Genomic DNA, 111,873 nt, shown 5'->3' with positions numbered 1-111,873 from the left:
TGAGAACAGGGATGTTTGCGCTCGGACTTGGACTGCTTTCACTGCGATTTTTCCCGTCTCTACCGCCGGCCGGATGGCTACTGGCGATGTTGGCGGTGGCCTTGATGCTGTTGCCTTTTCGCACCCACCCGCTGGCGTTCTTCCTCGTGGGCTTGTGCTGGGCCTGTATCAGCGCGCAGTGGGCGCTGGATGATCGCCTCAAGCCAGCGCTGGATGGGCAAACGCGCTGGGTGCAGGGGCGTGTGATCGGGTTGCCGCAGCAGACCAGCACCGGCGTGCGCTTCGAACTGGCCGACAGCCGGTCGCGCACTGCGCGAGTGCCCAAGCGCATCCGGGTGTCCTGGCACGGTGGCCCGCGGGTCAATAGCGGCGAGTATTGGCGCTTGGCGGTGACGTTGAAGCGGCCGTCGGGGTTGCTCAATTTTCATGGCTTTGACTACGAGGCCTGGCTGCTGGCCCAGCGCATCGGCGCAACCGCCTCGGTAAAAGACGGCCAGCGCTTGGCGCCGGCTCGCAACGCCTGGCGCGACAGCCTCCGCCAGCGCCTGAAAGCCGTGGATGCCCAGGGCCGCGAGGCTGGCCTGGCGGCACTGGTGCTGGGCGACGGCTCAGGGCTGGCCGCTGAAGATTGGCGGGTGCTGCAGGACACCGGAACCGTACACCTGCTGGTGATTTCCGGCCAACACATCGGTTTGTTGGCGGGGCTGATCTACGGCTTGGTGGCCGGGCTGGCGCGCTACGGTTGCTGGCCCCGAGCCATGCCGTGGCTGCCGTGGGCGTGCGGCCTAGCGTTTGCCGCCGCGCTGGGGTACGGCTTGCTGGCGGGGTTTGGCGTGCCGGTGCAGCGGGCATGTGTGATGGTCGGGTTGGTCCTGCTCTGGCGTTTGCGCTTTCGGCATTTGGGCGTCTGGTGGCCGTTGTTGCTGGCGCTCAATGGCGTACTGATATTGGAACCATTGGCCAGTTTGCAGCCAGGATTCTGGCTGTCGTTTGCCGCCGTTGGGGTGCTGGTGCTGGCCTTCAGCGGGCGCCTGGGGCCATGGAACTGGTGGCAAGCATGGACGCGTGCGCAGTGGATGATCGCCATCGGCTTGTTTCCAGTTTTGTTGGTGCTCGGCTTGCCCATCAGCTTCAGTGCGCCCGTGGCTAACGTGTTTGCCGTGCCGTGGATCAGCCTCGTGGTGTTGCCCTTGGCGCTGGTCGGGGCTGTGCTGCTGGCGGTACCGTTTGTGGGCGAGGGCTTGTTGTGGCTGGCAGGCGGGGCGCTGGATGGGCTGTTCAGGGGCTTGGCACTGCTGGCAGGGCAGCGCCCGGCCTGGATACCGGCCGAGGTGCCCTTGGGTTATTGGTTAGTGAGCCTGGCGGGCGCGGTACTGCTGCTGTTGCCCAAAGGCGTGCCGTTTCGGCTGCTGGGCTGGCCGATGCTATTGCTGGCGGTCTTCCCGCCCAGGCAACTGGTGCCTCATGGGCAAGTAGAAGTAACGCAGTTGGATGTTGGCCAGGGGCAAGCGCTGATCCTGCGCACACGCCACCACACGCTGCTTTACGACGTAGGGCCGCGCTCGGGGGCATTTGACCTTGGTGAGCGCGTGGTACTGCCTGCGCTCAGAACGCTCGGAGTAGGGGCGTTGGACATGATGGTGATCAGCCATGCTCACGCTGATCATGCCGGCGGCGCGGCCGCGGTTGCCCTTGCGCTTTCGGTAAAGCGCGTCGTCGGTGGCGAAACCGAAGGGTTGCCGGCATTGCTTGCCACACAGCGCTGTATCAGCGGTGAGCAGTGGGAGTGGGATGGCGTGTCATTTGAACTGTGGCAGTGGCCTGGCGCCACTAGTAGCAACCCGAAATCCTGTGTGTTGCGGGTACAGGCTAACGGTGAACGACTGCTGCTGACCGGCGATATTGACCGCGCCGCCGAACAGGCTTTTCTCGCATCTCCCTTGGCCGTACCGACCGATTGGCTGCAAGCGCCGCACCATGGCAGTCGCAGCTCTTCGTCCGAGCCCTTCCTGGCGCGGCTTGCGCCTAAGTCGGTGCTGATTTCCAGTGGCCGTGGCAACGCATTCGGTCATCCCCATCCGCAGGTGATGCAGCGTTATCAGGCACTCAGCAGCCGGGTGTACGACAGCGCCGAGCAAGGTGCCGTACGTCTGCAACTGGGCGCATTTCAATCACCTGTTGTTGCGCGCGGTCAACGCCGTTTCTGGCGTGAAGCGTTACCGTGACTCGGCGTTACCAGTGGCCGAGGCCCGCGCCGGGCGGGTCTATGGCTGACGAGCCCCGCCGGCGAACCTATATGGTAAAGTGGCGCACTTTTTCGAGGGGACATTCACTGTGTGGGAATTGGTCAAATCCGGCGGCTGGATGATGTTGCCGATCATCATGAGCTCCATCGCCGCACTCGGCATCATCGCCGAACGCCTGTGGACCCTGCGCGCCAGTCGCATCACGCCTGAGCATCTGCTGGGCCAGGTCTGGGGCTGGATCAAGAACAAGCAACTGGACAAAGACAAGCTCAAGGAACTGCGCGCCAATTCGCCCCTGGGTGAAATCCTCGCCGCGGGCCTCGCCAACTCCAAGCATGGTCGCGAGATCATGAAAGAGTGCATTGAAGAGGCGGCCGCACGGGTCATCCATGAAATGGAGCGCTACATCAATGCGCTCGGCACCATCGCCGCCATGGCGCCGTTGCTTGGCCTGTTGGGTACGGTGCTGGGCATGATCGATATTTTCAGCTCGTTCATGGGCTCGGGCATGACCACTAACGCCGCCGTGTTGGCCGGCGGTATCTCCAAGGCCTTGATCACCACGGCTGCGGGCTTGATGGTTGGTATTCCCTCGGTATTTTTCCACCGGTTCCTGCAGCGCCGCATCGATGAACTGGTGGTCGGCATGGAGCAAGAAGCCATCAAGCTGGTGGAAGTGGTGCAGGGCGATCGCGATGTCGATTTCGTCGAGGGCCGAGTGTGAAATTTCGCCGTAAGCAACGGGAAAATGTTGATATCAACCTCGCGTCGCTGATCGACGTGGTGTTTATCCTGCTGCTGTTCTTTGTCGTCACCACCACCTTTACCCGGGAAACCCAGCTGCGTGTCGACTTGCCGGAAGCGGTGAGCGGCTCGCCGGCCGAGGACCAGGAAGTCAAGCAACTGGACATCGCCATCAGCGCCGACGGGGTGTTTTCGGTGAATAACCAATTGCTGGAGAAGAACGACCTCACCAGCCTGATGGACGCCCTGCAGAAAGAATCTGGCGGTGATACCAAAATGCCTCTTTCCATCAGTGCTGATGGCAAAACCCAACATCAAGCGGTGATCACCGCGATGGATGCCGCCGGCAAGCTCGGCTTCACCCATCTGCGCATGACCACCGTTGAGGCGGCGGCGCAACCCTGATGGCCCTGTCTGATCGTTTGCTCAAGGCGTGGTACGAAGGGCATCCGGCGCTGACGCTGCTGCGGCCGCTGGAGTCGTTGTATCGTCGGGTGGTGCAACGCAAGCGCGCGCGCTTCCTGGCAGGCGAGGGCGAGATCTACCAGTCACCGGTGCCGGTGGTGGTGGTCGGCAATATCACGGTGGGCGGGACGGGCAAGACGCCGTTGATCCTGTGGCTGATCGATCACTGTCGGCGCAGTGGCTTGCGCGTCGGGGTTGTCAGTCGTGGCTATGGGGCCAAGCCGCCACAGTTGCCATGGCGGGTCGAGGCCAGCCACAGCCCTGAAGTGGCTGGCGATGAACCCTTGTTGATCGTGCAGCGCAGCGGCGTGCCACTGATGATTGATCCAGACCGTAGCCGCGCGGTAAAAGCGCTGCTGGCCAGCGAGCCACTTGACCTGATCCTCTCCGATGACGGCCTGCAGCATTACCGCCTGGCCCGCGACCTTGAACTGGTGCTGATCGACGCCGCCCGCGGCTTGGGCAACCGCCGCTGCCTGCCAGCCGGGCCGCTGCGCGAGCCAGTGGAGCGTTTGCAGAGTGTCGATGCGTTGCTCTATAACGGCGCCGATGCTGATCGCGAGGGCGGGTTTGCCTTTCGCCTGGTGCCCACGGCACTGATCAACTTGAACACCGGTGAGCGCCAGCCGACCGATTATTTTCCGCTGGGCCAACAGGTGCATGCGGTTGCAGGTATCGGCAACCCGCAACGTTTCTTCAATACCCTTGAAACGCTACACTGGCGGCCGATACCCCATGCTTTTGCCGACCACGCGCCCTACAGCGCCGAGGTCTTGAATTTCACGCCGTCGTTACCGCTGGTCATGACCGAAAAGGACGCGGTGAAGTGCCGCGCCTTTGCCCAGCCCGACTGGTGGTACCTTGCGGTGGATGCGGTACCGTCGCCCGCATTTGTTGCCTGGTTCGACACGCAACTGATGCGCTTGCTGCCTGCCCGACTCTTGCCTTAAATCGCTTTTTTCCAGGAAACACTCATGGACACCAAACTGCTCGACATTCTCGCTTGCCCGATCTGCAAAGGCCCGCTCAAGCTCAGCACCGACAAAACCGAGCTGATCAGCAAGGGCGCAGGCCTGGCTTACCCGATCCGTGATGGCATCCCGGTGATGCTGGAGAGCGAAGCCCGTACCCTGACCACTGATGAGCGCCTGGATAAATGACCACCGCCTTTACCGTTGTCATCCCTTCGCGCTATGCATCGACACGCCTGCCGGGCAAGCCGCTGCAATTGATCGGCAACAAGCCGATGATCCAGCTGGTGTGGGAGCAAGCCTGCAAGAGCAGCGCTGAACGGGTCGTGGTCGCGACCGACGACCCGCGCATCGTCGAAGCCTGCAAAGGGTTTGGTGCCGAAGCGGTACTGACCCGCGAAGACCACAACTCCGGCACCGACCGCCTGGCCGAAGTCGCCATGCAGCTGGGCCTGGCGCCCGATGCCATCGTGGTCAATGTGCAGGGCGACGAGCCGCTGATTCCGCCGTGCGTGATCGATCAGGTGGCCGCCAACCTGGCTGCCCATGGCGAAGCGCGCATGGCGACCCTGGCTGAGCCGATTGAAGACATCGAAACACTGTTCAACCCGAACGTGGTGAAAGTGGTCAGCGATATTAATGGCCTGGCGCTGACGTTCAGCCGCTCGATCCTGCCGTGGGCGCGCGACGCCTTCGCCAAGAGCCCTGACGTATTGCCGCAGGGCGTGCCGTACCGCCGCCATATCGGCATCTACGCCTACCGCGCCGGCTTCCTGCAGGACTTCGTCAGCTGGGGCCCGTGCTGGTTGGAAAACACCGAAGCCCTGGAACAACTGCGTGCCCTGTGGCACGGCGTGCGTATCCATGTGGGCGATGCCCTGGAAGCGCCGCCTGCCGGTGTCGACACCCAGGAAGACCTTGAGCGCGTCCGTCGCCTGCTGGGGGCCTGATGGAGGTTCTGTTTGTCTGCCTGGGCAATATCTGCCGCTCGCCAACCGCCGAGGGCGTATTGCGCCATAAGTTGCGCGAGGCGGGCTTGGCAGGCCAGGTCGAAGTAGCGTCGGCCGGCACCGGTGAATGGCATGTCGGCAACCCGCCAGACCAGCGCAGCCAGCGTGCAGCGTTGGTGCGCGGTTATGACCTGTCGGCACAGCGTGCCCAGCAGGTCTCGCGCGCTGACTTTGCGCGCTATGACCTGATCCTCGCCATGGACCACAGTAACCTGCGCAACCTCAAGGCACTGCACCCTGGGCAAGGCAAGGCGCAGCTGGACTTGTTCCTGCGCCGGTTTGAGGCCGAAGTGGACGAGGTGCCGGACCCTTACTACGAAGGCGAACAAGGCTTTGAGCGCGTCCTCGACCTGATCGAGCGCGCCTGTGATTTATTGGTGATCGAATTGAAGGGGCGGTTATGACCTTGCAAGTGCTTGCGCAGGTATCGCTCAAACCATTCAACAGCTTTGGCATCGATGTGCGCGCCCAGTTGTTCGCCGAGGCCCGCAGCGACGCCGATGTGCGCGAAGCCCTGGCCTATGCGGCAGCGCAACGGCTGCCGCTGCTGGTGATCGGCGGTGGCAGCAACTTGCTGCTGACCCAGGATATCCAGGCGTTGGTGTTACGCATGGCGACCGAGGGTATTCGGGTGCTGCACGATGATGGCCTGCACGTGGTGGTCGAGGCCGAAGCGGGCGAAGCCTGGCATCCGTTTGTACTGTGGGCCCTGGAACATGGTTTGTGTGGCCTGGAAAACCTCAGCCTGATCCCCGGCACCGTCGGCGCTGCACCGATGCAAAACATCGGTGCCTACGGTGTGGAGGTCAAGGATGTGTTTGCCGGCCTGACCGCCTTGGATCGCCACACCGGCGAGCTGCGCGACTTCAGCCTGCAAGAGTGCGACTTTGCCTACCGTGACAGCCTGTTCAAGCACGATGCAGGGCGTTGGTTGATTCTGCGCGTGCGCTTTGCCTTGAGCCGCGTCAGCCATCTGAAACTCGATTACGGCCCGGTGCAGCAACGCCTGGCCGGGCAGGGCATCACCGAGGCGACGCCCAGCGACGTCAGCCGCGCCATCTGCAGCATCCGCCGCGAAAAACTGCCGGACCCGGCCCAACTGGGTAATGCCGGGAGTTTTTTCAAGAACCCACTGGTGTCCCAGGCGCTGGCCGCAGAGCTACAGGCGCTGTATCCAGACCTGGTGGCTTACCCGCAGCCCGATGGGCAGATGAAGCTCGCCGCCGGCTGGCTGATCGACAAGGCCGGTTGGAAAGGCTTTCGTGACGGCGACGCAGGCGTGCATAAGCTGCAGGCGTTGGTGCTGGTTAACTACGGCGCCGCCTCGGGGCACGACATTGCCAACCTGGCGCTGCGTATCCAGCAGGATATTGCCGAACGCTTCAAGGTCGATCTGGAAATGGAACCTAACCAGTACTGAAGCGCTGGAAACAAAAAGGCCCCGCATCTTTCGATGCGGGGCCTTTTTTATGCCGCTAGTAATCAGTCATCACGGCTCATGATGCCGAAGATCTGCAACAGGCTGATAAACAGGTTGTAGATCGACACATACAGGCTGATGGTCGCCATGATGTAGTTACGCTCACCGCCGTGGATGATGGCGCTGGTCTGGAACAAGATGCACGCGGAGGAGAACAGCACGAAACCGGCGCTGATCGCCAACTGCAGGCCGCTGATCTGGAAGAACATGCCCGCTACAACGGCTGCCAGCAGCACGAAGAAGCCTGCGGTGATGAAACCACCCAGGAAACTCATGTCCTTGCGGCTGATCAGCACGTAGGCCGACAGACCACCAAACACCAGGGCAGTCATGGCAAACGCCGAGCTGACCACTTCCGCGCCGCCGGCCATGCCGAGGTAACGGTTAAGGATCGGGCCGAGGATAAAGCCCATGAAACCGGTCAAGGCAAACGCCGACACCAAGCCCCAGGCCGAGTCACGCAGCTTGTTGGTCAGGAAAAACAGACCGTAGAAGCCGATCAGCACGACAAAAATATTCGGGTAGCCCACGCGCATTTGCTGCGCTACATACGCCATTACGCCGCTGAACGCGAGGGTAAGGGCGAGCAAGCCGTAGGTGTTGCGCAACACGCGGCTGACTTCAAGCTGCTCAGCCTGCGCGTTACCATTCACTGCGTAATTCTGTTCGCGCATGGCGACACTCCTTCAGTTTTGAAACATTCAGTCGCAAGGATCATAACAGACGCTCTGTAACAAACGATGGCAAGAGTTTGACAGTGTGTTTCATTCGGGTATTATGGCGCCCGCTGACACGGGATGGGCTACTATAATCCTGTGATGCAAAAGGGAAATTGGCAGAGTGGTTGAATGCACCGGTCTTGAAAACCGGCGAACGTTAATAGCGTTCCCAGGGTTCGAATCCCTGGTTTCCCGCCAAGATTTACACGAAAGCCTCGCTATTGCGGGGCTTTTGCGTTTCTGAGGTACGGGGATTCGTCACCGGTTTCCGCAGGCGTTCCATAGGGTTCCGAAACTTTGCCTATTTGGTGGGCTTGGCGGTCGCGCCAATCTTCCGGTAACCCGCTTTGTGATCTCCTGTTTACTATGGCCGAGCAGCAAGCTCGCATCGCCAATGTCGACGATTTCCGACGCGCTTTAGGCGATATCCGAATGAAACCCGCATTTGCGCAGCATGGGTCCCCTGGTCGATTGCTTCGGGCCTTCTCCCTTGCCTTGTCCCAGCGCAAGCGCAACATGCCCTTCGTCATTCTCTTTCCATGTTTGTTGATAAATAGGTACTTGGAAGAGTGGTGTGCATTCCTTTCTGAAATCTCCCTTATAAGTTTACCCAGGCTGTTTTCCCCGGCGTCAGTGCGCATTAAGATCCTGAGCTTCAGCCCAGTCTTGCCCTGCGTCGCCAGGACTGTTGCCCGCCTGCGCATGATGATCACGTCAGCTGGCCGCTGGCCGGTTAAGTAGCCAAGGTCCATGGCTTCCTTTAGTTCAGGCTCTGCCATACCGTAAACCGCATCCCAAACCACCGCATTGGCGTAGTAGTCGCGTGGAACTTCTTTATTTTTCCTTACGCCTTGGCAAGGGTTCTCCCGTTCGGTGAGCCCCCACTCGCGAGCCATATTGAACACATGTGACAGAAGAGCGATCTCCCTATTGGCTCGAACCTTGGCCGTTCGTGCATCGCGATAGCCTGCGATGTTGGCTGGCGTGATCGAGTCAATGGGAGCGCTATCGAACGTCGGCCTGAGTTGTTTGAGCTCTGCCAGGTTGTCGGTCTGTGTCCGAGCACCCTTTTTCGGAATGACATCTCGAACATAGCGGTCAAAGATGCCCTTCATGATTGTCAGATCACCAGGTTTATCTTTGGCCTCCAGTTCTGCCCATTTGAGTCGAGCTTTGTCCAGGTCCTTACCAAGGGGGATGTTGGGCGCTGAGGTGATCACTGCGGGCACGATGGTGGTGATCATGAGCGCGCCTTGGAACGGATTGTTGTTTTCTGCTGCAATGGCCTGAGTGCTGCTCAGCACCATGACGGCGATTGCCAGGGTCTTCCATGAATTCATTCTTCGATGCTTCCATTGCGATCAGAAGGGCCACCATAGCAGAGCAGGGCGCTTGTCAGAAACAAGAAGCCCGGCGCAGAGCCGGGCTTCGATGTGACAGTGTCAGAACCTAACGATGCTTGTTCTTGTGTTTATGCTTGTTGTTTCCTTTGTGCTTCTTACCATCAGATCGATGACTGCTCTCATCGTCCGCCAGGTTGTTTCCTAGGGCACCACCCGCAGCGCCGCCGAGACCTGCACCGATAGTCGAGCCAGTTGTGCCGCCGAGGCGGTTACCAATGAGCGAGCCACCAGCCGAGCCGATACCGCCACCTAATGCGGCTTCAGCTCTGTTGCCTCTCTGAGCGCCGACAGCACTGCCGGCAGCACCACCTACGCCGGCGCCTACCGCCGCGCCCGTTGAGCCGCCGAGCTGTTGACCTACGATATTGCCAAGTGCACCACCAACGCCGCCTCCAAGAGCGGCTGTGCCATCTCCGGCTGCCATCGCTCCTTGCGAAATGAGGACACCCAGAACTAGGGCGGGTAGTGTAATTTTCATTTTTGAACCTCTATGGGTTGTCAGCAGGCGCTCACGGTTTAAAGCACGCCCAGCATTAGGACTAGAGCAAAAGTTTGAAGTTCTTTGCGGGCGGAGCCTACAGGCAAATGGTTGTAACAAGATATGCCGTGATGGGGTCGGCTGCGGAGGGCGGGTTAAGCGGGTTTACCAGGAACTGGGATGACCAGAGGAGCCCAAGTGTGAAAGGGCAGAAACAAGTTCAACGAGAAAGACCATATCGATCTGGATGGCGAGCTGAAGCGGCTTGAGATCGAGCTGATTGCGAGGCTGCCGTCATGATCACCAACACCGGCAACTTGATGTTCGACCGCCAGGTGTCTCGCTGGTACGACATCACCAATTGGGATAACGACGGCAAACCGGAATCCACCCGGTACCGGTGGCGCTCGACGATCCACAAAGCACCGGATGACCAGGTGTATGAAGCGCTGACTGCAGCTCAGGAGCTGCTCGACGCAGAGGGATTAATCGAAGTTGTGTGGCTTAGCAAAGAGCCATTGCATGAGTGAGAGTGAAGATTTATCCATCCTGTCGATCTTGCGCGTCAGGGGTTGGCATTGAAAAGGCCCGGCTAATGTGCCGGGCTTTTTATTGCGCTCAGTGTGTGCAAAGCCGAAAATAGAGCTTCCGACTATAAACTGGGAGAGCGTCATGGTTTTGCGTGGCATGGCACAGATGCATGTCGACGACTTGGCGGAACGGTTCAAGAAGTTGGTTGTAGGGCAGGCTGGCAACGCGGATATTCAGTTTGCGTGGGTTGTTTTTTATCAGGGGCGAATGTTCGGGGCTTATTCAACGGCCGAGCTTGCGCTGCGGAAAATAACGGACATTGAGCACTGCATTAGCATCGACGAGGCCCCAGTCCCTCAAACCTCAAACGATTAAAGTTTTCATTAAGCCCCGCCTAGAGCGGGGTTTTTTCCGGTCCAGTGTTCGGCGCTCGCTGTGACCTGCCGACTACCCTGATTAAGCGCGGATATTCCGAGCGCCTGAACGGAGAGTCAGCATGGATATTGATAAGAATGCCCCAGGCAACATTTCGCAACAGGAAGTGACACGCGGCACGGACAACGAAGCGGGTCACGATCCTCGTCGGGATGAGCGCGAGATCCGGCCGCCTCAGAATGACGATCCCTCCCTCGAGGAGGATATGTCGGACGTGGACGCTGCCGATTCAGTGGCGAGTGAGCATCCAGACAACTGATGATTTTTAGATCGACGAACCCGGCCCTGAGTCGGGTTTTTTATTGCCCATGGAAAGGGCGATTCAACAAAAGGAATTTGCACATGTTGAAAGAATTCAGACGCGGTAACCGCAATAGGTGAAAAAATGTCTGTACGCGAGCTTGGCAAGAAATTCAAAAACCAAGCTATCAACGGCAATGCTAACCCCGTTACGGTTCTGATTTCCCCTTCGTAAAACGCAAATGGGGTCATTCTTCGGTCTTTTTATGGTGGCGGTGTCTTGGCCTTTGGACCAAAGGATAGCGCCATCTCAGTAATTAAAAACCGGTGCATAACGCGCTTCACGTTTCTTGAAGTGAATGGGCGCCATGGGCACTTTTTCGCCATTCACGAAAATAGCCGGAAAGGTCAGGGTGAAGTCGTCCAAATCGCCGTTGCCCAAGGGCGTGCCCTGGGTGCCTGAGCTGAATGTGACCCACGCGTTTCAACAAGCAACCCCTCTAGATCAACAGTTCCAACGCAATCCAGGGTTGCCACCTATGACTTTGGCCGCTAACCTGAAAATGTTTGAATTGTTACGAATAATTTCGGGTGCGGCCTGTTTTGGGTTGTGCGACTTCAGGACGAGGAACGAAAGATGTTTTCACACGAAGGTCCCGCAATAGAGCTGTTGCTACTCATTTTTGGCTTGGCAGGCCTGCTTTTGGTCGTCTGGTTCATTCACCACCAATACGAGCGAAAGATCGGGAAGGGCGTTAAAAAACAACAAAGTCGTAACAGAGGTCGCTCCGCGTAAGCCTTCATGCACTGACGTCAGCGGTCGGTATTGAGCCCGGCCGCCGGCAAGGTGGATCGCCATGCAGACAAAGAAAAGCCCACGATGGGGGCGCGGGCTTAAAGGTGTTCACTTAGGAGCTGAGTTGAGCCTAGGCGTCGCTCCGCGTAAGCCTTCATGCACTGACGTCAGCGGTCGGTATTGAGCCCGGCCGCCGGCAAGGTGGATCGCCATGCAGACAAAGAAAAGCCCACGATGGGGGCGCGGGCTTAAAGGTGTTCACTTAGGAGCTGAGTTGAGCCTAGGCGCCTGCCTGTGAAAACCGCGTGAAATACGCACGCCGGGTAGGCTTTTTTGCAACCCGGCAGCCTGCTCACGTACTGTGCGTGTTCCTTATCCAACCTCTGCGGTGGTGTGTTCATGTCAGATGAAGTGCGGCTTGTCGTCATTATCCATACCCAGCCCGGCAAAGGGTCGCAGCAGCTGGCCGCGTTTGAAAAGCTGGCGCCCCAGGTCAGGGCCGAGCATGGCTGTTTGCAATACGATTTACACCCGGTTGTCGGCAATAACGACAGCTTCGTGTTGATCGAAAAGTGGGCCTCCAAAGCCGCGTTGGACGCCCACCACCTGGCCGCGCATATGCTGGAAGCGGCCAAGCACACTCCATCTTTTCGTGCTGTGCCTGCGACCGTTTTGCTGTTAGAGGCGGCGGTGTAGGTTCACAACTGCACCCGGCGCAACCGGCCAGTCAACGATGCCAGCGTGTGATCGGGTGCCGGGACCTGCCGGCCCGCCAGCCCCATGCCTTCACTCACCAACACAGCACCCTGCACCACACATAAGTTGGACGGTGTATCCAAGCCGCGCGCGAGCACTTCAACTTGGCCGTTTTGCAGGTTGCACCGCAACAGTCGCCCGGCAAACCGGGTGAAGCCGCCATGCAGCGGCTCGCCGTTCCAGTTTGGCGGCAACGGTTGTTGCAGGTGGCTGCACAACTCCAGCACCAGCAGCTTGCCCTGCGGGCACAGCGCCAGCCCGGTGGGCAGTTGCAGGCCGCGTATCACCACCTCGATCTGCCCGCCTGCCGGGTGGGCTCGAATCACCTGCCCGGCGTAGTCGGCAAAGTCGATGCCTTTGCGGGCCGGGTCGCCGTGCAGTTCACCGGAGAACAGGCTGATCAGCACCGCGTCTGTTTGCGGTTCATACACCAGAGTAACGGGCACCGCTTCCTGGCCTTGGTCCAGCGCGGGCAGTTGCGCCAGTACGTGTTCGTCCTCGCCACTGCAAAACTCCACCAGTTGGTTGGTATCGGGCTTGACGGCCAGCCAGCTGCGCCGTGTTGGGTGGTAGCACAGCGCATTCAGGTTGCCCCGGCTGTGGAACACCGGTTCGGGCGGGCTGTATTGCAAGTCGAGCAGCCTGGAGCCGCCGATGTAATCGGTCTGGCTGGCCAGGCAGCGACCGTCACCGCAAGCAATGTCCGACACGCCCATGATTTCATCGCGCAGCATGCGCGCCTGCATGTTCATGCTGCGAAAACCCTGGGCGACGACTTCGCCGGGCAGGTAGGCGCCAGGCTGCTGCGGGTCGGGTTGCAGCCGGGTGATGCGGCCGCTAAACGGCTGGTCCGCTGAACCTGAGCCGGCTTCGGCCAACAACAGGCTGCCATCGGCTTGCAGGCACACGCCGCGAGGGTTGAGCAAACCTTCAGCGACAAAGGTGCTCGGGCGCAGGGCTTCAATGGGTTGAGCTGGGATATGAAGGGTCATCGGGTTTGCCTCCTATTGCGGCGGCTGCCACGGGCTGCCGGTGAGATACGCACGCAGCAGTGCACGCTGGGCGGGGGACATCGAGCGCACCACCGGCATGAACAGCGTGGTGCCTTTGTAGGCATCCGAGGTGCGCGCGAGGATGGCGTTTTTCGCCGCCATGATCGCGTCGGGCTGGTTCAGCGGCACGTAGCGCGACATGGCGGGGAAGGCCAGGTAGTGAAAACGCAGCACGTTCGGGTACACCTGCTGCCAGGTGATGATGCTGCCCTTGGCGATGCCGAAGTCGGTCTGCGCGTACTTGCGAAAGTTGGTGAAGAACGCACCGTTGTCCACGCCATTGGCCGTGCAGGTCAGCGCCACAAACCCCGCCTGGGCGGCGCTGCCGGGTTTAAGCGTGACGGGAAAACTCACGGCCTGCTGGCCGGCACTCACCGTCAGCGAACTCGGGAAGTTGAGGAAGTCGATGTATTGCTTCTGGTCGTAGACCCCAGGCGCGCTGGCGCCCAGGCTGACCGTGGTGGCTTTCGGCACCGGCCCGCCCAAGTAGCGCACCTGCAAATTGATCGTCAGGCCATTAGGGTAATCCTCCAGGTACAGGTTGCGCTGGTCGGCATACACCCGGTAGATGGATTCGCTCGCGCTAAGCGTCTTACCCGCCACCGGGTTAGGGCCGGTGATCTGTAGCGGCGTGGTCTTGACCGCTTGTTGCTGGCTGGCATTCAGGGGCACGTCGATGATGCCGCCGTACACGTAGTAATTGACCAACGGGCTGGCGGTCGGGTTGAGGGTTATCAGCGCGGTGGCCCCAGCTGAAATCGTCACCGGTCCATAGTTCGCATTTGGCCCGATGGGGCTGGTGATGTCGTCGCGCACGGCACGGAAGGTTTGCTTGGGAATCACGTTGACCATGTCCAGGCTCAGCAAACCGTTAGTGCCCAGCGCCGCGTAGGCCGCGTTGCCCGTGGACGCATTGACCAATTGCCGCCCCGGCTGGCAGCTCAGCGGCTCGCCAGCAAAGGCCGGCGCCAGTGTGCCGATGACCCGGCCGATACTCGGGTTCGGCGTGTATTTACCGGCGGCATAATCCGCATCGAGTTGCGCGGTGGTCATCTGCGGGCACATCTCGAACATCACGAAACGCAGGACAATACCCGTCGCCCCCGGCGCCTGGATGATCGCCTTGAGGCCACTGCTGTTCTTGTTCCAACTGACGATGCTGCTCAGCGGAAACGTCAGCTGGAACGTGCCGCTGGCGTGGAACGAGCCCGGTGCATCCATCTTCGCCGGCTCGAGTACGCGGCCGGTCACGTCGAAACTGCTGCACACCGCATTGCAGCGAATCAGCAGCTGGATATTCTCGCCGCTGCCGATTTGCAGGCCGCCGACAAAGATCTGCGTGGTGGTCGAGGCGCTGGGGTCCAGGTCGACCATCATCGGGCCGGACACGGGGCCTTGGCCGGTCGCCGGGTCCACCGAGCCAAGCAGGTACACCGGCTGGCCGACCTGATCGCCCGTGGTGCTGATGTTGCCGGGGCTGCCTTGGGAGCTGATCAAGGCGTTCTGCATGTCCACCACATGCTGGCCGTAGTGGTTCCAGCCGCCGGCGGTGTAGTAGTTGCCGGTGGGTGCGTTGATCATGTTGTTTAACTGGTCGTCGGTGTACGACTGCGCGCCGGGCGCCAGGGTTGATGTGGTCAGGTCGAAGAGCGGCCATTCATCATCGCCATTGAAAGGAATGGTCGGCGAGTTGTTTGGCAAGCTCACGTCCGTGCGGATGCCGCCCCAGAAATTCAGTCGTGGTCCATTGAGGATGCTCATGGTCTATTCCTTGTCCGTGGCTTGAGGGGTGAGAGGCGGGTTGGCGAATTTGAACAGGTAGGAGAAGTCGGACTTGAACGGGCTCTTCACCGGCGTCGCCATCGAGTGGCAGTTCATGCAACTGCTGTTGGGCTGGATATAACTCTCCATGGTCACATTGGCCGACAGCGCCGGGGTCGGCTGCCCCAGCGGGTTGCTCGGGTTGTTCGGCATCAACGGGCGCTGGGTGGTGATTAACTGGTAGTACTTCAACACGCTGCGTTGCAGCCCGGGGTGGGTGCGGTAGTTGTTGTTCACCCAAGCGGTGGCGTCGGCAATCGGCGTCACGCGGTTCAGTGGGTTGGGCGTCTGGAACGAGGTGCCGGGTTTGGGCACGCAGACCAGTTGCGTGCCCTGGGTTTGCCAGTTGCACGGCGACTGGTTGAGTGCGGCGGCGGGGGCGGCGGCGTTGAAGTAGGAATAGGCGGTACCGGCTACCGGTTGGTCAACCCACTGGCCGTTCACCTTGGCTTTGGGCGGCACGTTTTCGACCTGCTCGAAGGTCGACCAGATCCACTGCGGGTAACCATTGACCTTGGTGATGATGTGCAAGCCCACCAACCCCAAATACGCCTCGCCGACACCAATGCGCTGCCCCTGGCTGTTGAACCGCGCCACGCGGGCAAACTGCGTCAGGTAATGGCTGGCATTGTCCCGGGCGGTCAGAATGCGCCAGCTGGATTTGACCTCGATGACCCCATTGGGGAAGTTGATGGTGTTGGCTTTGGACACCACATTCGCGTTGTAGAAGTTATTGCTGACGATGTAGTTGTAGGACGCCTGGTTGGCCGAAATATCGTAATAGGTCGGGTTGCCCGCCTGGTCGATCAGCCAGCCACCCACCGCCTGGTCGATGGAGTTGACCAGCGAGCTGTTCTTCAGCGCCGCGATGTTGATGATGCCCAGGCTTCGGGCGGTCAGCGGGCTGTTCCACGGCCCTGGGTTGGCAGCGCCCGGCAGGAAGATTTCGCTGACCGTCTTGTAGGTCTGCCACACGGTATAGCCCGAATCGCCGGGCTGTTTGCTGCAGTTGGGCGTGCCACGTTGCCCGTCCTGTGCCGGCCAGTTTAAGGCGATAAACAGCTGCCAGCTGTATTGATCGAACTGATCCTGGCTGGCGGTGGCCGCCGGCGCGCTGCTGGGTGGCTGGCAGTTGAATTGCGTGGCCAGCGTCAACGGCTGAGGCGCTTCCCGCGCCTGGGCCGACAGGCTGACCAGCCCGAGTAGCATCACACTCACGAGTGTTTTCATGGCGATACGTCCTTGTGTTCAGGGTTTGCGCTGCATGAGCTGGTTCCACTGGGCCTTATGCCCGTTGCTCTGGGACGCCGGCGGCTCGAACAATTGGCACGGCGGCGGGTTCGACGGGCACATGGCGATCACTTGCGCCCAGGTCTGCGCCGGGTCGGGTTTGGCGATGCGAAAGTTCGTGTAGTTCTGGCTCACGATGGGCGCATTTGCGACGCTCACGTCCCCGGAAAAGAAGAACGACTGGGGCAGGCGGTAGGGCGGTTTGCCCGTCTGCTGCTTGTTAAACGCATACCCGAACAAAATCGGTCCCGCCGGCGAGATCAGGTCCAAGGCATAGGCCTGCACACTGCCACCCAGGTTTTTGCTGCGTTCGGCGCTGTAGGGCAGGTGCTCGATAAAGTCCTGGCGCGGCGGATGGTTCATCGGTGAAAACATGCAGCAGGCCGGCATGTCTTTCGGGCGGTCCTGCGGGTAGGTCAGGAAGTACGCCTTGTTGCCCAGGGACACGAACGAGCAGCTGTAGTTGTTGTTCTTGATCGGGAAGATCGGCAGGCAGTACTTCTCGTAGTGCTCCATCATCGCGCCGAAACCGTCGCCGTCGGCTGGGATGTAGGTGCTGTCGTAGTAGCTGGTCCCGCGCGAGACGGTGTAGTCCGCAGGTTTGAGCGTGGAGGGTGGGCTGCTGTAAGGCGGTGGGTTGTTCTGGTAGTTGTTCATCACCCGGTACATCGTCCAATCGCTGATCCATTGCGCCGGGAAAAACGGATCGGATGGGTCGCTGGGCGCGCGTTTGGCGATGCAGTTGCCGTTCTGTGCATTACAGCCTTCGCTGTTGTGCACCCCATTGGTGAAGTACACGGCGCCGCTGTCGTCCTCGGCAAACGCAACGGGGCTCAGCAACAGTAACAACAGTAACAGTCGGCTCAAGAGGCTGGCGTTCATACAACACTCCTTTGAAAACCGGGCGACAGGCGCGTCACCCAGTGGTCCTGTGTGAGGCTTACGTGTAGTCGCTCATGCTCAGCTGCACGGGCGGGTAGTTACGCTTCACCAGCGCCTGTGCCCACAGTTCCAGCACGGCGCGCCGGCTTTGCGGCATGTCGCGTGTGATGGGCATGGCCAGGGTGCTTTCCTCCTGATATTGCTTGCTGATCAGCACGATCAGTTGGTCGACGGCGCCCTCGATGCGCGTCAGGTTATTGAGCGGCATGTACTTGCTCATGATCGGGTACAGGTAATAGAACGGCTGCAAGATGAACGGGTAGATGAAGGTCTCCCAGATCAGCTGGCCGGCGTCCTCACGCTGATAGATCAGGTTCCAGGCGTTGACGAAGTCCTGCTGCATCTGCGGTTCCAGCGGCAGCACGCGCAGCGGTGCGAGGAAGTCGGTAAAGGCCTGGTTGAGTGGGAAACTGAACGGAATCACCGGCGCCTGCTCACCTTCCTGCACAAAGAAACGCAAGGTCGGAAAGCCCGGCGCCTGGGCCGTGACGGTCAGGTTGGCGATGCCATTGGCATCGGTCTGAATCTTGGTCACGCTGTATTGCACGTTGCTGTTCAGCGGGTCTTGCAGCGTGCCTTGCAGGGCAATCGGGTTGACGAACTTAAGCGTCGGGCTTAAGGCGACTGCGGCCGGTGTTTGCAGGAATTGCTGATAGGTCACCGGCGTCGTCTGATCGGCTGACACCGCGAGCCGGGTTGCCATGAGCTGACGACCGGTGCCTTCGGTGATCTGGCCGAGCAGGGTCTTCGCCCCGCTAAACTGCGGCAGGCAGGGGCTGTTGTTGGCCGGGTTCTGCGGGTCGTTGTTGAACAGCGAAAAGTCCGCCGCGTTGCTGAACGCCAGGTAGTAATCGGTGGTGCACAGCATGTAGGCATTGCCGTATTCCGCCACCCATAACGTGGTGCCGGCCGGTGCGGGCTGGCCGTCGTGTTGCACCATGATTTGCAGTGTCTTGGTGTCGCCCACGTCAATAAAACTGGCGCTCTCTACCACCTCGGCGGTCCACATCTGCTGGGTCGCGGCGATGATTGGCGTGGTACCTGGTTGTTGCAATTCCAGGCTGCCAGTTTGCAGCTGCGCCTGAGCTTGGACGGTCAGCGGCAGGTCGAGGATGCCGGCGCGTTTGTCGAACGCCAACTGCTGGTAGTCGTCATAGCCAAAGCTTGCCAACGGGCTGAATTGCGTGCCTTGGCGGATGCCAATCTGGTAGTTGCCGGCCTGGTACTTGGCGGCAACGGGGATCTCGGCCTTGCTGTCGACGGGGTAGAACGGGAACGCGTTGCCCAGGTCCAGCGACAAGGTCGTGCCATGGGCCTGGGCCGAGATCACGCCCAGTTGGACCTGGCTGGTGGTACCCGGTGAGGTTTTGTAGATGGGCACCTTTTGTGCTGGCACCAGGCGCCGGCCCGCTGGCGCGGTGGGGAACTCATCCTCAAACCACAGCCCCAGGCTGCCTACGGTGCGGCTATAGGCCGGGTTGAAAAAAATGTCACCGGCGTTATCCAGCGCCTGTTGATACATGGCTTGCACCTTGGCCTGGGCTTCGGGCGTGGAGCTGTGGGTGTCGATGGGCGGGTAGTTATTGAAGATACCGTTCTTGTCGTAACAGGTCAGGTAGGTGGTAAAACGGAACATCAGGCCCTTGGCATTCTGTTGCGCCATCTGCGCCTGCAGATTTTGCAGCAAGGCCGAGTTGCCGATCACCCATGCCAGGTTTTCTTTCGGGAAGCAGGTCTGCCAGGTGGTGGTCACGTACGCCAGGCCGCCGAGGTTGGCCCAGTTGAAGTTGAGGAACCGGTCGAGCATGCGGTGCTCGCGGTTGAGCGTCAGGCCGCACTCGGCATTGCCCAGTACCAACTTGTCGAAGTACAGCGCGGTAAAGGTGTTCTGCCACGGGCTCACGTCGACAAAGCGCGCCGGGGAATTCGGCGCGCCGCCAAACGGGTTGCCGAGCAGCTGATAACTTTGGTTGATCAGCGGGTCCTGGCTCACATAACCGCCGTCGGGCAACTCGCCGCCCGTGATCACCGACTGGGTCTGGTTGTAGCTCACGGTGCCGCAGGCGTTGTCGCCGAACAGGTTCCATTCGCCGGGGATCATGGGGGACGCCAACTGCCCGGCATTGCCCGGCACCTGCATCACGTAGTCGGGTACGGCGGCCGGGGCCAATGGCGCGATGGTCCACGGCAGCAGGTTGCTGGCGGCGTTCAGCGGCGTGATCTTGAAGGCTTCCAGAAACCGCCAGTTCATCTGCATTTTCACCGCATCGTAGAGCGGGTACATGTCGTTATTGTTGGCGGTCGGCGGGTTCCAGAACATATGGCCGCCGAGGTAGATACGCGGGAAATTCAATACGCTCATGTGAGGCTCCTTAGCGTTGCCACTGGGCGCGTTTGAGCGACCAGACAAAGTCCAGTTTGTGATAGCCGACAAAGTCGGAGGCCGGCAGTTCGGCGGTGGGGTAGACGATGCCGCCCTGTTGTTTGAGGGCGAAATTGAAGTAGCCCTTAGTCGACGAGTACGCGGCGGTGCTGTGGCACGCGAAGCACGAAGACATGCTCTGGAACGCCGATTCCAACTGGGAGTTGGCGAGCAAGGTGGGCGTGGTATTGGACTGCACGCCGATCAGCTCGTATTGCGCCAGCGTCGGGTAACTCGCCTGAAAACTGACATTGACCGGTTGCGCCGCCGTGGTCGGCCCGGTGCTGTTGGTCATCGGCGTGGGCGGGATCGCGTTGGTCACGGTGTACTTGCCGTTGTTGCGGTTTTCGAAGGTGGTCCACACCCAGTCGGGGTTCAGTTTGTTGATCACGTGCAAGCCGCTCAACGCGGCATACCCGACCACGTACTCACTGCCTTGCTGGTAGTAGGTCTGGGCGATGTAGTAGCCGTCGTTGGCCAGTTGCTGCTGATAGGTCGGGTTGTTGCCGATCCACAGCCAGGCGGCCTTCAGTTCCCACGCGGTGGAGGGGAAGTTCAGGTCGCTGGTCAACGCGGCCTGGCCATTCACGTTGTAGACCTTCTGCTGCACGATGTAGTTGAAGGTGTCCGGCCCCATCAGCAGCTGGAAGCGCACCGCCTGGCCTTGCTGGGCTTGCGGCACTTGCCCGCCCATTTCCAGGATCAGCCCGTCCACCTGTTGCGTGGCATTGAGGTTATGGAACATGCGGTTGGCGTTCATGCCCATCGCCTGGGCTTGCGTCAGCACCGCGGGTGGCACGGGCACGCGCTGGGCGTAGGGCAGGGGTTGCGCGCCGTTGGCCAGGTAGACCTGATCCGACGGCTTCATGGTTTCCCAGACCAAGTCAGGGCTTTGTGCCGCAGCGGGTTGGTTGAGGCAGGCAAACCAGTTCCAGGCCAGGGTTTCGGGGCTCTGGGTGAAGGTCGACCGGGTCTTGTCGATGTCGCCACCAAACTGCAAGAAACCCGTGCAGTCGAAGGGCGTGTTTGCGCCTTGGGCCTGGGCCAGTCCGGCCAGTGCACTCAAGACAGTGATAGATAAGGCTCGCCGCATGGAAGCTCCTTGGCATTGGCCAGTTCCAGGTGTGGGCGCCCCAGGAAATGTTCCAGGAGCAGTTGCTTCACTGCCGTCGCCGCAAGGTGCTGCGGTAACGCCAGATCACAATTGGTGATCAGCAGCGGGCCGGTCTGCGCGCTGCTGGGCAGGCGGCCGTGGCTGCCCCGCACGAGGCGGGTGTCCAGCGGGATCAGGTCCATGTAGTAGCGAAAGCCGAGCTTTTTTTGCAGCAGGCGGCGCGCGACTTTCAGTTTAGGGAAGCGAATCGCCGGGTCGATAAATAGCTCGACCGGGTCGTAGCCGGGCTTGCGGTGGATGTCCACGGTGCGCGCAAAATCCGGCGCCTTGCGCGCGTCCAGCCAGTAGTAGTAATCAAACCAGTAACCCGCCGCGGCCACGGCCACCAACTCGCCGCTGCGTGGGTGGTCCAACTGCCAGGTGCGTTGCTCGGTTTGGTCCAGCACCTGCTCGATACCCGGCTGGCGCTGCAGCAAGGCTTTGACGCGGGGAATGTCCTGCGCCTGCTTCACATACACATGCGCGACCTGATGATCGGCCACCGCAAACGCCGCGCTGGCGCCAGGGTCGAGCAACTCCCAGCTCAAGGATTGGCGCACTTGCAACAGGCCTTCGGCGCGCAGCACGCGGTTGATCGACACCGATTGCTCGACCGCTTCGATGCCGTATTCGGAGAGCAGCATCACCGCCGCGCCCTGCGCCTCGGCAAAGCTCAGCAAGCGGCCCACCTCGGCGTCGATGGCGCGCACTTCATCGGCAATCGACGGATGTTCAGGCCCCACGCGCTGCAAGCTGTAGTCCAGATGGGGCAAGTAAATCAATTGCAGGTGAGGGCGATTGAGCTGGAACTCGGCCATCGCGCAATCGACGATCCAGCGGCTCGAGGCAATGCCCGCCGCCGGGCCCCAGAAGCCATGGAAAGGGAACTCGCCAATCTGCGCCTCGATCTGCTCATGGAGCCCGGGCGGCGACGAATACAAGCCGAACTGCTTGCGCCCATCGGCCGGGTAATGCGGACGCGGGGTGATCGCGGCGTCCACGTCGGCGTACATGTTGTACCACCAGAACAACTGGCTGCAGCGAAAACCCGGGATCTCACGCTTGAGCGTGTGCCAGACTTTTTCGCCCTGGATCAGCGCGTTGGGTTGCAGCCAGAAACGCACTTCAGCCTGGTCGCGAAAGTACCAGCCATTGCCGACAATCCCATGTTGCGACGGCGGCGCGCCGGTGAGGATCGAGGCCTGCACGGTCGAGGTGACGGCGGGGAACACCGGTTGCAGGGTGGCCATCTGGGCGGTCTTGAGCAGGGCATTGATGTGCGGCGTCGCTTCACCCAACAGCGACGGCGTCAGCCCGACCACATTGATCAGCAACAGCGGTTGTTCAGAGGGCATCGGCGTATACCTTCTGCACGTGCAACAGGTTGCGCTGGCGCAGTTGTTCTTCGACCCAGCGCAGTTCGGCGGCAATGCCTTGCAATTGCGCAGGCTCGGTGGCGGGCCGCAGCTCAAAGGGCAGCACGCCCCAACTGTAGGTTTCCACCTCCAGCACCGGGCGGAAATCGCCATGGGCCGCCAGGTAGTCGAAGGTCTGCGCCAGCGCCACTTGGCTGCCGCTGAGTTCGGGCAACAACAGGTGTTCGCTGAACAGTGGAATGTGGAAATGGATGCGCAGTTCGTTGAACCCGGCGCAATGCGTCAGGGCGGCGGGCAGGTCCGGCCAAGCCACTCGGCGGCCCTGTGCGTCGAGCGCCTTCACTTGGTGCAAGTAGGTGATTTCGGCAAAGCTGCTCAGGGTCTTGAGCACGTGTTCGCGGCGCTGTTCATCGTCAGACGGCAGGCGGCAAATCAGCGCGTTGGACAGCTGGACCTTGCCCACCGGCACCCCGGCCTCACGCAGCCGGTCCAGCGACTGGTAGCAGTCTTCAAACATCACCGCCTGGTGGCACACATCAAAACACAGCGCCAGGTAGGCATGGTTCGGGTCCATGGCTTGCCGGCGCTGGAAGAACGCGATGGCCTGCTCGGTAGTCTCCAGCACGCAGTCCGGTTCCATCTCCAGGCAGAACACGATTTTCTTGCCGGTTTCCCAATGCAGGCGGGCGAGCGCGGCGGTGAGTTGGCTCAGGTGCTCATCGGCGCGTGCCTGCAAGGCCTCGTTCCAGGTGGCGGCATAGCCCAGCGGTACGCTGGAAATCACCCCTTGGCGGCAGTCGGGAGGCAAGGCGTGAGCGAGGATGCGCGCCAGGTCCAGGCTGTAGGCTAGCCGTTGCGGGTCGGCCCAGTTGGGCAGGTAGACGTCGGCTTTCACCGCGCCCTGATGGAATTCACCATAGGGGAAACCGTTCAGTGACGTCAGGCGCAGGCCGCTGTGCTGGAGCAATGCCAGGAACTGCACACGCGCCGAATCCTGCTGTAGTTGCGCCGCCGCGTGAGCGCAAATCCACAGGCCGCTGTCCTGTTCCTCTAGCCCGCGCAGGCTGCGCACGCCTTGAAAGTGCTGCTTGATGGAGGCGCGTAACCCGGCCAGGTCACGGGCCGGGTGCACGTTGCTGCAATACCCGACCTGGGCGGCCGTCCAGCTGCTGGCGGCACTCATTTGACCACCGGGTCCTGGCCGCGCAGGGCCGAGTTTTCCTGCCATTGCTTGCGCTGGTCGATGGGCAGTGGCGTGCTGACCAAGGCCTTGTCCAACTGGCCGCTCTGGGCAAAAAAGTCCACCGGGTTGTGGAACAGCACCTGTTCCACCTGGGCTTCAGTAAAGCCCGCTGCCAACATCGCCTGGCCGGTCTTGGGCACTTTCAGTGGGTCGCTGATGCCCCAGTCGGCGGCGCTGTTGACCACCATTTTTTCGGTGCCGTATTCCTTGAGCAAGGCGACCATGCGCTGCTCCGACATCTTGGTGTTGGGGTAGATGGAATGGCCGCGCCAGCACTCGCTGTCGAGCACCAGCGGCAAGGTCAGTTCGTTGAGGTGGTCGATGATCACCAGGTGCTCGCCGATCCCCACGTCGCGGATCACCGCCAGGGTGCGTTTGGTGCCGCCGATCTTGTCGCGGTGTGGCGTGTGCACCAGCACCGGCAGGTTGAATTGCTTCGCAAGCTCAAGCTGCGCGGCAAGAAAGCGATCTTCTTCAGGGGTGATGTCGTCGTAGCCGATTTCGCCAACCGCGACCACGCCTTCTTTCACCAGGTAGCGCGGCAGAATCTCCAGCACTTCATTGGCGATCGACAGGTCATTCGCTTCTTTGGGGTTCAGGCCGATGGTGCAGAAATGGTGGATGCCGAACATGCTCGCGCGAAAGCGTTCCCAGCCCAGCAGCGTGTCGAAGTAGTCGACAAAACTGCCGACGCTGGTACGCGCCTGGCCCTGCCAGAACGCCGGTTCGATGACGCCGGTGATGCCGGCGGCCGCCATGTTCTGGTAGTCGTCGGTGGTGCGGCTGACCATGTGAATATGCGGATCAAAGTACTTGAGCATGGTGAATCCTCGTCAAGGGAAGGCGATGTGCGTCAGTTCAGGTAGGCGTGCCATTGCACCGGCAAACGCAAGCCGCGCAGGCGCTGCTGTTGCGCCGGGCTGAGCAGCTCGAAGGCAATCACCCGGGGCAGCCCGGGGGACACGGTTCGTTCGGCGGCGAGTTGTTCGTCGAGCAGGTCGAGGGCCAACTGATTAAGCGTGACGCCGTGGCGTTGCGTGAGGCCGACCAGGCGCCCCACGTCGAGGCCCATGCCGAGTGCCTTGAGCACCAGTTGGTGAAAGGCGCGCTCCGAGTAGTGGCGTGACGGGTAGGCCGTGTCGAGGGCGAGGGCGGCAAACACCTGCGGGTTGCTGGTGCGCCCGGCCTGCAAGGCCAGTTCCAGGCACTCGCCGTCGCTGTCGAGCCAGTCGAGGGCGCTAAGCAGAGCGATTTTTTCCTGATCGTCGCCCCACAGGAACAGCTGGCGCAGCAGCGGCAACTGCTCGGCAGCCTCGGTGTGTTCGAGTGCCTGGGCCAGCAGCAACCCGCGCGCTAATTTCACCGAAGGTGCCGGCAGGTAACGCTTGCACTGGCCGCTCAACAGCGCCGCTGTGGTGGCGCTGGGTTGCTGGGCAAGCTGTGCCTGCGCCGCTTGCCACCCTTGCAGTTCGGTGGCTTCCAGTTGCTGGCTCAGGGTTTGTTGGCGTTCGGTGAGGCCATCCTGGCGTATGTTCATGTCGGCTTGATCCAACGCTGAAAGTGGGGGAGCAGAAAAAACACCAACACACACAACAGGCTGCCCAACAGCTGGTTGGCTACCGCCAGCACCAGTGCATCGAACAACGGCAAGGCGGCCAGGCCCGCGCCGATAAACGCGCGGACGTTTCTGTGCTGCGGGTGGGCCAGGTGCTTCCAGTAATGCCAGCCCAGCCAGGCCAACCACAGCAGCAGCACCGGCCAGAACCACAGGTTGTTGGAGTAGAACGCCAGGGCCAGCGGGCTGAGCATCAGCAGCAACGGCAGGCGGCTGATCAACTGGTTGCGGTGTTCCTGGCGCGCCAGGTAGGTCAGGCCGCTGATGTACACACCGAGCAGAATCGCGCACAGCCAGATTGGCTCCGGCGGCACCGCCAGGCTGGCCGCCGCCGTGAGGTACAGCGCCGAGCGGCAGGCGCCCATCAGCCACACGCTGTGGGCGTATTTCTTGTGCAGCAGGTTGTAGCCGACGATGCAGCCGACCAGCAGCACCACGCCGCCAAGCAGCCAATGCGGCTGGTCGATCAAGCGGCTCAAGCCCAGCACCGCCGCGGCGGCAAGGATCAGCAACAGTGCGGTGGCCAGGCCGACTTGCTGGCGGCTGGCCAAACCCAGGGTGATCGGGCGCGGGTTGTGATGTTGCTGGTCCCAATCAGCATCGAGCCAGTCGTTCAACAGCATGCCGGCCAGGTACAGCAACGACAGCGTGATCAACAGCAGCACCCACACCTGCGACGACGGCGGCGCCAGCGCGCCGGCACTGCTGGCGAGCAGGGCGGCGGCCAGGGTGTTGGTCCACACCGTGGGCAGGTTGGAAACCCGGCCGAGGGTCATCCAGGTTTTCATCGGGCTCATTGTGCGTAACCCTCACCCAGTGGCAGCGGCGCAACACTGCGCGACGCCAGCCGTTGCAGCGCCGCCTGCATCTTCGCGCTGTCGATTTCATGCAGGTCCACCGACTGGCCGATGCGGTTGAGCATCGGGATCGACAGTTGCCCACCCAAGTGCTGGCGGAACTCCTCCAGGCCTAGCAGCAGCGGCGAGCGGCCCTGTGCATCGATCAAACTCAGCTCCGGCGGGCACAGGTTGAAGCCCAACGTGCACAACAGGTTCATCACCCGCTCAGTGTCGGTATCGCCGAGCAGCCCCAATGCATTGGCATACAACCCATCCAACGCCATGCCCACCGCGACCGCTTCGCCATGGCGCAGCCGGTGGTGGCTGAGGTTTTCCAGTTTGTGCGCGGCCCAGTGCCCGTAATCCAGCGGCCGACCGTTACCGCGTTCGAACGGGTCGCCGGCACCGGTGATGTGCGCCAGGTGCAGCTCGGCGCAGCGGCGAATCGCGTAGCGGCTGGCGGGGTGATCGAAGCGGGCGAGGGCGTCGGCGTGCTGCTCCATCCACTCGAAAAATGCCTGGTCCTTGATCAGCGCCACCTTGACCGCCTCGGCCAGCCCGGCGATCTGGTCGCGGCGGGTCAGGCTGGTGAGCAACTGGAAGTCATTGATCACCGCCGTGGCGGGGTAGAAGGCGCCCAGCAGGTTTTTCTGGCCGAAGGCATTGATGCCGTTTTTTACGCCAATGCCGGCGTCGTTCTGGGCCAGCACGGTGCTGGGAATTCGGATCAGGCGAATGCCGCGGTGGAAGGTGGCGCAGGCGTAGCCCACCGCATCCAGCACCGCGCCGCCGCCTAGGGCCAGCACGTAGCAGTGCCGGTCCAGGCCGTGTTGCAGCATGTCGGTGTAGAGCTGCTCCAGCACTTGCGCGTTTTTGCTCAGCTCACCGGCCGGCACGGCGATGGGCGCGGCGTGCACGTGCAGGTCGGCATGGGCGGCGAAGTAGGCGTCGATCTGTGCCAACAACTGAGGCGCGCTGTGCAGCAGTTGCTCATCGGCAAACACCATCACCTTCACCGGCCCGTTGTGTGGGTGAGTGAGTTGCTGATGCAGGCACGGGTTGAGCGGGTCGAACAGGTGGTCGGTGAAGATCACCGGGTAGTCGTAACGGACCTCGAACCGCCCGCGCAGGGGCTGATCCACACTGGGCTTGCGCTTGAACAGGCTGTAACCGGCCACAAACGCCAGCGGCAACACCATGCTGGCGAGGAGGGTGACCAGCAGCGCGTGCTGCTCGATCAGCAACGTGCCAATGGCGGTGTAGGCCAGCGCCAGCCCCGCATTCGCCAACGTGGTAATCAGCAAAAACGCGCGCAGCGGATAACGCTGCATCCCGGCGGCCACTACCGACGTTTCCGCCAACACCGGCACACCGCGCAGGCAGATCAACGACAACGTACCCAGCCGATACGCCAACTGCCCAGGCTGGCGCTGATGCAGCCCAAGGCGGCCGGACAGCAACCGAAAATAACCGGCCCCCAGCGCATAACCCAACCCGGCGCCCAGGCACAGCCCGATAAAAATCACCAGGTAACCCCCGAGGCTGCCGAGTACGGCCACCGCCAGCAGCGCGACCATGCTCGACGGCACCGGCAGCACCACGTCGAGGGCGAGCAGGGCGATCAGCAGCAGTGCCAGGTTGAATGCTTGGGCAGGTGTCGAGGGTTGGTACAGGTTGAGGTGAGTCAGGAACGCTTGGATCTGTTGTTCAAACAACAGGAAGCTGGCAATCACCAGCACAGAAAAGCCCATCAACGACAGCCAAAAATGCGCGGCTGGCCCCTTTTTCGAAAACGCACGATACCACCGGCTGCGCTTCATCAAAGCATCCCTTTTGAGAGTTAAGACTTAAGTTCCGTGTCACTGTTAAGCGCTGTTTTTAGAGCAATAGAACCCCTGGCCTGAAGGGCGGGTTGTATACGTAATGGCTGATGGCTTTCACGGTATTCATGAACTTAGCCGGTTGTGGTTGTTTTGCAAGTTTGCGAAGGGATGTGTTTGAAACTGGCGTTTTAGGAGGCGCAGCCAGGCGGTGTTTATTCAGTGTTTACAATTAGTTGTATGGACTTTTTCCGCGCGTCAATAAGCCGTTGTTCGTGGCCCTTGCCAGTAAAAACTTAATCAATAAGTCGCTAGGTTCGTTATGTAGATTATTGCCGCTGGCTATGGAGTTTCCCGTGAGGTTGTGTGGAGAAACGATGACCATGCTGGGTGCAGACTTCAATTGCCCACGAAGCGAAAACCACCGGATAGCTTGTCCTTGAGAAACCCCACCAACGCAGTCACTGACTTCGGCACATGCGGGGAGTACGGCCGAATCAAGTAAATCTCATCGGCAAACGCGCCTTTGAGCGTCCAGCCCTTGAGCACCTGCACCAACGTGCCACTGGCCAGCGCGGCATGCGCGCTGAAATCCGGGAGCAGGGCGATGCCCAGGTGGTTGAGCGCCGAGTCACGCAGGGCTTCGCTGTTGTTGGTGGAAAAGCTGCCGGCGATGGGCACGGTGATGCGCTCGACTTTTTTGCCGCCGCGTTCGAAGGTCCACGCCGGCTGGTCGGTGCCCCGTGGGTAGTACAGGCAGTTATGCGTGCTGAGATCGCTGGGTTCACGCGGCTCGCCGTGCTGTTGCAGGTAGGCCCGCGTGGCGACCAGCACCGAGCCGGTGTCGCACAGTTTCCACGCCACATGGGTTTCCGGCACCTGGAAGCCGTGTCGCACCGCCAGGTCGTAGCCTTCGGCGGCCAGCGAACTCAGGGCGTCCGACACGTCCAGCTGGATGCGCACCTGGGGATAGCGCTGCAAGAATTCGGACAGGTGCGGCACCAATTGTTGTCGGGCAAACGCTACCGGTGCGGTGAGGCGGACCAGGCCGCGAATCTCCCCGGCAGAGTCGCGCACCGAGGAGAAGCTGCGGGCGATGTGTTCATAGGCGCTACGCACTTCGCGGGTCAATGACTGCCCCGCATCGGTCAGCCGCACGCTACGTGTGGTACGGGTGACCAGCCGTGTACCTGTGGCCTTTTCCAGGTCCGAGATACGCTGGCTGACCGCGGATTTGCTCACGCCCAGGCGCGCGGCGGCGGCGGTGTAGGTGCCTTGCTCCTCCAGCACTGACAGCCAGTGAATATGCGTCCAGAGCCCCTCGATCTCAGCCTTTTCCATGATTCTATTGTTCGCTTATAAGGACAATAAGTTCTGGATTCTGCTCTGGTTTGGAACAAACCGAAAGCCTATCGTGGGCTCCAACGTTACCGACCTGGGATCAACTGCCATGAGCATCACCCTCGAGCACTACATCAACGACCAGCGCGTTTCCCGCGATGATCGCTATCAGGACGTCTACAACCCGGCCACTGGCGAGGTGACCGGCCGTGTCGCGTTGGCCAGCCGCCAGACCGTGGGCGAAGCCGTCGCCGCCGCCCAAGCCGCGTTTGCCGGCTGGGCCGACACGCCGCCGATCCGCCGTGCCCGGGTGCTGTTCGAGTACCTGCACCTGTTGCGCGAACGCAAGGACGACCTGGCGCGCATCATCGTCGCCGAACACGGCAAGGTGTTCACCGACGCCCAGGGCGAAGTCGACCGGGGCATCGACATTCTCGAATTCGCGTGCGGCATTCCGAACCTGCTCAAGGGCGAACATTCCGACCAGGTTTCGCGGGGCATGGACAACTGGACGATGCGCCAGCCACTGGGTGTGGTTGCCGGCGTGACGCCGTTCAACTTCCCGGTGATGGTACCGATGTGGATGTACCCGATCGCCATCGCCGCGGGCAACACCTTCATCCTCAAGCCAAGCCCGACGGACCCGAGCGCCTCGCTGTTCATGGCCGAGCTGCTGCGCGAAGCCGGCTTGCCCAAAGGCGTGTTCAACGTGGTGCAGGGCGACAAGGAAGCGGTGGATGCACTGATCGAACACCCGGACGTCAAGGCCGTGAGCTTTGTCGGCTCTACGCCGATTGCGCAATACATCTATGAAACCGGCGCCCGCAACGGCAAGCGTGTGCAAGGCCTGGGCGGCGCGAAAAACCACATGGTGGTGATGCCCGATGCGGACATCGAAAAAACCGTTGATGCGCTGATGGGCGCGGCTTACGGCAGTGCCGGCGAGCGCTGCATGGCGATCTCGGTGGCGGTGCTGGTGGGCGATGTGGGCGACAAAGTCATCGCTGCCCTGACCGAGCGTGCCAAGCTACTGCGCATCACCGACGGCCGCGATTTAAAGGCCGAGATGGGCCCGATCGTTTCGCGCGCGGCACTGGAGCGCATCAGCGGCTACATCGAACAAGGCGTGCAAGCCGGCGGGCAATTGCTGCTCGATGGGCGTGACTATGTGCCCACCGAACCGGGCCTGGAAAACGGCTTCTGGCTCGGCGCTACCTTGTTCGATCACGTGACGAAAGACATGAGCATCTACCGCGAAGAAATCTTCGGCCCGGTACTGGCCTGCGTGCGCGTGGATGACTTCGCCGAGGCGATCAAGTTGGTCAACGACCACGAATTCGGCAACGGTGTCAGCTGTTTTACCCGCGACGGTAATATTGCCCGCGAGTTTGCACGGCGTATCGAAGTGGGCATGGTCGGCATCAACGTGCCGATCCCGGTACCGATGGCCTGGCACGGTTTTGGTGGCTGGAAGAAGAGCTTGTTTGGTGACATGCATGCCTACGGCACTGAAGGCGTGCGCTTCTACACCAAGCAGAAGTCGATCATGCAGCGTTGGTCGGAGAGTATTGAGCAGGGCGCGGAGTTTGCGATGCCCGTGTCTAAGTAACATCGGAACACTGTAGGTCAACGGTGGGAGCGGGCTTGCCTGCGATGGGCATAGGTATCTACGCAACTTCTTGTGTCGTGCTAGGCCGATGACGGGTTTTTAGGTAGCTATGAGTACATATCCGTTGCTGCGGTAACGGCTTCGTATGGTTCCGCCCTTGTGGTCTTGGCCATTTCCAGCAAATGCCACACCGCCAGAATCTTCGCCCGCTCGGGGTTAGGCAGTTGCTCACTGCAGTTGAGTGTCGTGGCCGAAGCGCTGTCGAGCAAGCTGGAAGTGTAGAGCAGGGCGTCTTCGAAGCTCAGGTCTTCGATTTGAACACCTTGGGTCGGCAGGTAATGGTCGATGGCGCGGTTGAAGGCGGCGCGGTCTTTAATGGTGTTGCGGGGTGGATCGGGGACGACTTTTTTCATGGTGTAACTCCACATGGTTGGAGCTGACACCCGTCGCGACTAAACGTTGGGTGGCGGCTGTACGCAGGTTAGTCGACCGGTCACATGGAAAACCGGCGCACCCGAAGGTGCCCTACGCACAGCCACCATAAAACTTCATGGAGGACCATGCACCATGTAAGACCCGAGCGACTAAACCCGATCACTGATAAGCAGTGACGGATCGCAGACTAGCCATCGATTCCAACAGGCACAAGGCGGCAGAGATTGTCTAGGAAACGTCCTGCAATTTAAAGCGACACGCCCTGCTGGCCCTTTACAAACCATGACCCAATGCCACTAATCAGATCGTTCCTACGCTCTGCGTGGGAATGCCACCTGGGACGCTCCGCGTCCCGCCAGCCAGCGCAGAATCAAACCACGGTGACCTAGGCGCGAGAAGCTGCTGTCGCTCGCACCTAGGCCGTCATCCCGTCAGAAAACGGCTTTCACTTGTAAGCCCAATACCCATGCATTATCGATATCCACCCCGGAAAACGCCCCCGGCTCAATGATGTATTGCACATCCGGGCGCAGGGTCAGCCATGGCGTGGCCTGGTAGCCGTAGCTGAGCTCGATCAACTGCTCGGCATTGTTCAGGTTGGGGTAGTCCGCCCCCGCGTTGAACGCTGCCAGTTCCTGCACGTCGCGACTGCGCGGGTTCGGCACCGCGCGGCCATAACCCAAGGCGACGGTATCGCGTGGGCGACCTTCAAACGGCTTGTACAGCACCACGCCCGCGCCATACCACTTGCTGAACGGCGAGGCGGCCTCACTGGCGGCCGAGTATTGGCCGAAAGCATGCAGCACGCGCCCGGCAGACGAACTGGACGCCCACACCGCCTGATCAATCAGCAGGTAGTGACCGCCCCGGCCGCTGACCTCCTTGTTGCTGCCGATGCGTTTCACGTTGGAGCTGTCGTAGTAATACCCCAGCTTGTATTCACCCGGCAGTTGGCCTGCGTGCTTGTACACCAGCTCGATGGGCACCACGGTACCGGTGGTGTGTTTGGGCCCCAGGTGCCAGGCGCGGCTGGCGTTGCCGTTGCTCGACGGGTCGACATTGAACGCCGCCACGCGCAGTTGCCAGGACGGTGAGAAGTCGTATTTCACTCGCGCGCCGAGGTGCGCGTTCGGGTAGTTGGCCCAGCCGCTGCCGCCGGACATGTTCAGCGGGTGGCCGCAGAAACCGGCGTTCATGAAGTTGCACAGGATGCCGCTGTCGAGGCCACCGAGGTCATTGCCCATTGCCATGTAGCCGAGCTTGACGTTCAGCGCGGGGGTAAACAGCGTGCGCTCGTAGCTCAGCTCGGTGAGCCGTGTGTAGAGGCCGCCGTAGTTTTCCTGGATCGGCAGGCGGTTGCCCACCAAGTCTTCGGAGGCACTGCTGCCACGCCGGTCGTTGATGGTCAGCTGGATGCGGTCGCCATTGTTCAGGCCGTAGAGCTTGCCCAAGTCGAACTGCACGCCAAGCTTGATGTTTTGCGAGTAGCGCGCCGAGCGGTGTTGGCCGCCGTCGGCGTTGTAGGCGGTCTCGCCGCTGTAGTCGCCGGTGAAGCGGATGCCTTGCTCGTCGAGTTCACGGCGCAGGCCGCCCCAGTCGCCGGTCAGGGTGGTGTCGTCGGCTTGAACGGGCAGGGCGGCCGCAAAGGCCAGGCCCAGCACCAGGCCGCCAAAGGGCAGATGAGAAGTGGGGTTCATGCGTGGTTTCCAAACAGAAGCGCGGTGCGGGGGCACCGCGCGAACACAGGGTTATTCCGGCAGTGCGTAGGCGATCACGTAGTCGCCACGGTCGGTGGACTGGCGCGCGCCGCCAGCGGTGATGACGATGTATTGCTTGCCGGTTTTCGGCGACACGTAGGTCATCGGGCCACCTTGGCTGCCCACTGGCAGGCGGGCCTTCCACACTTCATCACCGTTGCCGCTGTTGAAGGCGCGCAGGTAGAAGTCCTGGGTGCCGGCGATAAAGATCAGGCCGCCCTGTGTCGACAGCGTGCCGCCCAGGGTTGGCAGGCCGACCTTGATTGGCAGGTGCATGCGGATGCCCAAGGGGCCGGTGTCTTCAACGGTGCCGACCGGCACTTGCCAGGCGATCTGCTGGGTCTTCATGTCAATGGCCGTCAGGGTGCCGAACGGTGGCGCCTGGCACGGAATGCCGGCGACCGACAGGAAGCGGTTTTTGTTCACCGCATACGGTGTGCCTTTGAGCGGCACGGCGCCCATGCCGGTGTTCAGCGCTTCGCCACCGGACGAGGTCTGGGCCTTGTTCTGGGACGGCACCATCTGGATCCACAGGCCCAGGCGCATGTCGTTGACGAAGATAAAACCGTGCACCGGGTCAGTGGAAATACTGCCCCAGTTCATGCCGCCCAGGGAGCCCGGGAAGCTCAGCGATTTATCGGTGCCGGGCGCGGTGTACAGACCTTCGTAGCGCATGCCTTTGAAATCAATGCGGCACAGCAGTTGGTCGTACGGCGTGGCGCCCCACATGTCCGATTCGCTCAGGGTTTGCGCGCCGATTTGCGGCATGCCCACCGATTTAGGCTGGGTCAGCGAGTAGGGCTCGTTAGGGATGTTGGCGGCCTTGACCGGCACTTCCTTGACGTCGGTCAGCGGCTTGCCGGTGGCGCGGTCGAGCACATAGATCTGCCCGGCCTTGGTGCCGATCACCACCGCCGGTACAGGTTTGTCGCTGCCCGGTGGAGTGAAGTCGATCAGGCTCGGCTGCATCGGCAGGTCGAAGTCCCAGAGGTCATTGTGGACGGTCTGGTACACCCACTTTTCTGCACCGGTGGAGGCGTCCAGCGCCAGCACCGAGGCGCCGTATTTGTGGTTGAGTTGGGTACGTTCCACGCCATAGATGTCAGTGGACGAGCTGCCCATCGGCAGGAAAACCGTGTTCATCAACGGGTCATACGACATCGGCGCCCAGCTGTTCGGGGTGCTGCGCACGTAGGTGCTGCCGGCGGCCGGGGCTCTCTTGTCCTCGGGGTTGCCCGGGTCGAAGGCCCAGCGCATTTGCCCACTGATCACGTCGAAACCACGGATCACGCCGCCGGGCATGTCGGTCTGCACGTTATCCGCCACGCGCCCGCCCACCACCACGGTGGTGCCGGCGATCAGCGGTGCCGAAGACAGTTGGTAGTAGCTGTCCGGCACATTGCCCAGGCCGGCTTTCAAATCCACTTGGCCGTGGGTGCCGAAGTCTTCGCAGAACTTGCCGGTGTCGGCGTCCACTGCGATCAGGCGCGCATCAATGGTGTTGGTCAGCAAGCGACGCTGGCACTGCGCACCGGCGGCTACGCTGGCCGCGATAATTGGCGAGCTGTTCGGCTGGGTCGGTTGAGCAATCGGCGCAGTGGCGTCGAAATACGCCATGCCCCGGCAACGCTGCCACACCGCCGACGTGGCGTTAACTTCGTTCTTCCACAGCTCTTTGCCGGTGTCGGCATCCAGTGCGATCAGGTTGTTGTGCGGCGTGCAGATGAACACCTTGTTGCCGATTTGCAGGGGTGTCAGTTGGTCTTCGGCACCGTTACCGTCGCTGATGGCCACGTCGCCGGTGTGGTAGGTCCACGCCACTTTGAGCTTGTTGACGGTGTCGCGGTTGATCTGGTCCAGCGCCGCAAAACGGCTGCCGCCTTCGGTATTGCCGTAGTGCGCCCAGTCTTTCTGCGCATCGGCCGCCGCCACCGGCGTGATGCCGGGGCCTTTGCCGGTTGGCGCTACGCTTGGGTGCGCGACGAACATATTGCCCGCCGCTACCGCCACGCCAACGGCCATCACGGCCGCGATGCCGTAAGCACCACGTGCAGGCCTGCCGGCCAGCAGCGGGTACACCAGCGCCACCACCACACCGATCACCGCAAACATGAACAGCCGCGAGAACAGCGGCCAGAACACCAGGCCGACATCCGCCACCGCCCACACGGCCGTGCCCACCAGGAAGGCCGCGAACAACCACGCGCCAGCCGGTTTACCCCGCGCGATCAACAGACCAGAAACCGCCATGGCCACGCCGCCGATCAAGAAGTACCAGGAACCGCCCAGGCTGACCAGTTTGGCGCCGCCAACGGCCATGGCCACGCCGAGCAGGGCAATGACAATGCCCAGTCCCTGCAGGAGAAATCTAGAGGCGCCAGCGGCGCGCGATGCTCGTTTCATATCGACAGAACTCGAAGGTGAGTGGGCAAAGACGCGATTTTAGCAAGATAAGTAACTAGTTAGTACATTGCGCCCGGTAATAGTCTTTTACAGGCTTGGGGATGATGGGGTGAGGTTTAGCGCCATTGTGGTGAATGGGCTAACTGTGGCGATTAGGCTCGGATGCCTGTGGTACAGGCTAGCGAAAACGGTGCGTCAGGTGTACTGGTAAAAATGATAGGTTATCAACCGATACGCTCGCCACCCAGCGCATCACGCTGCATCGACTGCAGGTTTTTCTCGATGGTTTCGCAGATGCTTTCCATCTGGATCTGGTGCTCGCTGGAGTGAAACGGGCTTTGCAGGTCGGTGCCGATACGCTCGATGGCCAGCAGCATAAAGCCGACCACCGTCGACGCCAGCGGGGTGAACCAGCCCAAAGATTCCACCAGGCCCACCGGTACGATCAGGCAGAACAGCGAAATGAACAGCCGTGGGAAATATACGTAAGGGTAGGGCAGCGGCGTGTTGGCGATGCGTTCCATGCCGCCCTGGGCGTTGGACAGGTCCACCAGCGTCGACTCCAGCCGCGCCAGGCGAATGCTGTCCAGGTGCCCGGCCTTGTATTCGCGGGCCAACAAAGCCGCCGAGCCGGTGAGGATGTCATTGGCAAAGTTGTTGGTCGCGCCGTTGCGCGCGAACTCCTCAGCGGGGATAAACGCGCGCACTTCCTCCGGGCAAGCATTACCCCTGAGGTGCGCCGCCAGGCAATTCACATAGGCCACATGGCGGCGCAGCAGCGTAGCTTTGATCGGGTTGACCTCGCCGTCCGGGTCATCCAGCAAGGTCAGCACCTGGCGGGCAAAGCTGCGCGAGTTGTTCACCATCGCGCCCCACAGCGTGCGGGCTTCCCACCAGCGGTTATAGGCGCTGCTGTTGCGAAAACTGATCAGCACCACCAGCGCCGAGCCCAGCAGCGTCAGCGGCATCAGCGGCAAATTGATCTTGGTGGTCAGAAACAGCATGAAGTCCACCGTGACGGCCACATCCCACAACAGCAGCCAGAACAAAGCCCAGCCCACATAGCCCATGGTCTTGATGATCAGTCGGTATTTTTTGATGATGGCGGCTTTCAAACGAGGACCTCGCGGCGGGCGATAAGCAACAGTGCTTAAGCTCGGACGCCCGTTTGCGGAGAAAGGTTCGCGTTGGGCCTGAATCGTTTCAGTTACGTATGGCTATGTTTCAAACGCTCACGTCTAGGCGTGGCGGGTAGCTTGGAAATTCCGAAACGAAGACTTCGTTGATTTTGACACTACAAAAAATCCGGCAAATGGGATAGATCGAGCCTTCAGGCAATGCGTCGACTTTTAGAAACTGTCACTTTTGAGGAAGATCAAATATGCGCATATGCATTTAAATGTTTGCGGGTTGAACCATTTGCTTTTTCTGAAGTGCGCCCGGAAATTAACGAAGACTCTTTCAGGCCGCCGGGGGCAACAGATCAGGCGCTAAAAACGCTAGAGACAGCTGTTTATGGCAGTACGCTCACGGGCGCAAATCAGAGTCAGCTCATCGCCGGTTATGGCAGTACTGAAACCGCTGGAGATCGAAGCACCCTGATTGCGGGGTACGGGAGTACCGGAACTTCAGGTTCCGACAGTTCAATCATTGCGGCTACGGAGACCAAACGCGGAGAGAAAGCTCGCTAACAGCGGGTTATGGCAGACGCAAACCGCTCAGGAAGGAGCGATCTCACCGCAGGCTATGGCAGCACGGGCACCGCTGGCCCCGACAGTTCGCTGATCGCTGGCTATGGCAGTACACAGACTGCTGGTCATGGCAGCGTGCTTACAGCGGGCTACGGCAGTACACAAACGGCGCAGGAAGGGAGTTCGCTCACTGCTGGCTACGGCAGTACCGGGACCGCTGGCCCGGACAGTTCTCTTATTGCAGGCTATGGGAGTACTCAGACCGCGGGTCATGAAAGTAAACTGACAGCAGGTTATGGCAGTACACAGACCGCTCAGGAAGGCAGCTCACTCACTGCGGGTTACGGCAGCACCTCAACAGCCGGCTATGACAGTACACTCATTGCCGGATATGGCAGCACCCAAACCGCTGGTTACCGGAGTGTTCTGCAGCGATCTCACCGCCCGTCACCCCATTCCCCGCACACCCTGTCCCTACAGACGCTCTTCCGATGCTACGGCAGTACTCAAACTGCCGGAGGAGAAAGCTCGCTAACAGCGGGTTATGGCAGACGCAACAGCTCAGGAAGGCAGCGATCTCACCGCCGGTTACGGCAGTACGGGCACCTCTGGTTCCGATAGCTCCATCATTGCCGGCTACGGCAGTACTCAAACTGCCGGAGGAGAAAGCTCGCTAACAGCGGGTTATGGCAGTACGCAAACCGCTCAGGAAGGCAGCGATCTCACCGCCGGTTACGGCAGTACGGGCACCGCTGGTTCCGACAGTTCACTGATCGCCGGCTATGGCAGTACTCAGACCGCTGGAGAGGAAAGCTCGCTGACAGCGGGTTATGGCAGCACACAAACCGCTCAGGAAGGTAGCGATCTCACCGCAGGCTACGGCAGCACGGGCACCGCTGGTTCCGACAGTTCATGATCGCGGCTACGGCAGCACCCAAACCGCTGGAGAAGAAAGCTCGCTAACAGCGGGTTATGGCAGCACGCAGACAGCTCAGGAAGGCAGCGATCTCACCGCCGGTTACGGCAGTACGGGCACCTCTGGTTCCGATAGCTCCATCATTGCCGGCTACGGCAGTACTCAAACTGCCGGAGGAGAAAGCTCGCTAACAGCGGGTTATGGCAGTACGCAAACAAAGTAAACTGACAGCAGGTTATGGCAGTACACAGACCGCTCAGGAAGGCAGCTCACTCACTGCGGGTTACGGCAGCACCTCAACAGCCGGCTATGACAGTACACTCATTGCCGGATATGGCAGCACCCAAACCGCTGGTTACCGGAGTGTTCTGACAGCAGGCTATGGTAGTACCCAGACTGCTCAGGAAAGCAGTTCGCTCACGGCCGGCTATGGCAGTACTTCAACAGCAGGTTTCAAGAGTTCTCTAATCGCAGGTTACGGTAGTACCCAGACAACGGGTTATGAAAGCACCCTGACTGCTGGTTATGGCAGTACTCAAACCGCCCAGGACAACAGCTCCCTGACCACGGGCTATGGCAGCACTTCAACAGCCGGCTACGAAAGCTCACTTATTGCTGGCTACGGAAGTACTCAAACGGCGGGCTACAAAAGCACACTGACCGCAGGCTACGGAGCACCCAAACTGCCCAGGAAGAAAGCTCGCTCACCACTGGTTATGGCAGTACCTCGACCGCTGGCTAAGCAGTACTTTGATCGCCGGGTACGGCAGTACTCAAACTGCTGGCTACAACAGCAGTTTGACGACTGGTTATGGCAGTACGTCTACCGCAGGCTATGACAGCTCACTGGTCGCAGGTTAGGAGTACCGAGCACAGACGCTCACCGCTGGCTACGGCAGTACTGAAACAGCTGGGTTTTCCAGCTCATTGATCGCAGGTTATGGCAGCACCCAGACCGCTGGCTACGAGAGCACGTTAACGGCGGGCTATGGTAGTACGCAGACGGCAGAGCGCGACAGCACGCTCACCGCCGGTTATGGGAGCACAGGAACGGCAGGCCAAGACAGTTCGCTGATCGCGGGTTATGGCAGCACACTGACCAGTGGCATTCGCAGTTTCTTGACTGCGGGTTACGGGAGCACTTTGATTAGCGGGCTTCGTAGCGTACTGACGGCGGGATATGGCAGTAGCTTGACGTCCGGAATGCACAGTAGCCTGACTGCCGGATACGGTAGCAACCAGATTGCGAGTCATCGGAGTTCACTGATTGCGGGCCATGAAAGCACTCAAATTGCCGGGCACAAAAGCATGCTGATCGCCGGCAAGGGTAGCTCGCAAACTGCTGGCTATCGCAGCACGCTGATATCCGGCGCCCACAGCATTCAGATGGCCGGTGAGCGCAGCAAACTTATTGCTGGTAAAGACAGCACGCAGACTGCGGGGGACCGAAGCAAACTATTGGCTGGCAGCAACAGTTATCTCACCGCTGGAGATCGCAGCAAACTGACTGCTGGCGACGATTGTGTGCTCATGGCTGGAGATCGAAGCACGCTCACTGCTGGTAAGAACAGCGTTCTGACAGCGGGTGCCAGCAGCAGGCTCATCGGCAGTCTGGGCTCCACGCTGACTGGCGGGGAGAACTCCGCACTGATTTTCGTAGCTTGGAAATTCCGAAACGAAGACTTCGTTGATTTTGACACTACAAAAAATCCGGCAAATGGGATAGATCGAGCCTTCAGGCAATGCGTCGACTTTTAGAAACTGTCACTTTTGAGGAAGATCAAATATGCGCATATGCATTTAAATGTTTGCGTTAATGCATATTCGCGCCTAGGGTTACCTCGAGCCAGATCGGAACGCGCCCTCGAATAGGCGCACCTCGGAACGTCGATCGCTCAGTAACACCGCTGCATCCATACACGCTGGACGCGTGTTTTCATTCATGGAGGATTGAAAAATGTTAACCCCTGAAACAACCCGGTTCACCGGCGACCCACAGCCCAACTGCCTGATCGGCCATTTGCTCGACCCGCAACTGGTCGAAGTCGAAGCGGCTCATCAGCCTAAAGTAATGGCGGCCGCCAGCCTGAATTTCAGCATGCAGAAACAAACCCAGACCAACTGGTGCTGGGCGGCTGTTTCCGCCTCGGTCGGTAACTACTACGGCACCGGGTCCTGGACCCAGTGCGGTGTCGCCAGCAACGCGCTGGACCGCAACTGCTGCAATCAGCCGGGACCGTGCAACGTCTACGGCTATCTGGATTCCGCCTTGCGAATCACGCGCAGCTACAACGGCATGACTCAAGGCTCGCTGCAGATGCCCGCCATCCAAAACCAGCTCAACAGGGGCCGACCCATCGGTTTGCGTTGCGCCTGGTACGGTGGCGGTGCGCACTTTCTGGTGATCTATGGCACCAACGGCAACTACCTGTTGATCGCAGATTCGATCTACGGCTATTCGACTCGCGCATTGAACTCGTTCCCCGGTTCGTACAACGGCGGCGGCAATTGGACCAACACTTACTTCACCGTAAAAAACTAAGGAGGGCTACATCATGCAACTGACTTATCCAAAGGCGCCCTCCAACGGCGTACAGGTACTGCGTCCAGCGCTGCAAGCTGCGCTGCAAACCCAGGGCTTTGGCATCAATCGCCAATTCGCGGCCGCTGTGCCGGGCCAAATCAGGCTGAGCGAAGGCTATCGTGGCTACTCGCTCAGCCTGGAGAACTTGAGTCTGGGTAAAGGCCTGAAAGACGCCGAGATCGGCGAGTGGCATTACTTGGTATTTGCCGATGGAGCGACGATTGCCGACGCGCAATTGGCCGACGTACGCGGGCATGTCGAGTTCGCTTCGCTTAACCACGGGACGTTGGCAGCGGCGACGGTGGATGCGCTGAAACTGGCGGAACAGTCGCCGCAATTGCAGGGTAAAACCGTGGAGCTGCGTGTGTTATTCATCTCGGCACTGCACGTTGTGGCCATCTGGCTGCACGCCGACGGCGAAGAGGTGCTGATCCCGATTGAGCCGACCCCCAAGGAACTGGCGGTCACTCAGTTGTACGGTGAGGCGGCGCTGCTCGCGTTGCTCAAACCGGCGGCTGATCAGGCCCGCCAGCGTTTCGACGCGGACACCCGTGGGCAGTTGGGCAGTTGATAAAACTCTAGGGTGAAAAAACCCGGACATGGTCCGGGTTTTTTATCGACATGATTCAGCAAGACAGAGGCACGGTCGGCGTGCACCAGGTCATTTTCAAGCGGCAGCAGGGCGACAGGCGTGGAAGGCACCATGAAGTCATGAGCACCGCAGTACTGCGAGCGTCGTGCGCAGCTAAGGGTGAAAAAACCCGGACATGGTCCGGGTTTTTTATCGACATGATTCAGCAAGACAGAGGCACGGTCGGCGTGCACCAGGTCATTTTCAAGCGGCAGCAGGGCGACAGGCGTGGAAGGCACCATGAAGTCATGAGCACCGCAGTACTGCGAGCGTCGTGCGCACATGGCCGGTTCCTCGAACTGCCCCCTGAGCGTAGACGCTGGATTTACAGCGGCGTCAGCACATTCATCACTGTGTCGAGCGCCACACGCGTGTCATCCAGCTGCACCAGCGAGGCGTGCCGGGCGCCGAGGGCGTCGCGGTTCTGGATCGCGGTGAGGATCGCCTTGTGGCGCGGCAGGCTCAGGCCCTGGATGTCGGGGCGGCGGTTGGTGATGTTGATCGACTCGCGCAACGGCAGTGAGAGCATGTTGCACATGTAGGCGAGCAAGTCGTTGCGGGTGGCATCGGCGATGGCGCGGTGAAAGTCCAGGTCGGCCTGCAGCAGGGCGTCGTGGGTCTTGGCGGTTTCCATGCCCAGGTAGGCTTTTTCGATGGTGGCGATGTCTTCGTCGGTGGCGGTGGTCGCGGCCATGGCGGCGATTTCCGGTTCGAGAATGCGCCGCACGCCGGCCAGGGTGTTGAAGAACTCACTGTGGGGCGTGGTCTGCATCAGCCAGGACAGCACGTCCGGGTCGAGCAAATGCCATTTCAAGCGCGGCCGCACCACGGCGCCTACCCGTGGTTTGGAATACACCAGGCCCTTGGCGCTGAGCACCCGCGTCGCCTCACGCAACACCGAGCGGCTGACCTTGTACTCCTCGCACAGCGTGGCTTCCATGGGCAGGCGTTCTTCGGGCTTGAAGCGACCGGAAACGATGTGCATGCCCAAGTCCTGAACGATCTGGGCATGCATGCTCTTGCGTGGCTTGGGCGGCTGGTGATCCATAACGAACGGGAGGCTCTGGCTAAATAGGCGGCATCATAGCATCCCGATTAGTGGGAATGACGGGGGACTTCAGCCCCCCGGCAACCCACCAGAAAGTCAAAGTCGCAGCCTTGGTCGGCCTGCAGCACATGGTCGATGTACAGCTGGCGGTAGCCGCCGACGATCAGCTTCTGCGGTGGCGCCAAGTCCGCCATGCGCGCCGCCAGCTCTGCGTCGGGGATGTCCAGGTGCAGGCGGCCGTTGGCGCAGTCGAGTTCGATCCAGTCGCCTTCTTGCACCGTGGCCAACGGCCCACCGGCGGCGGCTTCCGGCGCCACATGCAGCACTACCGTGCCGTAGGCCGTGCCGCTCATGCGCGCATCGGAAATACGCACCATGTCGGTCACGCCCTGGGCCAGCAGCTTGGCGGGCAAGCCCATGTTGCCGACTTCGGCCATGCCCGGGTAACCCTTGGGCCCGCAGTTTTTCATGACCAGGATCGAGTTGGCATCCACGTCCAATTCCGGGTCATTGATGCGCGCCTTGTACATGTCGAAATTCTCGAACACCACCGCACGGCCACGGTGCTGCATCAGTTGCGCGCTGGCGGCCGATGGCTTGAGCACGGCGCCCAGCGGTGCGAGGTTGCCGCGCAGCACGCAGATGCCGCCGTCGGCGCGGATCGGGTTGTCGAGGGTGCGGATCACTTCGTCTTGGCCGTAGATCGGCGAGTCCTTGGTGTTCTCGCCCAGGGACTTGCCGTTGACGGTCAGGGCATTCGGATGCGGGATCAGGTTGGCCTCGCCCAAGCGGCGCAGCACGGCAGGCAAGCCCCCGGCATAGTAGAACTCCTCCATCAGGAAGCGCCCTGAGGGCTGCAGGTCGACAATGGTCGGCACGCCGCGTCCCATGCGCGTCCAGTCATCCAGGTCGAGTTCGACGCCGATACGCCCGGCGATGGCTTTCAAGTGGATCACCGCGTTGGTCGAGCCGCCGATGGCCGCGTTCACCCGTATCGCGTTTTCAAACGCCTCTTTGGTCAGGATCTTCGACAGCTTCAAGTCTTCGCGCACCATCTCCACCGCGCGCATGCCGGACATATGCGCCAGCACATACCGGCGCGCATCCACCGCCGGAATCGCCGCGTTGTGGGGCAGGGAAGTGCCGAGCGCCTCGGCCATGCAGGCCATGGTCGAGGCGGTGCCCATGGTGTTGCAGGTGCCCGCCGAGCGCGACATGCCGCCTTCGGCCGCGAGGAAATCGTCCAGGGTAATGGTGCCGGCCTTGACCTGTTCGCTGAGCTGCCACACCACCGTGCCCGAGCCGATGTCCCGGCCTTTGTGCTTGCCATTGAGCATCGGCCCGCCGGTGACGACGATGGCCGGCACGTCGCAACTGGCGGCGCCCATCAGCAGCGCCGGGGTGGTTTTGTCGCAGCCGGTGAGCAGCACCACACCGTCGATGGGGTTGCCGCGAATCGCTTCCTCAACGTCCATGCTCGCCAGGTTGCGGGTGAGCATGGCGGTGGGGCGTAGGTTGGACTCGCCGTTGGAGAACACCGGGAATTCCACCGGGAAGCCACCGGCCTCGATCACCCCACGTTTGACGTGCTCGGCGATCTGACGGAAATGCGCGTTGCACGGCGTCAGCTCCGACCAGGTGTTGCAAATGCCGATGATCGGTTTGCCATGGAACTGATGGTCGGCGATGCCTTGGTTCTTCATCCAGCTGCGGTACATGAAGCCGTTCTTGTCGGCGGTGCCAAACCACTGGGCGGAGCGGAGGGCGGGCTTTTTATCAGGCATGATCGACTCTCTTATTGTATGACTATATGTTCTATATGCGCCTAAACATAAGCGTAAACCCGAGGGTTTGGAAGTGTTGTTTTGTAAATAGTCATACTATATAGTCGGCTTCAACTGAGGCATGACCCTGGCTGAATTTGGCCGGAGCCAGCCGCCGAGCTTCTATAAAAACAACAATCGGAGATCGACCCATGAGCCAGGAACTGCGGCTTATTCGGCGCATCACGCTGAAACTGATTCCCTTCCTGATCCTGCTGTACCTGATCGCCTACGTGGACCGCTCAGCGGTAGGTTTCGCCAAGCTGCATATGGGCGCCGATGTCGGCATCGGCGACGCGGCGTACGGCTTGGGCGCAGGGCTGTTCTTTATTGGCTACTTCCTGTTCGAGATCCCCAGCAACCTGATGCTCGATCGCTTCGGCGCGCGGCGCTGGTTTGCGCGCATCATGCTGACCTGGGGCGCCATCACCATTGGCATGGCCTTCGTGCAGGGGCCGCACAGCTTCTATGTGATGCGCTTTCTGCTCGGCGCGGCGGAGGCGGGGTTTTTCCCTGGCGTGCTGTACTACATCACCCAGTGGTTCCCAGTGCGCCATCGCGGCAAGATCCTCGGGCTGTTCATCCTCTCCCAACCCATTGCGATGATGATCACAGGCCCCGTGTCCGGCGGTTTATTGGGCATGGACGGCATCCTCGGCCTGCACGGCTGGCAGTGGCTGTTCATCGTCATCGGTACCCCGGCGCTGCTGCTGACCTGGCCCGTGCTGCGCTTCCTGCCGGACGGCCCCCAACAGGTCAAGTGGATGAGCGAGGACGAGAAAACCTGGCTCACCGGCGAGCTGAATAAAGACCTGCAAGCCTACGGCCAGACTCGCCACGGCAACCCGCTGCATGCCCTCAAGGACAAGCGCGTGTTGCTGCTGGCGCTGTTCTACCTGCCGGTGACCTTGAGCATTTATGGGCTCGGCCTATGGCTGCCGACGCTGATCAAACAGTTCGGCGGCAGTGACCTGGTCACCGGTTTCGTCTCAGCAGTGCCGTACATTTTCGGCATCATCGGGCTGCTGATCATCCCGCGCAGTTCCGACCGGTTGAATGATCGTTATGGCCATCTCGCCGTGCTCTATGTGCTCGGTGCCATCGGCCTGTTCTGCAGTGCCTGGTTGAGTGTGCCGGTGCTGCAAATGGCCGCGCTGTGCTTGGCGGCGTTCGCGCTGTTTTCCTGCACGGCAGTGTTCTGGACCTTGCCCGGGCGCTTCTTTGCCGGCGCCAGTGCGGCGGCGGGGATTGCACTGATCAACTCGGTGGGCAACCTCGGCGGCTACATCGGCCCATTTGTGATTGGCGCGCTCAAGGAATCCACTGGCAACCTGGCTTCGGGCTTGTACTTCTTGTCCGGGGTGATGGTGTTCGGGCTGGTCTTGACCGGCGTGGTCTACCGCGTGCTGGAGCGCAAGCACGTGCTGCCCGCCGACCAATTCGCCGCCAGCGCGCGTGGTGCTACACGTACTTAATCGAGGAGAAGCTGCATGCGTTTAGTTCAGTTCGAGTTACGCAACGGCGAACGCCGTGTCGGCGTGGTGCAAGGCAGCACGCTAAGAGAAGTGCGCACGGCGCGCAGCGTGCGCGAGTTGGCGCTGGCGGCCATCGAGGCGGGCGTCAAGTTGCAGCAACAGGTCGACAGCCTGGGCCTGGGCGACAGCTACGACTATGGCGAATTGCTGGCCGACCTGAAAATCCTGCCGCCACTCGATCACCCGGACCCGGCTCATATGCTGATCAGCGGCACCGGCCTGACTCACCTGGGCAGTGCCTCGGCGCGCGACAAGATGCACCAGCACGGCGCGCACGACAGCGCGATGACCGACACCCTGCGCATCTTCAAATGGGGCGTGGAGGGCGGCAAACCACTGGCTGGCCAAGCGGGCGTACAACCCGAGTGGTTCTACAAGGGCGACGGCAGCATCGTGGTACGCCCGGGCCAGGCCTTCCCGGTGCCGGCGTTCGCCGAAGACGCCGGTGAAGAGCCGGAAATCGGCGGTCTCTACGTGATCGGCCACGACGGCAAACCCTATCGCCTGGGCTTCGCCGTGGGCAACGAATTCTCCGACCACGTGATGGAGCGCAAGAATTACCTATACCTGGCTCACTCCAAACTGCGCAGTTGCAGCTATGGCCCTGAGTTGCGCGTGGGCGAGTTGCCCCAGCACCTGGCGGGCACCAGCCGCATCCTGCGCGACGGCCAGGTGATCTGGCAGAACGAATTCCTCAGTGGCGAGGCGAATATGTGCCACAGCCTGGAAAACCTTGAGTATCACCACTTCAAATACAGTCAATTCCTGACACCGGGCGACGTGCACATTCATTTCTTCGGCACCGCCACGCTGTCATTCGCCGACGGTATACGTACCCAACCGGGCGATGTGTTCGAGATCAGCCAGGCCGAGTTTGGCGCGCCGCTGGTCAACGCTGTCGGCAAGGCCGGCGCTGCGTTCGAGCCCGGCAATGTCATCACCCTTTAAGGAGAGCACCATGCCCCAGTTCCTCGGCCATAACTACATCGGCGGCCAGCGCAGTGCCAAAGGCCGCGTGACCCTGCAAAGCATTGATGCCAGCAGCGGCGAAGCCTTGGCCCAGACGTTCTACCAGGCCACACCGGCGGAGGTCGACGCCGCCGCCAAGGCCGCCGCAGCGGCTTACCCCGCCTACCGTGCGCTGAGTGCTTCGCGCCGCGCGCAGTTCCTGGATGCCGTCGCCGATGAGCTGGACGCGCTGGGGGATGACTTCGTCGCGCTGGTTTGCCGCGAAACCGCGCTGCCTGCCGCGCGTATCAAAGGCGAACGCGGGCGCACCAGCGGCCAGATGCGCCTGTTCGCAACGGTGCTGCGTCGCGGTGACTTCTACGGCGCGCGCATCGACCAGGCCTTGCCCGACCGCCAGCCACTGCCACGCCCGGACCTGCGCCAATACCGCATTGGCCTGGGCCCGGTGGCGGTGTTTGGTGCGAGCAACTTTCCCCTGGCGTTTTCCACCGCCGGTGGCGACACCGCCGCGGCGTTCGCGGCAGGTTGCCCGGTGGTGTTCAAGGCCCACAGCGGGCATATGGCCACGGCTGAGCAGGTCGCCGATGCGATCATTCGCGCGGCCGAGGCCACCGAGATGCCGGCGGGCGTGTTCAATATGATCTTCGGCGCTGGCGTCGGTGAGGCGCTGGTCAAGCACCCGGCGATCCAGGCTGTCGGTTTTACCGGCTCGCTCAAGGGCGGCCGCGCCTTGTGCGACATGGCGGCGGCACGCCCGCAGCCGATCCCGGTGTTTGCCGAGATGTCGAGCATCAACCCGGTCATCGTGTTGCCACAGGCCTTGCAGGCGCGGGCGGACACGGTGGCTCGCGACCTGACCGCCTCGGTGGTGCAAGGCTGTGGCCAGTTTTGCACCAACCCTGGTGTGGTGATCGGCATTGCGTCGGCGCCGTTCACCGCGTTTACCCAGCAGGTTGCGCGACTGATCGCTGATCAGCCGGCGCAAACCATGCTCAACGCCGGCACCTTGAGCAGCTATGGCAAAGGCCTGGAGAAACTCTTGGCGCACCCTGGCATTCAGCACTTGGCGGGCAATGCCCAGGCGGTCAATCAGGCGCAGCCGCAGCTGTTCAAGGCCGACGTGGCTTTGCTGATCGACGGCGATGAAGTGCTGCAGGAAGAAGTGTTCGGCCCGACCACGGTGTTTGTCGAGGTGGCCGACCAAGCCCAGCTCAGCGCCGCCTTGCACGGCCTGCATGGGCAACTGACAGCCACGATCATCGGCGAACCCGACGACTTGCAGCAGTTCGCCGAACTCACCCCACTGCTGGAACAGAAAGTCGGGCGCATCCTGCTCAACGGCTACCCGACCGGCGTGGAAGTCTGCGATTCGATGGTGCATGGCGGCCCGTACCCGGCCACCTCGGATGCCCGTGGCACCTCGGTCGGCACCTTGGCCATCGACCGGTTCCTGCGCCCGGTGTGCTTGCAGAATTACCCTGATAGCCTGCTGCCCGACGCGTTAAAAAACGCCAACCCGTTGCGTATCCAACGGCTGGTGGATGGCATGCCATCTCGCGACCCGCTGTAACCACCAGTCCAGGAGGTTTTATGCCGTGTACCGCAGTTACTGCGCACCGTGCGCAGTTGGGCGAAGGCCCGTTCTGGGACGTGCCGACCCAGGCGCTGTATTGGGTGAATATCGCCGGCAAACAGGCGCTGCGCCTGATGGGCGGGCACTTGCAGATCTGGCAGCTGCCCGAGCACGTCTCGGCCTTCATTCCCTGTGAAAGTGGCGATGCGTTGGTCACGCTGAGCAGCGGCGTGTATCGGCTGGACCTGGAAACCGAAGCCCTGAGCTTGCTGTGCGTGGCCGACCCGCAACCCGGTAACCGTGGCAATGAAGCGCGTTGCGATGCCCAGGGCCGCCTATGGCTGGGCACCATGCAGAACAACATTGGCGAGCACGGCGAAGACCTGCCCATCACCCGACGTTCCGGCGGCCTGTTTCGCATTGATGCCGATGCGCAGGTCACGCCGCTGCTGCATGGCCTGGGTATTCCCAATACCTTGCTGTGGAGCGAGGACGGTAGCCAAGTGCACTTTGGCGACAGCCTGGATGGCACGCTCTACCGGCATTCGATCCAGGCGGGCGGCCAGCTCGACCCGGCGCAGGTATGGTTCGGTCCGCATTCACGTGGCGGGCCGGACGGCTCGGCGATGGACAGCCAAGGTTATATCTGGAACGCGCGCTGGGATGGCAGCTGCCTGCTGCGCCTGGCGCCGGACGGTGGCGTGGACCGGATTATCGAATTGCCCGTCAGCCGTCCCACCAGTTGCGTATTCGGTGGCCCCAACCTCACCACCCTCTACATCACCAGCGCCGCCAGCCCACTCGATCACCCGCTGGACGGCGCGGTGCTGGCCATCGAGGTCGATGTGCCAGGCACGCCCTGTCACCGCTTTGCCGGATAAACCCAAGACCCAAAAACAACAACAAGGAGTCACCCGTATGAATCGTCGTCGTGGTATCCGTTCCCTATGTTGCGCCGCTGCGGCGGTGTCGGCCCTGAGCCTGAGCGGCCTGTTGCTGGCCGCCGAGGAAGTGAAGATCGGTTTTCTGGTCAAGCAGGCGGAGGAGCCGTGGTTCCAGACCGAATGGGCCTTTGCCGAAAAAGCCGGCAAGGAACATGGCTTCACCGTGATCAAAATCGCCGTGCCCGATGGCGAGAAAACCCTCTCGGCCATCGACAGCCTGGCGGCCAACGGCGCCAAGGGCTTTGTGATCTGCCCGCCGGACGTGTCCCTGGGCCCGGCCATCGTCGCCAAGGCCCGCGCCAACGGCCTGAAAGTGATTGCGGTGGATGACCGTTTTGTCGATGCCAAGGGCAACTTCATGGAGGACGTGCCGTACCTGGGCATGGCCGCCTTCGAAGTCGGCCAGAGGCAGGGCGCGGCGATGGCGGCCGAGGCGAAAAAACGCGGCTGGGACTGGAAGGACACCTATGCGGTGATCAACACTTTCAATGAACTCGACACCGGTAAAAAGCGCACCGATGGCTCGGTCAAATCCCTCGAAGACGCGGGCTTCCCCAAGGACCACATCGTGTTCACCGCCGCCAAGACCCTTGACGTGCCGGGCAGCATGGATGCCACCAACTCGGCACTGGTCAAGCTGCCCAGCGGCGTGAAAAACCTGATCATCGGCGGCATGAACGACAACACCGTGCTGGGCGGCGTACGCGCTACCGAAACGGCCGGTTTTGCCGCCGCCAATGTGATCGGCATCGGCATCAATGGCACCGACGCCATCGGCGAACTGAAGAAAGCCAACAGCGGCTTCTTCGGCTCGATGCTGCCCAGCCCGCACATTGAGGGCTACAACACCGCGAAGATGATGTTCGACTGGGTCACCACCGGCAAGGAACCACCGAAGTACACCGCCATGGACGAAGTCACGCTGATCACCCGTGAGAACTTCAAGCAGGAACTGGAAAAAATCGGCCTCTGGAACTGAGGCAATCAAATGTGGGCGCAGGCTTGCCTGCGCCCACAGTTTAATCAGCGGAGAATTTGAACACGGTGTTCTGGCTATAAGTCTGCCCCGGGTTCAACCGGGTCGAGGCGAATGTGGGCTGGTGCCTGTCCCTGGGCCAGCGCCAACTGGTGGAAATCGCCAAGGCATTGTCCCGTGGCGCCCATGTGATTGCGTTCGATGAACCCACCAGCAGCCTGTCGGCACGCGAAATCGACCGCTTGATGGCGATCATCACGCGCCTGCGTGACGAGGGCAAAGTGGTGCTGTACGTGTCGCACCGTATGGAAGAAGTGTTCCGCATCTGCGACGCCGTCACCGTGTTCAAGGACGGCCGCTTCGTGCGCACCTTTGACGACATGGCCGCGCTGACCCATGACCAGTTGGTGACCTGCATGGTCGGTCGCGATATTCAGGACATCTACGATTACCGCCCACGTGAGCGCGGCGAGGTGGCGCTCAAGGTCGAGGGTTTGCTCGGCCCGGGCTTGCGTGCTGATCACCCGTGAGAACTTCAAGCAGGAACTGGAAAAAATCGGCCTCTGGAACTGAGGCAATCAAATGTGGGCGCAGGCTTGCCTGCGCCCACAGTTTAATCAGCGGAGAATTTGAACACGGTGTTCTGGCTATAAGTCTGCCCCGGGTTCAACCGGGTCGAGGCGAATGTGGGCTGGTTCGGCGCATCCGGAAAGTGCTGGGTCTCCAGGGTAAACGCGCTCCAGTGCGCATACGCCTTGCCGGCTTTGCCCTTCACCGTGCCATCCAGGAAGTTGCTGGTATAGAACTGCACGCCAGGCTCGGTGGTGTAGAGCTGCAAACGTCGGCCGGACGCGGGGTCGTGCACCTCGGCGGCGAGTTGCTTGATGTTGCCTTGGGTGTCCAGTGCCCAGTTGAAGTCAAACCCACCTTGTTTCGGCTCGGCGAATTTGAGCTGTGGATGCTCGTCCTTGATGCGCTGGCCGATAGGCGTCGGTGTGAGGAAGTCCATCGGCGTGCCTTTGACCGGCGCCAGTTCGCCCGTCGGAATCAAGGTGGCGTTCACTGGCGTGTAGTGGCTGGCGTGCAAGGTCGCCACTTGCTTGAGGATGTCGCCATTGCCCGCGCCGGCAAGGTTGAAGTAGCTGTGGTTGGTGAGGTTCAGCACCGTGGGTTTGTCGGTGGTGGCCTTGTAGTCGATGTGCAGTTCGTTGTTATCGTTGAGGCTGTAGGTGACCTCGGTTTTCAAGTTGCCCGGGAAGCCCATTTCGCCGTCCTTGGACAGGTAGCTCAGCTTCACGCCGACCGAATCCTTGCCCTTGACTGGTTCGGCTTGCCACACGTGTTTGTCAAAACCCTGGGCGCCGCCATGCAGCGAGTTGGGGCCATCGTTGAGCGGCACCTGGTAGCGTTTGCCGTCGAGTTCGAAGGCACCGCCGGCCAGCCGATTGCCGAAACGGCCAATGGTCGCGCCAAAAAATGCGGTGCCGCCCTGATAGCCCTGCACGTCATCGAAGCCGAGTACCACGTCATCGACCTTGCCGTTTTTGTCCGGCACTTTCAGCGACTGCAACACACCGCCGTAAGTGATCACCGTGGCTTGCATGCCATGGCTGTTGCGCAAGATGTATTGCTCGACGGCGGTGCCGTCATTGGTTTTGCCGAAAGGCTTGTGTTCACTGCTCAGCCCGGCCGCCTGGGCGCTGCCACTGGCGATCAACATGGACAAGGCGAGGCCTGAAAGCAGATGTCTAGGGTGCTTCATGGTCGAACTTCCTTTTGTTGTTTTGAGTGGAATAGTTCTACTAATGTGCGATATTTCGTCGAGTTGACAGCGAATTTATAGCCTTTAACGCCAGTTTCGCAAAATAAAATAAGACTAATTGATCGAGGCAATCGTTATATGAGTACTGAACAGGCCGTTTATCCTGACCTCAAGGGTAAGACCGTATTGATTTCTGGAGGTGCCTCAGGCATTGGCGAATTCATGGTGCGCGCCTTTGCCGCGCAGGGCGCCAAGGTGGCCTTCGTGGACCGCGCGCAAAGCCAGGGCGAGCGGCTGGCGGCGCTGTTGAGTGACCAGGGGCACACCGTGGAGTTCGTGTGGTGCGACATCACCGATGAGATCGCCTACAAGGCGGCGATAGCACGCTTTGAGCAATCGCTGGGGCCGATCACCGTGCTGGTCAACAATGCGGCCAACGACGTGCGTCACACCCTGGAAGAAGTCGATTCGGACATGTTCGACCGGCTGATCGCGGTCAACCTCAAGCACGCCTTTTTTGCCGCCAAGGCGCTGGTGCCGATGATGAAGGCCGCCGGTGGCGGGGCGATCATCAACCTGGGCTCGGTCGGCTGGATGATGGCGTCCGCCGGCTACCCGGTGTACGCCGCCAGCAAAGCCGCAGCCCACGGCATGACCCGGGCGCTGGCGCGGGAACTGGGCCCCAGCCGCATCCGGGTCAACACCTTGGTGCCGGGCTGGGTCATGACGGAAAAACAGCTGGCGATGTGGGTAGACGATGCGGCCAGGGAGTTGATCAGCCGCAGCCAGTGCCTGCCGGGCAGTGTGCTGCCGGAACACATCGCCAACATGGCGTTGTTTCTTGCCTCCGACGTGTCGGCGATGTGTTCGGCGCAGAACTTTATTGTGGATGGCGGTTGGGTGTAAGCCGGTTATTCGATGGGGTACTTCCTGAAGGCCGGATGTTGTTCCAGTTGGCTGGCGTGGCGTTGCAGGTTGGGAAACGCATCAGCCTTGAGCGCCGTCGGCAGCTTGAGTTGGGTGAACGACCAGGTCACGGCCGCCGTCAGCGCGGCCTGGTTCAGGTGTTCGCCGGTAGCCTGGGCCAGGTGTTTTTCCAGCAGTGAATAAGCGGCCAACAACTGCTCGGTCACCCGCTCGAGCCACGGCTCGTGCAGTTTCTCCGCGGGGCGCAGGTGGTGTTCGTAGACGATCTGTACGGTTTTCTCACAGGCCGCCAGGGCCAGCCCGAGCACTTGCAGGTGCTTGGCGCGGGTGTCGGCGGTGTGTGGCAGAAGTTTCTTGTCGGGCGGCGCCAGGGTGTCGAAGTAATCCAGGATCAGGCTGGAATCCATCAGCACCGTTCCATCATCCAGCACCAGCGTGGGCGCCTTGACCACCGGGTTGATCTTGGAGAACTCGGCGTAGGTGCTGAATACCGAGAGAGGCTCGTGCACAAAGTCCACGCCGTACAGCTCCAGGGAAATTGCCACGCGACGCACGTAAGGCGAGTCCAGCATGCCGACCAGTTTCATGAAGCCTCCATTGCTCTCAGGGGGGTGGTCTCACGAGATTAAGGGCACGGCGGCGGCCTGCGCAATAGCCTCGCGCAGTTGTTGATAGGCCTGCACGAGTTGGTCCAGGCTGAACGCCAGGTTGCGCCCGCTGGGGTTGGGCAGCACCCATACCGACGCGCCACCGAATAACTGCGCTTGCGGCCCCCACTCAATCTGCTGTTGGCCGGACAACGCGCTATAGCCGACTTTGCCGAGAAACGCGATGACGCGCGGCTGGCAGCGGTGGATTTTCTGTTCAAACGCCGTCGCCGCCTCCTTGAATTCATGCCGCGCCAATTCCCCCGCGCTGGCCGTCGGCCGCTCCACCAGCGTGGTTAGCCCGCAGTGATACTGCAACAGTGTGGTGCCATCCTGCGGGCGAATCTCATGGGGCGTAAAACCAGCCAAATGCAACGTGCGCCAGAAGCGATTGCTGCGATTGGCAAAGTGCTGGCCGAGCGCGGCGGAGCCTTTGCCCGGGTTGATGCCGCAGAACACCACGTGCAGGTGGTCGGCGAGGATGTCTTCGAGGCGGTCGCTCATGTTGATTCTGCCTGTAAATGGGTCAGCAGCCACTCGGTAAAGCGGCGCGCGAGCGGATCATGCTCACTGTCGCGATGGGTCAAGAGGGCCCAGTTGGGGCTGCGAATGGTGGCGTCTGCCAACGGTGTGAGCAAGCTATCTTCCTGCGCTGCGGCGCACTATGCCGAAGACCGTTCGACCTCGCGTTATCGCCAGCGCGCCGTGGCTTACCTGGATGTGGTGACTGCCCAATTGGCGGCGTGCCAACGGTGTGAGCAAGCTATCTTCCTGCGCTGCGGCGCACTATGCCGAAGACCGTTCGACCTCGCGTTATCGCCAGCGCGCCGTGGCTTACCTGGATGTGGTGACTGCCCAATTGGCGGCGCTGCAGCGAATTACACCTGCAAACTCAGCCATTGAGCGCTAATGTAGGCGCTGATCAAAGCGCTGGGTGACGGGTGGAACGTGGCTCAATTGGCTGCGTCGAACCCTATTTAAACCAAGGAGAAGTCAGCATGACCGAGTACGTACCTCCGAAAGTCTGGACCTGGGACAGCGAAAGCGGCGGCACCTTTGCCAGCATCAACCGGCCTATCGCCGGTGCCACGCATGAGCAGGCACTGCCGGTCGGCAAGCACCCACTGCAACTGTATTCCCTGGCCACGCCCAATGGGCAGAAGGTCACGATTCTGCTGGAAGAGCTGTTGGCCCTGGGGCATGCCGGCGCGGAATACGATGCATGGTTGATCAAGATCGGTGACGGTGATCAGTTCGGCAGCGGCTTTGTTGCGGTGAACCCGAACTCGAAGATCCCGGCATTGCTGGATCGCAGTGGTGATACGCCGATTCGGGTGTTTGAGTCGGGTGCGATTTTGCAGTACCTGGCGCAGAAGTTTGGGGCGTTCTTCCCCACCGAACCTGCGGCGCGTGCGGAGTGTTTGTCGTGGTTGTTCTGGCAGATGGGCAGCGCGCCGTATCTGGGCGGTGGGTTTGGGCATTTTTATGCGTATGCGCCGAGCAAGATGGAGTACGCGATCAATCGGTTTGCCATGGAGACCAAGCGTCAGCTGGATGTGCTGGATCAGCGTTTGGCGGTGAGTGAGTATATTGCCGGGGACGAGTACACCATTGCCGATATTGCGATTTGGCCTTGGTATGGTGGGTTGGTCAAAGGCCGTTTGTATGGGGCGTCGGCGGAGTTTCTGTCGGTGCATGAATATAAACATGTGCTGCGCTGGGCTGAGGCGATTGAGGCGAGGCCGGCGGTGCAGCGGGGGCGGCGGGTGAATCGGGTTTCTGGGGAGCCTGCGGAGCAGTTGCGTGAGCGGCATGATGCGAGTGATTTGGACTGAGTACATATCCGTTGCGGCGGTAACGGCTTCTGTCGCCCGTCGCCGTCTGGCGCGGGTGCCAATCTGTCACCACAGGCCGGCGGTATTAGCTCAATGCGGCTTAACTCAACAGCCCGGTGCTGACCGCCACGATCAGGAAGATCCCCAACAGCGCGCGGTAGATCACGAACGGCCAGGTGGAGAACCGCTCCAGGAACTTCATCAGGCCCCAGATCGCGAAGAACGCCGAGATGCTGGCGACCACCAGGCCAAAGATCAAGTGCGACCAAGCATGGGCGGGCAGGTCTGCGTGCAGCAGCACCCACAATTCTTTCAAGCCGGCGAGGGCGATGGCGGGCAGGCCCAGCAGGAAGGAAAAGCGCGCGGCTTCTTCCCGCTTGAAGTTGAGGAACAGCGCGGCGGTCAGGGTGGAACCGGAACGCGACACGCCGGGAATCAGCGCGCCAATCTGTGCAATGCCGACGATCAGTGCGTCGCGCAGGCGCATCTGGCTCATCTCGCGGGTGTGGCGTGCACGCAGCTCGGCGACTGCGAGTAGCACCGCCATCACCACGCAGGCAATCCCGATCACCATCAGGCCGCGCAACGGCGAGTTGCAGGTATTCAAGGTCGAAGACAGCGCCAGGCCGGCAATCCCAATCGGGATGGTTGCCAACACAATCGCCACGGCCAGCTTGAACCAGCGGTCGTTGTAGTCGCCCCGGCGCACTGCGCCAATGCTACCGGTGGTGACCTGGCGCACATCGCGCCAAAAATAGCTGACCACCGCCGCCAGCGCCGCCAACTGCATGGCTGCCGAAAACGCCGAGCCCGGGTCTTGCCAGCCGAGCAGGGCGGGTACCACGCGCATGTGCGCGGTGGACGACACCGGCAACAGCTCAGTTATGCCCTGGATCACGCCCAGGATGAAGATCTGCAGGTAGTCCAGGGAGGCAAAGCCCACATCCAGGCCGGCGGAACAGACATTGGTCAAAGTACATGTCCTTGCAAAAGGGGCTTGAGAAAACAGCGGGTTGGACAAAGTTTATTCTAAATGTTTCAAGAATTTGGTCCGCCCCAGACAAATCCGCAATCGGTTCAGCAAATAGAAAGGTTATGCAATGTATTGGCCTGCGCTACTCTTTTGTGAACAATGGAGGCCTGCATTTTTGACCGAGAGCCCCATGCCTGAAACCACCGTCGAATTGATCCAGACCGGCCCCGATGCGTCTGAGCTGATCCGTAATCTTTACCAGTACTACGCCTACGAATCCTCGGATTGGGAGCAGGAAGATGTCGAGGCGGACGGCCGTTTCTACATCCACGACGAGCACCTGACCCGCTACTGGCAAGACCCGCAATGGAGCGCCAACCTGCTGCTGGTGGATGGTTATATCGCCGGCTTCCTGCTGATTGAAGGCAGCGAGTTACCGGGTATCAATGCGCTGGAACTGGCCGACCTGTTCATTCTCAAACGCTACCGCCGCAAAGGCATCGGCCGTGCCATCGCCACTCAGGTATTGAGCAGTGGCGAGGCCAATTGGCTGGTGCGCTTTTACGATCAGGACGAAGTGTCCCAGGTATTCTGGCGCGCCGTACTGGACGACCTGCCGCGCCCGGCGCAGATGATTGAGCTGGAGGATGATCCCAGGGCACGGCGGCATTGCGTCTAACTCGGATTGAACAACACCTGCTGCATCGCCTGCGGCGGCTGCCCGAACGCGCGCAGAAACGCCTGGCGCATGCGCTCGCGATCACCAAAGCCGGTTTCGCGGGCGACCACCTCGACCGGGTGACGGCTGGTTTCCATCATCGCCCGCGCAGCTTCCACGCGCAGCGACTCGATGGCCTTGGCCGGTGTCTGCCCGGTTTCTTCGCGAAATACCCGGCTGAATTGGCGCGGGCTCAGCCGGGCCACGTCGGCCAGGGCTTCCACCGACAGGTCGTGGGTGAGGTTCTCGCGGGCATAGGCCAGGGCCAGTTGTACGCGGTCGGACTTGGGGTCCAGCTCCAATAGCGCTGACAGTTGCGATTGCTCACTGCCACGGCGCTGGGCAATCACCAGTTTGCGCGCGATACGCCGGGCGAGGTCGCAGCCCAGGTCGGCCTCTACCATCGCCAACGCCAGGTCCACCCCGGCGCTCATGCCAGCGCCGGTCCAGACCTGGCCGTCGACCACAAACAGTTTGTCTTCTTCCAGCTGGATATCCGGGTAGCGCTTGCGAAATGCCGGCGCGTGAATCCAGTGGGTGGTGGTGCGCTTGCCTTCAAGTAAACCGGCTTCGGCCAAAACGAAAATGCCCATGCACAGCGAGGCCACGCGGCGCGACTGCGCGGAGGCGGCCTTGACCAATTCCAGCAGGTTGGCCTCGGGCAGGCGAAACTCCAGGTAGCCGCTGACAATCAAGGTGTCGTAGCCCTGCGGCCGGATCGGCGTGGTATTCACCGAAAAGCCCTGGGAGGTCATGACCGCGCCGCCACTCTCCGACACCAGGTGGAACTCATAGGCCGGCTCGCCGCGCAGCAGGTTCGCGCACTCGAACACCGAGCCCAGGCTGAGGCTCAGGGATTGGAAGTTCGGGTAAACCATCAGCGCAACGCTGTGCATCGTCATTCTCCAAGGGGCGCGGGAGAGGCGATTGTCGGCGGGTGCCAGGAAAACGGCAACCGACTTTGTGTCATGTCCGGAATCCTTGCGGATATGACATTGTTGAAGTTTTTCTCGACGCCTAACATCCCCTCAACGAACTAGACGACTGGTCTAATCGGACGGGATGAACGATGACTAATGCAACTAAAAGTGCAAGGCAGACGATTCTGGATTCGGCGCAATTGCTGGTGAGCCGCAAAGGGTTTTCTGCGGTGGGGTTGAACGAAATACTGCAAGCCGCCGATGTACCGAAAGGTTCGTTTTATCACTACTTCAACTCCAAAGATGCGTTCGGCGTTGTCCTGCTCGATACCTATTTCGACCACTACGTGAAAGGCATAGAGCAACTGTTCCAGCACACCGAGCTGTCTGCAGCCGCCAGGTTAATGCGCTATTGGCACACCTGGATCGACAATCAGACCGGCTGCACCGACGCGGGCAAATGCCTTGCCGTCAAACTCGGTGCTGAGGTGTCAGACCTTTCAGAGCCGATGCGTTTGGCCCTGCAGCGCGGCACCGCACGCACCATCGCCTTGCTTGCCGAGGCCTTGCAGAGCGGCATCGAAGACGGCTCGCTGACGGTCCGGCAACACCCCGAAAGCCTGGCCCAACGCCTGTATGCGTTGTGGTTGGGGACCAGCGTCATGAGCAAGATCACCCGAACATCTGCACCTTTTGACCAGGCGCTGCTGATGACCCGACAGCTGTTGGGTTGCCCTGAACCTACTGACAATCACATCGATCGAGGCACTGGAAAATGAAAGTATTAATGGTACTGACCTCTCACGACCAGCTTGGCAATACCGGTCGTAAAACCGGCTTCTGGCTCGAAGAGTTTGCTGCTCCCTATTACACGTTTAAGGACGCCGGCGCCGAACTGGTACTGGCATCCCCGGCCGGCGGCCAACCTCCGCTGGACCCGGTCAGCGACCAGCCGGATGCACAGACCGAGCAAACCCGCCGCTTTGCTGCCGACCCGGCGGCCCAGCAGGCGCTGGCCAGCACCGTCAAGCTGGAATCGATCAACGCCGACGACTTCGACACGGTGTTCTACCCAGGTGGTCATGGGCCATTGTGGGACTTGGCCGAGTCAGACACCTCGATCGCACTGATCGAAGCCTTTGAGCGTGCCGGCAAGCCCATCGGCTTTGTGTGCCATGCGCCGGGCGCGCTGCGTCACGTCAAGGCGGTCAATGGTGAGCCGCTGGTCAAGGGTCGCCGTGTTACCGGCTTCTCCAACGCCGAAGAGGCCGCTGTGGGCTTGACCGATGTGGTGCCGTTCCTGATTGAAGATGATTTCAAGGCGCTCGGCGGCCACTATGAAAAGGGCGCTGATTGGCAATCCTTTGTGCTTGAAGATGGCTTGCTGGTCACCGGGCAGAACCCTGCCAGTTCCAGTGATGTGGCCAAGGCACTGCTGAAACTCACCGAATAAATTAATTAATCGCTGGATTGGTTGGCGGCTCTTAAGAGCCGCCAATGTTTTCGCTCGCCTCGAATTTGGACGTTTTTACATGACTAGTCGTTTGAATACCCCGGTAAAACTGGGTCACCACACCTTGAATAACCGTGTTGTTTTGCCGCCCCTGACCCGTCAACGCAGCGCGCAACCCGGCGATATCGCCACTGACCTGATGGCCGAGTATTACCGCCAGCGCGCCACGGCCGGTTTCATGGTCAGCGAAGGCACGCAGATCGAGCCGCGCGGCCAGGGTTACGCCTGGACGCCGGGTATCTACAGCCCGGCGCAGATCGATGGCTGGCGCACAGTCACCGAGGCGGTGCATGCCGAAGGTGGGGTGATCTTCGCCCAGCTCTGGCACGTTGGCCGCGTGTCCCATAACGCGCTGCAACCGGAGGGCGCCGCACCGGTTGCGCCGTCTGCCCTTGCGGCGCTGCAAGCGAAAGCTTTTATCGAAACCGGGCCAGGTGTGGGCGAGTTGATGCAGCCGCCCGTACCGCGTGCGTTGAGCACACTGGAAATTGAGGAGTTGGTAGGGCATTACGCCCAGGCCGCGCGCAATGCGTTGGATGCCGGCTTTGATGGCGTGGAAATACATGCCGCCAATGGTTATCTGGTCAACCAGTTCATCTCGGCCCACGCCAACCAGCGTGACGACGAGTACGGCGGTTCGCTGCATAACCGCCTGCGTTTTCTGCGCGAAATCGTCGAAGCCGTGACCGCCGTAGCCGGGCCGGAGCGCCTCGGTGTGCGCTTTTCACCGCTGTTCAGCGGCACCGACCAGGACCGCGTCTACATCGGCCTGGTGGAAGAGGACCCGCATCACACCTACATCGAAGCGATCAAGGTGCTCGAAGCGTCGGGGATTGCCTACGTATCCATCGCTGAAGCCGACTGGGACAACGCCCCCGACTTGCCAGAAACCTTCCGCCGGGCCGTGCGCAGCACGTTCAGTGGGCGGATCATCTACGCTGGTCGCTACACCGCTGAGCGTGGTGCGGCATTGGTAGAGGCGGGGCTGGCGGACTTGATTGCGTTCGGGCGCCCGTTCATTGCCAACCCGGACTTGCCGCAGCGGCTCTTTAACGGCTGGCCGCTGAACCCGCTGCGGGCGGAAGGCATGTACGGCGGCTCGGCGCTGGGCTATACCGATTACCCGGTGTAGCGACACTCCACCCGCAACACAATCTTGCCAATATGGTCGCCGCCTTCCATCCGTGCATGGGCCTGGGCGGCGTCGGTGTATTCGTAGACCTTGTCGATGATCGGCAGGCAGCGCCCGGCCGACAGCACCGGCCACACGTATTCGCGCAGTTGTTCGGCGATGGCGGCTTTTTCGTCCTTGGAACGTGCGCGCAGCAGCGAACCGGTGATGACGGCGCGTTTGCCGAGGATGGTCAGCAGGTCGACATCGTTGGCCTTGCCGCCGCCGAGGAAACCCAGCATCACCAAATGCCCGTCCATGCCCAGGGCCTTGAGGTTGTTGTTCAGATACGAGGCCCCCATGATGTCGAGGATCACATTCACGCCCTTGTCGCCGGTTTTCTTGGCGATGACGTCGGCGAAGTCTTGCTCGCGGTAGTTAATCGGCTCGGCGCCCAGCTTGGCAATTGCCGCGCATTTGTCGGCACTGCCGGCGGTGGCGAAGGCGTGGATGCCGAACTCGCGGCAGAGCATCAGCGCGGTGGTGCCGATGCCGCTGGTGCCGCCATGGATCAAGGCGCGCTGGCCTTTGTGCGCGCCACCGAGGCCGAACAGGTTGGCCCAGACGGTGAAGAAGGTTTCCGGCACGGCCGCGGCTTGAACCCAGTCCATGCCCTCCGGGATCGGCAACGCCTGGCTCGCAGGTACGGCGCAAAACTGCGCATAACCGCCGCCATTGGTCAGGGCGCAGACCTTGTCGCCAATCGCGTACTCATTCACACCGGCGCCCAGCGCGACCACTTCACCGGCCACTTCCAGGCCAGGGATCGGGCTCATGCCCGGCTTCATCGGGTACTTGCCTGCGCGCTGCAAGGCGTCCGGGCGGTTGACCCCAGCCGCGTGTACACGAATCAGGATCTCGCCTGGGCCTGCCACCGGCACGTCGGCTCGACGCGGTTGCAAGACCTCAGGGCCACCGGGGGTGGTGATTTCGATCAGGGTCATTTCTTTAGGGAGCGACATTTGCGATTACCTGCAGCGATGAGCGTATGAGTTGGGACCGCGTCGGGCAGTCGCCGGTTCAGCAGCATCCTATCGAAGGGCGGCATCTAACAAAAAAAGCCGGGCAAGCCCGGCCAAAAACAAGGTGAGGGTGTTTAGCGCTTCAGGAACGCCAACAAGTCTTCGTTCAACTGCTGGGTGTGGGGGCCTACAGCGGCAAGCCGCTCTACACCTTCGTTATGGACAAGAAGGCCGGTGACATGACCGGCGACGGCAAAATGGACGGAGCCTGGAAGGTCGCCAAGCCCTGATCGCTTAGCGGCTAGCGAGCTTATCGTTGCAAGCGGGCAAGCCCTATGCCGCAGTAGCGCAGCCCCCTGTGGGAGCGGGCTTGCCGCGAAAGCGGTGGGTCAGTCAACATCAATGTTTGCTGGGCCGACGTCATCGCGGGCAAGTCGAATCGTCGCACCGCCGCTCCCACATTTAATCTTCGCTGCTTTGGGCATTGCGTTCGCTTAACTGAACGGCATTAGGGCAAGCCCGGCCAAAGGGGTGTTTAGCGCTTCAGGAACGCCAACAAGTCTTCGTTCAACTGCTGGGTGTGGGTGGCTGCGAAGCCGTGTGGCGCATCCTTGTACACCTTCAACTGCGCGCCTTTGATCATCTCGGCCGCGACTTTACCCGTGGTCTCGAACGGCACGACCTGGTCGCCGTCACCGTGGATCACCAGGGTCGGCACGTCGATCTTGGCCATATCCGGGCGAAAGTCCGTCTCGGAGAATGCAGTGACGCAATCCACCGTGGATTTGAGCGACGCCAGCAGCGCGATCTGCAGGGTCTGCGTCAGTACGCCCTGGGAGACTTTCTGGCCCTTGTTGATGCCATAGAACGGCGTGTTGAAGTCGCTGATAAATTGCGCGCGGTCTTGCAGTAGCCCAGCCTTGATGCCGTCGAACACTTCAGTCGGCACGCCCTGTGGGTAATCCGGTTTTTGGCCGAAAATCGGCGTCACTGCGCCCAGCAGCACCAGGCCCGCCACACGGGCGCTGCCATGGCGTGCGATGTAGCGCGCCACATCACCGCCACCCATGGAGAAGCCCACCAGCGTCACGTCCTTGAGGTCAAGGTGTTCGATCAGTTGGGCGATATCGTCGGCGAACGTGTCGTAGTCGTTACCGGTCCACGGTTGGTCGGAGCGGCCAAAACCTCGGCGGTCGAAGGCGATGGTGCGAAAGCCACGGCTGCTCAAGTATTCCATCTGGTATTCCCACATGTCGGCATCCAGCGGCCAGCCATGGCTGAACAACACGGGTTTACCGCTGCCCCAGTCCTTGAAGTAGATCTGGGTACCGTCGTTGACAACGAATGTGCTCATGGAAAACTCCTTGGGTCAGGGGGCAAAAGCTCGGCGTTACTGTTGCGTTAAACCGGACGAAGGGCTTGTATGCATGTGCTCGGTTGAACGGTTCCGCGTCTATATTGGTCCACTGACCTCTACCGTCAGTTCAACAGGTGAACCAAATGGCCAAGACATACAGCTACGCCGCGCGGGATTCCAAGGATGCACTCAAACCCTTTACTTTCGAGCGCCGCGCGCCAGGCGCCGATGACGTCCAGATCGACATTCTTTATTGCGGCGTCTGCCACTCCGACCTGCACACCGCGCGCAACGAGTGGCACAACACGTTGTACCCGTCGGTGCCCGGCCATGAAATCGTCGGTCGCGTCACGGCCGTCGGCGCCGATGTAAAGACATTCAAGGTCGGTGATTTGGCCGGTGTCGGTTGTATGGTCGACAGCTGCCAGCATTGCGCGTCCTGCGCCGAGGGCGAGGAGCAATACTGCGAGAACGGTTTTACCGGCACCTACAACGGCCCGGTGTTCGGCGGTGAAAATACCTTTGGCGGCTACTCGGACAGCATCGTGGTCAAGGAGAAGTTTGTATTGCGTATCTCCCACGATGATTCGAACCTGGCGGCTGTGGCGCCGCTGCTGTGCGCCGGGATCACCACGTACTCGCCGCTGCATCACTGGAAGGTTGGCCCTGGCAAGAAAGTCGGTGTAGTCGGCCTCGGTGGGCTAGGGCATATGGCGGTGAAGATCGCGCATGCCATGGGTGCGCATGTCACGTTGTTCACTACCTCGCCGAACAAGCGTGAAGATGGGCTGCGTTTGGGGGCTGACCAAGTGGTGGTGTCGAAGAACCCGGATGAAATGGCCAAGGTTGCCAACAGCCTGGACTTCATTCTCAACACCGTCGCGGCGCCGCACGACCTGGATGCGTTTCTCAATCTGCTCAAGCGTGACGGCACCATGACTCTGGTGGGTGCGCCTGACAGCCCGCACCCGTCGCCATCGGTGTTTAACCTGATTTTCAAGCGCCGCAGCCTGGCCGGGTCGTTGATTGGTGGCATTCAGGAGACCCAGGACATGCTGGATTTCTGCGCCAAGCATAAGATCGTCTCGGACATTGAGATGATTGATATTCAGGGCATTAACGAGGCGTACGAGCGGATGCTCAAGGGTGATGTGAAGTATCGCTTTGTGATTGATATGGAGAGTTTGAAGAAGGAAAGCCACGCGGCTTGATAGCACCTTTGCTTTTTGTGGGGGCGGGTTGCTCGCGAATGCGCTGGGTCAGTCACAAATAAGCCCCCCCGCTCCCATATTTGATTGGGTTCAGCCTTCAAAATCAGGTCGACTGCCAGCCGGCCTCGGCGTTGCGGGTGCTTGTGTTTTTTCAGGCCGAAAGATGCTCATACAAAATAGTCGCACCCACCAGCATCAACACCACGCCACCCACCATCTCAGCGCGCTTGCCCACCACTGTACCCAACACCCGCCCAAGCATCATGCCGATGGTCACCATGGTCATGGTTGCCAGACCAATAGCCGCCGAAGCCACCAGGATATTCACGTCGACAAACGCCAAGCCTACGCCCACCGCCAGCGCATCAATACTGGTAGCAAAGGCAGTGACAGCCAGGATCATGAACGAGTGCTGCGTCGGTTTCTCAACCTCGTCATCGTCCACCTTGAGCCCGTTGTAAATCATGTGCAAACCCAGCGCGACCAGCAGGGTAAAGGCGATCCAGTGGTCCCAGTCTTCGACCCAGCGGGTCGCGGCATGGCCGATGGCCCAGCCGATCATGGGCGTGATGGCTTCGATCACACCAAAGATCAAACCGACGCGCAGGGCTTCGATAAAGCGGGGTTTGTGCAGGCTGGAGCCTTTGCCGATGGCCGCCGCAAAGGCGTCCGTGGACATGGCCAGGGCGAGAAGGATAAGGGAAATAGGGTTCACGGTGAGGCTTCCAGTCGGGCTATATGAGTCAACGACACAACCACACGCCCGACTTTAGGCATGGATGTGTCGCTGGTCTCACCAACCACAACGGTGTTCGTACCACGGCAGGTTGCCGAATATGTTGATACGAACGCTTCTGAGCAGGTCAGAAGCCGGTTACTCCCCAACGAAGGGCCGCAGCATAGACGATCAACTATGAAAAAACCATCAACGCCCTTCAAATACCGCTGGGCGCCGTTCGGCAAACGCTGCCAGTCCTTCACTAAAGTCGGCACTGGCGCAGGCCTGGCGGCGTAGCTCGGCGATTTGTTCCATGGCGTGCACGGGCATCGGTTGCAGGTCTTCGAGGATGCGCAATTGCTCTTTCACTGCCTGAATCGCCAATGGGGCCTTGGCGGCGATGCCTTGGGCGTATTCCAGGGCAGTGGCTTCCAGGGCGTCGGTGGGCACCAGCCGGTTGATCACGCCGAAGCGTTCGGCGCGTTCGGCGTCGAGTTTCTGGGCGCAGAAGAACATTTCCTTGAGCACATGAATCGGCAAGTTGTTGAAGAAACGCAGCAGGCCGCTGGTGGTGTAGGGCAGGCCGATGTTGGCCGGGGTCATGGCGAAGCTGGCGCTGTGGTCGGCGATCACCATGTCGCAACTCATGGCCAGGTCCACGGCGCCGCCCCAGGCCGAGCCCGAGATTAAGGCGATGACCACGCCGGGGTAGGCACGGATGCGCCGCAGTACGCGTTCCAGCGGTTTACCGTAGGCCACGGGGTCGCGGTCGCGGGCCACTTCGCCGATATCGTGGCCGGCGCTCCACACGGTCTGGCCGACGTCGGCGCCGAGTATTACCACGCCGACGCGCTGGGCGGCGAGGGCGATCAGGCGCTCATCCAGGCTGTCGAGCAGTTGCGCGCTAAGGGCATTGCGCTGGCTGGGGTTGCTGAATGTCAGGCGCGCAATGCGCTTGTCGATGAGAGTGTGTGAAACGTTGACCGTCATGATGCGGTTCCTGTGTGGCTATCAAATTCGGGGGCCTGGAAAAGCACGCAGGCGTTGAGCAGGGACTGGATCGAGGGACGCAGGGCTGGGCGGCGGCCGGGTAATGCCTGGCTATAACCAGGCACGTCCGCCAACGAAAATCATCTTCGACACCAACTCCACACTGTTTTTGACCTCAAGTTTCTTCATCAGCCGCGCCCTGTGCACCTCCACCGTGCGGTGGGAGATTGTCAGGCGTTGGGCGATTTCCTTGGATTTGAGGCCGTTGACGATGTGCATCGCCACTTCCCGCTCCCGTGGCGTGAGGTCGCCGGTGCCTTGGTGGGTGCGGTCCAGGCGTTCGAAGTGCCAGATCATCAGTTTGAACGGGTCTTTGGGCGTCAGGGTGTAGCCGTGGGACTTGGCCCAGAACACTTCGCCGTTTTTGTGCTGCATGAAGCGTTCGTCGGAGTAACGGCCGTTTTTACTGTCGAGCAGCCAGTCGTGGCTGCGCTTGCCGATGGCGTGGTAGTCGGCCTGGGACGGGTAGATCAGCAGGGTCAGTTGGTTGAGCAAGGCGTCGCGCGCATAGCCGAACAACTGCAAGAAGGCTTCGTTGCAGTCGATGATCACGCGGTTGTTGGTGACCAGTTGCGGGGCAGGGGACAGTTGGAACGCCAGGCGCTCGATATCTTGGAGTTGCTGTGTAAACGCGTTCATTGGGCATCCTGCCTCGTTGCTTTTCTCACCTTGGGCTACTTATCCATGTAAGTAGTTACACGAATTGGCGACTGCCCGGCGGTGCGTCATTGTAGGTAATCTTCGCACCAAAAACAGAAGAAATTGATTATGCCAGCTGATTGCGTCTCCATTGTTGCCGCCGGTCACTCACGCTTTGGTCGCCTGGAAGGCACCACCCTTGAAGACCTGATCGTGCAGGTCACCCGCGAAGCCCTGACGGACGCGGCTATTGATGCGTCAGAAATCGATGCGTTGTTCCTTGGCCACTTCAACTCGGGGCTGGTGCCTGACGGCTTTGCCTCGTCCTTGCTGCTGCAGGCCGACCCTGGCCTGCGCTTCAAGCCGTCCACCCGTTGTGAAAACGCCTGCGCGTCCGGCTCCGCGGCGATCCAGGCGGGGATTAACGCGATCCTCTCCGGCAGCGCCGAACTGGTGCTGGTGGTGGGCGCCGAGAAGATGACCCACACGTCCACCGCTGAGGTCACCCAGGCCCTGGCCGGCGCCGGCTATCAGAACGATCCGGCCGAAGCCGGCTTGAGCTTCCCACAACTGTTTGGCCGTGCGGCACGCCAATACACCGAGCGCTACCACTGCCCGTTGGGCTCGATGGCGGCCATCGCCACCAAGAACCACTCCAATGCCATGGCCAACCCGTTGGCGCAGATGCACCGGGTGATGGATTTTGAGCACTGCAACAATGTGTCCAAGAGCAACCCGTTTGTGGCCGAGTCGCTGCGCCTCACCGATTGCTCGCTGATCAGCGACGGCGCCGCCGCGATCATCCTTGCCTCGCCCAAGCGCGCGCGGGCGTTTCGCCGGGATGTGCAGATCTGCTCGATGACGCAAGTCAACGACTGCCTGCCCATCGCCCAGCGCGACATCCTGGCCTTTGAAGGCCCGCAACGGGCGATTCACTCGGCGCTGCGCGGGGCCAATATCACCCTAGCCGACCTGAGTTTCGCCGAGGTGCATGACTGCTTCACCATCGCCGAACTGCTGATCTACGAAGCCATGGGCTTGGCGCCCAAAGGTGAGGGCCATCGCGTGCTCGACAGCGGCGTGGTGCGCGCGGGCGGGCGGCTGCCGGTGAACCTTTCTGGTGGGCTCAAGGCCAAGGGGCATCCGGTGGGCGCCACTGGTGTGTCGATGCATGCCTTGGCGTTCCGCCAGTTGACCGGCGAGCCGATCGGCCTGTCGGTGCCCAACCCGGAGTTCGGTCTGGTGTTCAACATGGGCGGCATGGCCGTGGCCAACTACGCCTCGGTCCTGCACGCGCGCAGGAGCTGAACCATGAACATCGCCAACTGGCTGCATGACACCCAGCGCCGCGACCCGCATCGCCCGGCGCTATTCGAGGGCACGCGGCAAGTGGCCGACTACGCCACCTTTGCCGCCCATGTGCGCCAACGCGCCGCGCACCTGGTGGATCAACACGGCCTGGTACCGGGTGATGCGGTGGCGGTGCTGATGAAGAACAGCTGTGATTACCTCGAATTGCTCTACGCCATCTGGTGGCTGGGCGCGGTGGCTGTGCCGATCAACGCCAAGCTGCATCCATCGGAAGCAGCATGGATCGCGGACAACGCCGAGGCCCGTCTGATCTTTACCGACGGCGGCCAGGTGTTTTCGTCGCGGGATTTGCCCCAACGCTGCAAGGAACTGGACGGGCACACGCTGCCGCCGACCCGTGGCTGGCCGACCTTGGAACAACCGGTACCGCGCCAGGACCAGGACCTGGCGTGGTTGTTCTATACCTCCGGCACCACCGGGCGTTCCAAGGGCGTGATGCTGTCCCACGGCAACTTGATCGCGATGTCGCTGTGTTACCCCACCGATGTGGATCCGGTCAGCCCCGACGACGCGGCCTTGTATGCCGCGCCGATGTCCCACGGCGCCGGGCTGTATAACTTTATTCATGTGCGCTGCGGCGCGCGGCATGTGGTGCCGGTCTCCGGCGGTTTCGACGCCGCCGAGCTGTTCGGGCTGGCCGCCCTGTTGGGGAATGTCTCGCTGTTTGCCGCGCCGACCATGGTCAAGCGCATGGTCGAACAGGCCCGCCGCCAGGGTTACGGCGGCGAAGGCATCAAGACCATCGTCTACGGCGGCGGCCCGATGTACCTGGCTGACCTGTGCGCGGCCGTCGACACCTTCGGCCCGCGCCTGGTGCAGATCTACGGCCAAGGCGAAAGCCCGATGACCATCAGTGTGCTGCCACGCGCGCTGATTGCCGACCGCCAGCGCGCGGGCTGGGCAACCCTGGCTGCCTCGGTGGGGCACGCGCAGTCCTGTGTCGAAATCCGCATTCTTGACGCACAGCACCAGCCGGTGCCGACGGGTGAGCGCGGCGAAATTGCCGTGCGCGGCGCCACGGTGATGCAGGGTTACTGGCGCAACCCCGAAGCCTCGCGCCAGACCTTGGTGGAGGGCTGGTTGTTGACCGGCGATATCGGCTTTCTCGACGCGGCCGGCTACCTGACCCTGACGGATCGCTCCAAGGACGTGATCATCACCGGCGGCAGCAACGTGTACCCGCGTGAAGTCGAGGAAGTGCTGGCGCAGCATCCCGAGGTGTTCGAGGTGTGTGTGGTCGGTGAGCCGGATGCGCAGTGGGGCGAATCGGTGGTGGCGTTTGTGGTGACACGCGGCGGGCAAACACTCGACGAAGCCGAACTGAGCGCCTGGTTTGTGCAACGCATGGCTTCGTTCAAAAAACCCAAAAAATACCTGTTCCGTAATGAATTGCCCAAGAATAGCTACGGCAAAATCCTCAAGACCGACTTGCGGCAGTGGCTGAAAGCAGCGAATATCGCCGCGCTTACCTAGCCCCGCTTTTCATGGACAGATAACAAGACAAGGAGTCCCTTCGATGGGCAATCAAGCGCAAGACACGGTCCGCAAACGCCGCCGTGCATTTCTCGGTGCCACCTCCGGCCATTTGATCGAGTGGTACGACTACGGCGTGTACGGCTTTCTCGCCGTGTACATCGGCCAGGCGTTCTTCGTCTCCGATGACCCCACCACCAGCCTGCTGGCCAGCTTTGCCGCGTTCGCCCTGAGTTTCTTTATTCGGCCATTAGGCGGGCTGTTTTTCGGCCCGCTGGCGGATAAGATTGGTCGCCGCAAAACCCTGATCATGGCGCTGGTGATGATGACCGGTTCCACCGTCATGCTCGGCCTGTTGCCAAGCTACGCAACCCTGGGTATCGCCGCGCCGATCCTGCTGATCCTGGTGCGCTGCGTGCAGGGTTTCTCGGCGGGTGGCGAGATCGGCACGGTGACCAGCTTCATCTCCGAATACGCCGGCCCCGGCCGACGCGGCTTTGCCACGTGCTGGCTGATGGTCACCGCCGTACTCGGCCTGCTGCTGGGCGGCGCCGTGGCCAATGGCATGACCTGGATTCTCGGCGCCGAGGTGATGCAGGAATGGGCCTGGCGCATACCGTTTTTGATCGCCGCGCCGCTGGGCTTTATCTCCATGTACATCCGCCTCAAGCTCGAAGACAGCCCGGAGTTTCTGGCCCTGCAACGCACCGGCCAGACCTCCCGCGCACCGTTGCGCGAAGTTTGGCAGTGGAAGCGCGCTATCGCCCTGGTGTTCTTTATCATCACCTTGCACAGCTCGATCTTCTATCTGGTGCTGACCTTCGCCTCGACCTACATGGCCAAGATTCTCAAGTTCGACAGCGGCACCACGTTGCTCTACGTATTCGTCGCGAGTTTCTCGGCAGCCTTCGTGATGCCGTTTGGCGGTGCGTTCACCGATAAATACGGACGCAAGCCGTTCCTGATGGTGGTCGGCACCTTGGCTACGTTGGCGATGTTCTGGCTGTTCAAGTCAGCGCCCACCGCCACACCTGCGACGTTCTTCGCGCCGTTGATGGCGGTGGCGATCCTGTTCGGGCTGTACGCCTCATCCACCTACGCGCTGATGAGCGAGCTGTTGCCGACGCGCATCCGCTCCACCGGGATTGCCGTGGCGTACAACGTGCCGGTCGCGGTGTTTGGCGGCAGCGCGCCGCTGATCTCCACGTGGCTGATCAAGGTGACCGGCGACATCACTTCACCGTGGTATTTCTACGTGGCCACGGGCGTAGTGTCGCTGATTGCCTTGGTGGTGTTGCGCAAGGAAGATTTTGTCGCCAGTGGCAGCCCGGTGGTGGCGCCAGCGGGGGCAGTGTTGGCACCTGCATCCTGATCGAATAAGGGGTGGACGCTATCTTGTAACAAGGAAGGCATGACCATACGCCGCGAAACGTTGCGCTCAACGCGCGCACTGTTTCGCGGGACCGTGCATCACTGATCCGGCTATGCAGTACCACCTCACTGACGGGTAATGCGGGCAAACCGTATTGCTTGCTCACGTCCACCGCCCCGGCCGGGGCCACGCGATGGGCGAGGGCGGCGACGCCCAGCCCGGCGCTCACCGCGGCGCCCACCGCCATTACGCCACCGCCGACAAACACTTCAGTCCAGTCGATACGTGCCGCATCCAAGGCCCTTACCGCCAAATGTCGAACGCCACAGGGCGCGGCCATGGTCGCCATGCGCAGCGGGGTGCCGCTGCTGTGTTGCCAGGTGGGTGCGGCAAACCAGCCGAAGCGTTCTACTGCCAACACTTCGCCGTCCTGGCGGTCGCCTTCATTGCGTACGATCACCGCGTCCAGCTCATTGCGGTCGAATGCGGCGACCAGGTCGCGGGACGAGGCGATGCGCACTTCGAGTATCACCAATGGGTCGTAGGCGGCGAGGCGGCTGAGCCACGTGGGCAAGTCCGGCCCAGCCACGTGGTCGCTGATGCCGATCACCAAGCGCCGTGGTGCGTGTGTGCCCATGTCGCCGAGTGCGCGTTCATGGGCATTGAGCAGGGCGCGGGCGGCCACGATGAATTGCTCACCCTGGGGCGACAGACGCACATGGCGCGGCGTGCGTTCCAGCAGGCGATAACCGAGGCGTTCTTCCAGGCGTTTGAGCTTGAGGCTGATGGCGGCCTGGGAGGTGTCCAGCGCTTCGGCGGCGCGGGTGAAACTGGCGAAATCGGCCACCAGGACAAAGGCTTGGACGGTGTCAATATCCAGGGGTTTGAGCGCATCAGCCATATCAAATCCTTATCGCACATATATCTGGCCATATCTTGTTGAAATCATCGCTGCTGCGCAAGCTCAAACCTCATCTTGCACGGGAGCTTTGCCATGTTTGCCAAACAGTATTCACACCGCTTGCCTGCCGACTACGACATGGGCGTGATTCGCCGGCGCGCCGCGCAGTTAGGGCCTTTGTGGGATCACACCGAGGGGTTGTTGTTCAAGGCGTTCATCGCCCAGGAGCGCGGGCAAGTGCAGGGTAATGTGTATGCCTCGGTGTACCTGTGGGCCGATCCATTGCAGGCTGCTGATTTTTTACTCGGGGAGCGTTTTCAGAAGGTGCTCGACAGCTTCGGCCGCCCGCACATCGAGAGCTGGTTGCCGTTGGATGTGCAGCGTGGGCCGGCGCAGAACGCGTTGAGTCTGTACCGCGAGGAGTGGCCGTTGGAGCCTGGGGCGGATCGGGCCGGGATACTGGCCGAGGAAAAACGGCGCAATCAGCAGCTGGCGGATAACAGTGATACGTTCGCGGTCTTCTTGGCGCTGGATGTGCAGGCTTGGCGTCTGGTGCGGTTTACCTTGTCGGCGAAGGTGCTGGAGATGGACCGCCTGGGAACGGGCTACCAGGTGCTCTATCTGGCGCAAGGCGTTGCGCGATAGCGTTAACTGGGCCAGTCTGCAGGCTTGATTCTCGTCTTCGGAGCACTCTGCGTTGCCTGCCACGCGTTTGACACTGATCTGCCATGCCGCTACCTCGTCGCAAAAGCAGGCGCGGTTTCCCGATGACGAATCCGTCGCGATGGATTGGCAAAGCGCGGTGTTATCCCTCGCCGGCCGCTTCAAGAAAAGCCCGCGCCTGGTGTGCGGGCCAGAGGCCAGAGCCCGCCAGACAGCGGGCTTGTTCGGCGGGAACGCGCAGATCGAAGACGCCCTGCGCGATGGTGATTTTGGCGCTTGGAAAGGCCAGGTCATCGGCGAGATCGATAACCACGCGTTAACGGCCTGGATGACCGACAGCACCAGCGCGCCCCACGGCGGCGAGTCGGTGGAGCAGATTTGCGCCCGCGTTGCGCAGTGGATGAAATCCCTCGAAACCCAGCCCGGTCATGTCGTCGCCATCACGCACCCATTTGTGATTCGCGCCGCGATGCTGTACGTCTTGCAGTTCCCGATCTCGATGTTCTACCTGATCGACGTCGAGCCGCTGTCTAGCACCGAACTGCGCTTCAACAACGTCTGGCGCCTGCGCCTGGAAACTCACGCTTGAGCGCGTGAACATGGCAAAATCCACGCCCCGCAACGAGAGCAACCCATGAAACGCATCCTGATCATCGGCATTGGCGCCGGCAACCCTGACTACATCACGATGCAGGCCGTGAAGGCGCTGAACCGCACCGACGTGTTTTTCCTGATGGACAAGGGCCAGAGCAAAGACAAGCTGATCGACCTGCGTCGCGAGATCTGCCAGACCTACATCACCGAGCCCGGTTACCGTTTCGTCGAGGCTGACTGCCCCGAGCGCGTGCGCGGCGATATCGACTACACCACCGCTGTGCAGGACCTTAACCGCGACAAGCAGCAGACCTTCGAGCGCATGATCAACGAGGAAATGGCCGACGGTGAAGTCGGCGCTTTCCTGGCCTGGGGCGACCCTGCGCTGTACGACAGCACCATCCGCATCCTGCAGGCGATCCTCGCCAGCGGCCGCTGCGCGTTTGAGTTTGAAGTGATCCCCGGTATCACCAGCGTGCAGGCCCTTGCGGCCCAGCACAAAGTGCCGCTGAACCGCATCGGCCGCTCCATCGAGATCACCACCGGGCGTCGGTTGGCGGCGGGGCAGGCGAGTGATGCCGATACCTTGGTGGTGATGCTCGACGCTGACGATGCCTACCGCACGGTGGCCGACCAGGACCTGGATATCTACTGGGGCGCCTACTTGGGCACGCCGGACGAAATCCTTATCAGCGGCAAAGTCAGTGACGTGGCTGAAGAAATCGAACGGGTGCGCAAGGCGGCGCGCCTGGAAAATGGCTGGATCATGGACACTTATTTGTTGCGCAAACCCTGAGGTCGCTTCCCCATGTTCAAACTGTTTGCCCTGGCACTGACCCTGGTGGCTGGCGCTGCCCACGCCGACTCCACGCTGCACACTGATTTGCCGTTGTCGTACCTGGAACAGACCCAGGGCGATGCGCGTAACCAGCCGTTGGTGATTTTCCTGCACGGGTTTGGCAGCAACGAGGAAGACTTGTTTGGCATCAAGGACGCGCTGCCGCCGACCTGGACCTACCTGTCAGCGCGCGCGCCGATGCCGGTGGACCCGCATGGCTATCGCTGGTTTACCAAGACCCCGGGGGGCGGTGATTACGACGGTGAGACCGCCGACTTGCAACGCAGCGCCAAGCTGATCGAAGACTTTGTGGGAAAGGCCACGGCCAAATACCACACTCAGAGTGATCGGGTGTTCCTGGTGGGGTTCAGCCAGGGTGCGATCATGTCTTACGAGGTGGGCTTGCGAAAGCCTGAGTTGGTGCGTGGGATCGCGGCGTTGAGCGGCAGTGTGTTGCCGGTGCTCAGGGCTGAGCTCAAACCCAGCGGATCATTGGGCAAGTTGGCGATCTTTATTGGCCACGGTACGTTGGACCAAGCTCTGCCGTATGCTTCAGCAACGCGGGCGAATGAAGTTTTGGTGGGGCTTGGGTTGACGCCACAGTTTCATGGGTATCCGGGGATGCCGCATACCGTGAGTGAGGTGGAAGTGCAGGATTTGAAGGCTTGGTTGGAGAAAAGCCTGGAGTAAGCGTGCTTGGTAGATGTGGGTACATATCCATTGCTGCGGTAACGGCGGCTTAGGGTTCCGCTCGGTCTGGTGGGGCACAACAACCCCAGTACTCATCCACATTTGTCAGCGAGATCAGCTTACTTGCCGCCAGTAATCTGCTTCACCAACTCCGCATGCCCCTTCACATCATCCGCCCGGGAAATCGCCTGGATCACCAGCAAGTGCTTGCCTGAGCCACCGAGGAACGTGGAGTTCAAGGTCTTGCCACCGCCCTGGGTGGCGGTGCTGTCGACCTGGCGAAGTCCTAGGCCCTTAAAGGTGAGTTTCTTCTCGTTCTGCTTCTTGAAGTCGGGCAGGGCGGCGCTCTGGTCTTTGACGAAACCAGCCACGGCGCCATCCAGAAACTGCGGGTCGTTATCCTTGATCGTGGCCCCATCGTTGCGCACGGTTTCGGCGACGATCACCACACTTTTGCTGGCCGCGTTGGCGTACAGCGTGCCCTGGGTGTCGGCAGTGCCATCCTCAACCTTGCCGGTTGGCAGGGTGTCGGCGATGTAGGCCTTGGGCAAGTTGAAGGTGAACTTGCCGCCCAGGGTCGAGATGGTTTGCGTGCTGGCTGCGAACACGCTGCCGGCGGTGAGCGCGAGGGCCAGCAGGGCGGCGGTCTTGGTGAAGGTGGCCATGAAGCGCTCCAGGAGATGAACGAAATTGCGGAGTATTCTGTCAGAAATTTCGCAATATCGTTCATTCGCACACTCACGCTTTGTCGGACTCTTCCTCAAGCCGGTCCATCTCAAACAGCCGCGCCAGTTCGGTACGGGCTTCCTGGGCGGTTTGCATCACCTTGGCCGCATCGTCGTACACCGCGTGTTGCGCGGCCAGCAATTGCAGGTCGTGGTTTTTGAAACGGGAGATGCGTGCATCCGCCTGGGCTTGGCTCAAACCGAGGCCGACCAAGGTACGGCGGCTCATTTCCAGGCTGGAGTAAAAGGTCTCGCGCACCGGTGAGGCGTCCAGGTCCACCAGGCGGTGCACGTGCTGGCGGTTACGGGCACGGGCGATGATTTTCATGTGTGGGTAGAGGCTGCGTACCATTTCGGCGGTCTTGATATTGATCTGCGGATCGTCCATGGCAATCACGAAGAATTCAGCCTGATCGACCTTGGCCGCGTGAAGGATTTCCGGGCGCTGCGGGTCGCCGTAGAACACCGGCATGCCGCCGAAACTGCGGGTCAGTTCAATGGTTTCCACCGAGGTGTCGAGGGCGATGAACGAGATATTTTGCGCGCGCAGGATCCGCGCCACGATCTGGCCCATACGGCCCATGCCGGCAATCACCACGCGCGGCGCATCGCTTTCGATGGCGCGGTATTCCTCGGGCACCTCCACCGGTTTGGCCTTGGACTTGAACAGCTTTGTGCAGACCAACAACAGCAGCGGCGTCACGGCCATCGACAGGGTGATGGTCAGCACCAGCACATCGTAAAGGTGCGGTTCGAACAGGCCTTGATCGCGGCCGATCTTGAACACCACGAAGGCGAATTCACCGCCAGCTGCCAGCACCACGCCCAGGCGCAGCGCGCTTTCGCGATTCAGGTCGCCCACCAGCCGGCCGACCGCGTACAGCAGCGGCAGCTTTAAGCCAATCAACAGCAGGGTCAGGCCGATCACCACCAGCGGCGAGCTGAGCAGCAGGCTGAGGTTGGCGCCCATGCCCACACTGATAAAAAACAGGCCGAGCAGCAGGCCCTTGAAGGGTTCGATCTGGGATTCGAGTTCGTGGCGGTATTCCGAGTCCGCTAGCAGCAGCCCGGCGAGGAACGCGCCCAGGGCCATCGACACACCCACCAGTTCCATCAGCCAGGCGGTGCCGATCACCACCAGCAGTGCGGTGGCGGTGGACACTTCACGCAAGCCGGTCTTGGCGACGATGCGAAACACCGGGCGCAACAGGTAGCGCCCGCCGATGATCACCACAGCGATGCTGCCGAGGATCTGCAACACATGCTGCAGGCCCTGGGCTTCGGTGGTCGGGTGATCGCTGCCGGCCAGCAGCGGCACCATCGCGATCAGTGGGATCGCGGCAATGTCCTGGAACAGCAGAATCGCAAACGCCAGGCGTCCATGGGGCTGGTTCAGTTCCTTGCGCTCGGCCAGGCTTTGCAGGCCGAACGCGGTGGAGGACAGCGCCAGGCCAAGGCCCAGCACAATTGCGCTGTTCCACGTTTGGCCGAACAGCCACAGCGCGACGACACCCATCACCACGCCCGTGAGCAACACCTGGGCCAGGCCAACGCCGAACACCGCCTTGCGCATCACCCACAACCGTTTGGGCGACAGCTCCAGGCCGATGATGAACAACAGCAACACCACCCCCAATTCCGAAAATTGCGCGACGCTTTGCGGGTTGCCGATCAGGCCCAATACCGAGGGGCCGATGATCACACCGGCGAACAGATAACCCAGCACCGCGCCCAGTTGCAGACGCTTGGCCAACGGCACGGTCAGCACGGCGGCGAGCAGGAACACCACGGCTGCTTGTAACAGGTTGCCTTCATGGGGCATTGCGAACTCCAGGCTCTTTAATGCGAATCGACAGGGCGCTATTAGAGCGCTTTTTCACATTTTGAAACGTGTATTTTTGCCGCGACAGTCAATGTGTGTTGGCTGAAATCCCATTCTTGTCGGGCGTTTACGAAAGTATTAATACCATTTAATTCAATGACTTTTCTGTAGGTCTACTACCGTTTCGACACACTGGATCGGTTGTCGCCACGGTCAGGTATTTCGAGTTTGATGCGTGTGGGTTAATAGAGTTGGGCTTCTGCGCATTCATGGATGAAAGGCTTGAACAACTCCGGCACCCTCGACCTGGCACTGTTGGGCCTGGGCTATCCGGGGCAACGTTCGCGCAACGACAAGGACCATGCGATGACCATCAGCTTCTCTCTCGGTTTCTGGGTTAATAGAGTTGGGCTTCTGCGCATTCATGGATGAAAGGCTTGAACAACTCCGGCACCCTCGACCTGGCACTGTTGGGCCTGGGCTATCCGGGGCAACGTTCGCGCAACGACAAGGACCATGCGATGACCATCAGCTTCTCTCTCGGTTTCTGATCAAAGCAACCGGTTTTTTGCCATGACTATCTATCAGCCTGCACAATCGGCTTACGGTAAAGCCCCACGGCTAAACCGATGATGATGAGCGTGATGAAGATCAGGTGGGGTGTGGAAATGCGCTCGCCCAGTATCAGCATCGAACTGCCAATGCCGAATACCGGGATCAACAACGACAGCGGCGCCACGGTCGAAACGGGATAGGCCTTGAGCAGCGAGTTCCAGCCCCAGTAGGCAAAGTGCGTCGCCAGGTAAACCTGGAACAGGATCGACGTCACTGCGGTGAGGTCGAGGCTGGCGGGTACGTTCTCGAATGCGGTGCTGCCGTGCATCCACCAGGCCATCAGGCACAACGGAATCGGTGGAAACAGGCTGGCCCACACCATGAACGAGAAAATTTCCTTCACCCCTGACGCCTTGATGATGACGTTGCCGATGCTCCACGCCAACGCACTGAGCACGATCAACAGCACACCGAATACCGCATGCTCGCCGTCCTGGGTGCAGATGATGCCCGCCAGGCCCATCAAGGCGAGTAACGCGCCGACCCACTGCGCACGGCGGATGTGTTCCTTGAACAACAGGCAGCCCCAGCCGAGGGTAAAAAACACACTGAGCTGAATGATCAGCGAAGCGATCCCCGGGCTGACGCCGACCTGGATGCCATAGTTGATGACGCCCCACATGCCCAACCCGAAGATAACGCCATAGCCGGCCACATAGCCGAACCTCACGGCGGGGCGCTTGATAAAAAATACCAATGGCACGGCGGCGAGGGCAAAGCGCATGCCGGTTAGCACAAAGGGGTCGATTGAGCGCAGGCCCAGCTTGGTGATGGGGAAGTTAAAGCCCCAGACCAGCGTGACCAGCAGGGCGAGGGCCAGATGTTTCTTATGCATGGGTGTTCCTTTGAACAAGGTTGATCAAAGGCGTGAATGCTAGGGCGCGTGGAAATGGCCCGCTTGCTATGCCAGGTCATATGTTGACAAGATCGGGCCATGATCCCGATATTTGAAACCAGCGACCCTGAAGCCGTCGTCACACTGCGCGACTATGCGTCCGGCACCGTATTTCCACGGCATACGCACCCACGCGGGCAGTTCGCTTATGCCTCAACCGGTGCCTTGAGGATGTTTACCGACCTCGGCAATTGGGTGGTGCCACCGCAGCGGGCGATCTGGGTGCCGGGCGGTGTGCCCCATGAAATGCACATGCGTGGCGATGTGGTGATGCTCAATACCTACCTTGACGACAGAGCTGCGGAACGGGCAGGGCTGCAGGACCGCTGCCAGGTATTCGACGTGTCGCCGCTGCTCAGGCATCTGCTGGAAGCGGCACTGGCTATCGGACCATCGCCAGCCTCCGCTGTCCGGCAGCACTGCATATTGACGCTGTTGATCGATGAAATAAGCACCATGCCCGAATTGCCCCTCAGTGCGCCATTGCCCGCCGAACCGCGTCTGGCCCAGGCTTGCCAGCGCTTCCTGGACGCGCCTGCGCAAACCGTCTCCCTTGACGAAATGGCCGATTGGTCGAACATGAGCCGCCGCACCTTCACTCGCCATTTCCACGACTGCACCGGCATGACGTTCGTGGCCTGGCGCCAGCAGGTCTGCCTGCTCGAAGCCACCGCCCGGCTCAGCCACGGCGCCTCCATCACCCAGGTGGCGTTAGAGCTGGGTTTCAGCAGCTCCAGCGCCTTCACCTCGGTGTTCCGCCGCAACCTGGGGGACTCGCCGGCGCGCTACCTGGCCAAATCCAAGGCGGCATCAGTGTTCTGAACACTGCACACGTCGGTCAGGATTCACCTTTACCAAGGCCATGCTTTGTTACTATCGCCGTCCATCGTCACCAGGAGTCACCGGCCCATGCAACACCAGTGGGATGAAATGCACCGCACCCGCAAGCCCACGTTTGTATTGTGCGGCGAGCCCCAAGGGGATGTGCTCAATCTCTACGTTCACGGTTACTCGGCCTTCTTCAATCGCCAGCAACTGGGCAATTTCAAGCAGCAGTTGGCGAGCATCGAAGGCTCGACCAACCTGATGCTGTTCTGGCCGGCGGGGCACTTTCTGGAAAACCTGTTTGCGCCGTTCAAGGATGTCATCACCTCGATGCTCGGCGGCGGCGGCCTGGGTGCGGCGACGGTGGGCGTGGGCAAAGCGATTGCGTATTTTCTCGACCATTACAAAAGTGTCGAGGCGCGTGTCGATGAAGTCGCTAAAACGTTATTGCCTGAGCTGGCCAGCTACCTGCACGCCGAATCGCTGAAGGTGCGGCGCATTAACCTGATCGGCCATTCCCTCGGCGCGCGCATCCTGGTCAAGAGTGTGTTGGCCAGCCCCGAGGTGGCGCGCGAACTGCCGTTGAACAACGTGTTGCTGATGGGCGGGGCGATCTGTACGTCCAGCCCGTGGGATGAAGTGTCGGCGCCGCTCAAGGGGCGGGTGATCAACTGTCATTCCAGCAAAGACTGGGCGCTGGCGATGAAACCGGACACCGAGCGGTGTATTGGCCGCTATGCGATTGAGGTCACGCCGGCGCTCAAGGCCAAGGTCACCAATGTGCACCTGGCCACGTTCGACCATGGCGCCTATTGGCCGCAGTTGAAGACGGTGGTGCAATACACCGACCTGTTGCAGGAACGGCGCGGCATGATTCGCGCCGATCAGCGCAGCAGTGAAGTGCGCTTTGCCGAAGAGGACGTGGAACTGTTCCCCGCATTGGTGCAGGCGCGGCCGGACGAGCTGAAGTTCCTGGCCGAGTTGATGGCGCAAAAGCGTAGTGCTTCGATTGATGCCACTGTGCGCGAACCGCTGAAACTGGCCATCGAGCTGCAGCGCATGGGCGGTGACAGCATCATGAACCTTGCCCGTGGCCATGGCGTGAGTTATCGCAAGATCGCCGAAGGCGTGGCGCAGCGGCTGGGCATCAAGTTTGATGAACCGGTGGAAACCGTTGCACTGGCGGACATCGAGGCCCAGGTCGCAGAAAAATTGATCGAGCAGTACAAGGACAAACTCAGTCGCGCCGACCGGCAGGCCTTCGACGCCGAACTCAAGGCCGCCGCGCAAAAAGAGCAGGGTTTGTTCAACCGCTTCGACGTCGGCCGCTCGGCCACCACCGCCTTGAGCGGCACGGCGTTGGCGGGGTTAACCGGGTTTATCGTGCGGCGCGGCGCCGCCACGGCGATTCCAGTGGTGGGCCAGGCATTGGCGGCGGCGATGTTGCTGGTCACCGGCGTGCGCGCGTTTTCCGGCCCGGCGTATTCGATTACCACCTTATCGGTGTTGATGATCGGCATGATTCGCCAGCGCATGGAGCGCGAGGCGCTGAACCAGGAGCTGGACCTGGTGGTGCAGGTCGTGGACACGTTTGGCCTGCCCCGGGAGACGGTGATGCGCACGGTCGCGTCGGACTGATAAGCTGCGTTCTGACTTGTGTGTTTGCCTGGGATACCGCGTGAAATTCAGCCTGCCGAAAATCGCTACCGCCCCGTTCTGCCCGCCGGAAGTGGCCGGCTCCGTTGTCGTTGACCCCAAGGCTTCGTTTTTCAAACGAGCACTGATGTTCGCCGGCCCCGGCCTGCTGATCTCTATCGGCTACATGGACCCCGGCAACTGGGCGACAGCCATCGAGGCCGGTTCACGCTACGGCTACAGCCTGTTATTCGTGGTACTGCTGGCCAGCCTGGCAGGCATGGCGGTGCAATGCTTGTGTTCGCGGTTGGGCATCGCCACCGGTAAAGACCTGGCGCAGCTGTGCCGCGAGCGCTACAGCAAACGCTCGGCGCGTACGCAGTGGCTGCTGGCCGAGATCTCGATCATCGCCACCGACCTTGCCGAAGTGCTCGGTTGCGCCCTGGCGTTTCACCTGTTGCTGGGCGTGTCGCTGACCACCGGCATTGTCATTACCGCGTTCGACACACTGTTGATCCTGGCCCTGCAAAACCGCGGCTTCCGGCGTCTCGAGGCGATCATGCTGGCGCTGGTCGCAACCATCGGCGTGTGCTTCTTTATCGAACTGGTGCTGATCAAGCCTTACTGGCCGGACGTGCTCGGTGGTTTCACCCCGTCACTGTCGGCCATCAGCGATGCTGCGCCGTTGTACCTGGCCATCGGCATACTCGGTGCCACGGTGATGCCGCATAACCTCTACCTGCACAGCTCCATTGTGCAAACCCGCCTGATTGGCAAAGACCTCGCCAGTAAACAGGACGCGGTCAAGCTGGCGCGTATCGACACCATCGGCTCCCTGGCCCTGGCCTTGCTGGTCAACGCTGCGATCCTGGTGCTGGCCGCTGCGGCTTTCTACAAGACCGGCCATACCGACGTGGTCGAGATCCAGGATGCTTACCACCTGCTCGACCCACTGGTGGGCGGCGCCTTCGCCAGTATCCTGTTCGGTATCGCCTTGCTGGCTTCCGGGCAGAGTTCGACGTTTACCGGCACCATTGCCGGGCAGGTGATCATGGAGGGTTACCTCAACCTGCGTATTCCGTGCTGGCAGCGACGCCTGATCACCCGTGGCCTGGCACTGATCCCGGCGTTTCTCGGGGTGTGGCTGATGGGCGACGATGCTATCGGCAAACTGCTGATTCTCAGCCAGGTGGTCCTCAGCCTGCAGTTGCCGTTCGCACTGTACCCGCTGATTCGCATGACCGATGACAAGCAACTGATGGGGCCGTTTGTTAACCGCCTGCCCACGCGGCTTTTGGCGTGGTTTCTGTTCGCGGTGATCAGTGGGGCGAATGCGTGGTTGATTGGGCAGTGGTTGTTCTGATCGGATGTTCAGGTCAAAAGGCGCCCTCAACACAAGCTTTTTTACCTGACACCCGCTGTTCAGAGTGATCGAGACCGCTCATCTGTCCCAATAAGGCACCGTCCCAAAACACTCCACAAAGTAATCAATCACCGTGCGCACCTTCAGCGACAGGCGTCGGCTGCCCGGCCACAACGCGGCAATCTGCTGCGGCTCCAGCGTTGTCGCCACGTCGTATTCGGTCAGCACCGCCTGCAAGGTGCCTGCGCGCAAGCCTTCGCCGATCAGCCAGGAGGGAAACACCACCAGCCCCAGGCCTTGCTCCGCTGCGTGGGTGAGGGTGTCGGCGTGGTTGCCGGTGATTGGGCCTTTGACGCTGTAGGGCGTCCAGTCGCCTTGGTCGCGACGGAAGAACCAACGTTGCTGGCCGGTGATGCCTTTGTAAGCCAGGCACTGGTGGTTGACCAGTTCGTCGGGGTGGCGCGGTGTGCCATGGCGGGCCAGGTAGGCAGGGCTGGCGGCGAGGCGAAAACGCTGGGGCGCGAAGATGCGCGCCTGCATGCCCGAGTCGTTGAGCACGCCGATGCGAAACAGCAGGTCGGTGCCGTCTTGCAGCGGGTCGACGTAGGTGTCGGTTTGCTGGATATCCAGTTGCAACTTGGGGTAGCGCCGACACAACGCGCCCAGCCACGGTGACAGGTGGCGCTGGCCGAACACCATCGGCGCATTGATGCGCACCAGGCCGCTGGGTTCGCTTTCCTGTTCCTGCAAGGCTTGGCCGGCTGTTTCCAGTTGTTCCAGCATCAAGCGCGCGTGATGCCCGAGCAGGCGCCCGGCTTCGGTAGGGCTGACGGCGCGGGTGTGGCGGTACAGCAACTGTTGGCCGAGTGCCTGCTCCATCAGCTGGATCTGCCGAGAAATGGAGGAGGGCGCCAGGCTTTCGCGGCGCGCAACTTCGGAAAAACTGCCGTGATCCAGCACGGCGACAAACAGGCGCAACGCCTTGAAACTCAATTCATTCAAGCCCTGCATCATGGTCTCCAAGCTGTGCGTAATGCGCAAAGGTGTTATCCGCATGCTCCCATTTATCGCACAGCACGGCCACCGGATAATGCGCGCCATGTTCAGTTCTTGAAGCGCAGGTGATGTATGCAGGCAAGTTCAATCGAAGGCGTGGCGCAGGCCACGCCGAAAAAAAACCTTCTACGGCTACTGTTGTTGCCGCTGGTGATTCTGGCGGGCATGGGCCTGTCGGTGGAGGCCGGTTTGCTCGGGCCGCTGGGTGTACAGGTGGGCCACTTGTGGGCGACCTTGAGCATCTTTGGCGTGGGCACGGCGATCCTGTTTTTGCTGCTGCTGTTCAGCGGCCCGCAAAAGGGCCCAGCACTGACTGACCTGCCGCGCTGGCAGCTGATCGGCGGGTTCCTGGGGCCGATGTACGTGGTGGTGTTGACCTTGGCCACGCCTCATATCGGTATCGCCATGACCATGATCGCGATTCTGTCGGGCCAGGTAGGCAAGAGTGTGTTGATCGACCATTTTGGCTGGTTCGGCACGGCGCGCAAGCGCGTCAATGGCGAGCGCTGGATAGCCCTGGCGTTGATTGTGGCGGCACTTGTTTTGATAGCGCGAGGGTAAGGCGATGAATTTGATTCTGTTATTGGTGCTGGTGATTGCCGCCGGCGCGGTGCTGAGTGTGCAAGCGGCCATCAACGGTCGCTTGGGCCAGGCTGTAGGTGTGTTGCGCAGCAGTTTGCTGACCTTCGCAGTGGGCGCGATCACCACTGCGCTGCTGATTTTCTTCTTTGAGCCCGCCCAGGCCGTCAGCCTGCTGGATGTGCCCAAATGGCAACTGACCGGGGCGCTGTTTGGCGTGGTGTACATGATGGTGATGGTCGGCGCGGTGCCTATCGTCGGTACGGCGGTGGCGACCGTCGCGGTGATCGTCGGGCAGTTGGGCATGGGCATGCTGATCGATAACTTCGGCTGGCTCGGTAACCCGGCCATCGAACTGTCGGGCAGCCGTATCGTGGCGATGCTCTGCTTGGCCCTGGCGCTGGTGTTCATGTACCGCAGCAATACTCGTCAGGCCGATTAACGGGCTGAACCTTGGCGCCTTGCCGGGAGTCATTGGTTAAGGTGCTGCGTTCGCAACACCTGGACGACCATGAAAAAGGAGTCTAACCATGCCAGATACAACCTGTGCCTGCCCACACTGCAAATGTGTACTCGGCGCCGACGCGGTAATGAAGGACGGTAAGGGCTATTGCTGCCAGGGCTGCGCCGAGCACCATGCGCATGGTGAGCCGTGCGCAGCGGCGACGGGCTGTGAGTGCGCCAAGTCCGCCAACGGCTAAAAATCCTCTCGGATTATCGGGTGGCGGTCATTACCATGGCCGCTCCCCCTTGATTGATGTGCTGTTCACTCCCCCCGACCTCAGTGATCACGCCGTGCCTGTGCAACCCCTGGCGCGCACCTACCCGCGTGGGTTGTACGTAGAACCCCATAGCCACGACTGGGGCCAGTTGCTCTACGCCATGAGCGGCGTGATGTGGGTCGAAACACCTCGGGAAGCCTTGGTTGTACCGCCGCAACGCGCGGTGTGGCTGCCTCCGGGCGTGGAGCACGGCATTCGCGTGGTCTGCGACTTGCAGATGCGCAATATCTACCTGCGCCCGGCTTTGGCGGCGACGTTGGACAGCCAGGTGCAGATGATTGAAGTCGGTGGGCTGTTGCGTGAGCTGATCGTGACCTTGGTCGATCAGGGCGACAACGGCGATAGCGCTTACTACGACGCTGTGGTCGGCTTGGCCCTGTTGGAATTGCAGCGGGCGCGCCGTATGAGGAAGTGAACAAAGGCAGTGCAGACAAGCTCATTTCCCTGCCCTAACACCGTCAAAACTGTGGGAGCTGGCTTGCCTGCGATGGCGGTGGGTCAAGCGCTTACTACGACGCTGTGGTCGGCTTGGCCCTGTTGGAATTGCAGCGGGCGCGCCGTATGAGGAAGTGAACAAAGGCAGTGCAGACAAGCTCATTTCCCTGCCCTAACACCGTCAAAACTGTGGGAGCTGGCTTGCCTGCGATGGCGGTGGGTCAGCCAACAATTTTTTACCTGATGGGCCGCCTCGCGGCAAGCCCGCTCCCACAGTTTGATCTTCACTGGGTTTCAGGAGGCGTTCTCGATCAGAGGTTTCCTACAAGGGTTTCAGGTTGTCGCTCGGAAGGCGGCTGACTAACCTCACTGCCGTCGCTGCCAATTCAGCGACCGGATTTGACCGTCCGATCTTGTTAACGAAACGCTACGCCCTGTACCTATCTCAGGCGTTTTTTTTATGCCTGAGGTATTGTGTCGCGGCAGTTGTGCGCGGGATACCTTCGGGTATGCCGGGTTCGTTGACAACCGGTCGGTCAACCCGCGTACAGCTGCCACCTTAACTCGCTTGACCGCGAGCGTTGGCAGCTCAACTTGTCGACGGAGTTCCACCATGATCAAAGACAGCCCAAATCCCCCCGGCCAAAAAGACTTCGATACAAGCACCCTGCACGAAGTGGCCTACCGCGCGATCAACCACTACCTCAACCCTGGAAAACCAATCCCCGAACCGACCGACGGGCTCTTCAGCGTGCGCGCCGATCTGGGCACGGAAACCTTGCTGGTCAATGCGTCCCAGGACCTGGCGTCCATCAGCGAGATTGCCAACCATATGGCGTTTGAAATCGAAGGCTCGCAACGTAATGTCGCGCTGGGCATCTGCCGGATGCTGGAAGGGGTGCAACTGTTGGTGGATAAGGCTCTGAATGTGGCCCATCCGGCGGCATAACGACTTTCACGCGGTCAAAACTGTGGGAGCGGGCTTGCTCGCGAAGCGGTGGGTCAGCCAACAATTTTTTACCTGATGGGCCGCCATCGCGGGCAAGCCCGCTCCCACAGTTTGATCTTCACAGGGCTTTGGGATCGAGTTTGGCTCGGAGGTTTCCTACAAGGGTTTCAGGTTGTCGCTCGGAAGGCGGCTGACTAACCTCACTGCCGTCGCTGACCGTTCAGTGACCGGATTTGACCGTCCGACTAAACCAGCGCGCTACAGCACCCAAGACCTATATCAGGCGTTTTTTCTACGCTTGATGTATCGTGTCGCGGCAGCTGTGCGCGGGATACCTTCGGGTATGCCGGATCCCTGGTTCCGGTCGGTCAACCCGCGTTCAGCTGCCACCCCACTTCGTTTGACCGCGAGTGATGGCAGCTCCACTACCAGGAGTTCCACCATGATCAAAGACAGCCCAAATCCCCCCGGCCAAAAAGACTTCGACACAAGCACCCTGCACGAAGTGGCCTACCGCGCGATCAACCACTACCTCAACCCTGGAAAACCAATCCCCGAACCGACCGACGGGCTCTTCAGCGTGCGTGCCGATCTGGGCACGGAAACCTTGCTGGTCAATGCGTCCCAGGACCTGGCGTCCATCAGCGAGATTGCCAACCATATGGCGTTTGAAATCGAAGGCTCGCAACGTAATGTCGCGCTGGGCATCTGCCGGATGTGGAAGGGGTGCACTGTTGGTGGATAAGGCTCTGAATGTGGCCCATCCGGCGGCATAACGACTTTCACGCGGTCAAAACTGTGGGAGCGGGCTTGCTCGCGAAAGCGGTGGGTCAGTCACAGAAAGGTTGACTGAAATACCGCATTCGCGGGCAAGCCCGCTCCCACATTTTGACTTTTATCAGGCCTCGGGAACGCCTTTTTCCCAGGCGGACCAGTTCTTCAGAATCGCTTGAACCAACGGATTACCGGTGCGATACAGGTTCTCCAGCGCCGGCACAAACCCGCCTTGGTCGGCGTATTTCAGCAAGTTGTCCACTTCGCTGTAGCCAGGGTACGGCCGGTCGAAGTCCGAGCCGGCACGCACCACGGCCAGGCGCTGGATATCCACCAGGCCTTCGCGGCTGGCGCGCAGCAGGGCTTCGTAGGTGGAGTTGTCTTCCTGCTGGGTGGTGCAGTACTCGCCTTTGTTGTCGGTGAGTAACTTGGTCCAGACTTCGGCGCGCTCGCTCAGGCGCGTGCCGGAGAACCAGGTGTTGCCCGCCAGGGTGTCGCAGCGGGTGACTTGCGGTGGCTGGTTGGCCGGGGCGGCCGGGTAGTGTTTGCGCCAGGCGCTGGATTCCTTGCTCTCGCTCAGTTCAACCTTGTGCGACAGGGCAAACGCCTTGGCTTGCAGCTTGGGGTTGAGCTCAAACACTTCGGTCTTGTAGTCCAACGGCGGTTTTTCGTTGGGGCCTTTGGTATTGATGCCGATGTAACCGGTCGGCCAATCTTTAGGCGCATCACGCGAATCGATTTCCCACTGGGTGCCGAATTCCACCAAGTAATGCGCCCAGGCGGCGGTGCCGATGGTGCCGTGTTTTGGGCTGATGCCAGCGATCCCGGCGATCAAAAAGTAGCTCTGGCGCAAATCAAACTTGGGCGACAACGCCAAGGCGAGGGTCGAGGCGGCGGCGTTGGTCTGGCCCATGCCGGTGACCAGCAGGCACACGTCCTGGGTGTTGCAGCGGATCACTGGGTATTCGGCGGAGAGGCCCGGCACGCGCACCTCCTGCTTGAGTTCCAGGCGATCGATCCAGGTTTGCGCCTCGGGGGCGAACATGGTGATCAGCATCACTTTGGGCTTGATCGGCGCGGTGTCCGCCAATACCACGTGGGGCAACAGAGCCACGCCGACAGCCAGCGAGAGACGAGTAAACACGTTCATCTAATACTCCTTGATCAGAATTGGTAGCCGACACCGGCGTAGTAGCCCCAGCCATCGGAGCGAGCGCGGAAGTTGCCTTCGCCGAAATTCAGCTCGCTGCCATCTTCCCAGTTGCCGCCGTTATGAAAGTAACGGCCGACCAGGGAGAAGCGCAGGTGAGTGAACGAGTACAGCAGCACGTTGGTGGCCACCACGGAATTAGCGGTGCGCGCCGGGTTGTCCTTGTGCAGGTCCGAGCCGAAATCGTAGTTGGTGAAGCCGATGTAGGTCAGCGAAGCACCGTTGTCGAACTTGCCGATGGGCACGATGTACTTCATTTGTGCGCGGTAGCCGTCCCACTGGTATTCATTGCTCGCGCCATAGTTTTCCCACTGGTAGCGCCCATAGAAGTTGGCCGACAGGTTGACCCGCGAGTGGGTGTCGATGTCGGTACCCAAGCCGCTGTACAGGGTGTTGGCGCGGTTCGATTTGTTGCTGCCGTGGTCGTAGATCCAGTCAAACGCCACATACCATTCCTTGAACGGGCCGATAGCCAGGCTGCGACCGGCCAGGTAATCGATGGAGATACGCGGCTCGTGCTCCATGAATACCGGCGAGCCATGGTCCCATGCGCCCTTGTCATTACTGTTACCGATGCCGAGAATCTTCGGCACGTCGATATAGCCGTACAGCTCGAACGGGCCTTTACGGCCGAAGTACTCGTATTCCAGGTACACGTCATCTTGCGGTTTGGGGCCGAAGCTGATGTCTTTACTGCCGATCAGCGTCAGGTCCTGGTTGAACCAGTCCGACATATACACGCCTTTTTTCGTCGGGCTGGCTTCGGGAGCCAGGGTTTCGCCCTGTGCTGAGTCATCGGCGGGTTTCTCCTGCGCCAAAATGGGTGCGCTGAGTACTCCCGTAACGGCTGCCAGTAGCAAGGAAACACCAAAGAAAGCAGGATGCCTTGAGGTGAGGTGCATGGAAAATCCCTATTCGTACGCGGTTTGACCCGATTTCTCGGGCAACAGTGAACTTGCCTACCAAGTTCGTCCCGCAAACGTTTGCACAGGCTGTACCAACTTTTCTCAATGGCTTGAATGACATGGAAAAAGGCGTAATTAGTCGACCTTTTGATCAAAAATGATTGGGTGTCATTTTTGTAGGCAAAACCGAGGAGTCACAAGAATGTTCGAACGCTACCTGCAATCCTGGAACCTGACCGTTGATGGCGATCCTGTGGTGACGCCCGGCAGCCACCTGTTGCCCGTGCGTTGGCAAGGCCGGCCGGCAATGTTGAAAATGGCGCACACCGCTGAAGAGCAACTCGGTGGCCGGCTGATGAGCTGGTGGGCGGGCGAGGGTGCCGCGCAGGTGTATGCCCATGACGACACGGTGTTGCTGATGGAGCGGGCCATCGGCCCAGGCTCCCTGATGCGCATGGCCCTCAATGGGCAGGATGATCAAGCCAGCCAGATCGCCTGCGCCACGGTTGCCCGGTTGCATGCGTCACGCCCATCGCCGCCGCCAGGGTTAGTGCCCCTGCAAACCCGGTTCCAGTCCTTGTGGACGGCCGCTGATGACAACGGCGGCGTGTTGCGCGACTGCGCAGCGATGGCCCGTGCACTGTTGGCGGCGCCACAGGATGTCGTGGTGCTGCACGGTGATATCCATCACGACAATATTCTCGACTTCGGTGCTCGCGGCTGGCTGGCGATTGATCCAAAGCGCGTCATCGGCGAGCGCGGTTACGACTATGCCAACCTGATCTGCAACCCGGATTTGCCGACCTGCCACGACCCGCTGCGTTTCACCCGGCAGGTCGAGGTGATTGCCCAGGCTGCCAACCTCGCGCGCCCGCGCCTGCTGCAATGGGTGTTGGCCCATGCAGGTCTGTCCGCAGCGTGGTTCCTTGAAGATGGAGAGCGCCAGCGCGCAGCCATTGGCTTTGAAGTCGCCCGCCTGGCGCAACGCGCGTTGGCTCAATGGCCGACGGTGTAGGGCGATGGCTGCTCAGCGATGCGATTAAACAAATGCATCGCCGTTTCGCGCCGATACTCGCTCGGCGTCTGGTTCATCTCGATGCGAAAATGCCGGTTGAAGTTGGACAGGTTGGCGTAGCCCACTTCAAAGCAGATATCTGCCACCGACATGTCGCTTTGCAGCAACAACCGGCAGGCACGTTGCACGCGGAACTTGCGCATCAGGTCGATAAACCCGTGGCCGGTGTTGCGCTTGAAGAAGCGCGAGAAGCCCGGCTCGCTCATCTCCAGCTGTTGCGCGATGACCGACAGGCGTAAGTCGCCGGTCAGCTCGCGCATCAAGTAATCGAAGGCTTTGTTGATGCGCTCGGCGCTGCGCGCGTCCAGTGTCGGAGCGTAGCAAGGGCTGGCCAGCGCTTGCACGTGCGGTGCGGGGGCGTTTTTCAGCATGTCGAGCAGCTGCAGGAACAGGATCAGCCGTTGCAGGCCGTGGGCCTTGCCGATGCCCTCCATCAAGCGCGCGGCCTGCACGGCGGTGTCGCCGCGAAATTGAAGGCCGCGACGGGCGTGTTCGAACAGCGGCTGCAAGTCGCCGAGTTCCGGCAGGGTTTTGCGCAGGGCGAGGAGGGCGGCGCCGTCGAATTGCAGGACTACGTCGCGCCCGGTCAGGTATTCGCCGGGGGCCAGGTCGCCGATCCAGTCGTGGGGCAGGTCCGGACCGATCAGCGCGACATGCCCGGCGCTGAACGCGCCGATGTAGTCACCCGCCACCAGCTTGCCGCTGCCTTGGCGGATCAGGTGGATTTCGAACTCGGGGTGGTGGTTCCAGCGCGCCAGGTCGTACGGGTAGTCATGTTCGAACCAGCGGAAACAGTGATCCGGCTCGGGCAGGATGACTTCGAGTTCGGCAGGGCGGTGTTCGAACAGTTTGGCGCGGCTGATGGGCATGGTGATGCCTCTTCTATTTGTGGAATCTGCTCAAAATACGCGGGTTGGTCACCGGTGCGCTACTCCTGGTTTCGCCCGGCACTGGTACTTTTTTGATCCGCCGTCCTCGGTTAAAAAAGTATCAGCCGTGCATTCGCCATGCGTTTGTGAGGGCTTGGCCAAGCTGCTGTAATCGGCGCTCAACAACAAAAACAACAGGTGGAAACCGCCATGTTCAAGCTCCCACACGCAGTGTTCTTGCTGTCTGGTCTGGCCGTGGCCATGCCCAGCTACGCCGCCGACACCGTGACCATCGCCACGGTCAACAACAGCGACATGATCCGCATGCAGCGCCTGTCCAAAGTATTCGAGCAGCAGCACCCGGACATCAAGCTCAACTGGGTGGTGCTCGAAGAAAACGTGCTGCGCCAGCGCCTCACCACCGACATCGCCACCCAGGGCGGGCAGTTCGATGTGCTGACCATCGGCACCTACGAAACCCCCTTGTGGGGCGCCAAGCACTGGTTGGAGCCGCTGACGCAACTGCCGGCCGACTACGACGCCGACGATATCTTCCCGTCGGTGCGCCAGGGCCTGTCGGTCAACGATACCCTCTATGCCTTGCCGTTCTACGGCGAAAGCACGGTCACCTACTACCGCACCGACTTGTTCAAACAAGCAGGGCTGAGCATGCCTGCGCACCCGACCTGGACCCAGCTCGGCGAATTCGCCGCCAAGCTCACCGCAAAGGACAAAGGCCAATACGGCATGTGCCTGCGCGGCAAGGCCGGCTGGGGCGAGAACATCGCCTTGTTGAGCACCATGGCCAACGCCTTCGGCGCGCGCTGGTTCGACGAACAGTGGAAGCCTGAATTGACCAGCCCCGAGTGGACGGCGGCGGCCAACTATTACGTCAATACCCTGAAAAACTACGGCCCACCGGGCGTTTCCAGTAATGGTTTCAACGAGACCCTGGCGCTGTTCAACAGTGGCAAATGCGCGATCTGGGTGGACGCCAGCGTCGCCGGCTCCTTCACCACCGACAAGAGCCAAAGCAAAGTCGCCGACGACGTAGGCTTTGCCGCCGCCCCGACCGAAGTCACCGACAAAGGCTCTTCGTGGCTCTACGCCTGGTCCCTGGCGATTCCCGCCACCTCCAAGCACAAAGACGCCGCCAAGGCGTTCATCGCCTGGGCGACCTCCAAGGACTACATCCAATTGGTCGCCGATAAAGAAGGCATCACCAACGTACCGCCAGGCACCCGCCAGTCCACCTACAACGAGGCTTACTTGAAAGCCGCGCCGTTTGCCCAGGTGACGCTGGAGATGATGAAGCACGCCGACCCTGCGCACCCGTCGGCCAAGCCGGTGCCGTACGTCGGCATCCAGTACGTGACCATCCCGGAATTTCAGGCTATCGGCACCTCCGTCGGCAAGCTGTTTTCGGCGGCGCTCACCGGTGGCATGACGGTGGATCAGGCGTTGCTCCAAGCGCAGTCCACCACCGAACGCGAGATGAAACGCGCCGGCTACCCGAAATAATTTCTACAGGACACCACCATGAAACAACTCGAAGGTAAGAGCGCGCTGATCACCGGATCGGCGCGCGGCATCGGCCGCGCCTTTGCCCAGGCCTACATCGCTGAAGGCGCAACCGTTGCCATCGCCGATATCAACTTGCAACGCGCCCAGGCCACGGCGGCTGAGCTGGGCCCACAGGCTTATGCGGTAGCAATGGACGTCACTGACCAAGCCTCGATCGACGCCGCGATTGCCGCCGTGGTAGCCCATGCCGGCAAGCTCGATATCTTGATCAACAACGCCGCACTGTTCGACCTGGCGCCCATCGTCGACATCACCCGCGACAGCTTTGACCGGCTGTTCTCGATCAACGTCGCCGGCACGCTGTTTACCCTGCAGGCTGCCGCCCGGCAGATGATCAGCCAGGGCCACGGCGGTAAGATCATCAACATGGCCAGCCAGGCCGGGCGGCGGGGTGAGCCGTTGGTGGCGATCTATTGCGCGACCAAGGCGGCGGTGATCAGCCTCACGCAATCGGCGGGGTTGAACCTGATCAAGCAGGGCATCAACGTCAATGCCATCGCCCCCGGCGTGGTGGACGGTGAGCACTGGGATGGTGTGGACGCGCTGTTTGCCAAGCATGAGGGGTTGCCGCCGGGGGAGAAGAAGAAGCGGGTTGGGGCTGAGGTGCCGTTTGGGCGCATGGGCACAGCGGAGGATTTGACTGGGATGGCTATCTTTCTTGCGTCGAAAGACGCCGACTACGTGGTTGCCCAGACCTACAATGTTGATGGCGGCAACTGGATGAACTAGAGCCTAGCCTCCATTAAGAATGTGGGCGCTGGCTTGCCTGCGATAGCCATGGGTATCTGCGCAACTTTTTGTGTTGCGTTAAGTTTTTGAGGGGGGTTTTAGGTAGGTATGAGTACATATCCGTTGCTGCGGTAACGGCGGCTATTGGTTCCGCCCTTACGCTTATTCAGCAGCAGTTTCAATTCCCCCGAGGCGCGGCAGTAGAACAACACGCACAGGTCGACGGTATGGAGGTAGGCGCTAAGTGGCATGTGGAATCCTTCTGAACAGCGGTGGGGCACAGTCTAACGGATCGAACAGATATGTCATGTACCTGCTCCAGGATAGATAACCAAATGTTTCTTGCAATGAAAGTACATGACGTGTACTTTTGTTTCCAGGCCACCGGAGAACCACCATGACCCTCTCGAAAACTGCCATCGCTTCATTCGACGTCGACGCCCAGAAGAGCTTCACGCCACTGTGCCCCAACGAATTGCCGGTGGCGGGCGGTGACCAGATCGGTGCCGAACTCAACTACATGGCCAGCTTGTCCGGCCGGCGTGTCGGCAGCAAAGACGCGCACACCCCACATGCACCGTGGGTGGTCACGCAGCACAGCGAGATGCTGCAACCCACCGGCCTTGCCCACGCCGATGTCACGTGGGTCAGCCACTGTGTGCCGGGCACTGAGGGTTTTACCCTGCTGGACGAACTGCCGACCCCGTATGACTACGACTACTTCATCTGGAAAGGCGTCGAACCCGACCTGCACCCATACGGCGCCTGCTACCACGACCTGCACGACAAGTTGTCCACGGGCGTCATCGAGTACCTGAACGCTCAAGGCGTGCGTCGCGTGATCGTCGGTGGCCTGGCTCTGGATTACTGCGTCAAGACCACCGCCCTGCAACTGCTCAAGGCCGGCCTGGAAGTGGTGCTGCACCTGCCGGCCTGCCGAAGTATCAGCGAGGAGGGCGGCGTACAGGCGGTGAATGAGTTGCTCAAGGCCGGTGCCTGCATCAGCAGCACCCGCGAAGAACTGGCCGCGATGGCCACGCGTTAAGGAGAAACACCATGGAAAGTGCCTACGACTACGAATCCCCGGTGATCCAGGGCTTGCTCGACACCGACTACTACACCTTCACCATGATGCAGGCGGTGCTGCACCAGCACCCGAATGTCGACGTGGAGTACAACTTCATCGTCCGCTCCAAGGAAAAGCTCGGCCACTTGATCCCGCAGCTGCGCGACGAGCCAGGAGCTTGATTTCGCGCGCACACAGCGGGCATTCACCGTCAAAGTACAGCGTCAGCGGCCAATTCATTTTATTGTACATCGACCATGACCTTGTATAAGTTTTACACAAGATATGCCGAAATAAACAGACTGACAATGGGCACTGTTCTTTCACCGCGCTTCGGACGGTAATCCCAGTTTTGTGAAGGGATCGGCGGTGCCTTCGATATCAAGGTTCGTGGCGGCAAGCTGTGCGAAGGTGTTTACGTTCAGGGAGTGACCAGAGCCGGATTACCCAAAAAGCCTATCGCGACTTCACGCTCTGCGGGGTGTACCCCGCGTGTGCGCCGGTCAATGTGCCCGTGCAGAAGGCGGGCAAATAGCGAAGCGTTGCGAGTCTTCCCAGCGGTGGAAGGCTCGGTCTTTTAGGTCCAACTACCGCTCAATCGAGCGACTCCAGCGCGCATTCCACTCCGGCCGCGCCTGGTTGACCTGATCCCAATCAATCGAAATCGCCGTCTGCAAGTAACCTTGCATCGCCTCCACCCGCGCGCGGGTTTTGTCGGTGGTGGGCGTGGTCGGGTTCGACGGGATCTGGTCGCCTTCTTCCAGCGCCGGCGCCTGGGCTTGCGCGGTCAGCAAAAACGCTGCGAGCTTTTGCGCCAGTTCCGGCTGGTCATTACGCGCAATCACACACTCAGCCACGTTGAGCACCACTGCGCCTTCCTTGGGTTGCGCATATTCCATCGGGATACCGAGCAGTTTTTGCGTGGTGACCTGGGTCGGGGTGAGAGGGAAGATTGCGGCTTCGTCGGTTTGCACCATTTCGGAGATCTTCGCCGAGCTGGCGATGTATTCCAGTACGTTGGGGCCGATGGTTTTTGGCCAGGCCTTGAAGCCCGGCTCCACGTCTGTTTCAGAGCCGCCCTGGATTCGGTTGAACATCAAAAAGCCGTGCAGGCCAAAGGTGGAGGAGGCCAGGGATTGGAACACCACCTTGTCTTTGAATCGGGGATCGGCCAGGTCCATCCACGAGGTAGGCGCGGCCCAGCCTTTTTCCTTGAACATCTTGGCGTTGTAACCCAGGCCGGTGACGCCCAGGGTCACGGCCACGGCTTCATCCTTGATCTTCGCCTTGGCCGGGATCTGCTCCAGGGGCGCGCTGGGCGCGAGTTTGTCGCACAGGCCCATGGAGATGGCGCGGTACATGATGCCGTCGTCCAGAAACATCACGTGCATCTGTGGGTTGTCTTTGTTGGCCTGGACCTTGGCGAGGATGTCCGACGAGGTGCCGGGCACGATTACCACCTTGACGTTATTGGCCTTTTCGAACGCGGGCAGCACCTTGTCGGCGTACACCCGCTCCATGGTGCCGCCGTTCATGCCCAGGTACAGCGTCGGCGCGGCATGGGCGGTGGTCGCGAGCAACGCGAGGGTCAAGCAGGACAACGCGATACGTGTGTGCATGGGGTTTTTCCTCTCAGGCTTGGAAACGACGGATGGAAAACGCTTCGATGGGGTGGCGGCTGGCCCCGCTGCAGACGATCTCTGCCAGGGCTTCACCGACCGCGGGGCCGAGCTGGAACCCGGCACCGGCAAAGCCGAAACCGTGGAGCAGGCCAGGTTGGGTGCTGCTGGGGCCGATCACCGGTTCATGATCGGGCAGGTAACCTTCGGTGCCGCTCCAGGTGCGAATGGCCTGGGCACCTTTGAGAAACGGGTACAACTCGCTGGCGTTGCGCAGAATCTCCAGCACCGCCGCGTGCCCTGGACGCGCTGTCAGCGGGCCAAGGGCAAAGCCACGGCCGCCGCCCAGGATGCAATTGCCACGGGCGACTTGGCGCGCATAAATCCCGCCGCCTTCAACGCCCGTGCTGACGTTCATCACCACCGGCAGCGGCTCGGTCACCAGCATCGCCGGGTGCGCGGCAGTCATCGGCACGGGTTCGCCAAACTGTGCGGCGACGGTGCCGGCCCAGGCCCCGGCGCAGTTGAGCAGCCACGGTGCGTACAGGTGCAGGCCGTTGGCGCAGTGCACGTGGAATTGGCGGCTGTCATGCTCGATGCGAATCACGTCGGCCTGCTCGTAGACCGAGGCGCCGAGTCGCCGCGCTGCACGGGCGAAGGCGGGCGAGACCAGGCGTGGGTTGGCGTGGCCGTCTTCGGGGCACAGCGAAGCGCCGACCGCGATATCGCCCACCCAAGGGAACCGTGCACGTAATTGGGCGTAGCCCAACAGTTGCAAACCCAGGCCAAAGCCACGGGTTTGCTCGGCATAGGCTTGCAACGCGGCAAAATCCGCATGACTGCGCGCCAGCTTCAAATGCCCGGAGCGCACGTACTCACCGTCGATGCCGATCAACCCCGGCAAGTCGGCCCACAGCTGATGAGCGCGCTGCGACAATGGCAACTGATGCAACGGCCGCCCCTGACGGCGCACGCCACCGTAGTTGACGCCACTGGAATGCGAGCCACAAAAGTCCCGCTCCACCAAGGCCACGCGCAGGCCTTTCTGCGCCAGCATCAAGGCTGCCGAAGCGCCGACGATGCCGCCGCCCAGTACGATCACGTCGATCATGGCTGCACCTCTACACCAAACGGCAGCGGCTTGATCGGTGCCTGGCCACGCAGGCGGCCGACGTGTTCAATCCCGCGCCCACTGCGTTCGGCCACGATTTCCGCTGCCGCCAGCCCGCACATACGGCCCTGGCAGCGGCCCATGCCGACCCGGCAATGGGCTTTGACCCGATTGATCTCCCAGTGACCTTCATCCACCACCGCGCGCACCTCGCCGACGCTGACTTCTTCGCAGCGGCACAGCATCAGCTCATCCGGCGCCTGCGCGGCCCACTGTTCAGGAAAAGGGAAGGCGGTTTCCAGGCCATGGCGAAAGCGCTGGATGCCTGCCAGTTTTTGCTCCAGCACCGCCGCGCGGCGCTGGTCGATAGCAATGCCGCAATCCTCCAGCACCGCCAGCGCCGCGCGCTCACCGGCGATCTGCGCTGCATCCGCGCCCATGATCCCGGCACCGTCGCCGGCTAAGTAAACGCCATTGACGCTGCTGCGTCCGGCGCTGTCGCGCTCCGGCAACCAGGCGCGGTTCAAGCTGTTCCAGGCAAATTCACAGCCAAGCAAATCCGCCAGTTGCGTTTCGCTGCGCAAGGCATGGGCGAAGGCCACGGCATCGCAGTGCACTGTGTGCTCGCCCCAACGAATGCCCTTGACCCGTTGCTCGCCGTCGATCTGTGTCAGCGTTGCGCCCTGATGCACGGGAACCCCGTGGGCCGTCAGCCAGGCGCGGTAATACACACCTTTGGCCAAGGTCGCAGGTTGCCCCAGCAATGCAGGCAAGGCGCGGCATTGGGCGCTGAACGGGGCGCTGTCGAGTACCGCGACCACCTCGGCTCCAGCCTTGGCGTATTGGTAAGCCACCAGATACAGCAACGGTCCGCTGCCGCAAAACGCCACGCGCTCACCGATGGCGCAGCCCTGATACTTCAAGGCGATTTGCGCCGCGCCCAGGCTGTAGACACCCGGCAAGGTCCAGCCCGGCACCGGCAGGATGCGGTCGGTGGCGCCGGTGGCGCCGATGATCTGCGCGTACTCGAGGCTCTCGGCGCGGCCGTTGTTCAACATGTCCAGGCGACCGTCCTCGGCGTTCCACACCAGGGTTTCGGGCCGGTAGTCGATCAAAGGCGCGAGCGCATCCATTGTGCGGTGCACGGCCTCGGCCTTGCTGGCTTCAAAGCCATACAGTTGTTTGGCCGAGCGCTGGAAGTTGGCCGGTTGGCGCCGGTAAATCTGCCCGCCGCCACGCAAGCTTTCATCCACCAGGCACGGCTTGATGCCATGGTCGAGCAGGGTGCGCGCCGCGCTGATTCCCGCCGGGCCTGCGCCCACGATCACGATTGGCTTCATGCTTGGCGCCCCGGGTCACGGCTGATTGCCTGGCCTTCTTCTAATAGCGTCGAGCAGGCCCGCACGCGGCGCCCATCTTCAAGCCGTACCCAGCAGTCCTGGCAAGCGCCCATCAGGCAGAAACCGGCGCGGCGTTCGGCGCTGAAATCGCTGCCGCGCAGGTGCTCGGCGCAGGTCAGTACGGCGGTCAGCACGGTGTCGCCGAGCAAGCCGGTGGCCGGTTGGCCGTCGAGGGTGAAGGCCAGGGCAGGGCGCTGGGTTTCGGCCAGTCGTTTGAACAACGCCATCAATGTTTCCCCACCAGTACGCGGTCCAGGCCGTAGACCCGGTCGAGCAGAATCATGGTGGCTGCGGTCAGCGCAATCACCAGCGCCGACACCGCCGCCATCATCGGGTCGATGGACTCGGTGGCGTACACGTACATACGCACCGGCAGGGTTTGCGTGGCCGGCGAGCTGACGAAGATCGACAGGGTCACTTCATCGAAACTGTTGATGAACGCCAGCAACCAGCCGCCAGCCACACCGGGCAAAATCATCGGCAAGGTGATCTGGCGAAACAGCGTAAAGCGGCTGGCACCCAGCGACTCCGCCGCTTGTTCGGCACTGCGGTCAATGCCAATCGCCGCCGCTAATACGAGGCGCAGCACGTACGGGGTGATGATCACCACGTGGGCGAGCATCAGCCAGATAAAGCTGCCATTCACGCCCATCAGCGCAAACAAACGCAGCATCGCCACACCCAGCACCAGGTGCGGGATGATGATCGGCGACAGGAACAACGCACTGAAAAAGTTGCGCCCGGGGAATTGATACCGGCTGATCGCCAGGGCCGCCGGCACTGCGATCAGTGTCGCCAACGTGGCGGCGGTAAACGCCAGGATCAGGCTGTTATAGAACGCCTGGATAAAGTCGGCACGCTCGAATACTGCACGAAACCAGCGCAGGGAGAAGCCCGAGGTGGGCAGGCTCAAGGTGTTTTCCGGGGTGAAGGCCACCAGGCACACCACCACCAGCGGCGCCATCATGAACAGCACCACCAAACCATGAAAGCCGAGGGCCAAAGGACCGTTTCTGGACATGCGCTTAAACCCCCAGGGACTTTTTGTAGCGGCTTTCGACCATGCGGTTCCAGCTCAGCATGATCAGCAGGTTGACCAACAGCAGCACCACCGCGATGGTCGCGCCCATGGGCCAGTTGAGTTCCGAGAGGTACTGGTCGTACACCACCGTGGCGACCATTTTCAGGCGGCGCCCGCCGAGCAGGCCGGGGATCGCAAACGAGCTGGCGGCCAGGCCGAACACAATCAAGGTGCCGGATAACACGCCAGGCATGACTTGCGGCAACACGATCTTGCGCATCACCGTGGCCTGGCTCGCACCCAGCGACAGCGCCGCCTGTTCTGCCGACGGGTCGAGCTTTTGCAGCGAGGTCCACACCGGAATAATCATGAACGGCAGCATCACGTGCACCAGCGCGATGATCACCGCAAACGGCGTGTACAACAGTTTTACCGGACGCCCGCCGAGGGCCTGGATCACTTGGTTGACCAGCCCGTCGGCGCCAAGCAGCAGGCTCCAGCCAAAGGCGCGCACCACCACCGAAATCAACAGCGGCGTGAGGATCAGAATCAGGAAGATCGAGCGCCACGCCGTGCCCATGCGGCTGAGGATGTAGGCCTCGGGCACGCCGATCACCACGCACAGCAAGGTCACCAGCGCGCTGATCCAGAAGGTGCGCCAGAAGATCTCGTAGAAGTAAGAATCACTGAACAGCGACAGGTAATGCGCCAAGGTCCATTCATCCGCCTTCACGCCCACTTGGTAGTCGAACACGTTGAACGACAGCACCAGGGTCATTACCAGCGGCAGAATCAACAGCCCGGTAAACAGCGCCAGGGCCGGCAACGACAACAGATAACCCCGACTCATGCGCGCACCTCATCCACCGCCAACACGCGCAGCAAGCCGGCGTGCCAGTCCAGGCCCACGGCAGCGCCGCAACCGAGCGGCGCGCTGCCGTCATTGCTGCGCACCACGGTGATTTCGCCGAGGGTGGTGTGGATGCGGTACAGCCACTGGCTGCCGAAGAAGTAGCTGTCCAGGACCTTGCCTTGCACGCGCCCGCTGCCGGCGTCCACCAAGGTGATTTTTTCCGGGCGCAGGCTCAGGGTCAGCTCGCCGTCGCCGCTGGCGTGGCGCACTTGCGGGGCGCCGAATTCGTCGTAGTCGCCCGGCAGCAGGTTGGCTTTGCCGACGAAGTCCGAAATGAAGCGCGTGCGCGGGTGTTCGTAGAGTTTGTAAGGCGCGTCGATCTGGGTCACGCGCCCGGCCTGCATCACCACCACGCGGTCGCTGATGGACAAGGCTTCGGCCTGGTCGTGGGTGACCATCAAGGTGGTGATGCCCACGGCGCACTGGATGCGGCGGATTTCAAACTGCATTTCTTCACGCAGGTTGGCGTCGAGGTTCGACAGCGGTTCATCCAGCAGCAACACCGGCGGTTCGATCACCAGCGCGCGAGCCAAGGCCACACGCTGGCGCTGGCCGCCGGACAGCTCACGCGGGTAACGCTCGGCGTGTGGGGCCAGGCGCACCAGGTCCAGCACGGTTTTGACTTTACTGGCGATCTCGGCGGCCGGCACTTTGCGCATCTTCAAACCGAAGGCGACGTTGTCGCGCACAGTCATGTGCGGGAACAGCGCGTAGCTCTGGAACACCACGCCCAGGCCACGGCTGGCGGGTTTGGCGTGGGTGATGTCGCGCCCGTCGAGCAAGATCTGCCCGCCGCTCACGTCGACGAAGCCGGCGATCATTTGCAGGGTGGTGGTCTTGCCGCAGCCCGAGGGGCCGAGCAGGGAAACGAACTCGCCTTTTTCTACCGCAAGGTCAGTGGCGACCACCGCATCGACGGCGCCGTAGCGTTTGCTCAAGGCGTTGAGTTGGAGAAATGCCATGTCTGCGTTCCACCTTTTTGAGTCGCGTCGAAACGCGCTTTTTTGTTTTGGGCAGATGCGAAAGGGTGTTGCGGGTGCGTTGGCGCTCGATCTCGAGTCGGCTGCCATTTGTTGTTCATTTCGCCCCTGTGGACGCAGATTAGGACGAAGACTAGGATGGGCGAAAGATGGAATTTCACTGAATGAGTAAGTATTTTAAGATTTATTCACTCACCGGAATTTACAAAGAGATTGGGTGTTATGGATTCCACTGAGCGAAATGATGGCGGTAAAGAAGTCGGGGCGGGCAGCGTGTCTCGTTTGTTCGCGCTGCTGCGAACCCTGGGTGAAGTGCCCGAGGGCGGCGAGCGGGTCACCCAACTTGCACAACAGGTCGGCCTGTCCCAGCCCACCACTCACCGCCTGTTACGCAGCCTGATGGACGAAGGCATGGTCGAGCAGGACGCACGCAGCAAGCGCTATCGCCTGAGCCTGGAGTTCTTCGCACTGGCGGCGAATGCGGGCAAGACCGGCAACCTGCGCGACCTGGTGCGGCCGAGCATGTTGCGCCTGAGTGCTTCATTGGGCGATTCGTTGTTCCTGTTGGCGCGCAGCGGCTTTGATGCGATCTGCCTGGACCGCAGCGAGGGACCGTATCCAATCCGCACGTTTACCGGCGATATCGGTGGGCGTGTCGCGTTGGGTGTGGGGCAGGGCAGCCTGGCGATTCTGGCGTTTTTGCCGGAGGAGGAGCGTGAGGCGGTGATCCGCTACAACCTGCCTCGGCTCAAGGATTTTCACTTGTATGACGAAGTGCTGCTGCGTTCGGAAGTGGAGAGCGTGCGTAACCTGGGGTACGCAGCGCGTAACACTGGCGTGCTGGAAGGCATGGCCGGGCTGGCGGTGCCTATTCTCAATCGGGATGGCCATGCGGTGGCGGCGTTGAGTGTGGCGACCATCAGTGACCGCTTGGGGCCGAGCCGGTTGCCGATGGTGGTGGAGTTGCTCAAACGCGAGGCCGCGGCGATTGGGCCTAGGATTAATCCGTTTGATCCAACGTTGCGCAGGCCTTCACAAACCTTCGGGGGGTAACTTATCTGCCTGCCAACTCCCACAGGTCCATAGGTGGCGGCCTTTGGAGGTTTCACCACAATAACCTTGCATGCTGCCAGATAATGGCTAATATAACCCGGGTAAAACAAATAACACCCGGGTAATAAACCATGCCGACGCTAAACGCTCCTCAGCCTTGCCGAGTGATCCTTCGCAGGCAAGCCAGCTCCCACATTAACGCGTTCATTCAGTAAACGTATTCACTCACACCACGTGCCTTGCCTTGTAAACCCGCCCCCTGTGGGAGCTGGCTTGCCTGCGATACAGACGACTCGGTCTTGCCGATACACCGAGGTGATCCCTTCGCAGGCAAGCCAGCTCCCACATTAACGGTCATTCAGTAAACGTATTCACTCACACCACGTGCCTTGCCTTGTAAACCCGCCCCCTGTGGGAGCTGGCTTGCCTGCGATACAGACGACTCGGTCTATCTGCCTGCCAACTCCCACAGGTCCATAGGTGGCGGCCTTTGGAGGTTTCACCACAATAACCTTGCATGCTGCCAGATAATGGCTAATATAACCCGGGTAAAACAAATAACACCCGGGTAATAAACCATGCCGACGCTAAACGCTCCTCAGTGCACTGTCTTCCTCCGCCACCAACGCGTGGCGGCCGGTACCTATTCGGACGTGGCCGATACCCTGGCAGGTCTGGACCTGCCGGCGGGCACCTTCCTGGTCTTTGATGACGCCACCGGCACCCAAGTCGATTACCCCTGGCCCAGCGGTTATGTGCCTGAGCAACCTGCGCAGGCGTCAAGCGATGACGAGCCTCCCTCGGTCCCCTCGGTTGGGCGCCCAAAGCTGGGCGTGATCGCGCGCGAAGTCACTCTGCTGCCGCGCCACTGGGAATGGCTGGGCCAACAACGCGGCGGCGCCTCGGCAGCCTTGCGCCGGCTGGTGGATGAAGCACGCAATGCCAATGCCGCACGTGATCAGGCGCGCCAGGCCAAGGAAGCCAGCTATCGTTTCATGAGTGCCATTGGCGGCAACCTGCAAGGTTTTGAAGACGCCTCGCGGGCACTGTTCGCTGAGGATGCGGCGGCCTTCGCCAACAAGATCGCGCATTGGCCTAACGAGGTGCAGACGTACCTGGCCTGGTTGTCGCGTAATGCGTTCCCCGTCTAACAATAATTCCGGGACTCGAACCACCATGCCAGTCACCCAACAACGGCCGTTGTGGCAGATCTACCTGATCTTTCTGGCACCGATGGTGCTGTCCAATTTCCTGCAAAGCTTTTCCGGCACCCTTAACGGCATCTACGTCGGGCAAATGCTCGGCACCCAGGCGCTGGCGGCGGTGTCGGGGATGTTCCCGATCGTGTTTTTCTTTATTGCCTTGGTGATCGGCCTGGGGGCGGGCGCTTCGGTACTGATCGGCCAGGCCTGGGGCGCCCAGGAAACCGGATTGGTCAAGGCGATCACCGGTGCGACGTTGACCTTGGGCGCGTTGGTGGGGTTGATCGCGGCCGTGCTCGGCGGCCTGTTCGCGCGCCCGGCGCTGCAGGCGTTGGGTACACCGATTGACGTTCTCGACGATGCCGTGGGCTATGCCCAGATGATGATGCTGATCATGCCGCTGCTGCTGGTCTTCATCCTCTACACCCAGTTGCTGCGTGGCGTCAGTGACACGGTTTCGCCGCTGCTGGCGCTGATGGTCTCGACCCTGGTCGGCCTGTTGCTGACCCCGGCGCTGATTCGCGGCTGGATCGGCCTGCCGCCCATGGGCATCCAGAGTGCGGTGTACGCAGGTTTGGTCGGCAACGCCTCGGCGATGCTGTTTCTGATAGTGCGCCTGCGCCACAAAAAACACGTGATGGCGCCGGACCGCGAACTGCTCGCCGCCTTGCGCCTGGACCGGGCGATCCTCGGCAAAGTGCTGCGCATCGGCCTGCCGACTGGCTTGCAGATGGTGGTGCTGTCGTTGTCGGAATTGGTCATCCTCGCCTTGGTCAACAGCCACGGCTCCCAAGCCACGGCGGCGTATGGCGCGGTGACGCAGATCGTTAATTACGTGCAGTTCCCGGCGTTGTCGATTGCGATCACTGCGTCGATTCTCGGGGCCCAGGCGATTGGCGCCGGGCGCCTGGAGCGGATCGGGCCGATCCTGCGTACGGGCTTGCTGATCAACACCTGCCTCACCGGTGGCTTGATCGTGCTCGGCTACCTGCTGTCGCACTGGCTGCTGGGGCTGTTCATCACCGACGACGCGGCGCGGCTCAATGCCGAACACCTGCTGCACATCATGTTGTGGAGCATCCTGGTGTTCGGCTTCCAGGCGGTGGTGGGCGGGATCATGCGCGCCAGCGGCGTGGTGCTGATGCCGGTGGCGATCTCTATTTTCTGCGTGCTGTGTGTTGAACTGCCGATGGCGTACATGCTCAACGCGCACTTTGGCCTTGAAGGCGTGTGGATGGCGTTTCCGGTGACCTACCTGGCGATGCTGGCGCTGCAGACCGCTTACTACCGATTGGTGTGGCGGCATAAGCAGATCGTACGGTTGGTGTAGCGGGGCTTATTGCTTCAAGCCGCGCAGCAGTAGCTCCAGGCCCTGCAAGCCTTCTTCCAGCCGCGCGCCCGGGTGCTCATCCCGGGCGATCCACAGCGCGGTGTTGACCAAGCTGCCATTGATCAACTGCGCCAGCGCAACGCTGGGGCCTTGCGCGATAGCACCCGCCTGCATCAAGCCCTCAAGCAGTTGGCGTAGTGACTCTACACAGTGTTGTTGAGCGCCTGTATCGCCGAGCACGGCTGGCGCATCCTGCAACACAATGCGTTGGATTTCCGGGTCCTGCGCCATGCGCAAATAGGTGCGGCAGCGTTCACAAAAGCCGTCCCAAGGGTCCTGGGCCTGATCGCTGATGAGCTGCAAGCGCGCGTCCATTTCGCTGTCGAGCTGGGCAACCACCGCCGCTAACAGGCCTTTCTTGTCACCAAAGTGGTGGTACAACGCCCCACGGGTCAGGCCGGCGCGTGCGGTAAACTCGTCCATCGACGTGTTGGCATAGCCCTGCGTGGCGAAGGCCTGGCGGGCGCTGGCGATCAGCCGGGCGCGGGTGTCTTCGATCATTTCGGCACGGGCTCGGCTCATAGGTAAGGCTCGCGATGAGTGTTTGAGTGATTGACATACGCTGCGTATGTTACGCATGATTTGCCACATACGCACCGTATGTATGTTGCCTTGATGACTGCAGATAGCAAGTTTCAAGGCGCTGAGGAAGAGGTCAAGCAGGATGGCAAACCCCTACGCCGAGTTGTTCCAGGCCCCAGGCAGTCGGGCTTTTGTATTGGCCGGCATGCTGGCGCGCATGCCGATATCGATGGTCGGTATCGGCCTGATCACCATGCTTTCGCAAGTGCATGGCGGCTATGGCCTGGCGGGCGCGGTGGCAGCGGTGTTTGCCTTGGCCACGGCGTTTTGCGCGCCGCAGGTTTCGCGGTTGGTGGACCGTTATAGCCAGGGCAGGGTGCTGCCGCTGGCGGCACTGATCGGCGGCGGGGCGTTGTTGCTGTTGCTGTTATGCACCCGGCTTCAGGCGCCGAGCTGGACATTGTTTGTGTTTGCCGCTTTGGCCGGTTGCATGCCCAATATGTCGGCCATGGTGCGGGCGCGCTGGACCGAGTTGTATCGGGGACAACCCAAATTGCAGACCGCGTTTGCCCTGGAGTCGGTGCTCGATGAGGTGTGTTTCATTATCGGCCCGCCGATCTCGGTGGGCCTGAGCGTGGTGCTGTTCCCGGAGGCCGGGCCGTTGGTAGCCGCGCTGCTGTTGGCGGTGGGCGTGACCACCTTCGTGCTGCAACGTGCGACTGAGCCGCCAGTGCATGAACACCACGGCCATCACGGTCGCTGGCTGATCGCCTCACCTTCGGTGCTGATCCTGATGACCCTGCTGCTGGCCATGGGCGTCATCGTTGGCGTGGTAGATGTGGTCAGCGTCGCCTTTGCCCAGCAGCAGGGTCAGCCGGCGGCGGCGAGCATCGTGCTCTCGGTGTATGCCATCGGCTCGTGCCTGGCGGGGTTGGCCTTTGGCACACTCAAGCTCAAGGCCTCGTTGCCACGCCAGTTCCTGTTCTGCGGTGTGGCGACAGCGTTGACCACCTTGCCGTTGCTGCTGGTAAACCATATTCCCGGGCTGGCCGTGGCGGTGTTTATTTCCGGTCTGTTCTTTGCACCTACGCTGATCGTGTCCATGGCCCTGGTGGAACAGGTCGTCCCGCCCAGTCGCCTCACCGAAGGCATGACTTGGCTGATCACCGGCTTGAGCATCGGCGTGGCTATCGGTGCGGCCAGCTCGGTTTGAGGCCATCCTTGACCTGGATCACCAGGCACGTCGATTGGCGCGAGCGCAGGTGAAGATCTGCGCAGCGACGGTTTAGGCCAGGCATCAGCCAACCGCAGGGTAGGCATCCGCGCTGTGATGTTGCAAAAACTCATCCAGCGCCTGGCGTGTCAGGTCATTGAGCGTCACTTTCTTACGGGCCGCCGCCAGGGCCGCAGCCAGATGCAGGTCATGGCCGACCCGCACGTTGAATGAACCCTTGCACGGCTTCTCCGGTGTCTGCCCAAGGGTGTGGCATGTAGCGAGATAGTCGTCTACCGCCTCACGAAAGGCCGCGTCCAGCTCTGCGACCGTTTTACCCTCATAGCTGACCAGCGCCTTGATAAACAGCACTTTGCCAAACAGGCAATTGTCTTCGAGGCTGGCTTCGATAGAGCCGATGTAGCCGTTGTGTTTCAGTTGGTTGTTCACTGAATCAGTTCTCCTGATTTCAATTGTTCGATGATCTGGCGCCGAATGTAATGTTTCAGTTCGTTGCCGGGGTGAGGCCTGTGCAAGGTGATCATTGCACTGGGGTCGCCGATGTCGAATTTGACCCGGCTTCCAGCCCCTTCAATCTGTGTGTAGCCAAGACGATGCAGCAGCGTTACGAGCTCTGGCCAAGTAAAGGCCATGTGCTCATTGAGCAGTTTGGCGAGCAGCTTTTCATTTTTGGACACGGCGTTCCCTGCGTGTAACTAAATGTAGTCGCAAAAGTGGTGTTCGTCAATGCTAGCTCGGCTTGGAGTGTCTTTCCTGAAAATTGATGTAACCCTTGATGACGCCTCGCTCCAAGCCATTCATCCCCCGCTAATTTTTCCCCGTCCGGTTCGTTTTATAGGGACGACGTGCCTTTGTGCTTCCTGCCTATTGCTCCGGACTCCAAGAAATGAATGCTGAAGACTCCTTGAAACTTGCTCGCCGGTTTATCGGGTTGCCTCTGGAAAAACGCCAAGTGTTCCTGCAGGCCCTGCAGAAAGAAGGCGTGGATTTTTCCCGGTTTCCGATTCCGGCAGGGGTTGAGGCGCAGGATCGCCAAGCGTTGTCCTACGCCCAGCAGCGCATGTGGTTTCTGTGGCAATTGGACCCGGCCAGCGGCGCCTACAACCTGCCCGGCGCCGTGCGGCTCAAGGGGGCGCTCAGCCTGCGTGCGCTGGAGCAAGCCTTCGCCAGCCTGGTAGCTCGGCATGAAACTTTGCGCACAGTGTTCCAGCGTCAGGCCGATGAGCGCCTGACCCAGGTTGCGCTAGAACCGTCGCTGGCCGTCGAGCACCTGGACTTGAGTGCCTTGGCCGCCGCTGAGCGGGAGCTGGCCGTCAACCAAGCTGCGACGCGTCAATCGCTGCTGGCGTTCGACCTTGAACACGGCCCGCTGCTGCGCGTGCAATTGCTCAAGCTCGACGCGCAGGAGCACGTGCTGCTGCTGACCCTGCACCACATCGTCTCCGACGGTTGGTCGATGAACGTGCTGATCGACGAGTTCATCCGCTGCTACGACGCCCACGAGCGCAACGAGGCGCCGCAATTGCCGACGCTGCCGATCCAGTACAGCGATTACGCCCTGTGGCAGCGCCGCTGGCTGGAAGCGGGCGAACAGGCGCGTCAGCTGGAGTACTGGCAGGCGCGCCTGGGCGATGAGCATCCGGTATTGGAATTGCCGACGGATCGCTCGCGCCCGGCCATGCCCAGCTACCAAGGCACTCGCCATAATTTCGCCATTGATCCGGGCCTGGCCGCGCAATTGCGCAGCTATGCGCAACAGCACAACGTCACCCTGTTCATGCTGCTGTTGGGCGCCTTCAATGTGCTGCTGCATCGCTATACCGGGCAGGGCGATATCCGCGTCGGCGTGCCCATCGCCAACCGTAACCGCAGTGAAGTTGAAGGGCTGATCGGCTTCTTCGTCAACACCCAGGTACTGCGCACCGAACTGACCGGGCAGACCCGCGTTGCCGAGCTGCTGCAAGGCATCAAGGAACACGCGCTGGGCGCCCAGGACCATCAGGAGTTGCCGTTCGAGCGTCTGGTGGAAGCGCTGAACGTCGAGCGTAGCCTTAGCCACACGCCGCTGTTCCAAGTGATGTACAACCACCAGCCGGTAGTGGCCGATATCGCTTCGGTCAGCACCGCCTCCGGCCTCGAACTGTCACTGGTTGAGTGGCAAAGCCGTACCACCCAATTCGACCTGACCCTCGACACCTTCGAGAAATCCGGCACCCTGCATGCCGCGCTGACCTATGCCAATGACCTGTTCGATGCGCCGTCTATTGCGCGCATGGCCCAGCACTGGATCAGCCTGTTGCAGGCCATGGTGGCCGATGGCGAACAGCGCATTGGTGAGTTGCCGATGCTGGCGGCCGATGAGCAACACGTGCTGATCCATGCGTGGAACCAGACCGGCGAAGCCTATCCGACCGAGCGCGGCATCCACCAACTGATCGAAGACCAAGTGCAGTGCACGCCGGACGCGCCGGCCTTGGTGTGTGGCGCAACCACCTTGACCTACGCCCAACTCAATGCCCGCGCCAACCAACTGGCGCACGCCTTGCGCGAGCAGGGCGTGGGCCCGGACGTGCTGGTGGGCGTGTGTGTCGAGCGATCCATCGAAATGGTGGTAGGCCTGCTCGCGGTCCTCAAGGCCGGCGGCGCCTACGTGCCGTTGGACCCAGAATATCCCCAGGAACGCCTGGCCTACATGATCGAAGACAGCGGCATCGCGCTGCTGCTCAGTCAGCAGCGCCTGCTGGCGTCACTGCCGACTGAAAACGTCCAGGTGATCGCCTTGGATCAGGCGCCCGGTTGGCTCGACGGCTACAGCAGCGAATCGCCGGCCGTGGCTATCCAGGCGCTGAACTTGGCTTACGTGATCTACACCTCCGGCTCCACCGGCAAACCCAAGGGTGCCGGCAACAGCCATCGCGCGTTGGTCAACCGTTTGTGCTGGATGCAACAGGCCTATGGTTTAGACGCCAGCGATGCGGTCCTGCAGAAAACTCCGTTCAGTTTTGACGTGTCGGTATGGGAATTCTTTTGGCCGCTGATGACCGGCGCCCGCTTGGTGGTCGCGGCCCCTGGGGAGCACCGCGAGCCGGCCCGCCTGATCGAAACCATTGGCCGCCACGCCATCACCACCTTGCACTTCGTGCCGTCGATGCTGCAGGCGTTTATCCATGAGCCGGGCGTGCAAGCCTGTGCCAGCCTCAAGCGCATCGTGTGCAGCGGTGAAGCCTTGCCACTGGACGCGCAACTGCAGGTGTTCGCGAAGCTGCCAACGGCGGGTTTGTTCAACCTCTATGGCCCGACCGAAGCTGCCATCGACGTGACCCACTGGACTTGCGTCGACGAAGGCGCCGACAGCGTGCCCATCGGCCGTCCGATCGCCAACCTTGCCACCTACGTACTCGACGCCCAACTCAACCCGGTGCCAGCCGGTGTTGCCGGCGAGCTGTACCTGGGCGGCACCGGCCTGGCGCGCAGCTACCATCGTCGCCCCGCGCTGACGGCCGAGCGTTTTGTACCCAGCCCGTTTATCCACGGCGAGCGCCTCTATCGCACCGGCGACCGCGTCTGCCAGCGCGCCGATGGCGTGATCGAATACCTTGGCCGTCTCGACCATCAAGTGAAGCTGCGAGGCCTGCGTATCGAATTGGGCGAAATCGAAACGCGCCTGATGCAACATCCTTCAGTGCGCGAGGCGGTGGTGCTGGTGCAGGGTGGCAAGCAGTTGGTCGCGTACCTGGTGCTCGAAGGCGAAGCGCCGACCGACCTCAAGGCGTGGCTGCTCAGCAGTCTGCCGGAATACATGGTGCCGACCCATATGGTGCACTTGGCCAAACTGCCAGTGACCGCCAACGGCAAGCTCGACCGCAAGGCATTGCCGGTGCCAGATGCGGCGCCGCAACACGCCTTTGTTGCGCCTTCCAGCGAATTGCAAAAGGCCCTGGCGGCGATCTGGAGTGACGTGCTCGGCGTCGCCCCAGTCGGTCTGGACGACAACTTCTTCGAGCTGGGCGGCGATTCGATCATCTCCATCCAGGTGGTCAGCCGCGCGCGCCAGGCAGGCATTCGCCTCAGCCCGCGCGACCTGTTCCAGTACCAAAGCGTGCGTAGCCTGGCGCTGGTGGCCGCGTTTGAACAGGCGGCCGTTATCGATCAAGGCCCGGTGACCGGTGACGTGATCCTGACGCCCGTGCAGCAAAGCTTTTTCGCCCAGGCAATCCCGGCACGTCAGCATTGGAACCAGTCGCTGCTGCTGACGCCGCGTGAGGCGCTGGAGCCTGCACGCCTGGAAGCGGCGCTGACGCAACTGATCAACCACCACGACGTGTTGCGCCTGCGTTTTGTGCAGCAGGGCGACACCTGGCAGCAAGCCCACGGCGCGCCCGTCAACGAGCCGGCGCTATGGCAATCCTCTGCAAGCGATGACACGCAATTGGCCGCGTTGTGCGATGAAGCCCAGCGCAGCCTGGACCTGCAGCAAGGCCCATTGTTGCGTGCAGCGTTAGTGCAGATGGCCGATGGCACCCAGCGCCTTCTGCTGGTGGTCCATCACTTGGTGGTCGACGGCGTGTCCTGGCGCATCCTGCTGGAAGACCTGCAACAGGCTTATCGAGAAGCCGCATTGCCGGCCAAGACCAGCAGCTACCAGCAATGGGCGCAGCAACTGCAGGCCCACGCGCAAACCCTTGATGATCAATTAGCCTTTTGGCAAGCACAGTCCAGCGACGCCGACCTGCCGTGCGACAACCCGCAGGGCGGCCTGCAAAACCGCCTGGGCACCCAGCTCGAAACCCGCCTCGATGCGGAGCTCACCCGCCAACTGCTGCAAGACGCCCCGGCGGCCTATCGCACCCAGGTCAACGACCTGCTGCTGACGGCGCTGACGCGAGTAATCAGCCGTTGGAGCGGCCACGCGGCTTTGATTCAACTGGAGGGGCATGGTCGCGAAGACCTGTTCGACACCATCGATCTGAGCCGCACGGTCGGCTGGTTCACCAGCCTGTTTCCGGTACGTTTGCAGGCCCAGGGCGAGCTGTCGGACGCGATCAAATCCGTCAAAGAGCAACTGCGCGCCGTCCCGGATAAAGGCCTGGGCTACGGCCTGCTGCGCTACCTGGGCAGCCCGAAATCGCGCGAAACCCTGGCCGGCTT

At 61.2% G+C, this 111,873-nt stretch carries 97 protein-coding genes, 1 tRNA gene and 14 pseudogenes (2 of these 112 running past the window's edge); 59 read left to right on the top strand and 53 right to left on the bottom strand.

The genetic code is table 11. The features are described 5' to 3' along the window. The 8 genes from GJU48_RS13975 to murB form a co-directional block, all read left to right on the top strand. Positions 1–2,225: the 3' portion of a DNA internalization-related competence protein ComEC/Rec2 gene (locus GJU48_RS13975; protein WP_094952293.1), read on the top strand. Its footprint begins 1 nt before the window's first position; only the last 2,225 of its 2,226 coding nucleotides appear in the window; the start codon is cut by the window's left edge — 2 of its three bases fall inside, at positions 1–2; its stop codon occupies positions 2,223–2,225. Positions 2,226–2,334: 109 nt separating this feature from the next. After that, entirely contained in the window at positions 2,335–2,970 is a 636-nt protein-coding gene (locus GJU48_RS13970) for a MotA/TolQ/ExbB proton channel family protein (protein WP_094952292.1), read from the top strand. After that, positions 2,967–3,395, top strand: coding sequence for an ExbD/TolR family protein (locus GJU48_RS13965; protein ID WP_094952291.1), 429 nt, complete (start codon positions 2,967–2,969; stop codon positions 3,393–3,395). The genes GJU48_RS13970 and GJU48_RS13965 overlap by 4 nt, the downstream gene beginning before the upstream one ends. After that, positions 3,395–4,405, top strand: coding sequence for a tetraacyldisaccharide 4'-kinase (lpxK, locus tag GJU48_RS13960; protein WP_094952290.1), 1,011 nt, complete (start codon positions 3,395–3,397; stop codon positions 4,403–4,405). The genes GJU48_RS13965 and lpxK overlap by 1 nt, the downstream gene beginning before the upstream one ends. 24 nt (positions 4,406–4,429) lie before the next feature. Further along, complete coding sequence (locus GJU48_RS13955; protein WP_094952289.1) at positions 4,430–4,615, top strand: Trm112 family protein; 186 nt, start codon at positions 4,430–4,432, stop codon at positions 4,613–4,615. Continuing rightward, positions 4,612–5,376: a 3-deoxy-manno-octulosonate cytidylyltransferase gene (gene kdsB, locus GJU48_RS13950; RefSeq protein WP_094952288.1), complete on the top strand. Its 765-nt coding sequence runs from the start codon at positions 4,612–4,614 to the stop codon at positions 5,374–5,376. Before GJU48_RS13955 ends, kdsB begins: the two co-directional genes overlap by 4 nt. Continuing rightward, positions 5,376–5,840, top strand: coding sequence for a low molecular weight protein-tyrosine-phosphatase (locus GJU48_RS13945; RefSeq protein WP_094952287.1), 465 nt, complete (start codon positions 5,376–5,378; stop codon positions 5,838–5,840). The genes kdsB and GJU48_RS13945 overlap by 1 nt, the downstream gene beginning before the upstream one ends. Further along, a complete protein-coding gene (gene murB / locus GJU48_RS13940; protein ID WP_094952286.1) occupies positions 5,837–6,856 on the top strand; it encodes a UDP-N-acetylmuramate dehydrogenase in 1,020 nt (339 codons plus the stop codon). Before GJU48_RS13945 ends, murB begins: the two co-directional genes overlap by 4 nt. Before the next feature lie 62 nt (positions 6,857–6,918). Here the strand turns inward: murB and GJU48_RS13935 are convergent, their stop codons facing one another. Further along, on the bottom strand, positions 6,919–7,590 hold the full coding sequence (locus GJU48_RS13935; protein ID WP_094952285.1) for a Bax inhibitor-1/YccA family protein: 672 nt from the start codon (positions 7,588–7,590) through the stop codon (positions 6,919–6,921). A gap of 152 nt (positions 7,591–7,742) precedes the next feature. Here GJU48_RS13935 and GJU48_RS13930 point away from each other — a divergent pair. Then, positions 7,743–7,833, top strand: a tRNA-Ser gene (locus GJU48_RS13930). 103 nt (positions 7,834–7,936) lie between these two features. Here the strand turns inward: GJU48_RS13930 and GJU48_RS13925 are convergent. Continuing rightward, a pseudogene (locus GJU48_RS13925) lies at positions 7,937–8,834 on the bottom strand (tyrosine-type recombinase/integrase); the annotation flags it as partial. A gap of 250 nt (positions 8,835–9,084) precedes the next feature. Next, positions 9,085–9,516, bottom strand: a complete 432-nt coding sequence (locus GJU48_RS13920) for a hypothetical protein (protein WP_094951837.1) — start codon at positions 9,514–9,516, stop codon at positions 9,085–9,087. A gap of 296 nt (positions 9,517–9,812) precedes the next feature. Between GJU48_RS13920 and GJU48_RS13915 the strand changes: the two genes are divergently transcribed. The 4 genes from GJU48_RS13915 to GJU48_RS13900 all read left to right on the top strand — a co-directional run bounded on the left by GJU48_RS13915 (position 9,813) and on the right by GJU48_RS13900 (position 12,214). Further along, positions 9,813–10,046 carry a hypothetical protein gene (locus GJU48_RS13915; RefSeq protein WP_256671150.1) on the top strand — a complete coding sequence of 78 codons (234 nt, stop codon included), beginning with the start codon at positions 9,813–9,815 and terminating at the stop codon, positions 10,044–10,046. A gap of 142 nt (positions 10,047–10,188) precedes the next feature. Then, on the top strand, positions 10,189–10,422 hold the full coding sequence (locus GJU48_RS13910; RefSeq protein ID WP_094951842.1) for a hypothetical protein: 234 nt from the start codon (positions 10,189–10,191) through the stop codon (positions 10,420–10,422). 121 nt (positions 10,423–10,543) lie between these two features. Further along, positions 10,544–10,741 (top strand): hypothetical protein, encoded by a 198-nt coding sequence (locus tag GJU48_RS13905; protein ID WP_094951838.1) that lies wholly within the window; start codon positions 10,544–10,546, stop codon positions 10,739–10,741. 1,176 nt (positions 10,742–11,917) lie between these two features. Further along, a complete protein-coding gene (locus tag GJU48_RS13900) occupies positions 11,918–12,214 on the top strand; it encodes a putative quinol monooxygenase (RefSeq protein WP_094951846.1) in 297 nt (98 codons plus the stop codon). 2 nt (positions 12,215–12,216) lie between these two features. Here the strand turns inward: GJU48_RS13900 and GJU48_RS13895 are convergent, their stop codons facing one another. The 13 genes from GJU48_RS13895 to GJU48_RS13835 all read right to left on the bottom strand — a co-directional run bounded on the left by GJU48_RS13895 (position 12,217) and on the right by GJU48_RS13835 (position 29,188). Continuing rightward, positions 12,217–13,266, bottom strand: coding sequence for a hypothetical protein (locus GJU48_RS13895; protein ID WP_094951847.1), 1,050 nt, complete (start codon positions 13,264–13,266; stop codon positions 12,217–12,219). Between the two features lie 12 nt (positions 13,267–13,278). After that, positions 13,279–15,087 (bottom strand): hypothetical protein, encoded by a 1,809-nt coding sequence (locus tag GJU48_RS13890; RefSeq protein ID WP_094951848.1) that lies wholly within the window; start codon positions 15,085–15,087, stop codon positions 13,279–13,281. Between the two features lie 3 nt (positions 15,088–15,090). Then, the gene (locus GJU48_RS13885; RefSeq protein ID WP_094951849.1) at positions 15,091–16,377 is read right to left on the bottom strand and encodes a hypothetical protein; all 1,287 of its coding nucleotides are present in this window, start codon (positions 16,375–16,377) and stop codon (positions 15,091–15,093) included. An 18-nt stretch (positions 16,378–16,395) separates the two neighbouring features. Continuing rightward, entirely contained in the window at positions 16,396–17,319 is a 924-nt protein-coding gene (locus GJU48_RS13880; protein WP_094951850.1) for a hypothetical protein, read from the bottom strand. A gap of 58 nt (positions 17,320–17,377) precedes the next feature. Next, on the bottom strand, positions 17,378–19,741 hold the full coding sequence (locus tag GJU48_RS13875) for a hypothetical protein (RefSeq protein WP_094951851.1): 2,364 nt from the start codon (positions 19,739–19,741) through the stop codon (positions 17,378–17,380). Positions 19,742–19,751: 10 nt separating this feature from the next. Next, the gene (locus tag GJU48_RS13870; RefSeq protein WP_094951852.1) at positions 19,752–20,894 is read right to left on the bottom strand and encodes a hypothetical protein; all 1,143 of its coding nucleotides are present in this window, start codon (positions 20,892–20,894) and stop codon (positions 19,752–19,754) included. After that, positions 20,864–22,309, bottom strand: a complete 1,446-nt coding sequence (locus GJU48_RS13865; protein WP_094951853.1) for an alkaline phosphatase family protein — start codon at positions 22,307–22,309, stop codon at positions 20,864–20,866. Before GJU48_RS13865 ends, GJU48_RS13870 begins: the two co-directional genes overlap by 31 nt. Then, positions 22,299–23,513, bottom strand: a complete 1,215-nt coding sequence (eboE, locus tag GJU48_RS13860; protein ID WP_094951854.1) for a metabolite traffic protein EboE — start codon at positions 23,511–23,513, stop codon at positions 22,299–22,301. Before eboE ends, GJU48_RS13865 begins: the two co-directional genes overlap by 11 nt. Beyond that, a complete protein-coding gene (locus GJU48_RS13855; RefSeq protein WP_094951855.1) occupies positions 23,510–24,394 on the bottom strand; it encodes a TatD family hydrolase in 885 nt (294 codons plus the stop codon). The genes eboE and GJU48_RS13855 overlap by 4 nt, the downstream gene beginning before the upstream one ends. Positions 24,395–24,426: 32 nt before the next feature. After that, positions 24,427–25,110: an EboA domain-containing protein gene (locus tag GJU48_RS13850; protein ID WP_094951856.1), complete on the bottom strand. Its 684-nt coding sequence runs from the start codon at positions 25,108–25,110 to the stop codon at positions 24,427–24,429. After that, positions 25,107–25,976 carry a UbiA family prenyltransferase gene (locus GJU48_RS13845; RefSeq protein ID WP_094951857.1) on the bottom strand — a complete coding sequence of 290 codons (870 nt, stop codon included), beginning with the start codon at positions 25,974–25,976 and terminating at the stop codon, positions 25,107–25,109. Before GJU48_RS13845 ends, GJU48_RS13850 begins: the two co-directional genes overlap by 4 nt. Before the next feature lie 5 nt (positions 25,977–25,981). Continuing rightward, positions 25,982–27,847 (bottom strand): 3-dehydroquinate synthase, encoded by a 1,866-nt coding sequence (locus tag GJU48_RS13840; protein WP_094951858.1) that lies wholly within the window; start codon positions 27,845–27,847, stop codon positions 25,982–25,984. 399 nt (positions 27,848–28,246) lie between these two features. Further along, on the bottom strand, positions 28,247–29,188 hold the full coding sequence (locus GJU48_RS13835; RefSeq protein ID WP_094951860.1) for a LysR family transcriptional regulator: 942 nt from the start codon (positions 29,186–29,188) through the stop codon (positions 28,247–28,249). Positions 29,189–29,297: 109 nt separating this feature from the next. Between GJU48_RS13835 and GJU48_RS13830 the strand changes: the two genes are divergently transcribed. Then, positions 29,298–30,797, top strand: coding sequence for a CoA-acylating methylmalonate-semialdehyde dehydrogenase (locus tag GJU48_RS13830; RefSeq protein WP_094951861.1), 1,500 nt, complete (start codon positions 29,298–29,300; stop codon positions 30,795–30,797). Between the two features lie 107 nt (positions 30,798–30,904). Here the strand turns inward: GJU48_RS13830 and GJU48_RS13825 are convergent, their stop codons facing one another. From GJU48_RS13825 to GJU48_RS13810, 4 genes are all read right to left on the bottom strand, one after another. After that, the gene (locus GJU48_RS13825) at positions 30,905–31,210 is read right to left on the bottom strand and encodes a DUF6124 family protein (protein WP_155296024.1); all 306 of its coding nucleotides are present in this window, start codon (positions 31,208–31,210) and stop codon (positions 30,905–30,907) included. A gap of 453 nt (positions 31,211–31,663) precedes the next feature. Then, positions 31,664–32,929 (bottom strand): carbohydrate porin, encoded by a 1,266-nt coding sequence (locus GJU48_RS13820; RefSeq protein WP_094953841.1) that lies wholly within the window; start codon positions 32,927–32,929, stop codon positions 31,664–31,666. 51 nt (positions 32,930–32,980) lie between these two features. Continuing rightward, the gene (locus tag GJU48_RS13815; RefSeq protein WP_094953842.1) at positions 32,981–35,392 is read right to left on the bottom strand and encodes a glucose/quinate/shikimate family membrane-bound PQQ-dependent dehydrogenase; all 2,412 of its coding nucleotides are present in this window, start codon (positions 35,390–35,392) and stop codon (positions 32,981–32,983) included. 224 nt (positions 35,393–35,616) lie between these two features. Next, the gene (locus tag GJU48_RS13810; protein WP_094952620.1) at positions 35,617–36,507 is read right to left on the bottom strand and encodes a bestrophin family protein; all 891 of its coding nucleotides are present in this window, start codon (positions 36,505–36,507) and stop codon (positions 35,617–35,619) included. A 390-nt stretch (positions 36,508–36,897) separates the two neighbouring features. Here GJU48_RS13810 and GJU48_RS25745 point away from each other — a divergent pair. From GJU48_RS25745 to GJU48_RS13795, 3 genes and pseudogenes are all read left to right on the top strand, one after another. After that, a pseudogene (locus GJU48_RS25745) lies at positions 36,898–39,757 on the top strand (beta strand repeat-containing protein); the annotation flags it as partial. A 199-nt stretch (positions 39,758–39,956) separates the two neighbouring features. Then, the gene (locus GJU48_RS13800; protein WP_094952621.1) at positions 39,957–40,541 is read left to right on the top strand and encodes a papain-like cysteine protease family protein; all 585 of its coding nucleotides are present in this window, start codon (positions 39,957–39,959) and stop codon (positions 40,539–40,541) included. 13 nt (positions 40,542–40,554) lie between these two features. Next, entirely contained in the window at positions 40,555–41,154 is a 600-nt protein-coding gene (locus GJU48_RS13795) for a hypothetical protein (protein WP_094952622.1), read from the top strand. A 385-nt stretch (positions 41,155–41,539) separates the two neighbouring features. Here the strand turns inward: GJU48_RS13795 and GJU48_RS13785 are convergent, their stop codons facing one another. Beyond that, complete coding sequence (locus GJU48_RS13785; RefSeq protein ID WP_094952623.1) at positions 41,540–42,262, bottom strand: FadR/GntR family transcriptional regulator; 723 nt, start codon at positions 42,260–42,262, stop codon at positions 41,540–41,542. 47 nt (positions 42,263–42,309) lie between these two features. Continuing rightward, entirely contained in the window at positions 42,310–44,046 is a 1,737-nt protein-coding gene (locus tag GJU48_RS13780; protein WP_094952624.1) for an IlvD/Edd family dehydratase, read from the bottom strand. Between the two features lie 191 nt (positions 44,047–44,237). Here GJU48_RS13780 and GJU48_RS13775 point away from each other — a divergent pair, with 191 nt between their 5' ends. From GJU48_RS13775 to araG, 6 genes and pseudogenes are all read left to right on the top strand, one after another. Next, entirely contained in the window at positions 44,238–45,560 is a 1,323-nt protein-coding gene (locus tag GJU48_RS13775; protein ID WP_094952625.1) for an MFS transporter, read from the top strand. A 15-nt stretch (positions 45,561–45,575) separates the two neighbouring features. Next, positions 45,576–46,568: an AraD1 family protein gene (gene araD1 / locus GJU48_RS13770; RefSeq protein WP_094952626.1), complete on the top strand. Its 993-nt coding sequence runs from the start codon at positions 45,576–45,578 to the stop codon at positions 46,566–46,568. Positions 46,569–46,578: 10 nt separating this feature from the next. Then, positions 46,579–48,159 (top strand): aldehyde dehydrogenase (NADP(+)), encoded by a 1,581-nt coding sequence (locus GJU48_RS13765; protein ID WP_094952627.1) that lies wholly within the window; start codon positions 46,579–46,581, stop codon positions 48,157–48,159. Between the two features lie 20 nt (positions 48,160–48,179). Next, positions 48,180–49,043 carry an SMP-30/gluconolactonase/LRE family protein gene (locus GJU48_RS13760; RefSeq protein ID WP_094952628.1) on the top strand — a complete coding sequence of 288 codons (864 nt, stop codon included), beginning with the start codon at positions 48,180–48,182 and terminating at the stop codon, positions 49,041–49,043. A gap of 37 nt (positions 49,044–49,080) precedes the next feature. Continuing rightward, positions 49,081–50,085 (top strand): substrate-binding domain-containing protein, encoded by a 1,005-nt coding sequence (locus tag GJU48_RS13755; protein WP_094952629.1) that lies wholly within the window; start codon positions 49,081–49,083, stop codon positions 50,083–50,085. Positions 50,086–50,210: 125 nt separating this feature from the next. Beyond that, a pseudogene (gene araG, locus GJU48_RS13750) lies at positions 50,211–50,597 on the top strand (L-arabinose ABC transporter ATP-binding protein AraG); the annotation flags it as partial. 98 nt (positions 50,598–50,695) lie between these two features. On the opposite strand, the gene GJU48_RS13745 reads toward araG, so the two are convergent. Continuing rightward, complete coding sequence (locus GJU48_RS13745) at positions 50,696–51,844, bottom strand: aldose epimerase family protein (RefSeq protein WP_094952630.1); 1,149 nt, start codon at positions 51,842–51,844, stop codon at positions 50,696–50,698. A 138-nt stretch (positions 51,845–51,982) separates the two neighbouring features. On the opposite strand from GJU48_RS13745, the gene GJU48_RS13740 reads away from it, so the two are divergent. Continuing rightward, the gene (locus GJU48_RS13740) at positions 51,983–52,750 is read left to right on the top strand and encodes an SDR family NAD(P)-dependent oxidoreductase (RefSeq protein ID WP_094952631.1); all 768 of its coding nucleotides are present in this window, start codon (positions 51,983–51,985) and stop codon (positions 52,748–52,750) included. Positions 52,751–52,755: 5 nt separating this feature from the next. On the opposite strand, the gene GJU48_RS13735 is transcribed toward GJU48_RS13740, so the two are convergent. From GJU48_RS13735 to GJU48_RS25280, 3 genes and pseudogenes are all read right to left on the bottom strand, one after another. Further along, on the bottom strand, positions 52,756–53,358 hold the full coding sequence (locus tag GJU48_RS13735; RefSeq protein ID WP_094952632.1) for a glutathione S-transferase family protein: 603 nt from the start codon (positions 53,356–53,358) through the stop codon (positions 52,756–52,758). 30 nt (positions 53,359–53,388) lie between these two features. Then, positions 53,389–53,922 (bottom strand): G/U mismatch-specific DNA glycosylase, encoded by a 534-nt coding sequence (mug, locus tag GJU48_RS13730; RefSeq protein ID WP_094952633.1) that lies wholly within the window; start codon positions 53,920–53,922, stop codon positions 53,389–53,391. Further along, positions 53,919–54,071: pseudogene (locus GJU48_RS25280) on the bottom strand (LysR family transcriptional regulator); the annotation flags it as partial. The gene mug and the pseudogene GJU48_RS25280, both read right to left, overlap by 4 nt. 101 nt (positions 54,072–54,172) lie before the next feature. Between GJU48_RS25280 and GJU48_RS13725 the strand changes: the two are divergent. After that, entirely contained in the window at positions 54,173–54,328 is a 156-nt protein-coding gene (locus GJU48_RS13725) for a hypothetical protein (protein ID WP_242150471.1), read from the top strand. An 88-nt stretch (positions 54,329–54,416) separates the two neighbouring features. Further along, positions 54,417–55,253, top strand: coding sequence for a glutathione-dependent disulfide-bond oxidoreductase (yghU, locus tag GJU48_RS13720; RefSeq protein WP_094952634.1), 837 nt, complete (start codon positions 54,417–54,419; stop codon positions 55,251–55,253). Positions 55,254–55,353: 100 nt separating this feature from the next. On the opposite strand, the gene GJU48_RS13715 is transcribed toward yghU, so the two are convergent. Beyond that, positions 55,354–56,226 carry an undecaprenyl-diphosphate phosphatase gene (locus tag GJU48_RS13715; protein WP_094950201.1) on the bottom strand — a complete coding sequence of 291 codons (873 nt, stop codon included), beginning with the start codon at positions 56,224–56,226 and terminating at the stop codon, positions 55,354–55,356. Positions 56,227–56,348: 122 nt separating this feature from the next. Between GJU48_RS13715 and GJU48_RS13710 the strand changes: the two are divergent. Then, positions 56,349–56,905, top strand: a pseudogene (locus tag GJU48_RS13710) (GNAT family N-acetyltransferase). On the opposite strand, the gene GJU48_RS13705 reads toward GJU48_RS13710, so the two are convergent. After that, a complete protein-coding gene (locus GJU48_RS13705) occupies positions 56,902–57,840 on the bottom strand; it encodes a GlxA family transcriptional regulator (RefSeq protein ID WP_094950213.1) in 939 nt (312 codons plus the stop codon). The pseudogene GJU48_RS13710 and the gene GJU48_RS13705 overlap by 4 nt on opposite strands. Positions 57,841–58,013: 173 nt before the next feature. Here GJU48_RS13705 and GJU48_RS13700 point away from each other — a divergent pair, with 173 nt between their 5' ends. From GJU48_RS13700 to GJU48_RS13690, 3 genes are all read left to right on the top strand, one after another. Next, positions 58,014–58,643, top strand: coding sequence for a TetR/AcrR family transcriptional regulator (locus GJU48_RS13700; protein ID WP_094950214.1), 630 nt, complete (start codon positions 58,014–58,016; stop codon positions 58,641–58,643). After that, positions 58,640–59,317, top strand: a complete 678-nt coding sequence (locus GJU48_RS13695) for a type 1 glutamine amidotransferase domain-containing protein (protein WP_094950215.1) — start codon at positions 58,640–58,642, stop codon at positions 59,315–59,317. Before GJU48_RS13700 ends, GJU48_RS13695 begins: the two co-directional genes overlap by 4 nt. A 79-nt stretch (positions 59,318–59,396) precedes the next feature. Next, positions 59,397–60,509 carry an alkene reductase gene (locus GJU48_RS13690; protein WP_155296021.1) on the top strand — a complete coding sequence of 371 codons (1,113 nt, stop codon included), beginning with the start codon at positions 59,397–59,399 and terminating at the stop codon, positions 60,507–60,509. Here the strand turns inward: GJU48_RS13690 and GJU48_RS13685 are convergent. Next, complete coding sequence (locus GJU48_RS13685; protein WP_155296020.1) at positions 60,497–61,510, bottom strand: NAD(P)H-quinone oxidoreductase; 1,014 nt, start codon at positions 61,508–61,510, stop codon at positions 60,497–60,499. The genes GJU48_RS13690 and GJU48_RS13685 overlap by 13 nt on opposite strands. Positions 61,511–61,695: 185 nt before the next feature. Here GJU48_RS13685 and GJU48_RS13680 point away from each other — a divergent pair. Beyond that, a pseudogene (locus GJU48_RS13680) lies at positions 61,696–61,800 on the top strand (hypothetical protein); the annotation flags it as partial. 245 nt (positions 61,801–62,045) lie between these two features. On the opposite strand, the gene GJU48_RS13675 reads toward GJU48_RS13680, so the two are convergent. Continuing rightward, the gene (locus tag GJU48_RS13675; RefSeq protein WP_094950218.1) at positions 62,046–62,864 is read right to left on the bottom strand and encodes an alpha/beta fold hydrolase; all 819 of its coding nucleotides are present in this window, start codon (positions 62,862–62,864) and stop codon (positions 62,046–62,048) included. A gap of 146 nt (positions 62,865–63,010) precedes the next feature. Here GJU48_RS13675 and GJU48_RS13670 point away from each other — a divergent pair, with 146 nt between their 5' ends. After that, a complete protein-coding gene (locus GJU48_RS13670; protein ID WP_094950219.1) occupies positions 63,011–64,078 on the top strand; it encodes an NAD(P)-dependent alcohol dehydrogenase in 1,068 nt (355 codons plus the stop codon). Between the two features lie 151 nt (positions 64,079–64,229). Here the strand turns inward: GJU48_RS13670 and mntP are convergent, their stop codons facing one another. The 3 genes from mntP to GJU48_RS13655 all read right to left on the bottom strand — a co-directional run bounded on the left by mntP (position 64,230) and on the right by GJU48_RS13655 (position 66,485). Beyond that, complete coding sequence (mntP, locus tag GJU48_RS13665) at positions 64,230–64,793, bottom strand: manganese efflux pump MntP (RefSeq protein WP_094950220.1); 564 nt, start codon at positions 64,791–64,793, stop codon at positions 64,230–64,232. A 210-nt stretch (positions 64,794–65,003) separates the two neighbouring features. After that, positions 65,004–65,786 carry a methylmalonyl-CoA decarboxylase gene (gene scpB / locus GJU48_RS13660; protein WP_094950221.1) on the bottom strand — a complete coding sequence of 261 codons (783 nt, stop codon included), beginning with the start codon at positions 65,784–65,786 and terminating at the stop codon, positions 65,004–65,006. Positions 65,787–65,897: 111 nt separating this feature from the next. Continuing rightward, positions 65,898–66,485 (bottom strand): LuxR C-terminal-related transcriptional regulator, encoded by a 588-nt coding sequence (locus GJU48_RS13655; RefSeq protein WP_094950222.1) that lies wholly within the window; start codon positions 66,483–66,485, stop codon positions 65,898–65,900. A gap of 129 nt (positions 66,486–66,614) precedes the next feature. Here GJU48_RS13655 and GJU48_RS13650 point away from each other — a divergent pair, with 129 nt between their 5' ends. From GJU48_RS13650 to GJU48_RS13640, 3 genes are read left to right on the top strand one after another with little or no spacing between them, the layout of a single operon-like run. Next, positions 66,615–67,793 carry an acetyl-CoA acetyltransferase gene (locus GJU48_RS13650; protein WP_094950223.1) on the top strand — a complete coding sequence of 393 codons (1,179 nt, stop codon included), beginning with the start codon at positions 66,615–66,617 and terminating at the stop codon, positions 67,791–67,793. A gap of 3 nt (positions 67,794–67,796) precedes the next feature. Beyond that, positions 67,797–69,329 (top strand): class I adenylate-forming enzyme family protein, encoded by a 1,533-nt coding sequence (locus GJU48_RS13645; RefSeq protein WP_094950224.1) that lies wholly within the window; start codon positions 67,797–67,799, stop codon positions 69,327–69,329. Positions 69,330–69,372: 43 nt separating this feature from the next. Next, positions 69,373–70,701: an MFS transporter gene (locus tag GJU48_RS13640; protein ID WP_094950225.1), complete on the top strand. Its 1,329-nt coding sequence runs from the start codon at positions 69,373–69,375 to the stop codon at positions 70,699–70,701. A gap of 46 nt (positions 70,702–70,747) precedes the next feature. Here GJU48_RS13640 and GJU48_RS13635 read toward each other — a convergent pair. Then, positions 70,748–71,602, bottom strand: a pseudogene (locus tag GJU48_RS13635) (LysR family transcriptional regulator); the annotation flags it as partial. A 93-nt stretch (positions 71,603–71,695) separates the two neighbouring features. Between GJU48_RS13635 and GJU48_RS13630 the strand changes: the two are divergent. From GJU48_RS13630 to GJU48_RS13615, 4 genes are read left to right on the top strand one after another with little or no spacing between them, the layout of a single operon-like run. Then, entirely contained in the window at positions 71,696–72,247 is a 552-nt protein-coding gene (locus GJU48_RS13630; RefSeq protein ID WP_094950227.1) for a DUF4865 family protein, read from the top strand. A gap of 52 nt (positions 72,248–72,299) precedes the next feature. Next, on the top strand, positions 72,300–72,854 hold the full coding sequence (locus GJU48_RS13625) for a histidine phosphatase family protein (protein ID WP_094950228.1): 555 nt from the start codon (positions 72,300–72,302) through the stop codon (positions 72,852–72,854). A 45-nt stretch (positions 72,855–72,899) separates the two neighbouring features. Beyond that, complete coding sequence (cobF, locus tag GJU48_RS13620) at positions 72,900–73,655, top strand: precorrin-6A synthase (deacetylating) (RefSeq protein ID WP_094950229.1); 756 nt, start codon at positions 72,900–72,902, stop codon at positions 73,653–73,655. Between the two features lie 12 nt (positions 73,656–73,667). After that, a complete protein-coding gene (locus GJU48_RS13615) occupies positions 73,668–74,387 on the top strand; it encodes an alpha/beta hydrolase (RefSeq protein WP_094950230.1) in 720 nt (239 codons plus the stop codon). A gap of 119 nt (positions 74,388–74,506) precedes the next feature. On the opposite strand, the gene GJU48_RS13610 is transcribed toward GJU48_RS13615, so the two are convergent. Both GJU48_RS13610 and GJU48_RS13605 read right to left on the bottom strand, forming a co-directional pair. After that, positions 74,507–75,052: a DcrB/PsbP domain-containing protein gene (locus GJU48_RS13610; RefSeq protein WP_094952978.1), complete on the bottom strand. Its 546-nt coding sequence runs from the start codon at positions 75,050–75,052 to the stop codon at positions 74,507–74,509. 73 nt (positions 75,053–75,125) lie between these two features. Next, positions 75,126–76,934, bottom strand: a complete 1,809-nt coding sequence (locus GJU48_RS13605) for a monovalent cation:proton antiporter-2 (CPA2) family protein (protein WP_094952977.1) — start codon at positions 76,932–76,934, stop codon at positions 75,126–75,128. A gap of 282 nt (positions 76,935–77,216) precedes the next feature. Between GJU48_RS13605 and GJU48_RS13600 the strand changes: the two genes are divergently transcribed. Next, entirely contained in the window at positions 77,217–77,366 is a 150-nt protein-coding gene (locus tag GJU48_RS13600; RefSeq protein ID WP_155296019.1) for a hypothetical protein, read from the top strand. Positions 77,367–77,511: 145 nt separating this feature from the next. On the opposite strand, the gene GJU48_RS13595 is transcribed toward GJU48_RS13600, so the two are convergent. After that, positions 77,512–78,384 carry an EamA family transporter gene (locus tag GJU48_RS13595; protein ID WP_094952973.1) on the bottom strand — a complete coding sequence of 291 codons (873 nt, stop codon included), beginning with the start codon at positions 78,382–78,384 and terminating at the stop codon, positions 77,512–77,514. A 99-nt stretch (positions 78,385–78,483) separates the two neighbouring features. Here GJU48_RS13595 and GJU48_RS13590 point away from each other — a divergent pair, with 99 nt between their 5' ends. From GJU48_RS13590 to GJU48_RS13580, 3 genes are all read left to right on the top strand, one after another. Next, positions 78,484–79,266, top strand: a complete 783-nt coding sequence (locus GJU48_RS13590) for an AraC family transcriptional regulator (protein ID WP_094952972.1) — start codon at positions 78,484–78,486, stop codon at positions 79,264–79,266. Positions 79,267–79,353: 87 nt separating this feature from the next. Continuing rightward, positions 79,354–80,907: a DUF726 domain-containing protein gene (locus tag GJU48_RS13585; protein WP_094952971.1), complete on the top strand. Its 1,554-nt coding sequence runs from the start codon at positions 79,354–79,356 to the stop codon at positions 80,905–80,907. 40 nt (positions 80,908–80,947) lie between these two features. After that, positions 80,948–82,267 (top strand): Nramp family divalent metal transporter, encoded by a 1,320-nt coding sequence (locus GJU48_RS13580; protein WP_094952970.1) that lies wholly within the window; start codon positions 80,948–80,950, stop codon positions 82,265–82,267. A 78-nt stretch (positions 82,268–82,345) separates the two neighbouring features. On the opposite strand, the gene GJU48_RS13575 is transcribed toward GJU48_RS13580, so the two are convergent. After that, positions 82,346–83,278, bottom strand: a complete 933-nt coding sequence (locus GJU48_RS13575) for a LysR family transcriptional regulator (RefSeq protein WP_094952968.1) — start codon at positions 83,276–83,278, stop codon at positions 82,346–82,348. A 117-nt stretch (positions 83,279–83,395) separates the two neighbouring features. Here GJU48_RS13575 and GJU48_RS13570 point away from each other — a divergent pair, with 117 nt between their 5' ends. From GJU48_RS13570 to GJU48_RS13545, 6 genes and pseudogenes are all read left to right on the top strand, one after another. Then, on the top strand, positions 83,396–83,884 hold the full coding sequence (locus GJU48_RS13570) for a DMT family transporter (protein WP_094952967.1): 489 nt from the start codon (positions 83,396–83,398) through the stop codon (positions 83,882–83,884). A 4-nt stretch (positions 83,885–83,888) separates the two neighbouring features. Beyond that, complete coding sequence (locus GJU48_RS13565) at positions 83,889–84,344, top strand: DMT family transporter (protein WP_094952966.1); 456 nt, start codon at positions 83,889–83,891, stop codon at positions 84,342–84,344. A gap of 88 nt (positions 84,345–84,432) precedes the next feature. Beyond that, on the top strand, positions 84,433–84,603 hold the full coding sequence (locus GJU48_RS13560; protein WP_094952965.1) for a metallothionein: 171 nt from the start codon (positions 84,433–84,435) through the stop codon (positions 84,601–84,603). After that, positions 84,545–85,087: pseudogene (locus GJU48_RS13555) on the top strand (AraC family ligand binding domain-containing protein); the annotation flags it as partial. The gene GJU48_RS13560 and the pseudogene GJU48_RS13555, both read left to right, overlap by 59 nt. Positions 85,088–85,732: 645 nt before the next feature. Beyond that, positions 85,733–86,068, top strand: a complete 336-nt coding sequence (locus tag GJU48_RS13550) for a DUF6124 family protein (RefSeq protein WP_094953783.1) — start codon at positions 85,733–85,735, stop codon at positions 86,066–86,068. A gap of 442 nt (positions 86,069–86,510) precedes the next feature. Further along, positions 86,511–86,844, top strand: a pseudogene (locus tag GJU48_RS13545) (DUF6124 family protein). 122 nt (positions 86,845–86,966) lie between these two features. Here the strand turns inward: GJU48_RS13545 and GJU48_RS13540 are convergent. Next, complete coding sequence (locus tag GJU48_RS13540) at positions 86,967–87,992, bottom strand: purine-nucleoside phosphorylase (protein ID WP_094953782.1); 1,026 nt, start codon at positions 87,990–87,992, stop codon at positions 86,967–86,969. A 14-nt stretch (positions 87,993–88,006) separates the two neighbouring features. After that, complete coding sequence (locus GJU48_RS13535; protein WP_094953781.1) at positions 88,007–88,954, bottom strand: nucleoside-specific channel-forming protein Tsx; 948 nt, start codon at positions 88,952–88,954, stop codon at positions 88,007–88,009. 205 nt (positions 88,955–89,159) lie between these two features. Between GJU48_RS13535 and GJU48_RS13530 the strand changes: the two genes are divergently transcribed. Then, positions 89,160–89,972: an aminoglycoside phosphotransferase family protein gene (locus GJU48_RS13530; protein ID WP_094953780.1), complete on the top strand. Its 813-nt coding sequence runs from the start codon at positions 89,160–89,162 to the stop codon at positions 89,970–89,972. Here GJU48_RS13530 and GJU48_RS13525 read toward each other — a convergent pair. After that, positions 89,954–90,901: an AraC family transcriptional regulator gene (locus GJU48_RS13525; RefSeq protein ID WP_094953779.1), complete on the bottom strand. Its 948-nt coding sequence runs from the start codon at positions 90,899–90,901 to the stop codon at positions 89,954–89,956. The genes GJU48_RS13530 and GJU48_RS13525 overlap by 19 nt on opposite strands. Positions 90,902–91,162: 261 nt before the next feature. Here GJU48_RS13525 and GJU48_RS13520 point away from each other — a divergent pair, with 261 nt between their 5' ends. Both GJU48_RS13520 and GJU48_RS13515 read left to right on the top strand, forming a co-directional pair. Beyond that, positions 91,163–92,422 carry an ABC transporter substrate-binding protein gene (locus GJU48_RS13520; RefSeq protein ID WP_371917720.1) on the top strand — a complete coding sequence of 420 codons (1,260 nt, stop codon included), beginning with the start codon at positions 91,163–91,165 and terminating at the stop codon, positions 92,420–92,422. A gap of 18 nt (positions 92,423–92,440) precedes the next feature. Next, a complete protein-coding gene (locus tag GJU48_RS13515; RefSeq protein WP_094953777.1) occupies positions 92,441–93,214 on the top strand; it encodes an L-iditol 2-dehydrogenase in 774 nt (257 codons plus the stop codon). Positions 93,215–93,372: 158 nt separating this feature from the next. Here the strand turns inward: GJU48_RS13515 and GJU48_RS25275 are convergent. Continuing rightward, positions 93,373–93,465, bottom strand: a pseudogene (locus GJU48_RS25275) (NUDIX hydrolase); the annotation flags it as partial. 146 nt (positions 93,466–93,611) lie between these two features. On the opposite strand from GJU48_RS25275, the gene GJU48_RS13505 reads away from it, so the two are divergent. After that, positions 93,612–94,259 (top strand): nicotinamidase, encoded by a 648-nt coding sequence (locus GJU48_RS13505; RefSeq protein ID WP_094952042.1) that lies wholly within the window; start codon positions 93,612–93,614, stop codon positions 94,257–94,259. An 11-nt stretch (positions 94,260–94,270) separates the two neighbouring features. Next, positions 94,271–94,450: pseudogene (locus tag GJU48_RS13500) on the top strand (nicotinate phosphoribosyltransferase); the annotation flags it as partial. Here GJU48_RS13500 and GJU48_RS25270 read toward each other — a convergent pair. From GJU48_RS25270 to GJU48_RS13465, 8 genes and pseudogenes are all read right to left on the bottom strand, one after another. Next, positions 94,437–94,562, bottom strand: a pseudogene (locus GJU48_RS25270) (DUF393 domain-containing protein); the annotation flags it as partial. The pseudogenes GJU48_RS13500 and GJU48_RS25270 sit on opposite strands and share 14 nt — an antisense overlap. A gap of 305 nt (positions 94,563–94,867) precedes the next feature. After that, entirely contained in the window at positions 94,868–95,899 is a 1,032-nt protein-coding gene (locus GJU48_RS13495; protein ID WP_094952036.1) for an ABC transporter substrate-binding protein, read from the bottom strand. A gap of 13 nt (positions 95,900–95,912) precedes the next feature. Continuing rightward, positions 95,913–97,010, bottom strand: a complete 1,098-nt coding sequence (locus tag GJU48_RS13490; RefSeq protein WP_094952035.1) for an NAD(P)/FAD-dependent oxidoreductase — start codon at positions 97,008–97,010, stop codon at positions 95,913–95,915. Continuing rightward, on the bottom strand, positions 97,007–98,350 hold the full coding sequence (locus GJU48_RS13485; protein WP_094952034.1) for an FAD/NAD(P)-dependent oxidoreductase: 1,344 nt from the start codon (positions 98,348–98,350) through the stop codon (positions 97,007–97,009). Before GJU48_RS13485 ends, GJU48_RS13490 begins: the two co-directional genes overlap by 4 nt. Then, entirely contained in the window at positions 98,347–98,637 is a 291-nt protein-coding gene (locus GJU48_RS13480; RefSeq protein ID WP_094952033.1) for a (2Fe-2S)-binding protein, read from the bottom strand. Before GJU48_RS13480 ends, GJU48_RS13485 begins: the two co-directional genes overlap by 4 nt. After that, positions 98,637–99,431: an ABC transporter permease gene (locus GJU48_RS13475; RefSeq protein ID WP_094952032.1), complete on the bottom strand. Its 795-nt coding sequence runs from the start codon at positions 99,429–99,431 to the stop codon at positions 98,637–98,639. Before GJU48_RS13475 ends, GJU48_RS13480 begins: the two co-directional genes overlap by 1 nt. Before the next feature lie 4 nt (positions 99,432–99,435). Continuing rightward, complete coding sequence (locus tag GJU48_RS13470; RefSeq protein ID WP_094952031.1) at positions 99,436–100,281, bottom strand: ABC transporter permease; 846 nt, start codon at positions 100,279–100,281, stop codon at positions 99,436–99,438. Further along, the gene (locus tag GJU48_RS13465; protein ID WP_094952030.1) at positions 100,278–101,306 is read right to left on the bottom strand and encodes an ABC transporter ATP-binding protein; all 1,029 of its coding nucleotides are present in this window, start codon (positions 101,304–101,306) and stop codon (positions 100,278–100,280) included. Before GJU48_RS13465 ends, GJU48_RS13470 begins: the two co-directional genes overlap by 4 nt. 240 nt (positions 101,307–101,546) lie before the next feature. Here GJU48_RS13465 and GJU48_RS13460 point away from each other — a divergent pair, with 240 nt between their 5' ends. The 3 genes from GJU48_RS13460 to GJU48_RS13450 all read left to right on the top strand — a co-directional run bounded on the left by GJU48_RS13460 (position 101,547) and on the right by GJU48_RS13450 (position 104,909). Next, positions 101,547–102,377 (top strand): IclR family transcriptional regulator, encoded by an 831-nt coding sequence (locus GJU48_RS13460; RefSeq protein ID WP_094952029.1) that lies wholly within the window; start codon positions 101,547–101,549, stop codon positions 102,375–102,377. A gap of 578 nt (positions 102,378–102,955) precedes the next feature. After that, complete coding sequence (locus GJU48_RS13455) at positions 102,956–103,528, top strand: DUF2239 family protein (RefSeq protein ID WP_094952028.1); 573 nt, start codon at positions 102,956–102,958, stop codon at positions 103,526–103,528. A gap of 25 nt (positions 103,529–103,553) precedes the next feature. Next, positions 103,554–104,909, top strand: coding sequence for an MATE family efflux transporter (locus GJU48_RS13450; protein WP_094952027.1), 1,356 nt, complete (start codon positions 103,554–103,556; stop codon positions 104,907–104,909). 6 nt (positions 104,910–104,915) lie between these two features. On the opposite strand, the gene GJU48_RS13445 is transcribed toward GJU48_RS13450, so the two are convergent. Next, positions 104,916–105,491 (bottom strand): TetR/AcrR family transcriptional regulator, encoded by a 576-nt coding sequence (locus GJU48_RS13445; protein WP_094952026.1) that lies wholly within the window; start codon positions 105,489–105,491, stop codon positions 104,916–104,918. 142 nt (positions 105,492–105,633) lie between these two features. Between GJU48_RS13445 and GJU48_RS13440 the strand changes: the two are divergent. Beyond that, positions 105,634–106,698, top strand: a pseudogene (locus tag GJU48_RS13440) (MFS transporter); the annotation flags it as partial. Between the two features lie 90 nt (positions 106,699–106,788). Here the strand turns inward: GJU48_RS13440 and GJU48_RS13435 are convergent. After that, positions 106,789–107,154 (bottom strand): type II toxin-antitoxin system HicB family antitoxin, encoded by a 366-nt coding sequence (locus GJU48_RS13435; RefSeq protein ID WP_094952019.1) that lies wholly within the window; start codon positions 107,152–107,154, stop codon positions 106,789–106,791. Then, complete coding sequence (locus tag GJU48_RS13430) at positions 107,151–107,402, bottom strand: type II toxin-antitoxin system HicA family toxin (RefSeq protein ID WP_094952018.1); 252 nt, start codon at positions 107,400–107,402, stop codon at positions 107,151–107,153. The genes GJU48_RS13435 and GJU48_RS13430 overlap by 4 nt, the downstream gene beginning before the upstream one ends. A gap of 209 nt (positions 107,403–107,611) precedes the next feature. On the opposite strand from GJU48_RS13430, the pseudogene GJU48_RS25740 reads away from it, so the two are divergent. Continuing rightward, positions 107,612–111,873, top strand: a pseudogene (locus GJU48_RS25740) (non-ribosomal peptide synthase/polyketide synthase) (it continues 9,781 nt past the right edge of the window).

Origin of the sequence: Pseudomonas sp. IB20, from assembly GCF_009707325.1 — a bacterium.
Taxonomy (GTDB): Bacteria; Pseudomonadota; Gammaproteobacteria; order Pseudomonadales; family Pseudomonadaceae; genus Aquipseudomonas.
Note: the sequence above shows the minus strand (reverse complement) of the source record. Positions and strands in the feature narration are given on the sequence as shown.

What these genes read in the sequence shown, in the direction of transcription:
- GJU48_RS13800 (WP_094952621.1), top strand. Translation starts at nt 39,957, where the DNA reads ATGTTAACCCCTGAAACAACCCGGTTCACCGGCGACCCACAGCCCAAC.
- GJU48_RS13480 (WP_094952033.1), bottom strand. Translation starts at nt 98,637, where the DNA reads ATGGCGTTGTTCAAACGACTGGCCGAAACCCAGCGCCCTGCCCTGGCC.
- GJU48_RS13455 (WP_094952028.1), top strand. Translation starts at nt 102,956, where the DNA reads ATGCCGACGCTAAACGCTCCTCAGTGCACTGTCTTCCTCCGCCACCAA.
- GJU48_RS13525 (WP_094953779.1), bottom strand. Translation starts at nt 90,901, where the DNA reads ATGCCCATCAGCCGCGCCAAACTGTTCGAACACCGCCCTGCCGAACTC.
- GJU48_RS13535 (WP_094953781.1), bottom strand. Translation starts at nt 88,954, where the DNA reads ATGCACCTCACCTCAAGGCATCCTGCTTTCTTTGGTGTTTCCTTGCTA.
- yghU (WP_094952634.1), top strand. Translation starts at nt 54,417, where the DNA reads ATGACCGAGTACGTACCTCCGAAAGTCTGGACCTGGGACAGCGAAAGC.
- GJU48_RS13945 (WP_094952287.1), top strand. Translation starts at nt 5,376, where the DNA reads ATGGAGGTTCTGTTTGTCTGCCTGGGCAATATCTGCCGCTCGCCAACC.
- GJU48_RS13675 (WP_094950218.1), bottom strand. Translation starts at nt 62,864, where the DNA reads ATGAGCACATTCGTTGTCAACGACGGTACCCAGATCTACTTCAAGGAC.
- GJU48_RS13615 (WP_094950230.1), top strand. Translation starts at nt 73,668, where the DNA reads ATGTTCAAACTGTTTGCCCTGGCACTGACCCTGGTGGCTGGCGCTGCC.
- GJU48_RS13735 (WP_094952632.1), bottom strand. Translation starts at nt 53,358, where the DNA reads ATGAAACTGGTCGGCATGCTGGACTCGCCTTACGTGCGTCGCGTGGCA.
- GJU48_RS13910 (WP_094951842.1), top strand. Translation starts at nt 10,189, where the DNA reads ATGGTTTTGCGTGGCATGGCACAGATGCATGTCGACGACTTGGCGGAA.
- GJU48_RS13935 (WP_094952285.1), bottom strand. Translation starts at nt 7,590, where the DNA reads ATGCGCGAACAGAATTACGCAGTGAATGGTAACGCGCAGGCTGAGCAG.
- GJU48_RS13745 (WP_094952630.1), bottom strand. Translation starts at nt 51,844, where the DNA reads ATGAAGCACCCTAGACATCTGCTTTCAGGCCTCGCCTTGTCCATGTTG.
- GJU48_RS13530 (WP_094953780.1), top strand. Translation starts at nt 89,160, where the DNA reads ATGTTCGAACGCTACCTGCAATCCTGGAACCTGACCGTTGATGGCGAT.
- GJU48_RS13565 (WP_094952966.1), top strand. Translation starts at nt 83,889, where the DNA reads ATGAATTTGATTCTGTTATTGGTGCTGGTGATTGCCGCCGGCGCGGTG.
- GJU48_RS13845 (WP_094951857.1), bottom strand. Translation starts at nt 25,976, where the DNA reads ATGAAAACCTGGATGACCCTCGGCCGGGTTTCCAACCTGCCCACGGTG.
- GJU48_RS13765 (WP_094952627.1), top strand. Translation starts at nt 46,579, where the DNA reads ATGCCCCAGTTCCTCGGCCATAACTACATCGGCGGCCAGCGCAGTGCC.
- GJU48_RS13520 (WP_371917720.1), top strand. Translation starts at nt 91,163, where the DNA reads ATGCCCAGCTACGCCGCCGACACCGTGACCATCGCCACGGTCAACAAC.
- GJU48_RS13570 (WP_094952967.1), top strand. Translation starts at nt 83,396, where the DNA reads ATGCAGGCAAGTTCAATCGAAGGCGTGGCGCAGGCCACGCCGAAAAAA.
- GJU48_RS13645 (WP_094950224.1), top strand. Translation starts at nt 67,797, where the DNA reads ATGAACATCGCCAACTGGCTGCATGACACCCAGCGCCGCGACCCGCAT.
- GJU48_RS13505 (WP_094952042.1), top strand. Translation starts at nt 93,612, where the DNA reads ATGACCCTCTCGAAAACTGCCATCGCTTCATTCGACGTCGACGCCCAG.
- GJU48_RS13575 (WP_094952968.1), bottom strand. Translation starts at nt 83,278, where the DNA reads ATGCAGGGCTTGAATGAATTGAGTTTCAAGGCGTTGCGCCTGTTTGTC.
- GJU48_RS13900 (WP_094951846.1), top strand. Translation starts at nt 11,918, where the DNA reads ATGTCAGATGAAGTGCGGCTTGTCGTCATTATCCATACCCAGCCCGGC.
- GJU48_RS13795 (WP_094952622.1), top strand. Translation starts at nt 40,555, where the DNA reads ATGCAACTGACTTATCCAAAGGCGCCCTCCAACGGCGTACAGGTACTG.
- GJU48_RS13550 (WP_094953783.1), top strand. Translation starts at nt 85,733, where the DNA reads ATGATCAAAGACAGCCCAAATCCCCCCGGCCAAAAAGACTTCGATACA.
- GJU48_RS13685 (WP_155296020.1), bottom strand. Translation starts at nt 61,510, where the DNA reads ATGTCGCTCCCTAAAGAAATGACCCTGATCGAAATCACCACCCCCGGT.
- GJU48_RS13485 (WP_094952034.1), bottom strand. Translation starts at nt 98,350, where the DNA reads ATGAAGCCAATCGTGATCGTGGGCGCAGGCCCGGCGGGAATCAGCGCG.
- GJU48_RS13450 (WP_094952027.1), top strand. Translation starts at nt 103,554, where the DNA reads ATGCCAGTCACCCAACAACGGCCGTTGTGGCAGATCTACCTGATCTTT.
- GJU48_RS13840 (WP_094951858.1), bottom strand. Translation starts at nt 27,847, where the DNA reads ATGAAGCGCAGCCGGTGGTATCGTGCGTTTTCGAAAAAGGGGCCAGCC.
- GJU48_RS13955 (WP_094952289.1), top strand. Translation starts at nt 4,430, where the DNA reads ATGGACACCAAACTGCTCGACATTCTCGCTTGCCCGATCTGCAAAGGC.
- GJU48_RS13465 (WP_094952030.1), bottom strand. Translation starts at nt 101,306, where the DNA reads ATGGCATTTCTCCAACTCAACGCCTTGAGCAAACGCTACGGCGCCGTC.
- GJU48_RS13880 (WP_094951850.1), bottom strand. Translation starts at nt 17,319, where the DNA reads ATGAACGCCAGCCTCTTGAGCCGACTGTTACTGTTGTTACTGTTGCTG.
- GJU48_RS13890 (WP_094951848.1), bottom strand. Translation starts at nt 15,087, where the DNA reads ATGAGCATCCTCAATGGACCACGACTGAATTTCTGGGGCGGCATCCGC.
- GJU48_RS13755 (WP_094952629.1), top strand. Translation starts at nt 49,081, where the DNA reads ATGAATCGTCGTCGTGGTATCCGTTCCCTATGTTGCGCCGCTGCGGCG.
- GJU48_RS13850 (WP_094951856.1), bottom strand. Translation starts at nt 25,110, where the DNA reads ATGAACATACGCCAGGATGGCCTCACCGAACGCCAACAAACCCTGAGC.
- GJU48_RS13560 (WP_094952965.1), top strand. Translation starts at nt 84,433, where the DNA reads ATGCCAGATACAACCTGTGCCTGCCCACACTGCAAATGTGTACTCGGC.
- GJU48_RS13655 (WP_094950222.1), bottom strand. Translation starts at nt 66,485, where the DNA reads ATGAACGCGTTTACACAGCAACTCCAAGATATCGAGCGCCTGGCGTTC.
- GJU48_RS13865 (WP_094951853.1), bottom strand. Translation starts at nt 22,309, where the DNA reads ATGCCCTCTGAACAACCGCTGTTGCTGATCAATGTGGTCGGGCTGACG.
- kdsB (WP_094952288.1), top strand. Translation starts at nt 4,612, where the DNA reads ATGACCACCGCCTTTACCGTTGTCATCCCTTCGCGCTATGCATCGACA.
- GJU48_RS13640 (WP_094950225.1), top strand. Translation starts at nt 69,373, where the DNA reads ATGGGCAATCAAGCGCAAGACACGGTCCGCAAACGCCGCCGTGCATTT.
- GJU48_RS13610 (WP_094952978.1), bottom strand. Translation starts at nt 75,052, where the DNA reads ATGGCCACCTTCACCAAGACCGCCGCCCTGCTGGCCCTCGCGCTCACC.
- murB (WP_094952286.1), top strand. Translation starts at nt 5,837, where the DNA reads ATGACCTTGCAAGTGCTTGCGCAGGTATCGCTCAAACCATTCAACAGC.
- GJU48_RS13690 (WP_155296021.1), top strand. Translation starts at nt 59,397, where the DNA reads ATGACTAGTCGTTTGAATACCCCGGTAAAACTGGGTCACCACACCTTG.
- GJU48_RS13475 (WP_094952032.1), bottom strand. Translation starts at nt 99,431, where the DNA reads ATGTCCAGAAACGGTCCTTTGGCCCTCGGCTTTCATGGTTTGGTGGTG.
- GJU48_RS13605 (WP_094952977.1), bottom strand. Translation starts at nt 76,934, where the DNA reads ATGCCCCATGAAGGCAACCTGTTACAAGCAGCCGTGGTGTTCCTGCTC.
- GJU48_RS13460 (WP_094952029.1), top strand. Translation starts at nt 101,547, where the DNA reads ATGGATTCCACTGAGCGAAATGATGGCGGTAAAGAAGTCGGGGCGGGC.
- GJU48_RS13775 (WP_094952625.1), top strand. Translation starts at nt 44,238, where the DNA reads ATGAGCCAGGAACTGCGGCTTATTCGGCGCATCACGCTGAAACTGATT.
- GJU48_RS13920 (WP_094951837.1), bottom strand. Translation starts at nt 9,516, where the DNA reads ATGAAAATTACACTACCCGCCCTAGTTCTGGGTGTCCTCATTTCGCAA.
- GJU48_RS13515 (WP_094953777.1), top strand. Translation starts at nt 92,441, where the DNA reads ATGAAACAACTCGAAGGTAAGAGCGCGCTGATCACCGGATCGGCGCGC.
- GJU48_RS13855 (WP_094951855.1), bottom strand. Translation starts at nt 24,394, where the DNA reads ATGCTCAAGTACTTTGATCCGCATATTCACATGGTCAGCCGCACCACC.
- GJU48_RS13905 (WP_094951838.1), top strand. Translation starts at nt 10,544, where the DNA reads ATGGATATTGATAAGAATGCCCCAGGCAACATTTCGCAACAGGAAGTG.
- GJU48_RS13495 (WP_094952036.1), bottom strand. Translation starts at nt 95,899, where the DNA reads ATGCACACACGTATCGCGTTGTCCTGCTTGACCCTCGCGTTGCTCGCG.
- GJU48_RS13470 (WP_094952031.1), bottom strand. Translation starts at nt 100,281, where the DNA reads ATGAGTCGGGGTTATCTGTTGTCGTTGCCGGCCCTGGCGCTGTTTACC.
- GJU48_RS13705 (WP_094950213.1), bottom strand. Translation starts at nt 57,840, where the DNA reads ATGCACAGCGTTGCGCTGATGGTTTACCCGAACTTCCAATCCCTGAGC.
- GJU48_RS13785 (WP_094952623.1), bottom strand. Translation starts at nt 42,262, where the DNA reads ATGGATCACCAGCCGCCCAAGCCACGCAAGAGCATGCATGCCCAGATC.
- GJU48_RS13585 (WP_094952971.1), top strand. Translation starts at nt 79,354, where the DNA reads ATGCAACACCAGTGGGATGAAATGCACCGCACCCGCAAGCCCACGTTT.
- GJU48_RS13445 (WP_094952026.1), bottom strand. Translation starts at nt 105,491, where the DNA reads ATGAGCCGAGCCCGTGCCGAAATGATCGAAGACACCCGCGCCCGGCTG.
- mug (WP_094952633.1), bottom strand. Translation starts at nt 53,922, where the DNA reads ATGAGCGACCGCCTCGAAGACATCCTCGCCGACCACCTGCACGTGGTG.
- GJU48_RS13700 (WP_094950214.1), top strand. Translation starts at nt 58,014, where the DNA reads ATGACTAATGCAACTAAAAGTGCAAGGCAGACGATTCTGGATTCGGCG.
- GJU48_RS13885 (WP_094951849.1), bottom strand. Translation starts at nt 16,377, where the DNA reads ATGAAAACACTCGTGAGTGTGATGCTACTCGGGCTGGTCAGCCTGTCG.
- lpxK (WP_094952290.1), top strand. Translation starts at nt 3,395, where the DNA reads ATGGCCCTGTCTGATCGTTTGCTCAAGGCGTGGTACGAAGGGCATCCG.
- GJU48_RS13695 (WP_094950215.1), top strand. Translation starts at nt 58,640, where the DNA reads ATGAAAGTATTAATGGTACTGACCTCTCACGACCAGCTTGGCAATACC.
- GJU48_RS13780 (WP_094952624.1), bottom strand. Translation starts at nt 44,046, where the DNA reads ATGCCTGATAAAAAGCCCGCCCTCCGCTCCGCCCAGTGGTTTGGCACC.
- GJU48_RS13815 (WP_094953842.1), bottom strand. Translation starts at nt 35,392, where the DNA reads ATGAAACGAGCATCGCGCGCCGCTGGCGCCTCTAGATTTCTCCTGCAG.
- araD1 (WP_094952626.1), top strand. Translation starts at nt 45,576, where the DNA reads ATGCGTTTAGTTCAGTTCGAGTTACGCAACGGCGAACGCCGTGTCGGC.
- scpB (WP_094950221.1), bottom strand. Translation starts at nt 65,786, where the DNA reads ATGACGGTCAACGTTTCACACACTCTCATCGACAAGCGCATTGCGCGC.
- GJU48_RS13760 (WP_094952628.1), top strand. Translation starts at nt 48,180, where the DNA reads ATGCCGTGTACCGCAGTTACTGCGCACCGTGCGCAGTTGGGCGAAGGC.
- GJU48_RS13825 (WP_155296024.1), bottom strand. Translation starts at nt 31,210, where the DNA reads ATGAAAAAAGTCGTCCCCGATCCACCCCGCAACACCATTAAAGACCGC.
- GJU48_RS13895 (WP_094951847.1), bottom strand. Translation starts at nt 13,266, where the DNA reads ATGACCCTTCATATCCCAGCTCAACCCATTGAAGCCCTGCGCCCGAGC.
- GJU48_RS13590 (WP_094952972.1), top strand. Translation starts at nt 78,484, where the DNA reads ATGATCCCGATATTTGAAACCAGCGACCCTGAAGCCGTCGTCACACTG.
- GJU48_RS13540 (WP_094953782.1), bottom strand. Translation starts at nt 87,992, where the DNA reads ATGAACGTGTTTACTCGTCTCTCGCTGGCTGTCGGCGTGGCTCTGTTG.
- eboE (WP_094951854.1), bottom strand. Translation starts at nt 23,513, where the DNA reads ATGAGTGCCGCCAGCAGCTGGACGGCCGCCCAGGTCGGGTATTGCAGC.
- GJU48_RS13595 (WP_094952973.1), bottom strand. Translation starts at nt 78,384, where the DNA reads ATGCATAAGAAACATCTGGCCCTCGCCCTGCTGGTCACGCTGGTCTGG.
- cobF (WP_094950229.1), top strand. Translation starts at nt 72,900, where the DNA reads ATGAAACGCATCCTGATCATCGGCATTGGCGCCGGCAACCCTGACTAC.
- GJU48_RS13870 (WP_094951852.1), bottom strand. Translation starts at nt 20,894, where the DNA reads ATGCGGCGAGCCTTATCTATCACTGTCTTGAGTGCACTGGCCGGACTG.
- GJU48_RS13820 (WP_094953841.1), bottom strand. Translation starts at nt 32,929, where the DNA reads ATGAACCCCACTTCTCATCTGCCCTTTGGCGGCCTGGTGCTGGGCCTG.
- GJU48_RS13875 (WP_094951851.1), bottom strand. Translation starts at nt 19,741, where the DNA reads ATGAGCGTATTGAATTTCCCGCGTATCTACCTCGGCGGCCATATGTTC.
- GJU48_RS13670 (WP_094950219.1), top strand. Translation starts at nt 63,011, where the DNA reads ATGGCCAAGACATACAGCTACGCCGCGCGGGATTCCAAGGATGCACTC.
- GJU48_RS13630 (WP_094950227.1), top strand. Translation starts at nt 71,696, where the DNA reads ATGTTTGCCAAACAGTATTCACACCGCTTGCCTGCCGACTACGACATG.
- GJU48_RS13490 (WP_094952035.1), bottom strand. Translation starts at nt 97,010, where the DNA reads ATGATCGACGTGATCGTACTGGGCGGCGGCATCGTCGGCGCTTCGGCA.
- GJU48_RS13835 (WP_094951860.1), bottom strand. Translation starts at nt 29,188, where the DNA reads ATGGAAAAGGCTGAGATCGAGGGGCTCTGGACGCATATTCACTGGCTG.
- GJU48_RS13740 (WP_094952631.1), top strand. Translation starts at nt 51,983, where the DNA reads ATGAGTACTGAACAGGCCGTTTATCCTGACCTCAAGGGTAAGACCGTA.
- GJU48_RS13650 (WP_094950223.1), top strand. Translation starts at nt 66,615, where the DNA reads ATGCCAGCTGATTGCGTCTCCATTGTTGCCGCCGGTCACTCACGCTTT.
- GJU48_RS13915 (WP_256671150.1), top strand. Translation starts at nt 9,813, where the DNA reads ATGATCACCAACACCGGCAACTTGATGTTCGACCGCCAGGTGTCTCGC.
- GJU48_RS13830 (WP_094951861.1), top strand. Translation starts at nt 29,298, where the DNA reads ATGAGCATCACCCTCGAGCACTACATCAACGACCAGCGCGTTTCCCGC.